Raw genomic sequence first — 115,343 nt, forward strand, 5'->3', positions numbered from 1 at the left:
CCGCCGGCGGTGCGCAGCAAGTCGCATTCCGCGCACTTCTTAAGTGATATTAGTATTTTATCGTCAGTAATTGGGGTATTTTCTCATGAGCATCCATCCTTTGCGGGGGGCATTGTTGGGGGGCAGCGCACTCGCGGCAACGACCCTGGCAGCGCCTGCCTTCGCCCAGTCGCAGACCGCGTCTGGCACCACCGTCAACAACCAGGCCAGCGTCAGCTATGACGTCGGCGGATCGACCCAGTCGGTCTCGTCGAACGTCGCCAGCTTCGTGGTCGACAAGAAAGTGAATCTGGCGGTCGCCGAAGTCGGCGGCGCAGTGACGCAAACGGCGATCGGCGCCACCGCCCAGGTCACGACCTTCACCGTCACCAACCTGACCAACGCGACCCAGGACTTCCGCCTGGATCCGGACCAGCAGAGCGTATCGATCCCGCTGCTCGGCAGCGACAATTTCAATGTCACCAACATGCACGCCTATGTCGATAGCAACGGCAACGGCACCTACGACGCCGGTATCGACACCGCGACCTATATCGACGAGCTCGCGCCGGATGCCTCGGTCACTGTGTTCATCGTCGCCGACATACCGAACACCCCGGGGATCGATACCGCAATCGTCTCGCTCAACGTCGTGGCAGCGACCGGCGGCACGGGCGGCGCGCTCGGCGCTGACCTGATCGCCAGCTCGACGCTCTTGCCGGATTCCGCCGGCACCGTCGAAATCGTCTTCGCCGACGGCTCGGGCGCGCTCGACCTCGCCCGCAACGGCCAGGCCCGCGCGTTCGACGCCTATCACATCTCCACCGCGGTGGTGACGCTGGGCAAGACCTCGCGCGTGATCAGCGATCCGATCAACTTCCTGGTCAACCCGCATGCCATCCCCGGCGCGACGATCGAATATTGCATGACGATCAACAATGCGGGCCCGGGCACGGCGACCAATCTCACTGTGACCGACAATGTGCCGGCGAACACCACCTTCGTGCCGGGCTCGATCCAGGTCGGCACCTCGGCCGGCGGTGGCGGCTGCATCCTGATCGGCACCACCGAGGACGACAACAATACCGGCGCCGACGAGACCGACCTCTATGGCGGTTCGTTCGACGGCACCACGGTGCGGGGCACGATCCCGTCGGTAGCGCCGCTCGGCGCTTACGCCGTCGCGTTCCGAGTCACGATCAACTGATCCGCATAAGTGATTGAAAACCCATGCCGGTGTGCAGCTTTGCGCTGCGCACCGGATCGGGAAGATCAATGAACCCACCGTCTCGTCTCTCGCGCCTGTTCACCGGCGCCCTCGCGCTCGCAGCGCTTGGCTCCGCATTCCTGGGGAATGCGGAGGCGCAGACGATTCGCAATACCGCCACGCTTCAATTTGCCGACGGCTCCGGCACGCGCGCGATCGCATCGAATGAAGTGACGCTGGATCGCCTCAAGAAGCCGACCGTGCTGGGCTTCCGCCAGCTCCCTGCCGGCTATCAGTTCGTCGGCATGAAGTGCGAGACGAGCCCCAGCCTTCAGTTCACGCCCGCCGAAGTGACCGTCGCGCAGCTTGCCGCCGCGCCGCAGCTCCAATCGCATGACGTGCAAAACGCGATGATCGTGACGCTCGAGGCCGAGGCCGAGAATCGCGACCCCGAGACGCGCGAAATCGCCTGGATCACGGCCACGATCGGCACCGCCTCGGTGCGCCTGCCGCTGATGGAAACCGGCGTGGATACCGGCATCTTCGCCGGCGCGGTGCCTGCATCCGGCACTCGTCCCGACCTGGCCGCCTGCAACATCCGCCTGACCGGCATCGGTAAGCTATATGTCAATTTCGACGGCGACGACCTCAGCTTTCCCTCCGACGCCTCGCTGCTGATCGATCCCGAAGGCTATGTGTTCGATTCGCAGACCGGCGCGGTGATCGACGGCGCGACGGTCACGCTGATCGACAACGCCACCGGCAAGCCGGCCGCGATGGTCTATGGCGATGACGGCATCAGTGCCTATCCGAACACCGTGGTCACCGGCACGACCGTCACCGACGCGGGTGGCGGCGTCTACGCCTTCACGCCGGGCAATTTCCGCTTCCCACTGGCGCCCGCGGGCAGCTACCGGCTGCAGGTCACCCCGCCCGCCGGCTACACCGCGCCTTCGGCCCGCACGCCGGCCGAGCTGGCCGATTTCACCGGCCCGCCGGGCAAGTACCGGATCACCGACGCCTCCTATGGCGGCGATTTCCTGCTGGCGGACCCGGAACCCGTGCACATCGACGTGCCGCTCGATCCGCCCGCCCGGGCCGCCGCGACCGCAAAGCTGGTACTGACCAAGACCGCTTCGGTGAACGACGCCAGCGCAGGGGACTTCGTCGCCTATGCGCTCGAGCTCAAGAATGTCGGCGGCGCCACTGCGCAGGCGCCGGTGGTGACGGACGTGCTCCCGCGTGGCCTGCGCTATCGCCCGGGCACGGTCAAGGGCGCCCCTGAACCACAAATATCCAGTGATGGCAGCACGTTGCGATTTACTCTCGCAAGCATTTCTTCAAATAGTGCCCGAACTATATCCTATCTCACCTCAGTTGGGCCCGATACGCCGCAGGGCGTGGCGGTGAACCGCGCCTCGGCAACCGACGGTGCGGCCGCCAGTCCGGAGGCCAGTGCCGCCGTCCGCATCCACGCAGCCCTGTTCACCGACGCCATGACGCTGATCGGACATATCACCGAGGGAGATTGCCGGAACCCCGACCGGAACCGCAAGGGCGTGGCCGGCGTGCGCGTGCTGCTGGAGGATGGAACCTTCACACTCAGTGATAAGAATGGCCTTTATCACTTTGAAAGTGTCCGCCCGGGCACGCATGTCGTCCAGCTCGACACCGGTGCGCTGCCGTCTGGCTATGCTCCGGTCACCTGCGACCGCGACACGCGCAGTGCCGGCAGCCACGGCACCTCGCGCTTCGTCGAGGGCATGGGCGGCAGCCTGCAGCGCGCCGACTTCCAACTGCGCCGGATCGCCCTGCCCGCCGATGCCGGCCAGGCCGCACAGCCCGCCGTGCTGGATGACGCCACCGCTGCCGGCAGCGGCATCGACTGGCTTGCCGCCGCGCAACCGGGCGCACCTGCCTGGCTGTTCCCCGACGCGAGCCACAATCCGCGCTCGCCGGCACTGCGTATCGTGATCCAGCATGCGCCGGGCCAGGCAGTTGCGCTGACGCTCAATGGCCAGCGGACCGATCCGCTGGCCTATGACGGCAGTGATGAAGATGTCGCGCGCGGCGTCGCCGTCTCGCGCTGGACCGGCCTGCCCCTGATCGAAGGCGACAATCATCTTCAGGCGCGCGTGCTCGATGCCCAGGGCAATCTGGTCGCAACGCTCGAGCGCACCGTCCACTATGCCAACACGCCGGCGCAGCTGACCTATGTCGCCGAACGTTCGCAACTCGCCGCGGATGGCCTTCGCCAGCCCCAGATCGCCGTTCGGGTCACCGATCGCGACGGCAAGCCCGTGCGCGCCGGGGCGATCGTCGCTTTCCGCATCGATCAGCCCTATGCCGCCGCCCAGGCCGATGCCGCCGAACAGACCCGCCAGCTGGCCGGGCTCGACCGGGCCGAGGCGACCGCCCGCGTCACCGGCGACGAAGGCATCGCCCTGCTCGCACTTGCTCCCACTACCCAGGCCGGCACCGCACGCATCGCGGTCACGCTGCAGGGCGCGGACGGCGAGAAGCACGTCACCGAGATCCGCCCCTGGCTCTCCGCGCCGGCACGCGACTGGATGATCGTCGGCTTCGGCAAGGGCACGATCGGCTATCAGACGCTGAGCAAACACAGCAATCCGACGGTCCGCACCCATGACGTCGTCACCGATGGCCAGCTCGCGCTCTATGCCAAGGGCCGGATCAAGGGCAGCTGGCTGCTCACCCTCGCCTATGACAGCGATCGCCGTTTCGATCGCGATCGCGGGCTGCTCGGCAAGATCGATCCGGATCGCTACTACACGGTCTATGGCGACGGCACCGCCCAGGGCTATGACGCCGCCACGCGCGGCAAGCTCTATCTCCGCCTCGAGCACAAGGCGTTCTACGCGCTGTTCGGCGATTTCGAGACCGGCTTCACCGACACCCGCCTCGCCCGCTACAGCCGCACGCTGAACGGCGCCAAGGCCGAGTACGCCAGGGACGGCGCGCACGTCGCCGTGTTCGCCGCCAATATCGACGAGCGCTACGCCCGGGACGAGATCCAGGGCAATGGCCTGTCGGGCCCGTATCGCCTGTCGCAGCAGGATATCGTGCCCAACAGCGACAAGCTGCGGCTCGAGACGCGCAACCGCTATCGCCCCGACCAGGTGCTGGAGAGCATCACGCTGACCCGCCATATCGATTATGACATCGACCCCATCGCCGGCACGATCCGCTTCCGCGAGCCGGTGCTGAGCCGAGACGGCGCGCTCAACCCCGTGTTCATCGTGGTCGATTACGAAACCTATGGCCCGGGCAAGAAGCGCGTCGGCGGAGCGCGCGCATCGGTCACCGCCGCCAACGGCAAGGCCGAGTTCGGCGCCACCATCCTGCATGACGAGACGATCGGCAGCGCCACGGTTGCCGCAATCGATCTCAAGGTCCGCCCGCTCCAGGGCACCGAGATCCGCGCCGAGGCGGCGACCGGCGGCAAGGGCGGGCTCAAGGCCGGCCAGGCCTTCTCGGCGGAGATCGAGCATCACGGCAAGAGCGTCGATCTCCTCGCCTATATGCATCAGCAGGATGCCGGCTTCGGCCTCGGCCAGCAGAATTTCGGCGAAGCCGGCACCCGCAAGATCGGCACCGACGGCCGGCTGCGCATCGGCGAGCGGCTCAGCGCATCGCTCTCCGCCTGGGTGCAGGACGACCTGGTGACTGGTGCCGGCCGTGTCGCCGCCGATGGCCGTATCGAATATCGCCGCGACAATGGCACCGTCTTCGTCGGCGGCCAGTTCGCTTCGGATGTCGGCACGGACGGCAAGCGGCGCGTCTCGCAGCTGTTCACCGTGGGCGCGACCCAGAAACTGTTCGGCGGTGATGTCGAGCTTCAGGGCCAGGGCCAGGTCGCGCTGGGCGGCAAGGATGAGAGCACCGACTTCCCGGCCCGCCAGCAGATCGGCGCCACCTGGAAGATCACCAGGGATATCCGCCTTCTCGGTCTCTACGAGATCGCCAGGGGCGACACCTATACCGCGCACGCCGCACGGCTGGGCTTCGACGTGGCGCCCTGGGCTGGCGCCCGGCTGATGTCGAGCATCAACCAGCAGGCGATGGGCGAGAACGGCACGCGCACCTATGCCCAATATGGCCTCAGCCAGTCACTGCCGGTGAGCAAGCGCTGGACGATCGATGCCACGTTGGATGCCAGCGGCACGCTTTCGGGGCATGTCGATCCTGCTGCGACGATCAGCCCGTTCCAGCCACGCGCCACCGGCGGGGTGCTTGGCCAGGACAGTCGGGATGGCGATTTCGTCGCGGTGACGCTTGGTGCCACCTATCGCGGCAACCGCTGGTCGTGGACCGGCCGCGCCGAATATCGCAATTCGGACCTGAGCCGCCGCGTGGGGATCACCAGCAGCCTGCTGCGCACGCTCGGCGAAGGCAGCACGCTCGCTTCGAGCATCAACGCCTATCGCGTCACCGACAAGAACGGCGCCACCGTCTCCTACGCCACCGCCGACCTTGCCCTCGCCATCCGTCCGGCCGACAGCCGCTGGGCCGTGCTCGAGCGCTTCCAGCTGCGCCACGAACAGGCCGATGCCGGCGTCTCCTCGCGCAACGTGCTGGCGGTGCCGACCTTCGCGATCGGCGACCAATCGACGCTCCGCGCGGTCAACAACGTCGCGCTCAGCTACCGCACCGGACCTGAGGGTGCATCGCATGGTTTCGAGGCAAGTCTCTATTACAGCGCGAAATTCGTTCGCGGCCGCTATGCCGACGAGACGATCGACGGGTTCATCGACGTGGTCGGCATCGAGGTCCGCAAGGATCTGCGCCGCAATCTCGACATCGGCGTTTCCGCCAGCGTCCAGCACAGCTGGTCGAGCGGCAACGCCACCTTCTCCTATGGCCCATCGCTCGGCTTCTCGCCGGGCGGCAACACCTGGATCAGCGCGGGCTACAATGTCTCGGGCTATCGCGACCGCGATTTCGAGGATTCGCGCTACACCCGCCAGGGCCCCTATCTCACCATGCGCGTCCGGCTCGACAAGTCCCTGTTCGAGCAGGCCGGCCAGTTATTCGGAGGCAAGTGATGCGGCGCCTTCTCTCCCTGCCCCTCATGCTCCTGCTGCTCGTCGCCGCGGTGCCGCTGACGATCACCAAGACGTCGAGCGTGGTCTCGGACCCGACGGGGCAGCTCTTTCCCAAGTCGATCCCCGGCGCGCTGGTCGACTACACGATCACGATCACCAATCCGGCGGCCAATTCGCTGACGACGGTGAAGACGATCGACTTCAAGGACGCGGTGCCCGCCAAGACCAAGCTCTATGTGGCGGACCTGAACGGCAACAACAGTGGCCCGATGGTGTTCACGGGCAGCCTGGTCCCCGGCACCGGGCTCACCTATTCGTTTCTCGGCCGTGGGAACATGTCCGACAGCCTGTCCTTCTCGTCGGACAATGGCGCGACCTGGACCTATATCCCCTCGCTCGACGCCGATGGCTGCGACGCGGCGGTCACCAATATCCGCGTCCAGCCGACCGGCAACCAGACGGCGGGCAGCAATTTCACCCTGCGTTTCCGCGTGATGATCAAGTGACCCGCCGCCCCGGTCAGAATGCCAGGCGAAGCCCGCCAACGCCCTTGAGGCTGTAGCTCTTGGCGAAGTCGTGGATCGCGGTGTTGGCGGAGAGCTCGCTGAACAAGGTGACGCGGCCCACCGCCACGCTGCCGCCCAGGCCGAGTTCGCTCCACAGCCGCTCGTTGCTGCGCGCGATCGGCGTGCCCGAGACCTCGGTCACGGTGCCGTCGAGCCACTCGTAGCTGAGGTTGACCACGCCATAGATGTGGCTGCGGTCGTCCTGGCGATCGAGCGAGATTCCCCAGCGCGTCTTCAGGCTGTCGCCGAGGCGCGACGAGATCGTTGCGCCGTTCGGATCGGTGAAGCGATCGAACCCGACGGTCGAATAGGCCATCTGGATCTGCGGCGTCACCGACAGGCTGCCCGACAGCGGCGAGCGCTTGCCGACTTCGACGCTGTAAGCCTGGCCGGTGCCGTTGTTGCTGTCGGCCAGCTTGCCGAGAATGGTCGATTTAAGCTTGCTATCGAACCAGGTGAACTGCGCCCGGCCATCAACATAGAATCCCTGCGGCCCGAACCAGCTAAGCGTCGCACCGACGCTGTAGCCCTGCGTCTTGATGCTGCCGTTGCCGAAAGGCGAAGCGATGTTCGCCCGCGCTTCGCCATAGCCACCGAGCAGGCCGACCACGAGGGTTGCGCCGTCGCTGCGGGTGCTGACGACCTGGTCCGCGCCAAGCTCGACCGTCCAGCTGTCGACATTCACGTCGGAAAGGCTGGTCGACTGCACGGCATTGGGGCGCGAGCGGGCGCTTTCCATCCGGCCCCAGATACCCGAAATGCCATCGCTGCCTGCGCTCCAGCGGCGATTACCGACGCGCTCCTGCATCGTACCGATAGTGTTGAGCGTCGCCAGCGTCTGGCCATAGGCTTCGTAGACGGGAACGCCCGGCTGGTAGAGCGGCGTTGCCGGCGGGGCCACCGGGCTCAGCAGGCTCGAGCGAAGATACCAGTCACCATCGGTCGGCGTGGATACACCGTTCTTGTAGAGCCGGTAGCCATAGGCACCGGCGATCAGCGCCGGGGCACCCTCGAAGACATAGTCGCCGTCGAGCGTGAACACGCCGTTCGAGGCTCCCGCGACATCGACGATCTTGATGCCCTCAATAGTAGGTGCGCCCGTACCGCCCACATTGGTAACCTTGACCAATGTGGTGCCCGCAGTAGCGCCACCGACGACGAGCCGGTCAGCCCGCGCGCCGTCGCCGCCAAGCTCGGCTTCGATCTCAAGCGTACCATTGGAGCCGGTGTAGTTGCCGGTAAGGGTAAGCGTACCGACCCCGGAAAGGCCCGGCGCGATCGTACCCGCATTGGTGACCACGCCCACGGTGCCGGTGCCCTCAAGACGCCCGGCCGCATCGATATTGACGGTGCCGCCAAGGACGCCCGTCACCGCCAGCGTGCCCCCCGCTACCCGGGTGGTGCCTGCATAACCGGTGCTGGTGCCGCCCAGAACCAGCGTGCCGGCGCCGGCCTTGGTGAGATTGGCCGTGCCCGAGAGCAGGCCGCTCAGGGTGAAGCTCGTTCCGGTGGCTGTCGAAACGATGCCAGCGCCCTGGAGGCCGAGGTTGCGGGCGCTGGCGAGCGACGCGGTGGTGGCAAGGGTGCCGCCATCGAGAGTGACGCCACCCGCAGCCGCGCCCAGATTGGCATCGCTTGCGATCTGCACGGTTCCGCCGGTGACCAGCGTGCCACCGGTGTAGCTGTTGGTGCCGCCCAGGACGAGCGTGCCCGCATCGGTCTTGACCAACTGGCTCGCGCCGGTGAGCGCGGCATTGATCGTCGCGGTATAGCCCGCACCCGCGGTGCTGCCGTCGCCGACGCGGATCACCGCCTGGGCACCGGTGAGCAGGATCGCACCGCCGGTAACGGTGTAGCCGCCCACCGTGAACTGCATGCCCGAAGCAGCGACCTGACCAAGACCGTTGTCGACCGTGACGGTGCCGGCGGTACCGCCGAACACTGCGAAGGCGCCGTTGCTATAGGGTGCGTTGACCGCGCCCGAGGCATCGGCCCAGTTGTCGTTGCCGGTGCTGCCCTGCCAGGCGCCGGTGCCGCCATTGATCGCGCCATTGTTCTTGGGGCCGGCGGCGCCGTCCCAGAAGTTCAGCGTGAGGCCGGCGAAGTTGACCAGATTGACCTGGCCGGCGATCGAAGTCTGCACCGCAACGTTGCTGCCGGCCGGCAGCGCGCCGAGAGTCAGACCATTATCGGTGAGCGCGCCGCCATAGTTGAAGACGCGGTAGACCCCGGCGCTGAACAGGCCGCCGGTAGTCTGGCTTACGTTGATCGTGCCGTCGAGCACCAGGTTGCCGCCGACATTGACCAGATCGTTGAGGGCGCCGCCTGCGACGTTCGCCGAGCCGAACTCATAGCCAAGTGTCGCGCCCTGGGCGATCGACAGGTTGCCGCCGATCGTCAGAGTGCCCGCACCGCCGGCACCGGGCGCCAGCGTGCCGTTCAAGGTCACGTTACCGCCGAGCGTGCCGGTACCGCCGAGCGTTGCACCCGCGGCGATGCTGGTAGTGCCGTTCGCCGCGGCATAGTTGCCGTTCACCAGCAACGTACCCTGCACGACCTGAGCGCCACCGGTGAAGCTGCCGGTGCCGCCAAGCACCAGCGTACCCGCACCGGTCTTGCCGAGGCTGCCCGTGCCGCTGATCGCGCCGGTCAAGGCCAGCGTCGTACCCGTATCGGTGGAGAACACGCCCTGCCCGGCAAGGGCAACGGCGCGTGCGGAGCTGATATTGGCGGTGGTGTTGAGCGTGCCGCCATTGAAGCTGAGGCCGCCCGAAGCCGCGCCCAGATTGGCGTCGCTCGCGATCTGCAGCACGCCACCGTTGATCGCGGTGCCGCCGGTATAGGTATTGGTGCCGCCCAGGATGAGCCGGCCGATATCGGCCTTCACCAGCTGGGTGTTGCCGACGATCACCGACTGGATGTCGGCAATGAAACCATTGCCCGCTGCGCTGCCATCGCCGACACGGATCACCGATTGCGGGCCGGTGAGGGTCAGCGCGCCACCCTGGATGACATAGGTTCCGGTGGCCGCGAACTGCAGGCCCGCGGCAGTCACCGCGCCCTGGCTGTTGTCGACAGTCACCGTGCCGGCCGTGCCGGCGAAGATCGCGACCGCACCGTTGTCGAACGCCGAGTTCACCGCGCCACTGACATCGGTCCAGTTGTCGGTGCCAGTCGCTTGCCACACGCCGCTGCCGCCGGCGATCGCGCCATCGAACTTCGGGCCGGCAGCACCGTCCCAGAAGTTGAGCACCGCCGAGCCGGTGTTGACCAGGTTGACCTGGCCCGCGATCGCGGTCTGCACGCTGAGCTCGGCGCCCGCCGGCGTCGTCCCGATGGCGAGGCCGTTATCGGTCAGCGTGCCACCATAGTTGGCGATCCGATAGAGACCGATATCGAACGCGCCGCCCGCGCTCACCGCGACGTTGATCGTGCCATCAAGCACCAGGTTGCCGCCGACATTGACCAGGTCGTTGAGCGGGCTGCCAACCGCATTGGCCGCACCGAACTCATAGGCCAGGGCCGAACCCACCGACAGGGTCAGCCCGCCATTGATGGTGAGCGTGCCCGGGCTGTTGCCCGGTGCGAGGGTGCCGCCGTCCCCGATCAGAACGTCGCCGCCGAGGATGCCCGAACCGCCCAGCGTCGCGCCGCTGCCGATGCTGGTCAGGCCGGTTGCCGCCGACTGGTTGCCATTGACCAGCAGCGTACCGCCGGTGACGCTGGTGGTACCAGTATAGCTGTTCGCGCCCGACAAGGTGACGGTGCCTGTGCCGGATTTCACCAGGCCGCCGCTACCCGAGATTGTGCCGGCGAAGCTGGTGCTATTGGCGGTGCCGAAGCTCAGCACGTTGCCACCGAGCGCAATCGCGCCCGCACCCGACAGGTCGCCGACTACAGTGCCCGGGCCAGTGACGCCGCTGATGTCGAACGCCGCGCCGGTGCTCACCGCCACCGCGCCGCCCGCATAGAGCGCACCATTGCCGATCAGTGCAAGCGTGCCGCCATTGACTGTGGTGCCGCCGGAGTAGCTCTGCGCCGTATAGAAGCGCACCGCGCCGCTCGGCGCCTGGATCACAACGCTGCCGCCCGTGCCGCCGGCGATGCCGCCATCGGCGATGCTGCCGGACCAGTCGCTGAACGAGAGGGTGGCACCGAGCGTCAGTACCTTGGAGCCGAGCGCGATTGTCCCCGCCGCCCCGCTGTTCAGCTGGATAACCCGCGCGCCCGTATTCACCTGGGAGATGTCGAACACGGTGCCCGCGCCGACGATCAGGTTGCCCGCGCCGATCGTACTCGCGCCCGCCAAGGCCAGCGTGCCGGCCGCGATCAGGGTCCGGTTCGAATAGCTGTTCACGCCGGCGAGAGTCAGCGTGCCGGTGCCCAGCTTGTCGAGGAAGTTCCCCGTCATGTTGCCGGCGCCGTTGCCGATCACGCCGCCCAGCGTGACATCGAAGCCTTGGACGTCGATCTGGTTGGAAGTGCCGCTGCCGAGCGTAATCGCACGGTTCGAGGTGAAGGAGGCGCCGGCACGGAGCGTGCCGCCCTGTAGCGCCAGCAGGCCGGTCGTTGCGCCGAGATTCGCGTCGCTCGAGATCTGCAGGATGCTCGAACCCGTGATCGTGGTGCCCCCCGAATAGCTGTTCACACCGTTCAGGATCAGCGTACCGCCGCCCGACTGAGTGAGCGTGCCGCTGCCCGAGATCGCGCCGTCCAGCGCCAGCGTGCCGGTGCGGTTCACCGCCAGCGCGGCGTTGTTCACGACGTCGCCGGTGATGCTGCCGCCATTGCCGATCTGGAGCGTGCCGCCCTCAATCCGGGTACCGCCCGCATAGCTGTTGGCACCCGTCAGCACGAGCGTACCCAGATCGGTCTTCACGAGCTGGCTCGCGCCGGTCAGAGCACTCGCGATCGTCGCGGTATAGCCCGCGCCCGCGGCAGTGCCGTCCCCAACGCGGATCACCGCCTGCGTCCCGGTGAGCGTCACTGCGTCGCCGGTGATCGCATAGCCGTTGGTGGCGAACTGCATGCCCGAGGCGGTCACCGCACCCTGGCTGTTGTCGACCGTTACCGTTCCCGCATTTGCGGTGAAGATGGTGATCGCGCCGTCCGAGAAACCGGCGTTGAGCGCGCCGCTCAGTTCGGTCCAGTTGTCGTTGCCAGCATGCGCCTGCCAGACGCCGTTACCACCGGCGATCGCGCCGTCGAACTTCGGACCGGCGGCGCCGTCCCAGAAGTTCAGCGTCAGCCCGCCGATATTGACCAGGTTCACCTGGCCCGCGACCGAAGTCTGGACGAAGGTGTCCGCTCCCGCCGGCTGGGCGCCGATGACGAGCCCGTTGTTGGTGAGTGAGCCCGCATAGTTGAGGATGCGGTAGATACCGACGTCGAAGCTTCCGCCCGTCGAGGTCGTCACGTCGACCGTGCCATCGAGCACCAAACTGCCACTGACATTGACCAGATCGTTGAGCGGTCCGCCCACGGCATAGGCCTGGCCCAGCTCGAAGGCGAGGTGCGCGCTCGAAGCCAGGTTGAGGTCGCCGCCGATCGTCAGCGTGCCGACGCCGTTCGAACCAGCCGCCAGCGTGCCGGCCAGGTCGACGCCGCCGCCAATGATGCCCGTGCCGCCCAGCGTGCCCGCCGCCGCCACAGTGGTGAGCCCGGTCGCCGCCGACTGGTCGCCGTTGATCAGCAACGTGCCGCCAGTGACGTTAGTGACGCCGCCATAGCTGTTGGCGCCGCTCAGGATCGTCGTACCGGCGGTCTGGTTGAGACTTCCGGTGCCGCTCAGCAGTGCGGCGAAGGTATAAGCCGGATCGGTGTGGTTGAAATTGATCCGCGAAGTCGTGCTGCCCAGGTTGAGCGACCCCGGACCAAACAGGCCCGCCGCGGCCGCCGCCGCACCCTCGGCGCCGCCGATGTTGAGCACGCCGGTGGCCCCGGCATTGTCGGCCAGGGTGAAGGCGCCGCCCACCGCGATGCTGCCGCCTGCGGCAAGGGTGAGCACGCCAGTGCCTGCACCGGTCCCGACCGTAAGGTCACCGCTCGTCGTGAAGACGGAGGCCGGGCCCGAGACCAGCAGCGCGGCCGGTCGCGTGGTGGCCGATCCGATTACGGCGGAGGTGAAGCTCGCCGCGCCGCCGTCGAGCAACGAGAAGTCGCCATTGGTCATCGCCAGCGTGCCGGTGCTGGTCCAGTTTGAACCGGTGCCGGTGATCGTGAGCGTGGGAACGGTGACGTTGCCCACCGCCGCGCCTACCAGGTTGGCACCGGCGGAACGCAGCGCGCCGCCGCCACTGATCGTGACGTTCCCGATCGACGTCCCTGCGCTGCTGGCGACGGTCAGCGGGCCGAGCAGGTCGGCCAGCGAGCCGGCGCCGGTGATGTTGAGGTTCGCTGCGGCAGCGGGCGCCGGCGGCCCCGACCGGAGGGCAAGGCCGCCCAGCGTGGTCCGCAGTACGCCGCCATTTTCCACATTGATGGTCGATACGCCGTTGCCGCTGCCCGATACGTTGATGAACCCGGTCGTGAAAGTCGATCCGGTACCGGAGACGGTGAGCGTACCGCCATTGGTGACCCCCGTCTGGTTTGCGGCGGTCACGCTGTTGCCGTTGGCGATGCGAAGCTCACCCTGCTGGATCAGCGCGGAGCCGGTCCAGGTGCTGTTGCTGGAGAGATTCAGTTGTCCGGCGCCGAGCTTGCTGAAATTGCCCGAACCGGTGATCGAACCGGCAAAAGTGGAGGCATCCGCGCGATTGAACTGGATATTGGCGTTGTTGACGATGCTACCCGCGATCGTGCCGCTGGTGCCGCCATTGCCGATGAGCAGTGAGCCGGTACCGGTGATCGTGGTGCCGCCGGTGTGCGCGACGTCCCCGGTCAGCGTCACGGTATTGTCGGTGCTGATCGTGAGCGCGCCGGCGCCGCCGACATTGCCGGTCAGCACCCAGTCCGATCCCGCGGTGGTGGTGACCGCCGCCGCCCCCGCCAGCACCACGCCGCGGTTCGACGTCATGTCGCCGGCGACCCGCAGCGTGCCATTGCTGAAGCTCACCCCGCCCGCCGCGTCGCCCAGACTGGCGTCGCTCGCCACCTGCAGCACGCCGCCATTGATCGCGGTGCCGCCCGTGTAGCTATTGACGCCGGTCAGCACGAGCGTGCCGAGATCCGTCTTCACCAGCTGGCCCGATCCGCCCAGCGCGCTGGCGATCGTCGCGGTGTAGCCCGCCCCCGCCGCGGTGCCGTCGCCCACCCGGACGATCGATTGCGGCGCGACCAGCCCGATCCCGTCGCCGGTGACCAGATAGCCGCTGCTGGCGAACTGCATGCCCGACGCGTTCACCGCGCCCAGGCCGGCATCGACCGTCACCGTGCCCGGCGCAGCCATGAAGATCGCGAAATTGCCGTCGGTATAGGCGCTGTTGGCCGCGCCGGTATCGAGCGTCCAGTTGTCGTTGCCGCCACCGGCCTGCCACACGCCGGTGCCGCCGGTGATCACGCCGTCGCCGCGCGCGCCGTTGCCGTCCCAGAAATTGAGCGCGGCACCGGCATAATTGACCAGGTTCACCTGCCCGGCGACCGAGGTCTGGGCGACGACGATGCCGCCTGCCGGCACCGTGCCGATATTCAGGCCATTGTCGGTGAGCGATCCGCCATAGCTGAGCACGCGGTAGACACCGACACCGAACTCGCCGCCCGGCGTGACGGTGACGTCGATCGTGCCGTCGAGCGTCAGGTTCCCGCCGACTTGCGTGAGATCGTTGAGCGGGCCGCCGACCACGTCGGAATGGCCGAACTCGTAATCGAGCAGCGAATTGTTCCCGAGGCTGAGATCCCCCGCAATGGTGAGCGTACCCGGGCTGTTGCCGGGGGCCAGGATGCCGTCGGTGACGACGACGTTGCCGCCGATCGTGCCGGCGCCGCCCAGCCGGCCGCCGTTCGACACATTGACCAGGCTGGCCGCATTGCCCAGCGTGCCATTGACGCGAAGCGTGCTGCCGTTGCCAGTGCTGTTCGAGACGTTCACGGTGCCGGCAAAACCGTTGCTGTTGCCGGTCAGGTTGGTGACGCCCTGAACCTGGTTGATCACCCCCGCGCCCGAGATCGCGGCGCTGAACAGATAATCGCTGTCGGTGTGATTGAAGCTGAGGCGCGAGGTGGCGCTTCCCAGGGTGACCGCCGGCGCGGTGAACGCACCCGCCGCGACACCGTTCTCGCCCTCGGCAGCGCCGATGCTGAGGATGCCGGTCGCGGTGCCGGCATCGGCCAGAACCAGCGATCCGGCGAGAGCCACCGAGGCGCCATTGCTGAGGACGAGCTCGCCGGTGCCCGCGCCGCTGCCGATCACCAGATCGCCGCTGGTGGTGGTGAAGCTGGAATTGGCGTCCGAGATGGTGAGCTTCGCCGGCAGCGTCGCCGTTCCGAAGGTGGCAGCGGAGAAGCTCGCCGCGCCGCCCTGGCTCAGCGTGAAGTCGCCATTGCTCATCACCAGCGAACTGGTGCTGATCCAGTTCGATCCGGCGCCCGTGATCGTGGCCGTCGGCACCCCGCGGGTGTTGCCCGTCGCGAAACCGATGGTGCTGGCGCCCGCGGTGCGGAGCGAGCCGCCCGCGCCAATCGTGAGCTTGCCGTTGGTGACGCTCGAGCCGGCGAGCACCAGCCCGCCCGCCACATCGGCCCGCGAGCCCGCCCCGTCGACGAGCAGCTCGGCCGTGTTGGTCGAGGCGGCCGAGACCGTGGAGGCCCGCAGCGAGATGTCGCCGGTCGTGGTCGTGAGATGGCCACCATTGGTGACGCTGACCGTCATCGTCCGGTTTAGGTTCGCCGCGCCGGTGATCGCGGTGGTGCTGAAGGCCGAGCCCGCCCCGTCGACGCCGAGAATGGCCGGGACGACCGTGTTGACATTGATCGAGGTGGCGCCGCCGGAGGTGGTCGTTCCGCCCCCAGCGATGAGGAGCTGGCCTCCGGAAATGGTCGTCCCGCTGCCGTAATTGTTCTGGCCGGTGAGCGTGAGCGCCCCGGTGTTCGGCTTGGACAGGCCACCGGTGCCGGTGATCGAACCGGCATAGGTGAAGGCATCCGTCCGGTTGAACGCCAAGGTGCCATTGTCGATGATATCGCCCAGGACCGAACCGGTAGTGCCGCCATTGCCGATGTTCAGCGTGCCGGAAGCGATCGTCGTGACCCCGGTGTAGCTGTTGTCGCCCACCAGGGTGAGTACGCCCACACCCGATTTGACCAGCGCGCCGCCGCCCACCAACTGGCCTATGGTCAGATTGCTGCCGGCAGTAGTGATCTCGAAGCCGCCGCCGCTCGCGCCCCAGTTGAGCGTGCGCGCTATGCTGCCGCTTGCCCCGGTCCACTGGAGCGTACCGCCATCGATCGTTAGCGCGCCGGATACATCCCCGAGCGCGCCGTTCGAGCTTATCGACAGCTTGCCGCCGGTGATCGTCGTGCCGCCGCTATAGGTGTTGGTGTTTGCTACCAGCGTCGTCGTGCCCGATCCGCTCTGGACGATCGATCCGATACCGCTGATGAAGCTGCTCACCGTGTTGGCGGCGCTGCTGTTGAAGACGAGGATGCCGTTGTCGACCAGCTGGCGGAATGCCACGCTCGCGGCGCCTCCGTCGCCGACCTGCAGCGTGCCCTGGTTGATGGTCCAGTCCATCAGCATCGCGTTGGTGCCGGTCAGCGTCCAGGTGCTGGCGCCGTTCTTCTCGAATTTGTCGGAAGTGTCGAAGTTGCGATACTTGCCGGTGGGCGAGACCTGGGAGATGTCGAAGCTCGCATCGGTGGCGCCGCCGAAGCCCAGGACTTCGGTGCCGCTCACGCTGGCGGTCACGTTGCCCTCGATGTTCGAGGTTGCCCATAGCTCGAGGTAGAGGCGGGTGCCGCCATTGGTATCCATGCGGATGGCATCGGTACTGCCGGCGCCCGCCCGGATCGTGCCCGTGTTGATGATCTTGACCGACCAGGCCTGGTTGAAGCTCTGGATCGCAGCGGCGCCGTTGCCGCCTTCGATCGTGCCGGCATTGGTGAGCGTCAGCAGCGAGGAGCCGATGCCGCGGATCGCCGCGCCGCCGGTGAAGGCGGGATCGCTGTTCGATCCGCCGCGGATCGTCCCGTTGTTGATGATGAAGGAGGTCTGGCCGATGTTGCGCGAATAGATGGCGAACCCATCGCTGCCGCTCTGCCCGTTCGAACCCTGGATCAGGCTGTTGTTGATCAGCGTGCCGCCAGTGTTGATCGATACGGCCACGCCCGAATTGTCGCCCGTCAGGCTGTGCGCATAGGAGATCGAGTCGCCGGCCGCGATCGTGCCGTTGTTCACGAAGGTCCCGGTGCCGTTCAGGCTGAGGGCGATGCCCGGATCCTGGCCCGCATTGCTGACCGAGTTGCCGCGGATCGTGGCGCTGCTGGTGACGATGCCCGTGCCGGTCAGCGACAAGGCGCCCGAGGTCGCGCCGGCATTGCCGGAGAAATTGCCTGCCAGGACCAGGGTATTGGAGCCCGAGGGCCCAGCGATGAGCATGCCCGGACCGGTATTGGGGCCGGTCAGCACGAAGCCCTGGGTGTCGATCGTGACCGGCTTGTTCGGCAGGGTGAAGGTGGCGGTCGATACGCTGAAGCTGGCACCCAGCACGATCCGGGGATTGGGGTCCGCATTGCCGGCGATGACGGTCAGCGCCGCCTGCAGCTCGGCTTCGCTGGTCACGACATAGTCGTCTGCCCAGGCCGCCGAGGGCAGGAACAGCGCCAGGGCAAGCGCCGCGCCGCCCGCACCCGCCAGCAATTTCCGGCGGCGAAACGGAGAAACATTCGTGGCCTTGCGGATCGATCCAGCGGTCGTGAACATCGTTACTCTCCTGACGCTACGCAGACGTGCAAACGCGCCCTCCACGGCAAGCCGGGAAGACTGGGACGCTCGTGGGATCGCCCATCACGCAATTCGTTCGAGTGGCACTCGTGACATAGGTGAAACGTTCGATGTCCCGGTGCGGCACAAGGTGTTAACGCAATCTAAATCGACCGCGTTGAGATGCATTTACCCTACGTTTTTCAGGAAAAATCGCTCGATCGGGTGCCTGAGGACCGGCACGATCCGTGCGGTTCGCAGGCCCGGGCACCGGAGTGCCCTCTCCTCCAAGGGCCGTCCCGAAAACGCGGATCGCGTCAATCCGCGACGATTCTGGGCCCGGCAATGCTCCGAATCGAGACGATGCGCGGCAAGCGAAAGTTCGGGCGAAAATAAAGCGAATGATATCAGATCATTGATCTGTGTATTATCGATATAATACGCAATTACCGACATGTGGAAGACCACAAGTTCTACCTAACGGTTTGTTCACCATCCTTCTGAGCAAGGCGCGATGCCGAGAGTGTCGCGAACCAGAAGGGTGAGGACATGCGCACAAGGACGCATCTGGCATTCGCGGTCTGCATGGGGTGGGTCTCCGCCGCCTCTGCCCAGACAACCGCATATTCCCCCGATTCGGGCCGCACGCCCAATCAGATCGTCCTGTCGATCCCGGTAACGGCCTCAGTCGGCGGCCGATGCGGCTTCGGCACGGGCGGCACGCCGAGCGGCTCCTACAACCAGAATGATTTCGACGTGAACGGGCTGCAGCACGACTTCGCCTTCGTGCTCGATTGCACCGGCCCTTCGCGCGTCGCGGTAGTGTCGCAAAATGGCGGCCTGCTCACCACGGGGACCGCGCCGACCGGCTATACCGTTCGCGCGCCCTATGATGTGAGCCTGCATCTCGTCGCCAATGGCGGCGGGACGACGGCGGACGCCACCTGCGCCGCATCGACGCTGCCCACCGGCTCCACCTGCAGCTTCCTCGGCCCGGCAAGCACCGCGCAGGGGCTGCGCCTTTCCGCCGCATCGACGCTGCAGGCAGGCTCGTACCTGCGCGTATCCGCCCCACCCTATGCCGGCGCATCGGCGCTGGTGAACGGTACCTATTCCGACGTCCTGACGGTGACGCTCAGCGCATCGCCCTGACGGCGACCTGCCGGTTCGGCCCGGCGGCCGGCGCCAGATACCCCGGGCTTCTACCCCAAGTGAAAAATGGCAGCCGCGCCGCTCCGGCCTGACCTGCCCGACTTCAAATAGGAGAGCATTATGAAGAAGCTTCTGTTCACCGCCCTTCTCGCCGGTTCGGCGCTGGCGGCGGTCCCGGCAGCCGCGCAGAGCGTGTCGGGCAATGTCACGGTGACCGGCACGGTCGCCGCCAAGTGCACTTCCGCGGGCGGCCTGAACGGCAGCATCAACCTGGGCGAACTCGCCGTTGCCGACGGCAAGGTCAATCCGACCTTCTCGGCGAATGTGGGTGGCCTGAGCCGGTCGTTCACGGTCACCTGCACGAGTGCCAATCCGCAGATCTCGGTGGATGCCTCGGCACTGGTCAACTCCGCGATCGTGACCCCGACCGCCGGCTATACCAACACGGTGCACTACACCGCGACGATGGTCGCCTCGAAAGCGGCCGGCGGCACGACCTCGGCGATCGACACCTCGAACGTCGCCGGCGCGACCACGGCGCTTGTCGGCGATCACCTGGCCAATGCGCCGAACAACATCGTCCTCACGGTCTCGAACGGCAACACCACCACCGCGACCGACATGCTGGAGGCCGGAAATTACTCGGGTGTGATCGCGCTCACCGTGAGCCCGTCCGCCTGACCCGTGCTGGGCGAGGGAGGCCGCCCCCTCTCCTCCCTCGTCCAGACATTTCTGCTGGAGAACGACCATGCGCATTTCTTTCCTGCTCGCCGTTCCGGCCGCGCTGGTCGCGACTCCGGCGCTGGCGCAGTCGACTGGCACGGTGAACGTGAACGGATCCGTCGCCGATCGCTGCCTCTTCACCGTCCCCTCCGCGGTCATCGCGCTCGGGGAGATCTCGCAGAGCGGCACCGGCGCGGCTGCCGGCAGGCTCGACACCGCCCGCGTCGACAACCAGTTCCGCGATCTGGTCGGCTGGTGCAACGGCACCGCGGCGACCATGACGGTCGAGGCGCAGCCGCTGCTCAACCTCGACTATGGAGGCCCCGCCATCTCCGGGTTCGACACCCGGGTCGACTATCTCGCCACGGCGGCGGCCAACAGCACCTCGACGACCGACAGTTCGCTGGCAGCGAGCCCGGGTCCGGGCGGCGCCGTCAATGTCGGGCTCTTCTCGGGCAACATCCGGGTGACGCTGTCCCAGTCCTCGACGCCGGGGAGCGGCCTGCTCGTCGCCGGCAATTATGGCGGCCAGGTGATCGTCACCCTCACGCCCAACTTCAGTGGCGGCGGAGACTGATCCCGCCAGGCACCTCACCCGACCGAATTGGGAGGCTAGCATGAACAAGCATATGGTTTTCCGCGCTGCCCTGACCGCCTCGATGGTCATCTGCGCGCCGGCATGGGCCCAGACCACGGGCACCACCTCCAGCGGTACGGTTACGGTGACCGGCACGGTACCCTCGCTCTGCTTCGGCGGGACGCTGACGGGCGGCAGCAACATCGATCTCGGCGTGCTCATCGACACGTCGACCGGATTGCTGCGCACCGACCTGCCGGCGCCGACCCGGACCCTGACCGGGGCGTTCTGCAGCACCCGCAGCGTGATCTCTGTCGAGGCGACGCCGCTATTGTCGCAGAACGCGACGGGCACGCCGCCGGCCGGCTTCTCGCGGACGGTGAACTACCGCGCCGCCGCCAGCGGCTGGACCCCGACATCCGCGGTCTTCACCACGGGCGCCGCCAGCAACCCGGCCGCCTCGCAGAACCGCGCCACCGCGTTCCAGAGCGACATCACCATCACGCTCGACAACTTCCTGACCGGCGGAGGCACCGGGCTGCGGCTCGTCTCCGATCCGCTGTATCGCGGCGCGGTCACGGTGACGCTGTCGGTGGCCGATTGAGGGAGTGCACGACATGCGCAGCCACCCCTTGTTCGCGATCGCGGTCCTGCTCCCGCTCCCCGCCGTCGCGCAGACGATCAGCGAGGTCCGGGCAATGGACGTGACCGGCCAGGTGCCAGGCACCTGCACGCTCGGCGCTCCGCGGCTGGGTGGCGCCCAGGCCAATTTCCGCGGGATCAACGGCAACAGCCTGCCGATCGATCAGCTGGTCGACGGGACGACATTGTCGACCCGCCCGGCATCGGCCGAGATCAGCTTCGACGCGGTCTGCGCGTTCCCGCACCTGCTGCGGGTGGAGAGCCAGAACAACGGGCTCTGGCGCACCAGCGAGCGGGTGGGCAACGCCCCGGAAGGGTTCGGCGACGCGGTTCCCTACCGCGCCACGCTCTACTGGGCATCGCAGACCCTCGCGTTGTTCGCCGATGCCCGGCTGCGCCGCATGGCCGAGACCAGCCTCTTCGTCAGCGAAACCGCGACCGGAACGCTGCAGCTCCGCCTTGAGATCGATGCCGGTGCCACCAATCACCGCGCAAACGCGCCGCTTGTCGCCGGCACCTATGGCGACACGCTGCGCATTACCCTGGAGCCGCAGCAATGAAGAGGATCCTGATCCCCGTCGCGCTGGCAATGCTTCCGGCAGCCGCCCTGGCCCAGAACCAGCCGCAGCCGGTCACCGGCCACCTCGACATCATCGGTGAAGCGCCGGCCGCCTGCCTGATGAAATCCCCCGCAGGCACCAGCGGCACCAATGCCAGCTTCGATCCCGTGTCGTCCGGCACCGGCCGCATCCGGATCGACCAGCTGGCGAGCCTGAACGATGCGACGCCCCTGGCGGCGACGATCCGGGTCGAGCTGCCGGTCATCTGCAACGCGCCCCACCGCATCGTGCTGCGCAGCGGCAATGGCGGGCTGCGGCGGGACGGCGCGGCGGTGGCGAGCGTCGCCCCCTTCCGCCAGCTGCTGCCCTATCGGCTGGGTGTCCGCTGGGGCGCCGACCAGGCCGAGCGCGGCACCGATGACGGCACGCCGATCACCATCGACGCAAGTGGCGCCCGCTCGGGCGACCTTGCGGTCCTTTTCACCCTCGCCAGCGGCGGCGCCCCCCTCGTGGCGGGCAACTACACCGACGAGATCGTCCTGGAGATCCAGGTCGCCGACTGACGCACCCCACGCATTCCGGGAGGAAAACAGATGAAGAAATGGGTCCGTGGTCTCGCTCTTGGTCCGGCACTGGCCGCCGCCATGCTCGCGAGCACTCCGCTGGTACAGGCGGAGACGGTGCAGCCGGTCGTCGTCGATCTGACGCCCACTGGCAGCGGAATGAGCCAGACGATCACGGTGGAGAACACCTTCACCCAGCCGCTTCCGGTGGAGCTGCGCGTCGAGGAACTCACCTTCGACCAGGCCGGACTGCACGGCACGGGCAAGGACTCCGGCGACTTGCTGATCTTCCCGCCCCAGGCGATCATCCAGCCCGGCCAGACCCAGTCCTTCCGCGTGCAATATATCGGCGACCCCGCCCTTGCCCGCAGCAAGCACTATTACGTCACCGTCGCCCAGCTGCCGGTGCAGCTGCCGCAGGGCCAGTCCGCCATCCAGATCCTGTACAACTTCCAGGTGCTGGTCAGCGTGCGGCCCGCCGGCGCGAGGCCCGAGCTCAAGATCGCGAAGAGCGAAGTGGCGCTCGACGAGAAGGGTCAGGCGATCGCCGCGATCACCCTGACCAACGACAGCCCCGCCCATGGCTATCTGTCCAAGGGCCGGCTGCGGATCGTCGAGCGCGATCGCAGCGGCAAGGAAGTGTTCCGTCGCACGCTCGCCGGGCCCGAAATCCAGCAGACCGTAGGCTTCGGCCTGGTCGGCGCAGGACAGACCCGCCGGCTGCTCATCCCCATCCAGCTCCCCACCAGTGAAGGCACGATCGATGCCCAATTCACGCCCGAGGGCTAGGCGCCCCCTGCGCTGGTTCGCCATCGTCCTGATGGCGGGCTGCGCGCCCTTCGCCATCTCGCCGGCCGCTCGCGCCAGCGAGGATGGTCCCAAACAGACGACCCAGGAGCAGGAGCGCCACATCGTCCTGCCCAAGCCCAGCGCCGGCGGTGACGCGCAGGCCAGGATCAACACCACCGGCAAGCCGGTGACGCTGACGGTGGCCGCGAAGGATGGCCCGGTCTATCTCGGTGACATCGTCGTCACCATCCAGCCCGACGACTCGATCGAGTTCTCGTCGCGGCGGCTGATGGACCTGCTCTCCAACGTCCTCGACCCGGACGTGCTGCGCAACCTGCAGGCGAGCTTCGCCGGCAAGGCGGCACTGGGCCCGGAAGCGTTCCAGGCATCCGGCATCCAGCTCCACTATGATCCGCAGCAGCTGGCGATCGTGCTCGACATCGCGAGCGAGCGCCGCGCGACCCGCACGGTGATGGTCAGCCCGCTCGAGCGGGACAAGATCGGTACCTATGTCAAACCCGCCGATTTCAGCGCCTATCTGAACATCCGCGGCAATGTCGATTACCTCTGGAGCGGCGCGGACAAGGGTGTGCAATCGCCGGTGCTGTTCCTCGACGGCGCCATCCGCACCATGGGCGTCGTGCTGGAGAGCCAGGCGGTCTGGCAGCCCGGCAGCAACGCCACCGACTTCCAGAGACTGGGCTCGCGCTTCGTCTATGACGATCCGAAGCGGCTGGTCCGCTGGACCCTTGGCGACCTCCAGCCGGTCACGCGCGGCTTCCAGTCGGTGCCCGATATCGCGGGCGTTTCCGTCTTCCGGTCGTACAGCGTGCTGCAGCCGCAGGAAATCGTGCGGCCGCGCGGCGACCGCAGCTTCCAGCTCACCCGTTCATCGACCGTCGAGGTCTATGTCAATGGCGAGCTCGTGCGACGCCTCCAGCTGGCGCCGGGCACCTACAACCTGCGCGACTTCCCGTTCACCCAGGGCGCGAACGACGTTCGCCTGAACATCCTCGACGATACCGGCCGCAGCGAGGTCCTGCGCTTCAACGTCTTCCTCGACCAGTCGCAGCTTTCGGCCGGGCTGAGTGAATTCGGCCTCTATGCGGGCGTGATGGCGCCGCTCGAGGCGCACGGCCCGCATTATACCAACAAGCCGGCGGTCTCCGCCTTCTTCCGGCACGGCATGAGCGACGCGCTCACCCTGGGTGCCAATATCCAGGCCGATAACCGGGTGGTGATGGGCGGCGTGGAAGCCGTATGGGGCACGTCGCTCGGCACCTTCGCGGGCAGCTTCTCGCTCTCGCATATCGACGGTATCGGCATGGGCCGCGCCGCGCTGGCAACCTTCCAGCGGCTGATCCAGCGCCCCAATGGCCGCTCGGACTCGATCACAATGTTCTTCGAGAGCCGCAGCCGCGACTTCGGGCCGATCGGCACGGTGATTCCGCGCAACCCCTTCGCCTGGGAGGCCGGTGGCGGCTATTCGCACACCTTCACCGACTATATCTATGGCGGCATCGACGGGCGCTACTCGCGCGGACGCGACGGCCAGCGCGACCTCTACACGGCGCGCGCCACCATGGGCTGGCGGATCAACGACCGCCTGACCATGACCGGCGACCTGCGCTACGAGCGCGACAATGTCCGCAAGGGGCTGGGTGGACTGCTCAGCCTGACCCTGCGCCTCGGCCGCTACTCCAACTTCCGCGCCGACTATGACACGCGGACCGAGCGGGCACGCCTGTCGTACAACATGATGCACGGCCAGGGCGTCGGCTCGTACAACATCGCCGCCGATATCGAGCGCGACAAGAATGGCGCGGGCGTCAGCGTAGCCGGCAATTATGTGGGCAACCGCGCCGACCTCGGCTTCAGCCATTTCGGCACGTTCGACGACGATTTCGGCCGCTCCACCGGGCAGCGGACTTCGTTCCGCTTCGGCACCGCGATCGCGCTCGCCGACGGCGCGCTTACGATCGGCCGGCCGATCTATGACAGCTTCGCGGTGGTCAAAGGGCATGAGAGCCTGAAGGGCGCCAATATCCGCGTCGATCCGACCGAGTTCGGCTACACGGCCTCGACCGGTGCGCTGGGCACAGCGCTGCAGCCGAGCCTCAGCTCCTATGCGGAGCGCACGGTCAAGATCGACGCGCCGAACGCGCCCGCTGGATACGACCTTGGCCAGGGTGCCTATCGCCTCTTCCCGCCCTATCGCAGCGGATATCGGCTGGAGGTCGGCTCGGGCTACAATCTGACGGCGATGGGCCGGATGACCGACCGCAACGGCGATCCTGTTTCGCTGGTCACCGGCAAGGCGACCGAGCTGGCGCATCCGGAGCGTGAACCGGTTGTGGTGTTCACCAACCGTGAGGGCCGCTTCGCCGCCACCGGCCTCGCCGCCGGTCGCTGGCGGATCGACATGCTCGATACCGAGAAGAGCAGCTACGTCATTGATATCGCGGAGAAGGCCGAAGGCGTGGTGCGCCTTGGCGAGCTCACGCCTGCAGCGAAGGACGGAACCAAGCCATGAGCAAGATGATACCGCTGCTCGCAGCTGTCTGCGGCGTCCTCGGCATCGCCGGGGCCGCGCCAGCCTGGGCGCAGGGCAAGGGGACCTGCGGTGTATCCGGCCAGGCACTGGCCTCGCCGACGATCACCTACGATCCCTTCTCGCCCACCGGTTTGACGCAAGTGACGATCCCGTTGATCCTGACCCGCTTCGGCACCGGTGCGGCCAAGACCCAGACGGTCAACTTCGTGCTGACCAAGCCGGTGGGTACGCCCAACTACCAGATCCTCTACAATGGCACGAGCATCCTCTACACAGAGGGCAACACCATGGGGCACCCGACGATCAACTCGCAGTCGGCGGGGGAGATCAACTACAATTTCGGTGGCGCCTCGCAGCCCGACCAGTCGACGCCGTTCAACCTGGTCGTCACGGTGCCGGCGAATGTCGATCTCTCGGCGGGCAACCCGATCGACTTCGACATCCTCTATGTCTGCAACGGCACCGGCGGCATGGCCGATGTCACCACGCCGACCAAGCTGTCGAGCGCGATCCACATCAACGTCAATGTGCTGAGCGCGCTGCAGGCCAGCTATGCCGGCCCGGCGCTGGATTTCGGAGAAGTCGGCGACAAGACCGATACCGACGTGACGAACACGCCGATCATCCGCACCGGCTATGTCCGCGTCGCCAGCTCGGGTCCCTATTCCATCAGCGTCACGTCGCAGAATGGCTACAAGCTGACCTTCCCGGGCGGCAACCCGGCGAATGCGACCCAGTCGATGAGCTATTCGGCGACCTTTGTCGGGCAGACGCGCAGCCCGTCCAACACGACGCCGATCAACCAGACCTGCACCCGCGCCGGCCTGGCCGGGTCACCACCGAACCAGGGCATATTACTGCCGGTGAACGTGCGCCTGCTGCAAGGGGGGCAGACGCGAACGCCCGCCCCCAACTATCAGGACATATTGACCGTCACCATCTCCCCGCTGGCCGCGGGTACGCCGGGAACGATCTGCTCGTGATCCAGCCCGGGCTGGATCAGAGCGCCGTAACGCGGATCGACAGCGTGCCGTTGGCCTGGCCGTTCTCGGTGACCAGCGACACCTTGTGCGCTGCGATGCCCGGCTGCGCGGCACCCGAGATGACCGTCGAACCGGCGTCGGAGAGGCGCACGGCAGTGCCGTCGATCATCAGGGTGGCGCCGGCCAGCTCGGGCGAGTGATCGACCGTCACCTGATAGCCATTCGCGCTGTTGCAGAATTCGTGCAGCGTGCCGAGATCGACCTGGTTGCCGCTCGACGCGGCAACCGAATTGTCAAGGTTCGCGCGGCAGACAACCGGCACATAGCCGCTGACCGTCAGCCGGTAGCCGTCCTGCGACGGATCGGCAAAGGCCGCCGGCGTCGCCGCGATCAGCGCGCCGAAAGCGGCCGCTGCGCCAACCCGGCGCACGAAGGAAGAAACGCTGTTGTTGTACTGCATGATGAAGAACTCCCGCCAGAACGGTTCTTTCTCCACCCAAAGCGGTTGATGTCCGGTTAAACCGGGCATCAGTAACCCGACGCATCGGGTGCGTAACGGCGTGGTTCTGCGGGTTTCGGGAGCGGTGTGGCCGGGTTGCTACGCTCTGGGAGCTGCGGCGAGCACCGGCCGCCCCTGGCCCATTCCGGCCGCGAAGGCGATCCGAAGCGCTTCCGACAGGCTGCGCGCATGCAGCTTGGCCATGATGTTGGCGCGATGCACCTCGACGGTGCGGCAGCTTATGCCGAGGTCGAACGCGATCGTCTTGTTGGGCAGCCCCTGCGCCAGCCGCTCGAGCACCTCGCGCTCGCGGCAGCTCAGGATACCGAGCACCACGCCGGCCTCGGCGACCCGGGCACTGATGTCCTTGCCTGCCGTGATCCGGTCGAAAGCCCGGCCGATCGCGTCGAGAAGCGCATCGGTGTCGAAGGGCTTTTCGAGGAAATCGACGGCGCCCGCCTTCATCGCCTTCACCGCCACCGACACGTCGCCATGGCCGGTCAGCACGATGACAGGCATCGTCACGCCGCGCGCGCCGAGCTGCTGCTGCACCTCGATGCCGTCCATTTCAGGCATGCGGATATCAAGCAGGATGCAGCCGGGCTCGACATGGCGAACCTCTTTCAGGAAGGCGATGCCGGACGCCCATACGCGAACCGCATAGCCGGAGGCGCTCAGGAAGAACTTGGCGCCCCGGCGCACGCTTTCTTCGTCATCGATGACATGGACCAACGGTTTGTCGCTCATTCCAGGGACTCCGCATCAGCACGAACAAGGGTGAAATGAAAACGGGCGCCGTCGCCGCTGTCCGGCTCCAGCCAGATGCGTCCGCCATTGGCTTCGACGATCGTCCGGCAGATCGACAGCCCCAGCCCCATTCCACTGCTCTTGGTGCTGTGGAAGGCGCGGAACAGATTCTCGGCGATCCCCGGCGGAACCCCGGGCCCGGTATCGGCGACGGTAACGCGGACGAAGCCGGGATCGTCGGGCGCGGTCGATATGGTGAGCGAGCGCCGGGGCGCCCCGATCATCGCCTCGATGGCATTGCGCATGAGATTGATCAGCACCTGCTGGATCTGGATGCGATCGACGAGGACGCTGTCCACCGACAGGTCCAGCCGGAAGCTCGCCTCCACGCCCCTTTCCCGCGCGCCGATCAGCGCGAGTTCGGAAGCGTCCTCGACCAGTGCGGAAAGCGCCTCGATCGACTTCTCGACCTCGCCGCGCGCAACGAACTCGCGCAGCCGACGTACGATGCTGCCAGCCCGAAGCGCTTCCTCGAACGCTTCGTCCAGCCCTTCCTCTATCGTCTCCCGGTCCTCGGCATTGCCGTCGCGCAGCATGTTCCGGGCGCCGCGCACGAAGGTGACCACGGCGGTTATCGGCTGGTTCAGTTCATGGGCCAGCGTGGATGCCATGGTGCCCATCGCGCTCACGCGTGCGGCATGGACCAGCTCGGAACGCAGCGCCTCGATCCGCTCCTCGTCCGCAACCTTCTCCGTAAGGTCGCGGATGAAACCGATGAAGACCCGGCCGCCCTCTGACGTGGCCTCGCCGACCGACAGGTCCATCGGGAAGGTCGTCCCGTCGTGGCGCTGCCCCAGCACGATCCCGCCGACCCCGATCATCCGGGCCTCGCCCGTCTCGAGATATCGCCGAAGATAGTCGTCGTGCCGATCGCGGTCCGGAGCCGGCATCAGCCGGCTGACGTTTGAACCGACGACGTCGGCCTCGCACACGCCGAAGAGTTTCTCCGCCGCGGCGCTGAACGACAGGATCTTGCCCGTCTCGTTGATCACCACCATCGCATCGGGCACCGCCGCCAGGATGGAGCGGAACTGCGCCGCGCTCGCCTGGAGATGCCGTTCCGCCGCGCGTTGCTCGGTCACGTCGCGAACGACCTTCGCAAAGCCCCGCAGCGCACCTTGCTCGTCATAGAGCGGCGTAAGCATGGTGTGGGCGAGGAATTCCGAGCCGTTCTTGCGAACGCACCAGTCCTCCTCCTCCAGGCAACCCTCGGCGCGGGCGCGATCGAGGTCATGCTGCGGCTTGTCGAGCGCCAGCGCCGTGTCTGGGTAGAAAATCGAGCAGTGCCTGCCGACGACTTCGCGCTCGCTCCAGCCCTTCAGCCGTTCGGCCGCCTTGTTCCAGATCGTTATCCGCCCATCCGGATCGAGCATGTAGATGCCATATCCCTCGGCACCGTCGATCAGCAGGTTCAGCGTCTCCGCCAGGTCATGCGCGCGGTTTGCCCGGCGTTCCGCGACTTGCTCGCTGGCGCGCAACCGCCATTGCAGGCGCATGATATAGGATACGACGAGGATGATGACCGAGCAGGCGAACAGGAAGACGACTCGCTCGAGAATGGCGGCCTCGCCGCTTGCCCAGCCCATCAGGGCAACCGCCGCCACCGATGCGAGGGCGGCTGCCAGCGCGGGCCCCGAGCCGGCAAAGGCACCGGTGACGAGCACCGCCACCGCATAGAGCAGATAATGTCCGTGACCGTTCAGCCAGGGCTCGAGGGCCCAGCGCAGAAGCGTGGCGACTACGACCGAGCCTACCGCCAGACCATAGGCGGCAGCGAGGTCGCGCGCCGATGTGCTTGGGGCACCGGCCACCGCAATCTCCGCCGCTGAAGCGCCCGAGCCACACCCGATAGTGGGTTCCCTCGTTCAGCGGGTCGGATGTCGATAGCACGAAAGAAATTGGTCGGAAATGGTTTGGAAACTATACGGACACATCAAATCCCGCGCCCGATGCCGCGAAATGGGACGCAGTTAGACTATCGGCTCGACGACTCGGGCTAGTTCCTCGAGCAGTACGTCATCGCGAAACGGCTTGGGCAGCACTTCGACGAAACCGGCGGAGATCGCTTCGCTTCGCAGGCTTTCGGAAAAATGCGCGGTGATCAGCACCGCAACGCCGTCCCAACCCCTCTCCTGGAGCGTGCGGAGGGATTCGATACCGTCACAGTAGGGCATTGAATAATCGACCACGAGATGTGTTGCCTCGACCGATACGGGATCGGCGAGCGCGGCGGCGGCGCTGGCGAAGGCGATGACCTGATATCCCGCGCCCTGGAGCATGAGCTGCAGCCCCCGGCGCACCGAGGCATCATCCTCGATCAGGAGCAGCGGCGGCATGTTCTTCTTCCGCGACGACGTCATTACAACCTGCGCCTAGCTAGCGGGTTCGACACTGCAACGGGCTTCGCGCGATTCCCGCGCCCGGTTACCATATCAGCCTTCGGGGAGGTGGCGAACAGGGCAATGCACCAAACCGGTCCCGATACGCCACACGAGCCTAAGGCGAGCACCGAACATATGGCGATTGGTAGTCTTACTTACACGTGCCCCTCCGCCTCGATCCGTCCCGCCCAACCCTCGCGCCGCCGCTTGACAGCGCCAGCCCGCTGGGCTCTTTTCGAGCCATGGGGAACGCGATCTCCCCACGAGGCGTCAGCCGAAGCATCGCGTCCTGTTCCGCAATGAAGGACGCCCCATGCCCACGCCCAACAGCATAGCCGCTGACAAGCTGTCACGCCTGATCGGCACCGCCGCCGCCCCAATGCTCCTCGACCTGCGCGAGGATCGCGGCACCACGCTGATACCCGCCTCCCTTCCCGTCCCCGCCGGCGCGATCGGAGAATGGACCGCCCGCCTGACCGGCCGCGCCGCAATCATCATCGACGAGGACGGCACGCGCACCGCGCCCGGCCTGGCCGCCTGGCTGCGCAGCGACGGGATCGATGCCGAGATTCTGGAAGGCGGTTTCGCCGCCTGGCAGGCCGCCACCCTGCCCCTGCTCGCGACCGAGCGGCTCCCGGGGCGCGACGCCCAGGGCCGGACGCTCTGGGTCACCCGCGCGCGGCCCAAGGTCGACCGCATCGCCTGCCCCTGGCTGATCCGGCGCTTCGTCGACCCCGCCGCACGCTTCCTGTTCGTCGCCCCCGGCGACGTGATCGAGACCGCCCGGCGCTTCGACGCCGCCGCCTTCGACGTGGCGCATGACGAGGTGTTCTGGAGCCATCGCGGCGAGCGCTGCACCTTCGACCTGATGGTCGAGACCTTCGGCCTCACGGCCTTCCCCGCACTCGAACATCTGGCGACGATCGTGCGCGGCGCCGACACCGCCCGGCCCGACATCGTGCCCGAGGCAGCCGGCCTGCTCGCCCTCTCGCTCGGCCTCTCCCGCGTCCATGCCGACGACCTGGAGCAGCTCGAGGCCGGCATGCCGATCTACGACGCGCTCTACCGCTGGTGCCGCGACGCGCGATCGGAAACGCACGACTGGACCTCGCACAAGCCGCGCGCGGTGCAGGCATGAGCGCGGCGGCTCTCGACGGGGCCGCAGCCCCGGCCCGACCTGCTCCCGTCACGCTTGGCCAGGCCTTCTGGGTGTGGCTGCGGATCGCAGCGCTCTCCTTTGGCGGACCGGCCGGGCAGATCGCGGTGATGCACCGCATCCTGGTCGAGGAGAAACGCTGGATCGGCGAGCAGCGATTCCTGCACGCGCTCAACTATTGCATGCTGCTGCCCGGCCCCGAGGCGCAGCAGCTCGCCACCTATATCGGCTGGCTGCTCCACAAGACGAAGGGCGGCGTGATCGCCGGCACGCTTTTCGTGCTGCCGGGCATGGTCTCGATCATGGCGCTGAGCTGGATCTATGTCCTGTACGGCAAGCTCGGCTTCGTCGCGGCGCTGTTCTTCGGATTGAAGGCCGCAGTGCTGGCGGTGGTGCTCCAGGCGGTCGTCCGGATCGGCGGACGGGCGCTGCGCAGCGGCGCGTCACGGGCGCTGGCGGGCGCCGCCTTCGTCCTGATCTTCTTCCTGGGCGTGCCCTTCCCACTCATCATCCTCGCCGCCGGCCTGATCGGCTGGTGGACCGGGCGCAGCGGTTCGAATGCGTTCAAGGGCGGCGGGCATGGCGGGCCGAAAGGAGGTGCCGTGGTCGCGGATGCCGATACCCTGCTGGGCGAGGAACTGCCGGCACACGCCCATGCCTCGTGGCGCGAGACGTTGCGGACGGTGGTGACCTGCCTGCTGCTATGGCTGGTGCCGGTCGCCGCGCTGGTGCTGCTGCTCGGGCCGACCAACACCTTCTCCAGCATCGCGATCTTCTTCTCGAAGATGGCGGTGGCAACGTTCGGCGGCGCCTATGCGGTGCTCGCCTATGTCGCGCAGCAGGCAGTGGAGGAATATCACTGGCTCACCCCGGGCGAGATGCTCGACGGGCTCGGCATGGCCGAGACCACGCCGGGGCCGCTGATCATGGTGCTGCAGTTCGTCGGCTTCCTCGGCGCCTATCGCACACCGGGCGTGCTCTCTCCGCTGCTCGCCGGCACGCTGGGCGGGCTGCTCGCGACCTGGGTGACCTTCCTGCCCTGCTTCCTGTGGATCTTCCTGGGGGCGCCCTATATCGAGCGGCTGCGCGGCAACGCGGCCGTATCGGGCGCGCTTTCGGCGATCACGGCGGCGGTGGTGGGCGTGGTGCTCAACCTTGCCATCTGGTTCGCGATCCACACGCTGTTCCGCCAGACGCTGCCGGTCGAGCTTGGGCCGATCCGCTTCGCCGCACCCGTGGCCGCGAGCATCGATCTGTGGGCGCTGGTGCTGGCCGGTGCGGCGATCGTGGGGGTGTTCGTGCTGCGGGCCGGCGTCATCGTGACGCTGGCGGCGACATCGGCGGCGGGCATCGCGCTGCACCTGCTCGGGCTGCTCTGACTTCTGCCCGGAAAATCAAGGACGTCGCGAAAACCCGCACCGCAAACGTGACGCCAAGCCGTCCAAGATGTGCGCGTGGTTCCAATAACTTGAGCGCCGTGCCGGCCATGGGTGCGGCACGGCGCCCTCGACTCACCCCCATATGGCGTATTGACTCCTGTTCGCCGTGGGTAATGGCTCCCTGAAAGGGGGAATTTTCATGGCCAGCAGCATCGAGTCGTCCGGGATCCTGAGCATCGCGGGGCGGAAATCGCGCAAGGGCGTCCGTCCGGGACGCTATCGCAGCGCGACGGCGCTGGCCGGCGGCCTGGCCGCGACCATCCTCCTCGCGGTGCCCGCGATGGCGCAGGATACGCGCGGCGGCGGCGGCGGCCAGGGCAACAGCGCGCCTGGACCAATCGGTGGCACCAGCAGCAGCACCGGCGCGGGCGGTGCCGGCGCGGGCACCAGCGAAAGCTATGAGGGCGCCGCCGGCGGCGGTGCCGGCGTGACCGGCGGAAATGGCGGCAACGCTTCGGATGGCGGCCTGGGTGGCGCAGGCGGCGCCACCGCCGGCGCAGCGGGCGGCGACGGCGTGGGTGGCGGCATCGGAAGCCGCGCGAGCGGCGGCGGCGGCGGCGCGCATGGCGCCTATCTTTCCGGCGCACCAGGCTCGGCAGTGAGCGGCGGCAAGGGCGGCGCGGGCGGCACCTCGAGCGATGGCGACGGCGGCGGCGGCGGTGCGGGCGGCTATGGCGCGGTGGCGACCGGTACCGGCACGATATTCTTCAACTATGCGATCACCGGCGGCAATGGCGGCGATGGCGGCGGCGGCTATTTCTATGGCGGCAGCGGCGGTGATGGCGGCTATGGCCTGGTGTTCACCGGCACCGGCGCCACCGCCTCGATCAGTGGCGCGATCACTGGCGGCAATGGCGGCGTGCGCGGTGGCTTCTCGGCCGCCGGCTGCTGCGCGGTCGGCCAGAACGGTGCGGGCGGAATCGGCCTGGTCGGCAGCGATGTGGCCATTGTCCTTCATGCCACGATCAGTGGCGGCCTCAATGGCAACGGCGTTACGCGCGCGCTTGCGATGCGACTGGGCGGGGTCAACCAGATCGCGCTCGCCAGCGGCTGGGGCCTGGTCGGCGGCATCGAGATCGCCGGGACCAGCCTGGAATTCGTGCAGGGCAACAACCAGACGCTGTCCAACGACATTTCCGGTGTCGGCAAGCTGATCAAGAGCAGCATCGGCAACCTGACGCTGAGCGGCAACAACAGCTATGCCGGCGGCACCGAAATCCGCGGCGGCACGCTGACGATGGGCAATGGCGGCACCACCGGCGTGCTCGGCAGCGGGCTGGTCAGCATTTCCAGCGGCGCCGAGCTGGCCTTCAACCGCTCCGACAACATCACCGTCGCCCACCAGATCACCGGCGACGGCCAGTTGCGCAAGCTCGGCACGAACACGCTGACGCTCGGCAACAGCGGGAACAATTATACGGGCGGGACGATCGTCGACGCCGGCACGCTGGCGCTCAACAACGCCACGGCGGCCGGCACGGGCACGATCTGGCTCCGCGACGGCACCACGCTTCGCAATCTGGTGACGAGCGGCACGCCCTATTACGCCAATGCGATCCGGATCGACGCCGGCGAGAGCGCGACCATCAACGGCAACACAAGCGCCGGCGCCGCTTTCAACGGCGCGGTCACCGGCGGCGGCGACCTGACGATCTCCGGCCTGGTCGCGCTGCTCAACACCAACAGCTACGGCGCGACCACGATCGACAGCAACTCGCAGCTGCGGGTGGGGGTCACGACTTCGGGAACGCTGGGCAGCGGCAACGTCACCAATAACGGCCTGCTGGTATTCGGACGGTCGGACACGGTGACCGTCTCGAACGAAATCAGCGGTTCCGGAGACGTGCGGAAGACGAATGGCGGCACGGCGATCCTGACCGGCGACAACAGCTATCTGGGCACCACCACCATCACCAGCGGCACCCTCCAGGTCGGCGATGGCGGCACCACCGGCTCGCTTGGATCCGGCAATGTCTCCAATTCCGGCAACCTGGTCTTCAACCGGGCCGATGACATCACCGTCGGCAACGCTATCGGCGGCACCGGCACCCTGACCAAGCTGGGCGCCGGCATGCTGACCCTGAGCGGCAACAGCAACTATCTCGGCAACACCACGATCAGCGCGGGCACGCTGCTGCTTGGCAGCGCCAATGCCTTTGGCAACGGCAGCATCCTGCTCGACGGCGGCACGCTCGATGTCGGCGATATCGCCTTCAACCTCGCCCGCCTGGGCAGCGGCAACGGCACGATCGCCGCTTCCGGCACCGGCAGCCTGAATGTCGGCGCCGGCCAGACGGTAACGTTCGGCAGCACGGGCAATTCGATCGACTCCGATGTCATGCTGACGATCGACCCGAGCGGCACGCTGACGCTGCTCGGCAACAACGCACTGACCGGCGGCATCACCCTGGCCGGCCGGCTGGTGATCGGCGAGAGCGGCGCGGCCGGCGGCACGAGCAATACGATCTTCACCGCCGGATCGGTGATCAGCTATGCCGACGGCGTCGACAATGGCACGGCGATCGGGCTCGGCTCCGACACCACCCAGTTCGAAGTACTCGGCGCCGATGTCGCCACCCAGAGCGGCGCGATCTACGAGGACCTGCAGAGTCGCGGCTTCGAGAAGATCGGCGCGGGCACGCTGATCCTGACCGCAGCCAACAGCTATACCGGCACGACCCTGGTCTCCGCCGGCACGCTGGGCCTGGGCGACGACTTCGCGGCGGGCACCGGCTCGATCGAGCTGGCCAGCGGGACCACCCTGCTCAACGCCGGCAGCTGTGGCTGCGGGCTGGCCCTGGCCAATGCCATAAACGTCATCACCACGGCGACGATCGACAGCGGCGGCGGCCAGACCTATCTCGACGGCCCGCTGACCGGCGGCGGTATCCGCTTCGCCGACAGCAGCGGCGGCGGCACCATCACCCTGACCGCGGACAACAGCTATGGCGACACCGTGGTGGGCACGCTGGCGACGCTGGTCGTCGGCGATGGCGGCACCACCGGCACGCTCGGCACCGGCAGCATCACGGTCGAGGACCTGGCGATGCTGGCGTTCGACCGATCGGACACGGTCACGCTGGCGGCGGAGGTTTCGGGCGACGGCCTGATCGGCCAGTTCGGCAGCGGCACGCTGATCCTGACCGGCAACAACAGCAATGCCGGCGGCACGGTGATCCTCAATCCCGACGGCATCCTGCAGGTGGGCGATGGCGGCACCAGCGGCGCGCTGGGCGCCGGCACGGTCTTCAACATGGGCCAGCTGGTGTTCAACCGCTCCGACGACATCACCGTCGCGCAGGAGATCGCCGGCGACGGGCGGATCACCAAGCTGGGCGCGAACACGCTGACGCTGAGCGGCGACAATCTCAACGGCAGCTACGGGCCGTTCGCGGGCACCGTCTCGGTCCAGGGCGGCACGCTGGCGATCACCCAGTTCGCGCTGGGCGCCAGCGAGCTGCTCGAGATCGACAATGGCGCGCAGGTGAAGCTGCTCGAGGACAGCTATGCCGGCAGCATGGCGATCCTCTCGGGCGGTGGCACGATCGATACCGGCGCCTATACGCTCGAGGCGTTCGGCGGGGTGGATTTCCAGGGCGAGCTGACCAAGACCGGCTCGGGCACGCTGCTGCTCGTCGACTTCCCGGAGGAAGGCACCGGCAGCGGCGGGATCAACGTCATCGCCGGTACGCTCGGGCTGGGCAGCGACTTCGCGGCGGGCACCGGCACGATCAAGCTGGCCGACGGCACGACGCTGCTGAGCTGCGGCTGCGGGCTGCTGACGGTGGGCAATGCGATCCAGGTCGCGCCTGGCGGCACCGCGACGATCAGCGGCGACGGCGGCGACATCGACCTGACCGGCGCGATCAGCGGCGGCGATGTCAGCTTCAGCGCGGGCAGCAGCCCGGGCGCCGCGAGCACCTTCACGCTGACCAACGCGAACAGCTATGGCGCCACCCGGATCGGCGCCAATGTCGAGCTGGTGCTGGCGGGCGGCACGCTGGGCACCGGCGACCTCGTCTTCGACGCGGCGCCTTCGGATCCGGGCTCGCCGGCTAGGGTCCGCTTCGAGAACAGCAGCGACTATGGCTTCGGCGGCAGGATCGTCGGCAGCGGGATCGTCGACATCGATCCGGACGCGGCGGCGAAGGTGACGCTGACCGGCTCGAACAGCGCGGCGGAGAACTTCACCGGGACGCTGAACCTGCTCCAAGGCACGCTGGTGCTGAACGGCGCTATCGGCGACATGGTCGGCAACGGCGCCACGCTCAGCATCGCCGGCGGCGCGCTGGGGGGCAGCGGCAGCTTCCATGGCAGCGTGGACATCGACAATGCCGCGCTCAACCCTGGCAACAGCCCGGGCACGCTGGCGATCGCCGGCAATCTGACGCTGGGCGCGGGCACGATCCTCAACTTCGAGCTCGGCGCGCCGGGCACGGTGGGCGGAGCGAGCAACGACCTCGTCACCGTCGGCGGCAACCTGCGGCTCGACGGCACGCTCAACGTCGCCGCCTGGGGCGCGGGCTATGGGCCGGGCTATTACCGGCTGTTCAACTATGGCGGCAACCTGGACGACCAGGGGCTGGACATCGGCACGATCGCCGGCGGGCTCGCCCCGCAGATCCTGACCAATATCGGCGGCCAGGTGAACATCCGCCTGGGCGGGTCGCAGGCCATCCAGTACTGGGACGGCGCCGACATGGGCTCGACCACCGGCGTGGCGGGCGGCACGGGCAACTGGAAGGGCGCGAACACCAACTGGACCGGCCCGACCGGCTTCGCGATCAACGACGCCTGGCAGGGCCAGGTCGGCGTGTTCGGCGGCGCCGCGGGCGGCACGGTCACCGTCTTCGGCAACGCGGATTTCGAGGAACTGCGCTTCGTCACCGACGGCTATGTGCTGCGCCCCTCCGACGCCAGCGCAAGGCTGGGCGTGACCGGCGGCTTCTCGATCATCGACGTCGCGAGCGGGATCACCGCCGATATCGGCGTGGTGATCCAGGGCAATGCGGGCCTCGACAAGACCGGCACCGGCACGCTGATCCTCTCGGCGGCCAACAGCTATGAAGGCGCGACCGATGTCGCGGCGGGCACGCTGCGGCTGGGCGCCAACAACGCGATCGCCCAGCAATCCGCGCTCAACGTCCAGTCGGGCGCGACGCTCGACCTGGCCGGCTTCGACACCAAGTCCGGATCGATCGCCGGCGCGGGCGCGATCCTGCTCGGCGGCGGCCAGCTCGAGACGGGCTACGACAACAGCTCGACCATCTTCAGCGGCACGATGACGGGCGCCGACGGCAGCGAATCCACCCTCATCAAGAATGGCATCGGCACGCTGACCGTGAGCGGCACCGTGGCGCTGGGCAACGGCGGAGGCGCTCTGAAGTCCTTCACCCAGATCAATGCCGGCACGCTCCAGATCACCGGCACCGGCAATTTCGGCGTTGACCAGGTCCAGAACCTCGCGACGGTCGAGAACAGCGGCATGATCAATGCCCATGCTACCCTGCAGAACTTCGGCACGGTGACCAATGGCGCCGTCGGAACGATCAACGGTACCACCCAGAATTTCGGCACTATCGACAATTACGGCACGATGGGTCCGCTGATCTCGCTGGGCGGCACGGCCACCAACTACGCCACCGGCACCATCAACGGCGCGGTCCAGAACTTCGCCAGCTTCACCAGCGCCGGCATCATCAACGGCGACCTCAGCAACTTCGGGACGATGCAGCTCGAAGGCCAGCTGAACGGAGCGCTGCTCAATCTGGGCACCGGCGCCAGCGCAACGCTGACCGCGGCGGTTACCGGCATCACCCGTTACGAGGGCGGGACCGGCGCCACCTTCGACCTCGCCGGCATCGATACCCAGGTCGGCGGCCTTGCCGGCACCGGCGAGATCGACCTCGGCAGCGGCCGCCTGACGGTGGACGGCGGCAACGGCAACTGGAGCTTCGAAGGCGCGATCAACGGCAGCGGCGGTCTGACCAAGACCGGCACCGGCACGCTGACGCTGGGCGGCGCAAGCAACTATGGCGGCACGACGTCGATCAGCGGCGGCACGCTCTCGCTGTCGGGCACGATCGGCAGCGGCGCGATTTCGAACAATGCCACGCTGGACCTCAGCGGTGCGACCGACCGCGTCTTCGCCAACAGCATTACCGGCACCGGCAAGCTGACCAAGAACGACAGTGGCGTGGTGACGCTGACGGGCGCCAGCGCCTATGGCGGCGGTACCCAGGTTCTCGGCGGCACGATCGGCTTCAACAACGGCCAGTCGCTCGGCGGCGGCGGCGTCGAATTGTCCGACGGCACCGCGCTGCGCAACGTCCAGGCGGGCGCCGTGACGCTGGCGAATAGCATCGCCATCGTCTCCGGGACCGCGACGCTTGAGGGTGTGGGCGGATCGAGCACGGTACTGGGCGGGCCAATCACCGGCGGCAGTGTCAGCTTCGGGGTATCGGGCGCGGGCAGCGCCAGCTTCACGCTGACCGGCGCCAACAGCCATGCCGGCACCCAGATCGGCGCCGGCGCCACGGTGAACCTGGCGAGCGGGACGCTCGGCACCGGCAACCTCGTCCTGGCCGACAGCAGCGCGACGATCAACTTCACCAACGGCGCGAACTACAGCTATGCCGGCGTGATCTCGGGCAACGGGCATATCGGCGTCAACACCGCCGGCGGCGCCTCGGTAACTCTCTCCGGCTCGAACGCGGCGGGCAGCGACTTCACCGGCACGGTCTCCGTGGATGCCGGCAAACTGGTGCTCAATGGCGATTTCGGCGACGTGACGGGCAACACTGCCAGCCTGACGCTGAACGGCGGCACGCTGGGCGGCGGCGGCACCTTCCATGGCGACGTGACCCTGGGGGCCGCCTCGCTGAATCCCGGCAACAGCCCGGGCACGCTCAGCATCGCCGGCAACCTGACCCTCGGCGCCGGCACCATCCTCAACTTCGAGCTGGGCGAAGCCGGCACCGTGGGCGGCGCCAATAACGACCTGGTCAATGTCGGCGGCAACCTGACGCTCGACGGCACGCTCAACGTCGCGGCGCTGACCGGGTTCGGCGAAGGCTATTACCGACTGTTCAACTATGGCGGCACGCTGACCGACAACGGCCTGCTCTTCGGCGCGCTGCCGGGCGGCTATAGCAGCACGCTGCTCACCAATATCGGCGGCCAGGTAAACATCCTGTTCGCCAGCAGCCCGCAGGCGATCCAATATTGGGATGGCAGCGACCTGACCGGCAGCTCCGCCGCGAGCGGAGGCAATGGCGGCGCGGGCGTGTGGAGCAGCACCAGCACCAACTGGACCGCGCCGACCGGCTATGGCGTCAACGACAGCTGGCACGGCCAGGTCGCGGTATTCGGCGGCACGGCCGGCGGCGCCGTCACTGTCCAGGGCAGCCAGGTCTTCCAGGAACTGCGCTTCACCACCGGCGGCTATACGATCAGCGGCGCGACGGCAGCCGCAGGGCTGGCGACGACCGGTGGCTTCTCGGTGATCGACGTCGCAACCGGGATCGGCGCCACGATCAACGCCACCATCTCCGGTACGGGCGGTCTGACCAAGACAGGCACCGGCACACTCAGCCTGGGCGGCGCAAACAGCTATGCCGGCGTCACCACCGTCTCCGCCGGCACCCTTATGCTGACCGCGGGCGGTTCGCTGGCCGGGGCGGTCCAGAACAATGCGACGTTCAACAACGCCGGCACCGTTGCGGGGGCCGTCACCAATACGGGCACACTGACCAACACCGGCACGTTATCGGGCGCGGTCCAGAACAACACGACGTTCAGCAATAGCGGCACGGTCGCCGGGCTCGTCACCAACGCCGGCACCCTGACCAGCACCGGCACACTCGCCGGTGGGCTGCTCAACAACGGCACCGCGACGCTGACGGGCACGATCGGCGCCGGCATCGTCAACAACGGCACGATCAGCCTGAGCGGCGCGACCTCGATCGCGGCGCTGCAGCAGGCCGCCGCGGGCAGCTTCAACCTGGCCGGCTTTGGCACATCGGTCGGCACGCTGACCGGTTCGGGCGCGATCACCCTGGGCAGCGGCACGCTCAGCATCGGCGCGGGCAACGGCAACTCGTCCTTCGCCGGCACGATCGCGGGCGCGGGCAGCCTGACCAAGACCGGCACCGGCACGCTCGTCCTCACCGGCGCCGCGACGCAGACGGGCGGCACGACGATCTCGGGCGGCACGCTGCAGATCGGCAATGGCGGCACCACCGGCTCGCTTGCCGGCGCGATCACCAACAACGGCGTGCTCGCGATCAGCCGCAGCGACGCGGTGACGCTGGCCAATGTGATGTCGGGCACCGGCGGCTTCGTCCAGGCGGGCAGCGGCACCACCACCCTTACCGGGGCCAACAGCTATAGCGGCGGCACGCTCGTCTCGGCCGGCCGGCTGCGCGGCGACGTCGCCTCGCTCCAGGGCGCGATCCGGATCGACGGCGCGCTCGAGTTCGCCCAGACCGGTGCCGGCACCTATGCCGGCAGCCTGTCCGGCGCGGGGCTGTTCGAGAAGACCGGCACGGGCACGCTGACGCTTACCGGCAACAGCGCGACCTTTAGCGGCGCGAGCAATGTGCTGGCCGGCACGCTGGCGGTGAACGGACTGCTCACCCGCTCGCTCGTCACCGTCTCAAGCGGCGCCACGCTGGTTGGCACCGGCACGGTCGGCGGCATCACGGTGCAGAGCGGCGGCACGCTGGCGCCGGGCAACGGGGTCGGCACGCTCAACGTCGCGGGCAATGTGCTGTTCCAGGCCGGCTCGCTCTTCGCGGCCGAAGTCCAGGCGAGCGGTGCCGACAAGGTGCAGGCGACGGGCACCGCCCAGCTCGGCGGCACGCTGCAGGTGCTCAACCTGGGCGGCAGCTATGCGATCAACAGCACCTATGTGCTGCTCCATGCCGATGCCGGCGTCAGCGGCACCTTCGCGGTGACCAACCTCGCCAGCTTCGGCCTCGCCTATCGGCCGAGGATTATCTACACCGCCAATGAGGTGCAGCTGTTCCTCGCCGCGAACCAGCTTTCCGCAGTGCTCGGCACCGGCGTTCCGCTGACCTATAACCATGCAAGCGCGATCAGCCGGCTCGATGCCGCGGTCGTCACCGGCGGCTATGATCCGACGGCGCTCAGCGCGCTGTACAGCCTCTCCCCCGCGGCGATCCCCGCCGTGCTCGACCAGCTTTCCGGCGAGATCTACGCCGATGCGACGCGCGCCGCGCTCGAGGACGAGCGGGTAGTGCGTGAGGCGGTGCTGGGACGGCTCGGCGAAGCCGCCGATACCGGGCTCACCGGCACCGGCAGCTGGGGCCAGGTGATCGGCAGCTGGGGTGGCGTCGACAGCGACGGCAATGCCGCCGGCTATGACGTCGATCGCACCGGCATGATGATGGGCATCGACAATGGCGCGGAGACCGACACCGGATCGTGGCGCGCCGGCGTGATGGGCCATTATACCCGCATCACCCTGCCCGCGAATGCGCGCGGCAGCCGGGCGACGATCGATCGCACCGGCGGCGGCGTCTATGCCGGTGTTGCGGTGAACAACTGGCGGATCCGCGCCGGCGCCTCGCTGTCGCTGCTCGACATGAAGGCGCGGCGCGCGATCGCGGTGCCCGGCCTGACCACCAGCGAGCGCGGCAAGGCCCGCGGCGTAATGCTGCAGAGCTTCGCCGAGATCAGCTACCGCATCGATGCTGGCGGGAATGCGTTCGTCGAGCCCTATCTGGCGGGCAGCGCGACGCGGGTGACCTTCGGCCAGTTCGCCGAGAGCAGCGGCCCGGTGGCGCTGCTGGTCCATGATCAGAAGAGCGTGCTTGGCATCGGTGAACTGGGCCTGCGCGGCGAGACGGCGCTGGCGGGCGGCGGCAAGGGCAGCGTCCGGCTGGGCGGCAATATCGGCCTGCGCACCGCCTTCGGCGACCGTGCGCCCGATCCGGCGATCGCGCTGGCGGCTACGCCCAACCTGGCGTTCAACATCCGCTCGGCGGAGATCGATCGCTTCTCGGCGGTGGCGAACCTGAACCTGATCGTCGATGTCAGCGACAAGCTCAGCCTGCGGCTCGGCTATAGCGGCGTGCAGGGAGCGGGCGTGCACGAGCATGGCGGCCGCGCCACGCTGAGCCTCAGCTTCTGAGGCTTGCCGGTTGGCGCCGGCGCGGGACGGTCCCGCGCCGGCGCCGAACGGGTCAGGCGAAGATCGCCTCGAGATCGGAAGGCGCGATGCCTTCCTTGAGCTGGCGCAGCTCGACATAGATGCTGGCCTGCACCGCCACCATCAGCATGCTGTAGAGCGCATTCACCGCACCCCCGACCAGGGCGACCAGGAAGAGGTTGCCCGTCGCGGTCATCGCGGCGTTGAGGAAGCTCACCGGGATGCTGAGCACCCAGATCAGGACGAGGACGATCAGCATCGTCAGGAAGATCCGCCAGCGCGAACCGCTGGTCAGCGCGGCGCTGCGGCTGAATGCCTCGAAGACGCCGATCTTCTCCTGGACATAGGCCGGGGTGACGACGCTCCAGACCAGCCAGAGGATGATGCCGGGCACGATCAGCAGCGCGAAGCCGACGATCAGGCCGATGCCCATGAGAATGCCGATGCCGATCATCGGCAGGATCAGGCTGATACCGACCGCCAGGCACGGGCCGAACTGCGGGGTTTCCCCCGACAGGCTCATCACCGTCGCGCGGGTGAGCGAGGCCTGGAGAATCGCATTGGCCACGACGCCGACCAGCATGGCGACCAGGATCGGCGTCCAATAGGCGGACGTGAAGAAATAGGAGCCGTCGACCAGATTGGCGTTCAGGCCGATATTGGTCGCCTGCCAGAAGCCCAGCAGGAATTGCGGAATGCCGGCCAGCACGAGCGCGAGCCCGCAGAACAGCACGATATTCGATCCGATCGTCTCGAACGCGCGCGATATGACCGCGCCGATCTCGAAACGCGCTTCACCAAATTCAGAGTCAGCCATGTTCCCCTCTTTCATCGAAGTGCTTCGACGCCGGAGAAAAGCTGACCAAAAACGGTTCTAAAGTCCAGTGTCGGCGGGCTTTCCTGCGACACAGGCTTCCGGTAGCACTACGAGCGTGGGGGATTCGGCGTGAGCGTACAGGGACCGGCTGCACAGTCCGTCGCCAGGGCGCATGAGGCGCTGCGGGCGCGATCCGATATCCAGTTCGAGATGGCGACGGCCAAGCCGCCCGAGATTCCGCCCTGGATGCGCTGGCTGGGGCGGCAGCTGGCCGAGGTTTCGCCCTATCTGGGCTGGATCCTGCTGGGCGTGCTGCTGCTCCTCCTCGCGATCTTCCTGTTCATGCTGTTCACCACCTTCGTGCGCGGCCGCGCCTCGCGCGATGCCCAGGCCGAGACAGCGCAGGACGCCGCGAGCTGGCGCCCGACCGAGACCGCGGCCCGCGCGCTGCTGGCCGAGGCCGAGGCGCTGGCCGGGCGCGGCAACTATGCGGAAGCGGTCCATCTGCTGCTTCAGCGCAGCCTGGAGGATATCCAGCGGCACCGCCCGCGGCTGCTGCGCCCCGCCCTCACCAGCCGCGAGATCGCCGGATCGGACTGGATGCCCGAGATCGTTCGCCGGGCCTTTGCCGCGATGGCGGCGCCGGTCGAGCGCAGCCTGTTCGGCGGCCTCAGCCTGATACGCAGCGACTGGGAAGAGGCGCGCGCCGCCTATGGCGAGTTCGCGCTGCCAAAGGCCTGGAAATGAGCGCCGACACCACCGCCTCGCCCTTCACGATGCGCACCGTGCTGGTGCTGGTCGCGCTGGGCGTGGTCGGCTTCCTGTCGTTCCTGCTGATGACCGCCTATGGCGAGGACCTGCAGCCGAGCCAGCGCCCGGGCAACCACGCGCTCGCCACTTCGGCGATCGGCTTCTTCGGCGCGGCGGAGCTGGTGCGGCAGGTGCACGGATCGGCGCGCATGGTGCGGCGCGACGGCGATCTCGATACCTCCGACACGCTGGTGATCACGCTGGAGCCGACCACCGATCCGGAAACGGTCGAGAAGCTGATCAAGCGCCGCGCGAGCCAGCCGACGATCCTGGTCCTGCCGAAATGGCTGACCATGCCGCGGCGCGACAAGCCCGCCTGGGTGACGTCCTTCGGCACGATCCCGACCGGGACGGTCTCGCAACAGATCGCGAAGGTCACGAGCGCCAGCATCTCGGAAACCCCGAACGGCCTGCGCACCCTGAGCGGCGCAGGGCTGGAACCGGTGCTCGAGGACAGCGGCGGCAAGGCACTGGTCGTCACCATGAAGGATCAGCCGACGCTGATCGTCGCGGATCCCGACCTGCTCGACAATCAGGGTCTGAAGACCCTGGCCGGGGCGGCACGCGCGATGGAAGTGCTCGACTGGTTCGATGACGGCCAGCGCGGCATCGCCTTCGACCTCACCCTGCACGGCTTCTCCAGCAATCCGAACCTGCTCAAGCTCGCCTTCGAGGCGCCGTTCCTGCCGCTGACCCTGTGCCTGCTGGTCGCCGCGCTGCTCGCCGGCTGGCACGCGCTGCTGCGCTTCGGCCCGGCCTTGCCAGAGCTGCGCGGCGTCGCCTTCGGCAAGCGGGCGATCGCCGAGAACGGCGCGGCGCTGCTCCGCCTCGCGGGCCGCCGCCACCGCACCGGCGACCGCTATGCCGCGCTGATCCGTGACAGCGCCGCCGGCGCCACCGGCGCGCCGCCCAACCTGCCGCCCGAAGCGCTCGACCGCTATCTCGATCGGCTCGACAAGGACGGCGAGCCCTTCACCGCCATGGCCGAACGGGCGAGCCATGCCCAGGACACGCGCGCGCTGCTCGATGCCGCCCACGCCCTCTATCAATGGAAAAGGACCGTCACGCGTGAACATTGAGGAAGTGAAGGCGCTGGGCGATGCGATCCGCGCCGAAGTGGGCAAGGCCGTGGTCGGGCTCGACGAGGCGGTGGAGCTGATGCTCGTCGCGCTGTTCGCCTCGGGCCATATCCTGCTCGAAGGCCCGCCGGGCACCGCCAAGACCTTCCTCGCCCAGTGCTTCGCCCGCGCGGCGGGGCTCGACTATGGCCGCATCCAGTTCACGCCGGACCTGCTGCCTGGCGACATCCTGGGCTCGAACCTGTTCAACTTCCAGACCAGCCAGTTCACGCTGACCCGCGGCCCGATCTTCACCGAGCTGCTGCTCGCCGACGAGATCAACCGCACCCCGCCCAAGACGCAGGCGGCGCTGCTCGAGGCGATGCAGGAGCGCACCGTCACGATCGACGGGATCGACCACAAGCTCTCCGACCGGTTCATGGTGGTCGCGACGCAAAACCCGATCGAGAGCCAGGGCGTCTATCCGCTGCCCGAGGCACAGCTCGATCGCTTCCTGTTCAAGTTCGAGGTCGGCTATCCCGACCTGGAGCAGGAGCGCAGGATCGTCGCCCAGCAAGGTGCACGTTTCGGCATGCCCAAGCCCGACGAATGGGGCGTGAGCCGGGTCGCCGATCACGCCACGATCAGCGCCGCAGCGGATGCGGTGGCCGGTGCCCGGCTTGCCGATGAAGTGGTCGACTATGTCGTCCGCCTCGTCCGCGCGACCCGCGCGACCGGCGACCTGCAGATCGGCGCCAGCCCACGCGCCGCCGCCACCCTGGCAGCCGCCGCCCGCGCCCATGCCGCGCTCGACGGGCGCGATTTCGTGCTGCCCGACGATGTGAAGAAGCTCGCCCCGGCGGCGCTGCGCCACCGCGTGATCCTCTCCCCCGCCGCCGAGATCGACGGGCGCACCGCCGATGCGATCATCGCCGGCCTGATCGAGCAGGTCGAGGCACCGCGTTGATCCGACCCAGCATCCGCTGCGTGCTGCTGATGGCCGCGGGGGCGCCGCTAGCGCTGCTCGTCGGCGTGTTCGCGCCGCAGTTCTGGTTTGCCGGGCTGGCCTGGGTGCCGATGATCCTCGCCTTCGCCGCGATCGACGCGGCGCTGGCACCGCGCGCACCGTTGCTGAGGACGAGCTGCCCGGGGTCGATCGAGATCGGCGCGCCGCTGATCGTCGAAATCACCGTGGCGGACCGGCCGATCGACGGGCTGGAGCTCGCCGTGGCGACCGGCCCGAAGCTCGCACCGCGCGCCGAAGGTCGCATCCGCCTGGGCAAGCGCGAGAACCACGCCGCGATCGCCTTCCTCCCCGTGCGCCGCGGCACCGACAAGGTCGAGGCGCTGTGGAGCCGCTGGACCGGCCCGTTCGGCATGATCTGGCGCCAGCGCGTCGAAAAGCTCGACCGGACGGTGGTGATAACGCCCGATATCCGCCCGGTGCGCAACTCGGCGCACCTGCTGCTCCGCGATGCCCAGATGGGCGAGATGGCCCGCGTCGATCGCGGCGAAGGCAGCGAGTTCGAGGCGCTGGCCGAGTGGAAATCCGGCATGGAGCGTCGGACGATCGACTGGAACCACAGCGCCCGCCACCTCAAGCTGCTGGCGCGCGAGAACCGGATCGAGCGCAACAACCAGGTCGTCTTCGCGATCGATACCGGCCGAGTGATGTGCGAGCCGATCGACGGCCTGCCCCGCGTCGACCGCGCGATCACCGCCGCGTTGCTCGGCGCCTATGCCGCGCTCAAGCTCGGCGACCGGGTGGCGCTGTTCGGCTTCGACTCCCAACCCCGCGTCGCCTCGGGCGCAGTCTCAGGCACCCGCGCCTTCCCGCTGATGCAGCGCCTCGCCGGGCAGCTCGACTACAGCAGTGTCGAGACCAACTACACGCTCGCCCTTGCCACCCTGGCGGGCGACCTTACCCGGCGTTCGCTGGTGGTGATCTTCACCGAATTCACCGATCCCACCGGCGCCGAGCTGATGATCCGCGCCGCCACCAACCTGCTGCGCGGCCATCTCGTGCTGTTCGTGATCCTCGCCGATGACGAGTTGGAAGACCTGGCCGGTACCGAGCCGGTGGCGATTGACGATGTCTCGCGCGCGGTGATCGCCGCCTCGATGCTGCGCGAACGCCGGATCGTCGCCGCGCGGCTGCGCCATGCCGGCATACATGTGCTGGAGGCGAAGCACGACCAGGTCGGCGCTGCGCTGGTCCGCCAGTATCTCGATTTCAAGCGGAGGAACCTGCTGTGAGCAGCGCCGCATCGAGGCAGTTCGCCAGCGCGCGCTTCCGCGAGGAGCGCACGGTCGACTGGCTGGAGCTGGAGCAGCGCATCCTGGAGATCGAGCGCGGCCGCGCCCGTACCTTGTCGGACGAGGACCTGCTCGAGCTGCCGGTGCTGTATCGCGCCGCCCTCTCCTCGCTTTCGGTCGCGCGCGAGACTTCGCTCGACGCCGATCTGGTCGCCTATCTGGAGGCGCTGTGCGCCCGCGCCTATTTCGTCCTCTACGGCGTCCAGCCACCACTCCGCCGGCGCATCGCCGCCTTCTTCCTCTCGGGCTGGCCGCTGGCGATGCGGTCGATCGCGCGCGAAACGCTGATCGCGGTGCTGATGATGGCCCTGGGCGCGGTCGCCGCCTATTGCCTCGTCGCCAGCGATCCGAGCTGGTACCATTCGATCGTGCCCGAGGGGCTTGCCGGCGGCCGCGGCCCGCAATCGAGCGCGGCCGAGCTGCGCCAGGGCCTGTATGACGGCGGCGGCTCCGGCCTGCTCGGCGCCTTCGCCACCTATCTCTTCACGCACAACGCCCAGATCTCGCTGATGTGCTTCGCGCTCGGCTTCGCGTTCGGCGTGCCGACATTGCTGCTGCTCGTCTATAACGGCTGCATTCTCGGGGCATTCATGGCGGTGTTCGCGTCAAAGGGCCTTGCCCTGCCCCTCTCCGCCTGGCTGGCGATCCATGGCACCACCGAACTGTTCGCCATCGCCATCGCCGGTGCCGCCGGCATCCGCATCGGCATGGCCCTCGCCTTTCCCGGCAAGCTTTCGCGCACCGCCGCCACTGCCAAGGCCGGCCGCACCGCCGCCTTCGCCATGATCGGCGTGGTGCTGATGCTCGCCGTCGCCGGCGTGCTCGAAGGCGTCGGGCGCCAGGTCATCACTTCGGACGTGATCCGCGTCGCGATCGGCGGCACGGCATTGCTCGGCTGGCTCGCCTATTTCTACCTGATCCCCGTACGCGGCGAGGCGCTGGATGGCTGAGGTTCGCACGGCGTCCGGCAAGGGGCACGACCAGGACAGGAATCGCCGCACCTTCGTCACGCCCGAAGGGGTGGACCTGAAGCTCGACATCGCCACGGTGGGCGAGCGCATCGGCGCGTTCATGATGGACCTGGTGCTGATCGTGCTGACGCTGGTGCTGTTCACCATCGCGCTGCTGTTCATCCTTGCCGGCACCGGCGCCGTGCTTGCCCAGGCGCTGATCATGGTCTGGCTGCTCGGCTTCTTCGCGCTCCGGAACGGCTATTTCGCCGCGTTCGAGCTCGGCCCGCGCGCCGCTACCCCGGGCAAGCGGCTGATGAAGATGCGGGTGGTGTCGCGCGACGGCGCGCGGCTGCGCGGGCACCAGATCGTCGCCCGCAACGCGATGCGCGAGCTGGAGCTGTTCCTGCCGCTCTCCTTCCTCGGCTATCAGAGCGCGCAGGGCATGGCGAGCTTCGCCACCGGCCTGTTCGGGCTGCTCTGGACCGGCATCTTCGCCTTCTTCCCCTTCTTCAACCGCGACCGGCTGCGCGTGGGCGACCTGATCGCCGGCACCTGGGTGGTCCGCATGCCACGCCGGACGCTGAGCAACAGCGTCGCCGCGCGCGTCGTGTCCGAGGAGGCGCGCTACAGCTTCAGCGACGCCCAGCTCAGCGTCTATGGCGAGTTCGAGCTGCAGAAGCTGGAGGAAGTGCTGCGGCGGAACGACGAATATTCGATGATCGTCGTCGCCCGCACGATCCGCGAGCGGCTGGGCATGGAAGATGATGGCGGCGGCGACCACGCCTTCCTCGAGGCCTATTACACCGCGCTGTGCCAGCGGCTGGAACGCGGCATGCTGTTCGGCAAGCGCAAGAAGGACAAGTATCAGCGGTAGGTGGAGAGCGCCCTTACCTCCGTCATGCTGAACTTGTTTCAGCATCCAAACCTCCCCAACCGAAGCCGTCGCCAGTGGAGGGTTGGACCCTGAAACAAGTTCAGGGTGACGAGCATTTGGGTGACTACATCAAACCGCGAACAGCTGCCCCAGATCCCGGAACGCCTTGAACTCCAGCGCATTGCCGGCGGGATCGAAGAAGAACATCGTCGCCTGCTCGCCCGGCTTGCCGACGAAGCGGACATGCGGCTCGATCACGAACTCGGTCCCCGCCGCGCGCAGCCGCTCTGCCAGCGCCTCCCATTCCGCCCAGCCGAGCACCAGCCCGAAATGCGGCACCGGCACGGCATCGCCGTCCACCGCGTTCCGCGCCCTCACCCCGGCTCCTTCAGCCTTGTGGACGACGAGCTGGTGGCCGCGGAAATCGAAGTCGATCCAGTGGCCCGGATCCTCGCGCCCCTGCGGGCAGCCGAGCGTGCCGCCATAGAAGGCGCGCGCCGCCTCGATATCGTCGACGGGAATGGCAAGGTGGAAGAGCGGTGCGGTCATGTGCGCCAGCCTAGGCCGATGCGCGCGCCCGCGCTATGCTCGTCTCCGGGCTATTGGGGGACGGAAAATGGCGGAAAGCCGGATCGAGCGCCACTTCGCGCTGGCCGAGCGCGGCACCACGGTGCGCACCGAAGTGCTGGCGGGCGGCACAACCTTCCTGACCATGGCCTATATCATCGTGGTCAACCCCGCGATCCTCGGCGCGGCGGGCATGCCGGTGGCCGCGGTCGCCGCCGCGACCTGCCTTGCCGCCGGGCTTGCCAGCATCCTCATGGGCCTCACCGCCAATGTGCCGCTCGCACTGGCGCCCGGCATGGGGCTCAACGCCTATTTCGCCTTCACCGTGGTGCAGGGCATGGGCGTGCCCTGGCCGGTCGCGCTGGGTTGCGTGTTCCTGTCCGGCATTGCCTTTCTGCTGCTCACCTTTGCCGGCATCCGCCAACTCATCATCGCCGCGATCCCGCCCCAGCTGTTCGCGGCGGTCGCGGGCGGCATCGGCCTGTTCATCGGCCTGATCGGCCTGAAGAACGCCGGGATCATCGTCACCAGCCCGGCGACTTCGGTGACGCTGGGCGACCTCCATGCCCCCGGCGCGGCGCTCGCATTGTTCGGGCTGGTCCTCACCGCCGGGCTGGCGGCGTGGAAGATACGCGGCGCGATCCTGATCGGCATCGCCGCCACCACGCTGGCCGGATGGGCAACCGGCCAGGTTTCCTTTAAGCCCGAACCCTATGACCTAACCGCGATCGGCCAGGTCGCCTTCCATCTCGACCTTGCCGGCGTGTTCGGCCTGTCGGGCAGCCATGGCCTGGGGCTGTTCGAGATCCTGTTCGTCTTCCTCTTCGTCGATCTTTTCGACAATGTCGGCACGCTGGTCGGCGTCACCCGCCGTGCCGGGCTGATCGACGCGCAGGGCCGCATTCCGCGGCTCAACCGCATATTGTTCACCGATGCCGTGGCGAGTATCGCCGGCAGCCTCGCCGGCACCAGCACCGTCACTTCCTATGTCGAGAGCGCTGCCGGCGTGCAGGCGGGCGGACGCACGGGCCTCACCGCCGTGGTCACGGGCATCCTCTTCCTGCTCGCGATGTTCGTCGCCCCCTGGGCGCAGCTGGTGCCGCTGGCGGCGACCGCGCCTGCGCTGGTGCTGGTCGGCGGGCTGATGATGGCCCCGCTCGCGGACGTGGACTGGGACGATGCCGAAATCGCAATACCGGCCTTCCTCACCGTCGCGATGATCCCCTTCACCTTCTCGATCGCCAACGGGCTGGCCTTCGGGATCACAGCTTATGCGCTCATCCGCCTGATTAGAGGCAAGATTACTGCCGGAGACTGGCTGCTGCTGGTGCTTGCCGGGCTGTTCGTGATCCGCTTCGCCTGGCTGGCGGCCGGCTGACGCTACGTAGTGGAAACCGGTTTCCATGCAGCCGGCGCGGACCTATATCGGCGCACATGACGCTCGCCCTGTTCCGTATCGCCCCCAATGACAGCACCGCCACCGCGCTGCGCGACCTCGAAGCCGGCGAGCAGGCGCTGGGGGTGACGCTCGCCGCCCCGGTGGCCAAGGGTCACAAGGTCGCGGTCAAGCCGATCGCGGCGGGCGAACCCGTGCTCAAGTTCGGCTTCCCGATCGGCGTCGCCACCCGCGACATCGCGCCGGGCGAGCATGTCCACACGCATAATGTCTCGACCGCGCTCAAGGGCAGCGGCGACTATGCCTTCGCGCCCTCCACGCACGACGATTCCGGCTTCGAAGGCCCGGGCTTCCTGGGCTATCGCCGCGCCAATGGCCGGGTCGGCACGCGCAACGAGATCTGGGTGATCCCCACGGTCGGCTGTGTCGGACGGACCGCGCAGAAGATCGCGGAGCGCGCGGCGGTGCTGCACGCCGGCAAGATCGACGGCGTCCACGCGTTCCCGCATCCGTTCGGCTGCTCGCAGCTGGGCGACGACCTGCAGGGCACCCGCGCGATCCTGTCGGCGCTTGCCAACCATCCCAATGCCGGCGGCGTGCTGATCGTCGGGCTCGGCTGCGAGAACAACCAGATCAAGGGGATGCTGGAAGGCATCGACCACCCGAACCTGCGCACCCTCGGCGCCCAGATGGCAAGCGACGAGATCGAGGAAGGCCTGGCGCTGGTCGAGGAACTCGTCGCCGGTGCCCAGGCCGAGCGCACCCCCGCCCCGCTTTCCGAGCTGGTGCTCGGCGTGAAGTGCGGCGGCTCGGACGGTTTCTCGGGCCTCACCGCCAATCCGCTGGTCGGGCGCATGGCCGATGCGGTCACCGGCGCCGGCGGCACCGCGATCCTCACCGAGATCCCCGAGATCTTCGGCGCCGAGCAGCTGCTGATGGCCCGCGCCAGCGACGAAGCGGTATTCGACGGCATCGTCCACCTGGTCAACGACTTCAAAGACTATTTCGTCCGCAACGGCGAGCCGGTCTCCGAGAATCCCTCGCCGGGCAACATCGCCGGCGGCATCACCACGCTCGAGGAGAAGTCGCTGGGCGCGGTGCAGAAGGCGGGGCACGCCATTGTCACCGACGTGATCCCCTATGGCGGGCAGGTCCGCCGCAAGGGGCTAACTCTGCTCGAGGCACCGGGCAACGATGCAGTTTCCTCGACCGCGCTGGCCGCCGCGGGCGCGACCGCGATCCTGTTCACCACCGGCCGCGGCACGCCGCTGGGCTTCCCGGTGCCGACGATCAAGATCGCGTCGAACCATGATCTCGCCACCCGCAAGCCGGGCTGGATCGACTTCGACGCCGGCCAGGTGCTCGAAGACGGCATGGACAGCGCCGCCGACGCGCTGCTCGACACGATCGCCGCGATCGCATCGGGCAAGGAAACCGCCGCCGAGCGCAATGGCGAGCGCGAAATCGCAATCTGGAAGCGCGGCGTAACCCTCTGACCCCACAAGAAATGCCAACGAATTAGCCTCGGACCTTTCGGAACGGGTGAGTCATGACTGTGCGGCCCGCGCATTTCTGTTAACCATATCCTCCGCGACTCAGGGGGGATGACGTGGCGACTATTCTGGCTTCGATCGGCAACCTGGCGACGAGCGCGACCAAGGCCGCCGCCGCCCAGCCGATCAGCGCCGATGCGATCTACTGGCCGGCCTGGATCCTGGTCGGCGGCGTGTTGCTCGCGCTGCTGGCGGTGATCGGCATCCTCACCTCGCTCAAGTCCGCCTTGCTCGCCAAGCCGAAGAAGCGCGACGAGGAATTCACCCGGATGCTGGCCCGGCAGGTGTGGAAGCACACCGCGACGGTCACCGACATCTTCGCCCAGCGCCTGCGCCACCCCCAGCGCGACGTGGTGACGCTGCGCGTGCTGCTCCGCCTGTTGCGCGAGGACATTGCCGGCCCGGTCAATTTCGTCGAGCAGATGCGCCCGCACGCCCCGGCGAGCTGGCCCGATTACGAGCTGTTCGCCGCCTTCAACAACTGGAGCGGCCAGATCGCGGCGATGGAATCGCAGCTCGCCGACATGCAGCAGATGCTGAGCTATCCGGCTGTCCGCGAGCCGGTCGACGCGCACCGCGACGCGATGCTCGTCCATTTCTACGCCACCGAGCAGGTCGCGATGGGCCAGACCGTCTCGACGCTCGGCAACCACGCCATCGCCGTGTGCGAGGCGGCAAAGAAAGTGCTGAAGAAAGAGCCCGGCGGTTTCAAGTTCGGCGGCGCCGGCCACGATCCTGACGAGGAGCACGACCATGGCTGCCCGGCCTGTGGCGGTGGCCCGCACAGCGCCTATGCCGGCGCCAATGCGCGCGATCTGCTGCCGCTGCCCGATCCGCCCGAGAAGCCGAAGAAGAAGGAAGAGCCCAAGCCGGCCGCCGCGCAGCTCTGCTACTGCGTGACGCCGCAGCCCTGCCATGTCTGCACGCCGGTGCCCTGCGCCTGCACGTGCAGCTGCAAATCGGCCCCCGCGACGGCGCATCACTAGGTCGTTTCGGCGGCGGCGAAACCTTGCTGCACTGCGATAAACCGGAGGTGCCCGGCATTGAAGCGTTAACCCTCGTCCCCTAGAGTCCCCCGGGGATTTTGGGGTGGGTTGATGACCGAGTTTCTCGTCTTCGCATATGCAATGCTGGCCATGTTCGTGATCCAGTCGATGGCGCGCAACCATCGCGAGCAGCGTGCCAATTCGCAGGTGGTGACGATGGTCGGCTGGGGCCTGTTCTCGCTCTCCTCGACGCTGGCGGTGCTGCTCGGCGCGGTTGCGCTGGCGCTGGCGATGGGCGCCAACATTCCGCTTCCCCAGGGCTTCGAAGCGCCGCTATTCTGAGCGGCATGCCGCTATACGAATTTGCCGGGCGCCGCCCGCTTGTCGCCGAGGATGCCTGGGTCGCGCCGAGCGCGGACCTGATCGGCGACGTCAATCTCGCCACGCTCGCCTCGGTCTGGTTCGGCGCCGTGATCCGCGCCGACAACACTCCGATCCTAGTCGGCGCCCGTTCGAACATCCAGGACGGCGCGATGCTCCATTCCGATCCCGGCGCGCCCTGCACCGTGGGGGAGGATGTCACCGTCGGCCATCACGCGATCCTGCACGGCTGCACGATCGGCAGCCGCACGCTGATCGGCATGGGCGCGACGATCCTCAACCGCGCGGTGATCGGCGAGGACTGCCTGGTCGGCGCCGGCGCGCTGGTCACCGAGGGCAAGGAGTTCCCCGCAGGCCACCTGATCGTCGGCAGCCCCGCCAAGGCGATCCGCCCGCTCGACGACATGCAGAAGGCGATGCTCAAGGCCAGCGCCGCGCTCTACGCCGCCAAGCAGCGCGAATATGCCGCCGGATTGAAGCGGATCGACTGAGCCGCTTACCGACAACCGTCACATTGCCGGTCTAGCCCAAGCCCTGGATTCGGTTTCGGGAGGTGCGCGATGGGCTTGTTCGACTGGTTGAAGCGCTTCGCCAAGGCACCCGCCGCCGCCGCGGCGGAACTCACCCCGCCCGCACCCGCGCCGGAGCCCGAGAGCGGCTGGCACACCGGCTGCGAGGGCGACACGCTCTGGGTGCTCGATCCCGACGGCAAGCGCCACACGCTGCCGCTCTCGCATCTCCACGCGGTTGCGATCGAGACCAGCGACACCGGCCCGCTGGGCGACGATTTCTGGTGGCTGTTCTACGGCCCGGACGAGGACGTCGCCTTCACCCTGCCCGGCGGCGCGAGCGGCGAAGGCGCGATGGCGGAGAAGATCGCCGCCCTGCCCGACTTCCATCACGACATGTATGCCGCCGCGATCCGCTCGACCGACGTCGATACCTTCGTCGTCTGGCAGCGGCCGTTCGACTAGTTGTCGAGCCGCTTGGTCACCTCATAGCCCGCCTTGCGCAGCGCCATCACCGCGGCCAGCGCCTGGTAATGGCTCTCCTGCCCCGGTTCGTAGAGCTGGCCGCTCTGCTGGCCGGCGGCTTTGATCGCGTCGCGGACGATGACGTAGATTTCGTTGGTGACCATGGCGCTCCCCGGAACATTGCGTGCCGTGGAAATGGGGAGGCTTCGGGCAGGCTTCAATGCGATTCGGTCCGAGTCGGCCCTATCGCTGCACTGCAGCATGCGCGCGCACCCCGCGCTTACGTAGCGTCGCCTGCACCGGGCTGGACGGCCATTCCGGTTTCGCTACAAAACTGATCCATGGCATTGCCTCCGCTCTTCGATCGCCTTCGGCTCCCGGTCATCGGCTCGCCGCTGTTCATCATATCGGTACCCGAGTTGGTCATCGCCCAGTGCAAGGCGGGGATCGTCGGATCCTTCCCGGCGCTGAACGCCCGGCCGGACACCCGGCTCGACGAGTGGCTGCACCAGATCACCGAGGAACTCGCCGCCTGGGACCGCGACAATCCGGACACGCCGGCCGCGCCCTTCGCGGTCAACCAGATCGTCCACCGCTCCAACCCGCGGCTCGAGCATGACGTCGCCGCCTGCGCCAAGTGGAAGGTGCCGATCGTCATCACCTCGCTCGGCGCCCGGCCCGAACTGAACGACGCGGTGCACAGCTGGGGCGGCATCACCCTGCACGACGTGATCGACGATCGCTTCGCCCACAAGGCCGTGGAAAAGGGCGCGGACGGCCTGATCCTCGTCGCCACCGGCGCCGGCGGCCATGCCGGGCGCCTCAGCCCCTTCGCGCTGGTCCAGGAAGTGCGCGAGTGGTTCGACGGGCCGGTGATCCTGTCCGGCGCGATCGCCAATGGCCGCTCGGTGCTGGCCGCCCAGGCGATGGGCGCCGACCTCGCCTATATCGGCTCGCCCTTCATCGCCACCGACGAGGCCAATGCCCAGCCCGACTACAAGCAGGGCATCGTCGACGGCACCGCCGACGACATCGTCTATTCGAACCTCTTCACCGGCGTGCACGGCAACTACCTCAAGGCGTCGATCGTCAATGCCGGGCTCGATCCCGACAATCTGCCCGAGAGCGATCCGAGCGCGATGAACTTCGGCGGCGCCAAGGCCTGGAAGGACATCTGGGGCTCGGGCCAGGGCATCGGCGCGGTCCATGCGGTCGAGCCGGCGGCGGTGAAGATCGAGCGGATGAAGGCGGAATACGCCGCAGCCAAGGCGGCGCTCTGCGGCTAACCACGTTTTAGTGGCAGTTCCCGGCCTGGACGGTGAAACCCAGCTGTTCCCCGGCGAAGGCCGGGGCCCAGTTGCAATGTCTTCCGAGAGGCTCCAGCGCCATCGATAGTGCGCCGAGACTGGGCCCCGGCCTTCGCCGGGGAACCGAGAAGAAACCAACGCCGCGGTTGCCCCTCCCGCAAGAGGGAGGCGGATTTAGAAAGCCGCCGCCAGCCGGTTCATCATGCTGCGCGCCGGGCTCTCGATCACGACATTCTCGTCGAGCGTCTCGTCGAGCCGGGCGACGCGGCGATACAGGTCGATGCTGGTGGTGATGATCCCCACTGCGTTGGGCGGCATCGCGTCGAGCAGCGCCGCCTCGGTCTCCGGCGCATCGCCCAGCCGGCGCGACGGCATCAGCGCGTCCCCGGGCTGGATCTCGCCGGCGTCGACCGCGCGTTGGGTGAGCAGCCAGGCGATGATGTGCATCAGCCGCGTGGTCACCTTGAGCGATTCGCAGGAGAAGGCGACGCGGTTGAGCGCTTCCAGCGACTCGCGCTCGTCCCGGCCCAGCTCATCGAAATAGCCGCGCGCCTCGTCGGCCAGCAGCATCGCCTCGACATAAAGCGAGTCGATCAGCTTTCGGTGGATCTGCGCGGTGCCCTGTTTCCCCATATGGCAACGCTGCCACAGCCTCGATGGTAACGAAATGCTTAATTTCGCAGTGATTTCGTCCCGATCCGGATCATGGCCGGATCGGGGCCGAATCAGGCGATGATATCGGGGATAAGCTGGTCCTCGAGCTGCACGATTTCATCGCGCAGCATCAGCTTGCGCTTCTTGAGCCGGGCAACCTGAAGCTGGTCGGACGTGCCGGTGGCGAGCAGTGCATCGATTGCCGCATCCAGATCGCGATGCTCGGTCCGCACCGCTTCGAGCCGCCGCACAATCTCTTTCTCGTCCATCGCGAACGCCCCCGTACTCGGATCTCCCTGCACCACGCCGGAAAGCTCCGCAACGGATCATCGCGCTAATTTTGCATATCGTCGATTAGGCAAGATTCACCCGCGACAAAGCTGTGGAAAAGTGATCTATTCACAGGTTCCGGCCACCGATGAAGGAGACTGCTTCCATGCAGAACGCGCATTTCTCGGCACTCTCGGCCAAGCACTCCGTGCTCGACCAGCGAATCGCCGCCGAATCGCAAAGGCCCCAGCCGGACCATCTGGTCCTGGCATCCCTGAAGAAGCAGAAGCTTCGCATCAAGGAAGAGATGGCGCGCCCCTAGGCTGCGCCGCGCAAACAGGGGTGTGGCCAGGCCGCACCCCGACGGCGCGAAAGTCACCAAACAGCAAGACCAGGGCGGAGGCCCGCGCTTTTCGCGCCTTCCGCTCCTCCGTCATTTACGTCCCCTCTCCCGTCATTCCCGCGAAGGCGGGAATCCAGGGTGGCTTGGGATGTCCGATGCATTGAGCGTCCGGTTCGCCGGATATGCCGAAGCGAGCAGCAAGCGTGTCGCTCGGGACTGTGGATCCCCGCCTTCGCGGGGATGACGACCTGAATGGGAAATCGCGAACAGCGAACGCAGCGGGCGCGACTCAGCGCCGAGTGAAGATCGGCTTCACAAAGGCCGGCGTATGCGTGCCGCCGCCTACCGGCTTGCGCGCCAGCATCGGGTCGATCGGCGTATCAAAGGCAACGCCCACCCGGCCGTCGGTCGCCCAGGCGATGCGGCCGCTCACCCAGCCAACGCCGCGCACCTCGACTTCGACGGTAGCGCCACGCTCGATCGGAAGGGCGTATTCGGCCATCAGCCCGCCCTGGGAAAGGTTGCGGACCCGCACCTGCTCGACCGGCCGCCCCGCCACGCGGAACTGGGCCGCCAGCATCAGGCTGTCACGCGAGCCGCTGCGCTGGCTGGAGAAATCGTCCGCCGACAGCGCCGTCAGGGGATCAAAGGAAAACTGGTCCATCGTGTCGCTCGAAACGCAAGGGGGTTACGCGCGGAGAATACACCCGCAAACCTTGTCGAAAGCGTAAACAAAAGACGAAAATGTGCCCCCACGGCTGTCCCGCGGAGGCACAAAAAAGGAGGCCATAAGCCCCCTGCTATTCTTCCCGCGATACCTTCTCGTTGCGCTCGTGCCGCTCCTGCGCCTCAAGCGTCATCGTCGCGATCGGCCGGGCTTCAAGGCGACCGAGGCTGATCGGCTCGCCGGTCACCTCGCAATAGCCATATTCGCCGTCCTCGATCCGCCGCAGCGCCGCGTCGATCTTGGAGATCAGCTTGCGCTGGCGATCGCGGGTGCGCAGCTCGATCGACCAGTCGGTCTCGCTCGAAGCGCGATCGGTGAGATCGGCCTCGCGCAGGGAATCCGTCTGGAGCTGATTGAGCGTGCCCGCGGCTTCGCGGAAGATATCGTCCTTCCACGCGTTCAGCTTGTCACGGAAATATTCCAGCTGACGCGGGTTCATGAAGGGTTCGTCGTTGCTCGGCCGATAGCCGTTATCGCCGTCATTTGCGGCGGGAGGAACGCGTTTACCCGGTTCGTCGAAGCGATCCAAAACAGTAGCCATCCCCACTCTCCACTCCGGTCCCATTCGGCCCGAGCCGTACGGAGACCGTTTGCCCTGCGCGGCCCTATACTTTCGCGCGAGGACGTTAACAAGCGTGTGGTTTTTTTAATCCACAGGTCTAATACCCCGTAAATGGAAGGAAATTACCGGGGGCTGAACCGGGCGGGAAACGGGCCCGGATTCACCACGAATGTTCACACTTCGCCGCACAGGAAACCTCTCGATCGTACCGAAGTAGAACATTAACCATCACAGAAGAAATCCACCGCCCCAAAATCGACCGCAAATATGGTTAAGCATCACTTACCGCGTTGCACTTAACAGTTTGTTTTGCACTTTTCCGGCATTGAGAGGCGTGAAGCTGCTGACGATCCTGTGGGGAGCGGCACGCCAGCAACAGGAAGAGTGGGGACAATGTCGGTTCGCATGGCCTTGGCTAAACTGTGCGCCTGCACTTGCGGGGGCGCGGTGATTGGCGGCGGTGGCGTCTATGTCACCGAACGCATCCACCAGCCGCGTGTCGTCAAGCAGGTCACCGTCGCGAAGAAGCGAGTCGTCAAGCGCACGGTGGCACGCCCCGTGAAGCGAGTCGTCAAGCGCACGGTCACCACCACCACCCAGGGCCAGCCCCAGGTCGTAGTCGTCACGGCACAGGGCGCTCCGATCCCGACGCCCCCGCCCTATTTCGGCGGCGAGATGCCGGTTGTGTCGTCGAGCAGCAGCGGTTCGTCCTCCGGCGCCGTGATCGGCGGTTCGGGCGGCGGCGGCTTCATGGGCGGCTTCTTCGCCGGTGGATTCTTCGGCGGTTCTTCCTCGTCGGGCAGCTCCGGCGGCTCGAGCGGCATCAATATCGAGATCTCGTCGTCCAACTCGTCCTCGTCGGGCGGCTCGACTTCCACCTCCACCGGTGGCTCGTCGACCTCGACGGGCGGTTCCTCGACCTCGACTTCGACCGGTGGCTCCTCGACCTCCACGTCGAGCGGCCAGGTGAGCTCCACCTCGTCCTCGGGCGAGATCAGCTCGACTTCGTCCAGCTCGACCTCGAGCGGCCAGGTCAGCTCGACCTCCTCGTCGAGCGGCGACGTGTCTTCGTCGACCTCGTCGTCGTCCAGCGGCGACGTCTCGTCCTCGACCAGCTCGTCCACCAGCTCTTCGTCGAGCGGTGACGTGTCGAGCTCGTCGTCCAATTCCTCGTCGACCAGCTCGTCCAACTCGTCGTCGACTTCGTCCTCGTCGAACGGTTCCAGCAGCCACTGGAGCAATTCGAGCGGCTGGGGCTCGAGCGGCCATCACGGCTCGAGCAGCTGGGGCGGCAGCAGCAGCTGCGGTCGCGGCTGCGGCGGCAGCAGCTCGGGCGGCCCGGCCCCTGTGCCGGCACCGCCGATGATCCTGCTGTTCGGCGGCGCCGCCGCGGCGCTGGTCGCCCGCAAGCGCTTCGCCAAGAAGAAGCCGGACGACTCGACCGACGCCTGACACGAGAAAACCGTCATCCCCTCGAAAGTCGGGATGACGGAACAGGTTATTCCGCCCGGAGCAGCGCCTGCTCGATCTCCGGGATCGGATGATCGGTCAGGTCCTTGGCAAGCTCGCCGGCCAGCCGGTCGCTCACTTCCTTGTGATAGTGTTTGCGCAGCTCGCCCAGCGTCTTGGGCGGCGCGATGATGATCAGCGACTCGAAGTCCTGGCGAAGCGCCCGCTCCTTGAGCAGCGCGGCGGTGTCGGCGGCGAAGCGGTCTTCTTCCAGCTGGTGGAAATCGACTTCGTCCATGTTGCCGCCGCCCCATTGCGCGCCCGAGGTCCGCGTGCCCATCGCGCCGCCGGCAAGGTCGGTCGCCTGATCGTGATGCGCGGGGTTGTGCTTGTCGACGACCTTCTTCTCGACCTGCAGGTTCGGATATTGCGCGTCGCCCTCGTTCCTCAGGAACAGCATCTTGCGCCCATCCGCCACCACCACGACTGCGTCATGCGGAACCTGCATCTCGATTCTCCTATGGTTTGATATCTCCGTAAACGCCCCCATGCGCGCCAGGGTTGCGCCGCGGCGGGCGCGAAGTCATACGCCCGACATGCACGATATCCGCGCCATCCGAGAGAACCCCGAATCCTTCGACGCCGGCCTCGCCCGCCGCGGGCTGGAACCGCAGTCCGCCGCGCTGCTGGCGCTGGACGAGAAGCGCCGAGCGCTGATCACCGAGGCGCAGGCCGCGCAGACCCGCCGCAACGAGGCATCCAAGGCGATCGGCGCCGCCAAGGCGCGCCGCGACGACCCCACCGACCTGATGGCCGAAGTCGCCGAGCTCAAGGAGCGGATGCCGCAGATCGACGCCGAGGAGAAGGCCGTCGGCGCGGAGCTGACCACCCTGCTCGCTGCGCTCCCCAACCTGCCCTATGCCGATGTGCCCCAGGGCGCCGACGAGGAAGCCAACCAGCTTGTCGCCACCGTCGGCGAACCAACCGCCCTAGCCTTCGAAGCCAAGGAGCATGACGCGTTCGGCCCGGCGCTCGGACTGGACTTCGAGACCGGCGCCAGGCTCTCCGGCACGCGCTTCACCCTGGTCCGTGGTGCGGCCGCCAAGCTTCACCGCGCGCTCGGCCAGTTCATGCTCGATACGCTCGAAGCGCATGGCTATGAGCAGGCGATCCCGCCGCTGCTGGTGCGCGAGGAGACCATGTTCGGTACCGGCCAGCTTCCCAAGTTCGCCGAGGACAGCTTCCAGACCACGGACGGCCGCTGGCTGATCCCCACGGCCGAAGTGAGCCTGACCAACATCGTCCGCGAGCAAATCCTGTCCGAGGAAGAGCTGCCGCTGCGCTTCGCCGCGCTCACCGCCTGCTTCCGCTCGGAAGCCGGCTCGGCGGGCCGCGACACGCGCGGTTTCATCCGCCAGCACCAGTTCGAGAAGTGCGAGATGGTCTCGATCACCACGCCCGAGCAGAGCGAGGCGGAGCATGAGCGCATGACCCAGTGCGCCGAGGGTATCCTTACCGCGCTCGGCCTGCCCTTCCGCCGGATGAAGCTGTGCAGCGGCGACATGGGCTTCACCGCGGCGCGCACCTATGACCTCGAAGTGTGGCTGCCGGGCCAGTCCCGCTACCGCGAGATTTCGTCCTGCTCGACCTGCGGCGATTTCCAGGCGCGCCGGATGAACGCACGCTTCCGTCCGGCCGGCGAGAAGGGCACCCGCTTCGTCCACACGCTCAACGGCTCGGGCCTCGCGGTCGGCCGCACCCTCGTTGCTGTGCTGGAGAACTATCAGCAGGAAGACGGCTCGGTGCGAGTTCCCGACGTGCTCAAGCCCTATCTGGGCGGCCTGGAAGTGCTCGCACCGGCAAACTGAGACACCTCCGCATTCAGACGTACCTGACGCGCGCGGAAATGCGCGCTATGGAGCGTCGGAGTATAGTTAATGCGGGGGTCGTTTCGATGGCGGTAAAGCGGATGGCGCCGGTGGCGCTGCTGTTGCTCGCTGCCTGTATTCCACAGCGCGGCACGGCCTATGAAGAGCCCGGCTACCGCCCCGCCCCGCAGTCGCGCCAGGATCGCTATCCTCAGCCGCAGCAGGAACGGTGGGAGCGTCCCGCGCTCGGCAACGAGCAGGACGTCCGCCGCCTCCCCGCACCGCCGCCCGCCTGGCAGGCGCGCAAGGTCCAGGCGGATTCGCGCGTCATTTCGGGCCGTACCTACACCGTCCAGCCCGGCGACTCGCTCCGCTCGATCTCGGGCAAGACCGGCGCCGGATCGGAAGCGATCGCGCGGGCCAACAACATCCCCTCGCCCTTCGTCATCCGCGTCGGGCAGAAGCTGGTCATCCCGGGCGGCCGCTACCATCTGGTCCGCGACGGCGAGACCGGCATCGCCATTGCAGTGGCGTACGGCGTCGCCTGGTCGCGGATCATCGCGGTCAACGACCTCGAGGAGCCGTACATCCTGCGGACCGGCCAGCGCCTGCTGATCCCGGACGACACGCTGCCGCCGCCGCCCTCGGGCCGCCCCGAGACGATCGAGCAGCGCGCCGCGCGCTTCCACCTCGATCTCGGCGTCGACGACATCGTCACCGGCGGCCAGCCCGCCATCGCCGAGAAGGCCCGCCCCGCCGCGCCGACCGCTTCCTCGGCGCGCGTCCTGTCGCCGACCACCCCGGTCGCCGCCCCGGCGCGCCTCGCCGGCGGCTTCCAATGGCCGCTCCGGGGCAATGTCGTGAAGCGCTTCGGCCCCGGCGCGAGCGGAGAACGCAACGACGGCATCAAGATCGCCACGCCGCTCGACACCCCCGTGCTCGCCTCGGCCGACGGCGTGGTCGCCTATGTCGGCTCGGACATCCCGGCGCTCGGCGGCCTCGTCATCCTGCGCCACGGCGACGGCTGGACGACCGTCTATGGTCATGCCGGCCAGCTGCTCGTCCAGCGCGGGCAGGCGGTGAAGAAGGGCCAGATGATCGCGCTGTCCGGCAATTCGGGCTTCGCCGACCGTCCGGAGCTCCATTTCGAGATCCGCCAGGGCCGCACCCCGGTCGATCCGCTACCGCGCCTCCCGGCCCGCTAAGGTCTCGCCAGCGCTGCGAATCACGCCGGCGGACACCCCGCCCGGCTCCATTCGTCGCGCCCCAGGCCCGAACCAACCGCTCCGGCACGGTGCTTGCGGCATGTGTTCATCTGCGGGACAGCTTCCCCCGAACAGGCATGAGGCAAGCCGGCGGGGGCAGTCAGTTTAGAGGAGGTTGCCTCAATGCGTGTTGTTTCCAAAAAAACCGGGGTTCGCTTCCTGGTCGCCATGCTGGCCATCTCGGCCGCGCCCAGTGCATTCGCGCAGCAGGAACAGAATACCGGCCGTGACGACATCGTCGTCAACGGCGCGGCCCAGGGTCCGATGACCGAGGGTCCCGAGATCAAGGGCGTCATTGCCGCCCGCAGCGGCGATCGCGTCAAGATCGCCACCGCCGATGGCGCCACCACCACCGTCGCGATCACCGAAGCCACCCGGATCAAGACCGGCGGCGGCCTGTTCGGCGGCGGCAACAAGCTCGCGGCCAACCAGCTGCTCAACGGTCTGCCGATCACGGTCAAGACGATGCAGTCGCCCGAGGGCGGCGATCTCGTCGCCAGCCAGATCAGCCTCAAGAAGAACGACCTGCGCACCGCCACGATGATCCAGACCGGCACCTCGCAGCGCTTCGACGAGCAGGCCGCGGCGACCGAGGCCCTGCGCGGCCGCATGGGCGATATCGACAAGTACAACATCAAGAGCACCACCAACGTGCACTTCGATGTGGGCCGTGCCGACATCTCGCCGCAGGACAAGGCGCAGCTCTGCAGCACCGCCAACCAGGCCAACCAGACCGAGAACGCGCTGATGCTGGTGGTCGGCTATACCGACTCGACCGGCGGCGAGGACCTCAACCAGACGCTCAGCGAGAAGCGGGCGGCCAAGGTCATCAACTATCTGCAGCAGGCCTGCGGCTGGAAGCCGTACCGCATGCTGACGCCGACCGGCATGGCCACGGCCGATCCGCTGGCCAGCAACGACACGCCGGAGGGCAAGGCCCAGAACCGTCGCGTCGCGGTGAACATCCTGGTCAGCAAGAGCGTCGACGGCCTCTGAGCCACATTTCGGGGGCGGGCCCGGCTCGCCCCCATTCGGCCGGGAAGTGGCACGCCATTCCCGGCCATATTCGCCATGGCCACGGTCCGATGACCGTGTATGGTCCCGCTGACGGGCCGCTCCCGGCCAGCCAGTGAGAAGGGCCGGATGATCGCGCTTTACGGCACTGCCGCCGATCCGCTGCCGGGTCCGTCCGCCCGCTGATGGCGCTCAAGGCCCCCGCCACGCTCAAGCGCAAGTCGAGCATGCCCGTCTGGGCTTCGATCGGCTGGCGCGTGCTCGCCGTGGTCGGGCTGCTCGCGCTTGCCGTTGGCGTCCATTGGATCGAGCGCGACGGGCTCAAGGACACGGCCGACGGTCATGTCAGCTTCCTCGACATCCTCTATTTCACTTCGATCTCGGTGACGACCACCGGCTATGGCGACATCGTGCCGGTCAGCAATTCGGCGCGGATGTTCGATGCGTTCGTCGTCACCCCGATCCGCGTCTTCGTGGTGCTGCTCTTCCTCGGCACCGCCTATAATTTCGTGCTCAAGCGCACCTGGGACAAATGGCATATGGCAGTGATCCAGCGGAACCTTGCGCGCCACATCATCGTGGCCGGCTATGGCACCACCGGCTCGGAGACGGTCGACGAGCTGATCGCCCGCGGCCGCGATCCCGGCAGCATCGTCGTGATCGACCAGAATGAGGGCAATATCGCCCGCGCGAAGGAATGTGGCTGCATCGTCCTCCAGGCCGACGCCACCCGCGACCAGGTGCTGAACGACGTCCGCATCGCCACTGCCGAGTCGATGATCGTCTGCGCCGGACGCGACGACACCTCGATCCTGATCACCCTCACCGCCCGCCATCTGGCGCCCGCGCTGCCGATCAGCGTGATCGTCCGCAACGAGGACAATGAGCTGCCGGCCCGCGCCGCCGGGGCCACCACCGTGGTCAACCCGGTGAGCTTCGCCGGCCTGTTGCTCGCCAGCTCCTGCCAGGGCCCGCACCTCTCCGACTATCTTATGGATCTCGCCTCGATCCACGGCCAGGTCGAGCTGTCCGAGCGAAAGGTGCGGCCGGAAGAGATCGGCCAGCCGCTCTCTGCGATCGCCACCGGCCTGGGCGTCCAGATCTACCGCGACGGCCTGCCGCACAGCCACAAGGCCGCGGAGGCGCAGGCGCTGCTCGCGGGCGACACGATCCTGGAGATCGTGACGCGGTAGCGTGCGACCCAATATGCGTCCTTCAGTTCCCCGGCGAAGGCCGGGGCCCAGTTTCGGCGAATATGGTGAGGCGCGCGTACCTCTCGAACGACATTGCAACTGGGCCCCGGCCTTCGCCGGGGAACAATTGAAGCAACCAGCCTCAAAGACTCTCCCGAGCCTCGTCGCACTCCTCGCAGGCCTCGTCGGCGCCGTGCAGGAATATCAGCGGATCGGCCCTCACCTTCGCCGCCGCGATCCGTACGAGGTCCTCCGCCTCCATCAGCCGCGCCTCGGCATGCCCTACCCGCCCGGCGCGCAACGCCCCCTCCGCGCGCAGCCAGCCGTCCGCCAGCTCGAACTTCTCGCAGCAGCTGTCATTCTCGCCATAATGGACCTCGCGGCCCGCATCATCGATGTAGTGGAAGTCGCTGCGATAGGGCGCCCCGCCGACCAGCTCCGCCAGATGCAGCATCGTGTTGGCATGATGCCCCACCCCAAGCAGCAGCACCTGCCCGCCCGCCTGCCGGATGCGGTCGATCGCGCTTTCCGGCGCCGCCGGCGGCAGTACGAACGGCCCGCCGGTGATCCATTCCGCCTTGGGCCCGCGCGCGGAGACCGCATCGAAATGCGGGCTGCGCACCACCCCCGGCATCCGCCAGAACAGGTCAGCGACGATCCCCAGATCGTCGCGATTGCCGGTGGTCGCCGGGTCGAAGACGGTTTCGTCGTCGCCTGTCGCCGAAGGCATGGCCAGCGTCCCTTCCGGCCCCAGTGCCTCGCCCAGCGCCGCGATCAGTCCTTCGGGCCCGCCCTCGACCGGCCGGACCTCGCGGAAGCTCATATGGACAAGCAGCACCCCGCCCTCGCGCACGCCGAGGTCCCGCAGCTGGTCGACCAGCGCCTCTTTCGAAATCGTCTCCATCTTGACCTTGATGCCATCCCGGACAAGGTCGCGCCATGTCGGAAATGCTCTTCGCCCGCCTTCTGCCGATCCTGCTGCTGATCGGCTCCAACGTCTTCATGACGATCGCCTGGTACGGGCATCTCAAGTTCAAGAGCGCGCCGCTGCTGCTCGTGATCCTGGCGAGCTGGAGCATCGCGCTGGTCGAATATTGCCTGGCGGTGCCGGCCAATCGCTGGGGCAGCGCGGTCTATTCGGCGGCGCAGCTCAAGGCGATGCAGGAAGTCATTACCCTCACCGTATTCGTCGGCTTCTCGATCCTCTATCTCGGCCAGAAGATCACGGTGAACCACCTGATCGGCTTCGCGCTGATCGCGGCCGGCGCCTGGTTCATCTTCAAGGCGCCGGCCTGAATCTTCAGCGCGCCGCGTAGAGCAGCGCGAAGGCGGCGGTTGCCGCCACCGCCAGTATCGTCAGCAGAGCAATCCTGCGATGGCCACCGTACCGTTCCGACACCGGCATGCCGAACAGCGCGCCAATGCCCTCGATGATCGCTCGCATGTAACTCCCCGTTCGTTCCGTGCTCAGGTCAGCAGCCCGAAAATCGCGCCCATTACCAGGTACATCACGATCCAGTAGCCCGCGTCGATAAGGAACAGCGAGCGCGGCAGGCGCGAGAACAGATAGTTCACCCCCACCGAGGTGGCGATGAAGCCCACCCCGATGATCCCGGCGATCACCAGCGAATGGTGCAACCCGACGTGTGTGTCATAGGTGTTGTAGAGGTGATCGAGCGCGAAGGCGGCGATCAGGTTCAGCACGAAGGTCGTGCCGAAGATCTTGCCCATGTTGGCGCCGGACTTGAGCTCCTCTTCGCTCAGCCCGCGCGCCTTCATCCAGGCCTTGCCGAACAGCGGGCCATACCAGAGCCCGCCGACCACAAAGCCCGCCACCGCCGCGGCGAGGATCGCCAGCCAGTGAATCTGCATCTTGCCTCTCCCCTGTTCAGTTGCAGGGGTGTGAAGCTACGCCTTGATGGGCCCGCTGGCTAGAACCGCCGCTCCAGCAGGACGAGGGTGGAATCGCCCTCCACCGGCCGCGCCTCGAAGCCCATCTCGCGCTCCAGCGAGATCGCCTGGTGGTTCTCGCGGCTCTCGATCGACATCACCGATTTCACGCCGCGGCGCTCGGCCTCGTCGGTCAGATAGTCGAGCAGCGACCAGCCGATCCCCTGCGCCTTGCGGTCCGATCGGATCGAGATCGCCACTTCGGCGCTGGTCATCGGCTTGTTGCAGGCCAGCACCGCGCTCGCCACCAGCTCGCCATCGGCAAAGGCCAGGAAGCTGTCGGTCTGCCAGTGATCGACCTGGGTCATCGCCGCGATCTGGGCGTTGGAAAGCTGGTCGCAGGCGGTGAGGAAACGGAAGCGTCGGTCGTCGCTGGAAACCGTCTCGAACAGGTCGCGCAGCGCGCCTTCATCCGCCGGGGTGGCGGGGCGAACGTCGAGCGTCACGCCCGAACGCGTGGTGAGTGTCGTCTCTTCCGCAAGCTCGGCAGCCATGGAAACCTCCTCGCAAATACCGGTGCCGCGGATATGGGATGCGGCACGCGATCTTCCATGCCCGCAAGCGGCCGCGCACACCTTGTCGGCGGTCAAACCTGCCCCCGGAAAAGCCCCGGCCTAGCTTTTTTGCCGGAAATCCCTATGTGCCGCGCCAATCATGGCAACTAAACTTCCCGAGGCGCCCCGCGTGGGCATGGTGTCGCTCGGCTGTCCCAAGAACCTGGTCGACAGCGAACGGATCCTCACCAAGCTGCGCAGCGACGGTTATGCGATGTCCCCCGACTATGCCGGGGCCGACGTCGTGCTGGTCAACACCTGCGGCTTTCTCGACTCGGCGAAGGAAGAATCGCTCGAGGCGATCGGCGAGGCGATCGCGGAGAATGGCCGCGTCATCGTCACCGGCTGCATGGGCAAGGAAGCCGAGGTCATCCGCGCACGCTTCCCCAACGTGCTGGCCGTCACCGGCGCGCATCAATATGAGGAAGTCGTCGGCGCGGTGCACGACGCGGCGCCGATGCCGCCCTCGCCCTTCGTCAATTTGGTGCCGGATGCGGGGCTCAAGCTCACGCCGCGCCACTACAGCTATCTGAAGATCTCGGAGGGCTGCAACCACCGCTGCTCCTTCTGCATCATCCCGGCGCTGCGCGGCGACCTGGTCAGCCGCCGCCCCGACGCGATCCTGCGCGAGGCGGAGAAGCTGGTCGAGGCGGGCACGAAGGAGCTGCTGGTCATCAGCCAGGACACCTCGGCCTATGGTGTCGACATCCGCAAGGAGCCGCGCGCCTGGAAGGGCGGCGAGGTCGTGCCGCACATGACCGATCTGGCGCGCGAGCTCGGCAAGATCGCGCCCTGGGTGAGGCTCCACTATGTCTATCCCTATCCGCATGTCGATCAGGTCATCCCGCTGATGGCCGAGGGGCTGGTGCTCCCCTATCTCGACATCCCGTTCCAGCATGCCTCGCCTTCGGTGCTGCGCGCGATGAAGCGCCCGGCCAACGAAGCCAAGGTGCTCGAGCGGCTGCGCAAGTGGCGCGAGATTGCCCCCGATCTGACCATCCGATCGACCTTCGTGGTCGGTTTTCCCGGCGAGACCGAGGCGGACTTCCAGTATCTGCTGGATTGGCTCGACGAAGCCCAGCTCGATCGTGTCGGCGCATTCCGCTTCGAGCCCGTGGAAGGTGCAGCCGCCAATGATCTGCCCGGCGCGGTGCCGGAAGAGGTCAAGGAAGAGCGCTATGCCCGGATCATGGAGAAGACCGCGGCGATCAGCGCGGCCAAGCTCCAGGCCAAGATCGGCCGCACGCTCGAAGTGATCATCGACGAAGTCGGCGAGGAAGGCGGCGCGACGGGCCGCAGCCAGGCCGACGCGCCGGAGATCGACGGCGAGGTGTTCCTGCGCGACGCCGGCCATCTCAGCCAGGGCGACATCGTCATGGTCGAGATCGAGGATGCCGACGAGCACGATCTCTACGGGGTGCCGCTGGCCTGATCGGCGTCGGGTCGCCCCGCGGGCGGCCCGGCTTCCAACATCGCAGACCAACCGACTCGCGAAAGTACACAAAGTACAGGCCAAGAGCGGTTTTGCCGTGCCCGTTTTCCCGAAAACGCGATGCATCTCGCAAGATTCTTGCCTCCGCGTGATCCTATTTCTCCAACAGCATCAAAGAGCGGCCGGTTTGGACGCCGGCTGCGCAAGCCGAACAGACGAAATCCTACATTGCAAGCAGGGCATGGCGCATGCGCCAAAGCGAAACGTCCGGCGGGGATGACGCCCGCGAAACCCTGGCCTAAGCTCGCGCCATTCCATTCCGGAGGCCCGATGTTCCGTTCCGCCCTCGCCGCCGCCCTTCTGATCGCTACGCCTGCCGCCGCGCAGCAGCTCTCCGCCGATGAAACGGCGAAGGTCGACACCATCGTCGCCGACGCACTGAAATCCTCCGGTGCGCCCTCCGCTTCGGTCGCGATCGTGCGGGACGGCAAGATCGTGTTCGCCAGGGCCTATGGCGACCAGGGGCCGGGCATGAAGGCGACCAGCCCGGCGGCGAAATACCAGATCGCATCGATCTCCAAGCAATTCACCGCCGCCGCGATCCTGCTGCTCGAGGATGCTGGCAAGCTCAGCCTCGACGACAAGGTGTCGAAATGGGTGCCGGACATCACCGACGCCGACCAGATCACCATCCGCCAGCTGCTCAGCCATACCGCCGGCATCCAGGACTATTGGCCGCAGGACTATGACTTCGCCGCCATGTCGAAGCCGGTGACGCCGCAGCAGATCCTCGATCGCTGGGCGAAGAAGCCGCTCGACTTCCGCCCCGGCACGGCCTGGCAATATTCGAACACCGGCTATGTCGTCGCCGGCATGATCATCGAGAAGGCTTCGGGCATGAAGCTGCTCGATTACCTGAAGGCGAAGATATTCAAGCCGCTCGGCATCGATGCGATCGACCAGGACATCGCGGTGGGCAAGGGCTTCCCGCAGGGCAATCACCGTTTCGCGCTCGGCCCGGTCCGCGCCGCCAGGCCTGCTGCGCCGGGCTGGCTCTGGGCGGCTGGCGAGCTTGCCATGTCGGCCAGCGACCTCGCCAAGTGGGACATCGCGCGGATCGACCGCAAGATCCTGAGCCCCGAAGACTGGCAGACCCAGGAGACGCCGGTGCTGCTCGCGGACGGCAGCAATACCCGCTACGGTCTGGGCGTCTCGCTCGGCGGCCGTGACGGCGTTCGCACCGTCGAGCATGGCGGCGAGGCGGTGGGCTTTCTTTCCGATAATTTCGTGATCCCCAAGAAGCGCTTCGCCGTTGTCGCGCTGGTCAATGCCGATTTCGGCGGTGCGCAGGACGCGATCACCGGCGGCATCACCGACCTGCTCCTGCCGGCGGCCCCGCCCCCAAGCCGGCCGATGACGCTCGACGAATATCGCGATTCACTGGCGAGCCTGGTCTTTGGCCAGCTTCGCGCCGGCACGCTCGATCGCGAGAAGCTGACCGAGGATGCCAACTATTATTTCACCCCCCAGGCGACCGAGGACTATCACACGAGCCTGGCCCCGCTCGGTGATCCGGTAAGCTTCACGGCACTCGGCAAGCCGCGGCTGCGTGGCGGCTTCGTCAATCGCAACTACAGCATCGCCTTTGCCAATGGGCAGAAGCTGATCGCGATCACCTATGCGGAGCCCGGGATGAACGGGAAGTTCGAACAGTTCCTGATCCAGCCGAGGGACTGATGCGTCTGATCGCCCTCGCCGCCGCCGCGCTGTTCACCGCCACGCCCGCCCCCGACGCGGTGACGGTCCGCCCGGTCGATCCGCTCACCGTGCAGGACGATGACTTCGCCCGGCACCGCGATCCGGCGGAGTGGAAGGGCCTCCACGTCTCCGAACTGACCTTCCGCGAAGAGCGCGCGCCCTGGCGGTTGTGGCGGATCGCCAATGTGAAGCATCCCAGGGGACCGCTGTTCTTCGTCCCCCATGACAATGAGAATGCCGGGTTCGAGGCGGGTCTGGTGGCGCTGCGCAAATATGGCGGCGTGCTGATCGCGGTCGATTCGGGCGTTTCCCCCGGCAATGACGGAGTCCGCTACAACCGGGCAGTGGACTATGGCCGGCCGATCGATCCCAACCGCAACTTCGATACCGCCCTTCCCGGCTATGCCCATAATATCCTGGCCGACCTGGCAAAGGGCGCATGGCCGATCATCGCGCTGCATACCAATGCCAAGGGCTTCGAGTCCGGCTCGTCGCGCTGCAACAAGGGCGACCCCGAGGGCAGCGGCGTGATCTCGATCCGCTTCTGCGACGACACGCTCAACCCCAGCCCCTCGGTGTCGAAGACCTATCCGTTCGATGACGACGACACCGTCGCCTTCGCCACCTATCTCGCCCGCAACCAGCCGAGCGACGCATTCTGCCGCGATGCGATGGTAGGCGCGGATTTCAACGTGGTGCAGGAACGCGTGGTGACCAGCGACGGATCGCTGTCCAACTACGCGGTCCTGCACGGCCTATCCTATCTCAACTTCGAGACGCTCGACCGGGGGTTGGACCCGGCCGAGCTCGCGCTTGCCCGCGATCGGCTGAGCTTCATGATCGACCATGCGATCGCGATGTGCGCGCCGAAGGTGAAGGCGGTCGGACGCTAGCCGGCGATCCCGTCGAGCACCTGCACGGCCTCCGCCGGCAGCACCAGATCCCGCACCGCCAGATTCTCGCGCAAATGGCCGAGCGAGGAGGTGCCCGGGATCAGCAGCAGGTTCGGCGAACGCTGGAGCAGCCAGGCGAGCGCGACCTGCATCGGCGTGGCGCCCAGCCGCTTCGCCACCTCGTCGAGCGTGCCCGACTGGATCGGCGAGAAGCCGCCGAGCGGGAAGAAGGGCACATAGGCGATGCCCGCCTCGGCCAGCGTCGCCAGCAGCGCCTCGTCCTCGCGGTGGGCGAGGTTGTACTGGTTCTGCACGCAGACCACCGGCGCGATGCCGCGTGCTTCCTCGACCTGCTTAGCCGTCGCGTTGCTCAGGCCCAGGTGGCGGATCAAGCCCTGCTCGCGCAGCCGTGCAAGCCGCTCGAACTGCGGGGCGATCGGGCCTTCGCTGGGCGCGTGGATGTCGCCCATGATGCGCAGGTTGACCACATCGATCGCCTCGAGCCCGAGATTGGCGAGGTTGTCGTGGATCGCCGCCTCGATCTCGTCGGGCGTCCAGGCCGGCAGCCAGGACGCATCGTCGCCGCGCCGCGCGCCGACCTTGGTGACGATCACCAGATCGTCCGGATAGGGGTGCAGCGCCTCGCGGATCAGCCGATTGGTGACGTGCGGGCCGTAGAAATCGCTGGTGTCGATATGGTTGACCCCCGAGGCCACTGCTTCGCGCAGCACCGCGATCGCCTGGTCATGGTCCCTGGGCGGGCCGAACACGCCGGGGCCGGCAAGCTGCATCGCGCCATAGCCGACACGGTTCACCACGCGGTCGCCAAGCTGATAGGTCATCGGGAAGTCGGTCATCGCTGTTCTCCGTCTGGATGCACAACGTCCATCTAGGCCTTGCGGCATCGCGCGATAATCGGGCACAATCCGCACGGGCTGTGCGGAATTTCGAACAATGGATCTCGACCTCGGCGAATTGAACGCCTTTCTATCCGTCGCCCGGGCCGGCGGCTTCCGCGATGCCGCCCGCGCAACCGGCGCCAGCGCCTCTGGACTCAGCGAGGCGGTGCGGCGGCTCGAGGCGCGGCTGGGCGTACGCCTGCTCAACCGCACCACCCGCAGCGTCGCGCCAACCGAGGCAGGCGCTCGGCTGATCGAGCGACTGGCCCCGGCGCTTGGCGAAGTCGAAGCGGCGCTCGACGTGGTCAACATCTTCCGCGATCGGCCCGCCGGCACGCTCAAGCTCAACGTGCCTATCGGTGCGGCGCGGATCGTGCTGCCGGCGATCCTGCCCGGCTTCATCGCCGCCTATCCCGAGATCCAGGTCGAGATCGTCGCGCAGGACAATTTCGTCGACCTGCTCGCGGCGGGCTGCGACGCCGGCATCCGCTATGACGAGCGGCTGGAGCAGGACATGATCGCGGTGCCGATCGGCCCGCGCGTCCAGCGCTTCGCGGCGGCCGCCTCCCCCTCCTATCTCGCCGCGCACGGCACGCCCGTGCATCCGCGTGACCTGCTCGAGCACCGCTGCCTGCGTGGCCGCTTCGAGAGCGGGCGACTGATTCCCTGGGAGTTCGAGCGCGACGGCGAGATCCTGGTGGTCGAGCCGCCACCCGCGCTGATCGTCACCGTCGGCAGCGCGATCGACCTGCTGCTCGACGTGGCTGCGTCAGATGGCGGGATCGTCTGCCTGTTCGAGGACTGGCTGAAACCGAGCTTCGCCAGCGGCGCGCTGGTCCCGGTGCTCGAAGATTGGTGGGAGAGCTTCCCCGGGCCGTTCCTATACTATCCGGGACGGCGGCTAGTGCCGGCGCCGCTCAGGGCGTTCATCGATTATGTGAAGGGGCAGGCCGCCTGACCGTGGCCTAAGTTGCGACGCTCCCAACCCCGCCCACTTCCGCCGTCACCCTGAACTTGTTTCAGGGTCCAACCCTCCACGGGCCGTCTCGCTGGTGGAGGGTTGGATGCTGAAACAAGTTCAGCATGACGAAGCTATTCACGGCAATGCATACGCCACCACCTCGTCCCCCACCGGCGTCTCCATGAAGTGATGCCCGCCGGCGTAGATCACCAGATACTGTTTCCCGTTCGCCTCGTAGGTGATCGGCGTCGCCTGGCCGCCGGCGGGGAGCACTGCCTTCCACAAAGTCTTGCCGGTCTTGAGGTCGATCGCGCGGATCAGATTGTCGGTCGCCGCCGCAACGAAGATCAGGCCGCCCGCGGTGACCACCGAGCCGCCATTGTTGGGCGTGCCGATGGTGATCGGCAAATGCGAGGGGATGCCGAACGGCCCGTTGGTCCGCGCTTCGCCGAGCGGGCGGTCCCAGATCGTCTTGCCCGTCGCCATGTCGATCGCGCGGATCCCGCCATAGGGCGGCTGCTTGCAGAGCATGCCGGTGCCCTCCGACTTGGGCCCGTCGAACGGCCAGAACTTGTTGCGCCAGCCGGCATTGACGTCGATCGCATAGGGGGTGTGCGCTTGCGGATCGCCCGCGCCTTCGTTGCCGCCGATCTGGCCGCGCGCCTGGTCACGCGGCGCCCAGCCCTTCCTGTCCGCCTCGGCGCGCGGCACGAGCCGCACATAGTTCGGCATGTCGTTATAGTTGGCGACGATCACCCCACGCTGCGGATCGACCGCGACGCCACCCCAATCGGTACCGCCATTGTAGCCGGGATACTCAATCGAACGGCGATCGGCCTCGGGCGGGGTGAAGAAGCCCTTGTAGCTCGCCCGGCGGAACTGGATGCGGCAGAGCAGCTGGTCGATCGGCGACATGCCCCACATGTCGCGCTCGGTCAGGTCGGGCTTGCGCAGCGTATGCCAGAGCGAAACGCGCTGGGTGGCGGCGCGCTGCTGCGGCTCGACGCCGCCGCCCGGCACCTTCATCTCGCCTACAGGCGTGAGCGGCTGGCCGGTGCGGCGATCGAGGATGTAGATGTCGCCCTGCTTGGACGGCAGCACCAGCGCCGGCGCGCCCTTGTAATCGACGAGGGTCGCCTGCGCGCCGAAATCATAGTCCCACACATCGTTGCGGACCGCCTGGAAGCGCCATTTCGGCTTGCCGGTGGTCACGTCGAGGGCGACCAGCGAGGTTGCGTAGAAATTCTCCTCGGGCCGGCGCAGCGACGAGTAATAATCGGCCGCGGCATTGCCCATCGGCAGATAGACCAGCCCGAGCTGCTCGTCGCCGCTCGCCAGCGTCCACATGTTCGGCGTGCCGCGCGCCCATTCCTGGCCGGCCGGCGGGGCGCCGTTCCAGCTCGGGTGCATCATGTCCCAGGCCCAGCGCAGCTTGCCGGTGACCGCGTCGAAGCCCTGGATCACGCCCGAGGGCGCCCACCGGTCCTGCCCGTCGAGCACCTGATGCCCGGTGACCAGCACGCCGCGCACCAGGGTGGGCGGCGAGTTGATCGAGACGAAGCCGTCGGGAACCTTGCCCATGCCCTGCTTGGCATCGATCTGGCCATTGGTGCCGAAATCGGCGCAGGGCCGGCCATTTCTGGCATCGACCGCGACCAGCCGGGCATCGAGCGTCCCCTCGATGATCCGGGTGGCGCAGGCCTGGTTCGTCGGTGCGTTCGGCACCGCATAATAGACCACGCCACGGCAGGCCGCGGTGTAGGGGATCGCCGAATCCGGCACCTTGGGATCGTAGCGCCATTTCTCCATGCCCGTGGCCGCATCGAGCGCCAGCAGGATGTTCTTCGGCGTGCAGATATAGAGGCTGTCGCCCACCTTGAGCGGGGTGTTCTCCGCGCCATAGGTCTTCAGGATCATCTCGGACTTGGGCAGGTCACCCGTATGCGTCAGCCACACCTGCCTGAGCTTCGAGACATTGGCCGGGGTGATCTGGACGAGCGGCGAGTAGCGGCGCGCGCTGGCGGTGCCGCCATAGACGGGCCAGTCGGCGCCGGTCTGCTGGCCCGAGGGATCGAGCATTTCCGCGGTGCCCGGCGCGGGCAGCGCGGCGAGCACCGGGTTGGGCTGGCCGGCGATCGCCACCCAGAAGTTGATGCCGGTCAGCACCAGCGCGACGACCACCCCGCCCAGCGCCAGCCGCCAGCGGCCGGCCGAGCGGGTCAGCGTCGGCAGGATCAGGATCACGGGAATGGCGAGCACAACCGGCGCGATGACGCGCGGCACCTGCGCCCAGGGATTGGCGCCGACTTCCCACCACGCCCACAGGATCGTCGCGACAACGAGCGCGAGATAGATCCAGCCGCCACTCATCCGCCCGCGGATCAGCAACACGCCCGACCAGGTCATCAGCGCGCCGGCGATCAGGTAGTAGAGGGAGCCGCCCAGCGTCATCAGGTACGCGCCGCCTGCAGCGATCGGCAGGCCGATCAGGACGAGCAGCGCACCGACGATGATGGCGGCGATGCTCCAGCGCGGTCGGGGCGCCTCCTCCACCGGCTCGAGATAGGGGATGCGTTCCCCTTCATAGCGGGTGTCGGTCATCGGTCTCTCCCGGGAGGTGCTTGCGGACCTTCGGGAAACCGGTTGCGAAACGAGACGGTTCCTTCATGAACGAAAATTCATGTGCCGCGAAGGGGCTAGCCCTCGCCGCCCCCATTACCTAGATCAATGCACATGCCTGATCCCAACACGCTCGTTCAGCCCGACAAGGGCCAGTCCGCCCGCACCATCCATGTGATCGACGCCAAGGGTTTCGATGCCTGGCTCAACGCCCAGCCGCCGCGCCACCGCACTGCGGCCGCCGCGCAGAAGCTGGCACCCAGCGCCTATTCGAGCGCGATCCTGCCGGGCGACGGGCCCGAGGACTGGTCGGTGGTGACGGTCGTCGCAAATGCCGAGAAGCTGTCGCCCTGGTGCCTCGCCAAGCTCGCCGAGACGCTGCCCGAGGGCGCGTACCGCGTCGAGGGCGTCGAGCCCGGCAAGGCGATCCATGGCTGGCTCGTCGCCCAGTACAAGTTCGACACCTACAAGAAGGACGAGAAGGCGCCGACCGGCGCGCGCGTGCTGCTGACCACCGATGTCGCGCGGATCGAGGAAGCGGTTCGCATCGCCAATGCCACCTACAAGCTGCGCGACCGGATCAACACCGGCGCCAACGACATGGGCCCGGCCGATCTCGAGGCCGCGGCCGCTGATCTGGTCAAGGCCTATGGCGGCCAGCTCAGCGTCGTGAAGGGCGACGAAGTCGAGAAGGGCTATGGCCTGCTCTGGGCAGTCGGCAAGGCCGCCGGCAAGGGCCGCGAGCCGCGCCTGATCGAGATCGAATGGGGCAATCCCGAGCATCCCAAGGTCGCGATCATCGGCAAGGGCGTCTGCTTCGATTCGGGCGGCCTCGACATCAAGCCGGCCTCGGGCATGCGCCTGATGAAGAAGGACATGGGTGGCGCCGCGCACGCGCTGGCCACCGCCGAGCTCATCATGTCGTCGCGTCTGCCGGTGCGGCTGCACATGCTCGTCCCCGCGGTCGAGAACTCGATCAACGGCGAAGCCACCCGCCCGGGCGACATCATGCGCTCGCGCAAGGGCATCACGGTCGAGAACAGCAACACCGACGCCGAGGGTCGCCTGATCCTGGCGGACGCGCTGACCAAGGCCGAGGAGAAGACCCCCGAGCTGGTGATCGACTATGCCACGCTCACCGGCGCCGCCCGTGTCGCGCTGGGTGCCGACCTCCAGGCGCTGTTCGCCAATGACGACACGCTGGCGAGCGAGTTGATGGCCGCGGCCGAGACCGAAGCGGATCCGATGTGGCGCCTGCCGCTCTACGATCCGTACAAGGAGATGCTGAAGTCCGACGTGGCCGACATGGTCAACGCGGCCGAGGCCCCGTTCGGCGGCGCGCTGACCGCGGCGCTGTTCCTCAAGGAATTCGTGCCCGAGAAGGCGCAGTGGGCGCATCTCGACATCTTCTGCTGGAACGGCAGCCACAAGCCCGGCCGCCCCAAGGGCGCCGAGGCGGTGAGCCTGCGCGCCGTGTGGAAGGTGCTGAAGGACCGCTACGCGAAGTAAGTCTTGGCTTCCCCTCCCTGGAAGGGAGGGGCGCTGCAGGTCGGCCATGCCCCCGGCATGGCCTGAACCGCGTGGGACGCGGTTCACCTGCTGCGGGGTGGGTAGAGGCCTGGCGATACGAATGCCGTGTCGCCGGGCCTCTTCGTATCGCGCGCATCCACCCACCCCCGGCCCGTCCCTTCCAGGGAGGGGAGTAACGTTAGAACACCAGCGTCCGCGCAAAGAACGGCAGCATCTCCGAATAGATGCGCCCGTCTTCGCCCCAGTGGCGCTCGCCCCAGCCGCCGCGATATTCCTCCGCCTCATAGGGCACGCCGAAACTGTCCAGCGTCCGGGTGAAGGCCAGGAGCGAAACGATATGGTCGGGGTTGGAGTCGCCCCGCGCCCAGTCGAACATGAAGCCGCGCAGGCGCTTGAGATTGCCCGCATGCGCCGCGACCTGGCGATCGAGGAAGAAGCTGGCGTTGAGCTTCTCGGTAAGCGCCGGATCGACCGCCAGCCGCCCCTCGGCCAGCCGCGCCGGCGGATCGAAAAACAGCGGCGCGCGCGTGGCGTTGGGCAGATGCGCCTGGAAGATCGAAGTGAAGATCAGCGAGAAGCCGTCGCTGCGCAGGTCCTCGATCCGCCTGGCATCCTGCAACAGTTGCCAGTTGGGCCGCGAGAACATCGTCTGCACGCCCGGTCCCATGCCGATCGGGTGCAGCGCATAGACCGCGCCGAAAACTTCCGGATGCCGCATCGCCAGCCGGATCGCGCCGTGCCCGCCCATCCGGTCGCCCGCAATGCCGCGTGAATCCCGCGAGGCCAGCGTCCGGTACCGCCCATCGACCCAGGCGACGAGTTCGCGGCTGACAAGGTCCTCCCAATTCCCGGTCACCGGCGAGTTGACGTACCAGGATCCTCCGACGGGGGTGGTGCAGTCGATCGTCACCACGATCGCCGGCCCGACCACCTTCCTGTCGATCGCCCGGTCGAGCAGCGCCTGCGCACCATTGTTCGCCCAGGGCGCACGGTCGTCCTCGAAGAAACTCGTCAGGTAATAGAGCACCGGGAAACGCCGTGTCGGGTCGGCGGCGTAGCTGTCGGGCAGATAGACGGTGACGCCCCGCGCGCTCGGTAAACCGGCGGCATTGCCGCGAAGGCTGGCGGCGTCGATCGTGCCGCGCTCCAGCGTACTGGCGGCAACCGGCGTGGCGATCAGAGCGAGCAGGCAGGCAAACCAGGCGAGAAGCGGCATCGAACCCTCCCGTGAGCCCGGCGATGCTACGCCAACCCCTTCAAAAAAGGGAAGGTGATACGTGCACAACTCTCGGGGAAAAGCCCGAGATGCCTTCCAGTATTCCCGTCACCCTGAACTTGTTTCAGGGTCCAACTCTCCACGAGCGATATCCCGCGCGGCTGCCTGGATGCTGAAACAAGCTCAGCACGAAGAATTGCGCTTTCACGCAAAGCCTCAGGCCGCGACTCCGCCGCCGACCGCCGCGATCCCTTCCACCGGCATCGGATGGCCGAAATGGAAGCCCTGCCCCATCGCGCAGCCGAGCCGGGCCAGCGCCTCGGCGGTTGCCGCATTCTCGATGCCCTCCGCCACCACCGGCAGTTCCAGCGTGTTGGCCAGAGTGACGATCGCCAGCACCAGCCGCATCGCCTGGGGATCGCGGCCCATCGCGGCGACGAAGGAACGGTCGATCTTGAGCCGGTCGAAGGGCAGCATCTGGAGGTGCTGGAGCGAGGAATAGCCGGTGCCGAAATCGTCGAGCGCCAGCTGGATGCCCTGGTTGCGCAGCGAGGCGATCGCGTCCTGCGCACTCCCGGCATCGACGATCAGCGCATTCTCGGTGATCTCCACCGTCAGGCGCCGCGCCGGGAAACGTTCGCGGATCAGCACGCCGAGCAGCTTCTGGCTGAACCACGGATCCTTGAGCTGGGTCGGCGAGACGTTGATCGAGATCGGCACCTGCCAGTCACGCGTCTCGCGGCAGGCACGGCGGAGCAGGCGCAGCATCAGCGTGTCGATCAGCCCGCATTCCTCGGCGATGGGGATGAACTGCTCGGGGCCGATCTCCTCGCCCTCCGCACGCCGCCAGCGCGCGAGCAGCTCATAGCCGACAACTTCGTGGCTCTTGAGGCAGACGATCGCCTGGTAATAGGGCACGAACGCATCGGTCTTCATCGCCTCGCGCATCTCGCGCTCGATCTCGGCACGGCGGCGGATCTCGGCGTCGAGCATCGGCTCGAACGCGCAATGCTGGCTCCGCCCGCTATGCTTGGCCTTGTAGAGCGCGATGTCCGCCTTGCGCATCAGCGTGTCGAGGTCGAGCGCGTCCTGCGGATAGAGCGAGATGCCCACGCTGGCGCCGATATGATGGACCAGCTCCGATCCGGCGAAGGGCTTCATCACCGCGTTGACGATGGCATGGGCAATGCGCCGCGCGCCTTCGCCGTCACCGTCGAGGATCACGGCGAACTCGTCGCCCCCCAGGCGATAGCTCACGCCCTCCTCGCCCACCACGGCGCTGACGCGGGCGGCGACGTCGCGCAGCAGCTGGTCGCCGGCGGGATGGCCGTGCACGTCGTTGATCGACTTGAACCGGTCGAGATCGATGATCAGCAGCCCCAGCGATGCGCCGCTGCCGTCGGGCGCCATCCGCCGCTCGAGCGCCTCGGCGAGCGCACGGCGATTGGGCAGGCCGGTCAGCGGGTCGTGATAGGCGAGCTGGTGCGCCCGTTGCTCGGCACCCTGGGCGCGTGCCTGTTCGGCGGCCATGTGCGAGCGCGAGGCGAGCATCTCGACGAAACCCGCATGGCTGGTGCGCATCATCCGCACCGCCACGAAGCTGGCCACCAGGATGTTGAAGCCCAGCCCGCGCAGCGACCAGTCGGGCGACAGGATCAGGCAGAACGTCACCGGCGCGGCACCGCACAGCAGCACCGCCTGGCCGGCGCGCGGCACCGACTGCAGGCAGTAACAACAACTTATCGCACCGATGAAGATGTAGAGCGCGATGCACGCACGGCGCATCAGGTCGCCCTCCGCGTAGAGCAGCAGCCCCCACCCGCCAAAGGCAAAGCTCAGCGTCGCCGCGACAAGGATCGTGCCGCGCAGATAATTGGGGATCAGCTCCGGCCGCGGAATATCGCCGCGGCGCTTGAGCCAGAACGCCGCGCGCACTGCCGAGAGCACGGCCAGCAGCGCCGGCATGCCCAGGCTCCACCAGGGGCTCACCGTGTCATAGGCCGTGAAGGCGAGGAACGCGGAGTCCGCGAACATCATCAGGTACATCAGCGGCACCTGCCGCCGCAGCGCACGGAACTGCTCGACCAGAATCATCTGATTCCGATCGGCATCGACAGGCCAGGCGGGAAGCGAGAGCCTCGGCATATCCATATATAGCAAGCCAATCCCTGCGGGCGGCGGAAGATTTGCGTAATTTCAGTATATTACCTTAGCCCCAGGGCGGATGCACCCTATCCGTTCGCCCACCCTCCCGGACCGCGGCCGGCTCTGCTAGAGCGGTGTCATGCAGGCCCGGCACCCGAACCTTACCCTCACCGCCTGCATCCTGGCGTCGAGCCTCGCGTTCATCGACGGATCGGTGACCAATGTCGCGCTGCCGGCGATCGGCGCCGACCTGCACGCCACCCCGGCCGAGCTGCAATGGACGATCAACGCGTACATGCTGCCGCTCTCGGCGCTGCTGCTGATCGGCGGCGCGGCGGGCGATCATTTCGGACGACGCAAGCTGCTGGTGCTCGGCATCGCGCTGTTCACCATCGCCTCGCTCGCCTGCGCCGTCGCCGCCGACCTGACGCTGCTGCTCGCCGCCCGCGCGTTGCAGGGCATCGGCGCGGCGATCCTGCTGCCCAACAGCCTCGCCACGCTGGGCCATGCCTTTACCGGCGAGGCGCGCGGCAAGGCGATCGGCACCTGGGCGGGCGTCGGCGCGATCGCGGGCGCGGTGGGGCCACCGCTCGGCGGCTGGCTGGTCGACATGATCGGCTGGCGCGCGATCTTCTACGTCAACGTGCCGGTGGCACTCGCGGCGATCGGCATCGCGCTCTTCTATGTCGAGGAAAGCGCGGAAGGCGACTTGCCGCTCGACCTGCCCGGCGCCTTCACCGCAACGCTCGCGCTCGGCGCGCTGACCTGGGCGCTGACCCTCTGGTCGAGCCACCACGCGATCGACACCACCGTCGCGATCGGGCTGGCCGCCGGGCTGGCAGCGATCGGCCTGTTCCTCTGGGTCGAGCATCATCGCGGCGACCGTGCGATGATGCCTGTGGCAATGTTCGGCTCGCGCGCCTTTGCCGGGCTCACCCTGCTCACCTTCCTGCTCTATGGCGCGCTGGGCGGGGTGCTGCTGCTCCTGCCCTATGTGCTGATCGAGGCGGGCGGCTATTCGGCGCTGCACGCCGGTTTCGCGTTGCTGCCGATGCCGCTCGGCATGGGAATCGCCAGCCGCATCATGGGACGGATCACCGCCCGGGTAGGCCCGCGCTGGCCGCTCACCATCGGGCCGATGATCGTCGCGATCGGCTTCGCGCTGCTCCTGCTGGTCGACGAGGATGCGCCCTATTGGACCTCGGTCTTCCCCGGCGCGCTCGCCATCGCGATCGGCATGGCCAGCGTCGCCGCGCCGCTGACCACCGCGGTGCTCGCCTCGGTCGACGACACGCACACCGGCACCGCCTCAGGCTTCAACAGCGCGATCGCCCGCACCGGCGGCCTGATCGCCACCGCCATCGCCGGCGCGGTGATCGCATCGGCCGGCACGGGACTGGTCAGCGCCTTCCACATGGGCGCGCTGGTCGGGGCAGCGGCTGCCGCGCTGTCGGGCGTCACGGCGTTCCTTACGTTGGGTCGCCCCGCAGACTGAAATTCACCCAGGCAGCTCCCCGGCTTTCACCGGGGAAGCAGGGAGCAAACAGTCACGAAACCGAAGCCGCCGCCTCGATGATCGGCACGAACTTCTCCGCCGTCAGGCTGGCCCCGCCGACCAGCGCGCCATCGACATTGTCGAGCGCCAGGATCTGCGCGGCATTCGCGCCGGTCACCGACCCGCCATAGAGAATCTGGATGCCGTCGGCCTTGGCGTCGCCGATCATCATGCGCAGCTTGGCACGGATGATCGCATGCATCGATGCGATCTCGTCGGCTGTCGGCGTCTTGCCGGTGCCGATCGCCCAGCGCGGCTCATAGGCGACGGTCAGCCAGCTCGGATCGGCATCGTCGGGCAGCGACTTCTCGATCTGCGACTGGACGATTCGCTCGGCGCGGCCGGCGGCACGCTCGGCCTCGAGCTCGCCGCAGCACAGGATCACCTTGAGCCCGTGCCGGTGCGCGGCGGCAGCCTTCATATAGGCGTCGTGGCTGGTCTCGTGCTGGTCGCCGCGACGCTCGCTATGGCCGACGATGGTCAGGGTCGCCCCCTCCTCCACCAGCATCGGTGCCGAGATGCAGCCGGTATGTGCCCCCTTGTCGGCCTCGTGCAGGTCCTGCGCGCCGATCGGCAGGCTGCCCGCCACCTGGGCGGCGGGATGGATCAGCGTAAAGGGCAGGCAGAGCGCGGCATCGACCGACGGATTCGCCGCAGCAGCAGAAGCAATCGCCTCGACCTCCGGCAGCTGCGCCCGCAGCCCGTGCATTTTCCAGTTACCCGCCACCAGCTTGCGCCGCATCACCCCAACCTCCAATTTTGTTTATTTCGTTCGCGGATAGCAGGCGGCGGCGTTCGCACAAGCTTGTCGGCTGCGCCGGGCCGCCCTAAAGCACCCGCAAACCATTCCAACGATCGGCACTTCATGCTCAGCTTCTTCCGCAATTTCACCAAGTCGCGCTACGGCCTGATTGCGGTGTTCCTGTTCCTCGGCCTGATCGCCATCGCCTTCGCGGCCGGCGACATCACCGGCATCCGCAACGGTGGTGGCGCGACGAGCAGCACGCTGGCCACGGTGGGCGGCGAGAAGATCTCCGACACCGAAGTGAAGGACCGGATCGAGCGCTTCATCCGCAACCTGCAGCAGCAGGGCCAGACGGTGACGATGGAGCAGTTCCTCGCCCAGGGCGGTCTCGACATCGCGATCGACGAGATGATCAACCAGGCCGCGCTGGTCGAATTCGGCCGCAAGTCGGGCATGTCGGTGTCGAAGAAGCTGATCGACACCGAGATCGCCAGCAACCCGGCCTTCGCCGGCATCGACGGCAAGTTCAGCCAGCAGACCTTCGAGAAGCTGCTCGCCGACAATCGCCTCGCCCCGGCGCTGTTCCGCGACAGCATGATCCGCGAGCGCTACGGCAACTGGCTGGTCAACCGCGCCACCATCGGCACCGACGTGCCGAACGGCGTCGTCGCGCCCTATGCCTCGCTGCTGCTGGAGCGCCGCGCCGGCGTGGTCGGCATGATCAACACCGCCCAGATGGATCCGGGCGCCGATCCGGACGACAAGGCGCTGAACGCCTATTATGTCAGCCACCGCGCCCGCTACCTCGTGCCGCAGCGCCGCATCGTGCGCTACGCCGTGGTGATGCCGGACCAGATCCGCGCCCAGCAGACCGCGACCGAAGCCGAGATCGCCGACGCCTACAAGAAGGCCGGCGCCCGCTATGCCGCCGCCGAGAAGCGCGGCGTGCGCCAGCTCGTCGTGCTCGACAAGGCGACCGCCGACAAGGTCGCCGCCGAAGTGAAGGGCGGCAAGCCGCTGGCCGACGCCGCGAAGGCCGCCGGCCTCGACGCGACCAATTTCGAAGGCATCGAGAAGCCCGAGCTCGCGCGCCAGACCACTGCCGAGATCGCCAACACCGCCTTTGCCGCTGCGCAGGGCGCGCTGGTCGGCCCGGTCAAGTCGCAGCTCGGCTGGCACATCCTGGTCGTCGAGAAGATCGAGAAGATCGCCGCCAAGTCGCTCGCCCAGGCGCATGACGAGCTCGCCTCGGAAGTCACCCAGCGCAAGACCGCGCAGGCGCTGGCCGATCTCCGCCAGAAGATCGAGGACGGCGTCGGCGACGGCAAGAACTTCGCCGAGCTGCTCGGCGATGCCAAGCTGACCGCGCAGGTCACGCCGGCGCTCGCCGCCGGCGGCACCGATCCGGAGAATGAAGCCTATAAGCCCGATCCCGCGATGGTGGCGATCATGCGCAGCGGTTTCACCTTCGAGAACCCGGACGACGACATCCAGATCGCCCAGGTCTCGCCGGAAGGCGGCTTCGCGATCGTCAAGCTCGACCGGATCGTGCCGGCCGCGCCGCGCCCGCTCGCCAGCATTCGCGATAAGGTGAAGACCGACTATCTGGTCGACAAGGCTCTGGAGAAGGCCAAGGTCGCCGCCAATGCCGTGGTCGCCGCGCTCAACAAGGGCGTGCCGATGGACAAGGCGCTTGCGGACGCCGGCGCCAAGGGTCCGCCGCCCAAGCCGTTCGACTTCCAGCGCAAGGACATCGCGGACAAGGAACAGTTCATCAAGATGGCCTTCAGCATGCAGCCGAAAAAGGCCCGCCTGCTCGAAGCGCCCGATCGCAAGGGCTTCTACGTCGTGCTCCTCGACAAGGTGGAGCCGCATGATGCCTCGGGCGATCCGATGGCGATGGCGAACATGCGCAGCGGTCTGCAGCAGCAGATCCCGGCGGAATATGCCCGCGAGTTCATCCGCGCGATCCGCAATGACCTGAAGATCACCCGCAACGAAGCGGCGATCGCCCGCCTCCGCGCGGACCTGACCCGCCAGGGCGTCCGTTAAGGGCGTGCCGCAGGGCATCGAGGGGATCGAAGCCGCCCGCGCGGCGCTGGCCGCAGGACGGCCGGCGCTGCTCTGGCGGCGCCAGATCGCGGATACCGAGACTCCGGTTGCCGCCGCGCTCAAGCTGATCGAGCCGGGCCGCGGCGATTTCCTGCTGGAATCGGTCGAGGGCGGCTCGGTCCGCGGGCGCCACAGCCTGATCGGGCTCGCACCCGACCTGGTCTTCCGCGCCACCGGCAACGAAGCGGCGATCAATCCGGAATGGCTGACCAACCGGGACGCCTTCAAGCCCTGCGCCGAGCCCGCGCTCGACGCGCTGCGCGCGCTCGCCGCGCGCTGCCGCACCGAAGTGCCGCCCGAGCTGCCCAAAGCGCTCGCCTGCCTGGTCGGCTATTTCAGCTATGAGACGGTCGGGCTGGTCGAGAAGCTGCCCCGCCCGCCCGAGAACCCGATCGGCGTGCCGGACATGATGTTCGTTCGCCCGACGGTGGTGCTGGTGTTCGATCGCCTCGCCGATGCGCTCTTCCTCGTCGCGCCGGTCTGGCCGGACGGCGATGTCGACCTGTCGGCCGAGCGGATCGAGACCGTTGCCGCGCAGCTCGCCAGCGCGCCCCTGCCCGCCCCGGTCCGCGCCGAGCCGGAGGAAGTCCAGCTCACCCCGGTGCTGCGCCCGGGCCGCTATGGCGAGATGGTCGCCGCGGCGAAGGAATACATCTCCGCCGGCGACATCTTCCAGGTGGTGCTCGCCCAGCGCTTCACCACGCCGTTCGCGCTGCCGCCGTTCGAGCTTTACCGCGCGCTGCGGCGAATCAACCCCTCGCCCTTCCTCTACCATCTCGACCTGCCGGGCTTCGCGCTGACCGGCTCGAGCCCCGAGATCCTGGTGCGGGTGCGCGACAATGAAGTGACCATCCGACCGATCGCCGGCACTCGTCCGCGCGGCAAGACCGCCGCCGAGGACGAGGAGAACCGCGCCAGCCTGCTCGCCGATCCCAAGGAATGCGCCGAGCACCTCATGCTGCTGGATCTCGGCCGCAACGATGTCGGCCGGGTCGCGGACGCGGGCACGGTCAAGGTGACCGACAGCTACACGGTCGAGTTCTACAGCCACGTCATGCACATCGTATCGAACGTGGTCGGCAGGCTGGCACCGGGCAAGGACGCGCTCGACGCGCTGTTCGCCGGCTTCCCGGCGGGCACGGTCAGCGGTGCGCCCAAGGTCCGCGCCTGCGAGATCATCGCCGAGCTCGAGCCCGAAACGCGTGGGCCATACGCCGGCGGCGTCGGCTATTTCTCGCCCGACGGCTCGATGGACAGCTGCATCGTATTGCGCACGGCGCTGGTGAAGGACGGCATGATGCACGTCCAGGCCGGCGCCGGCATCGTCGCCGATTCGGACCCGACTTATGAACAGCGCGAATGCGAGGCCAAGGCCGGCGCGCTGTTCGCGGCGGCACGCGAAGCGGTAAAGCAGGCCGGCGAAGCGGGCTTCGGGCAGTAACTTCTAAAATCCTCCCCCAGCTCGCTGGGGGAGGAATAAGGGCCTCAAGGAATCGCGGCGTTCTTGGCCTTCTGCTCCAGCCGTTCCTGGTACCACTGACGGATCGCGGCGCGGGTGCAGCCGGTCTGGCCACCGGTGCCCACCGGCGAGCAGCTGTTCGGCAGCCCGGCGCGGTTCACGTCCTCGACCATCTCGACCCGGTTGGTCCAGGCCTGCGACGCCGCGTCGTTCTTCGGTTGGTTCCGGAATTCCTTGGGGATGCGATAGGGCGATTCGCCGCCATTCGCGCAGACCACGATCTCTTCCTCGCTCTGCGGCTTGGGGCACTGCTCCTGCCCATAGAGCAGCACGCTGCGGACCCGCTTGGGCGGCCCCTGATTGTCCTGCGACGACTGCTTGGCATCCTGCGCGATGGCAGGCGTCGCGAGCAGCGCGGCGGCGGCGAGCAAACGAACGATCATGAACACTCCTTCTGGCGTAACAACGCCCCTCGCCGCTGGACGTGCCGCCGCACTGTGGCAAGCCCAAGGCACGCGCATGGCTTGCCTGAACGCGATTTCATCCTAAGTGGCACGCATGATCCGGCCGATCGCCGTTGCCGGCGCCTTCCTGACGCTGACTGCCTGCGCTTCCAGCGGACGCGTTGATGATGCCTGCCGCAAGATCAGCTTCGAGGGCACCAGCTTCACCGTCTGCCGCGCCGATCCGCAGAAGCATGACGTGCTGCTGGTCGACAAGGGTGCCGACGGCCGCCCGATGCGCGACTTCACCGGCCTCCAGCCGCGCCTCGGCGATCGCTATCCGCGCATCGCCTTCGCGATGAACGCCGGCATGTTCGACGCCGCCGGCCTGCCGATCGGCTATTATGTCGAGGACGGTGCCGAGCAGAAGCCGCTCAACCGCCGCCCCGGCCCCGGCAATTTCCACATGCAGCCCAACGGCGTGTTCTGGGGCGATGCCAAGGGCTGGCATGTTGCCACCACCGATGATTTCGCCGCGAACAAGCCCGATCACGTCCGCTTCGCCACCCAGTCGGGGCCGATGCTGCTGATCAACGGCCAGCTCCATCCGAAGCTGGCGGAGAACGGCACGTCGCTGACCATCCGCAACGCCGTCGGTGTGGGGCTGAACGGCAGCGCCTGGTTCGCGATCAGCAACGAGCCGGTGTCGTTCGGCCGCTTCGCCCGGCTGTTCCGCGACAAGCTCGCCGCGCCCGACGCCCTCTATCTCGACGGCGCCGTCTCGCGGCTCTGGGATCCCGTATCGGATCGCCTCGACGGCGGCGTGCCCATCGGGCCGATTGTCGTGGCGCTCCAGAAGCAGTAGCGCAGGCATCATGATCCTCGTCATCGACAATTACGACAGCTTCACCTGGAACCTCGTCCACTATCTGATGGAGCTGGGCACCGACGTGCAGGTGGTGCGCAACGACGCGCTCACCGCGCGCGACGCCGTTGCCAGCAATGCGCAGGCGTTCCTGATCTCGCCGGGGCCCTGCACGCCCAATGAAGCGGGGATCAGCCTCGACCTGGTCGCCGCCTGCGCCGATCTCGGCAAACCGCTTCTGGGCGTTTGCCTCGGCCACCAGGCGATCGGCCAGCATTTCGGTGGCTCGGTGGTCCGCGGAGGCCTGATGCACGGCAAGACCAGCCCGGTTACGCATGACGGCACCGGCCTGTTCGAATCCCTCCCCTCCCCCTTCACCGCCACCCGCTACCACTCGCTGATCGTCACCGACATTCCGGAGGAGCTGGTGGTCAACGCCACCTCGGACGACGGGCATGTCATGGGCTTCCGGCACAGGGAGCTGCCGATCCACAGCGTGCAGTTCCATCCCGAGAGCATCGCCACCGAGCATGGCCATGCGATGCTGGCCAGCTTCCTCAGGCTCGCCGGGATCGAGGCGCACGCGCTCGCCTGAACCTGCAAATATTTGCGACAATTTCGGGCGCGCGGTGACATAGCCGCGCGACGTGGCGCCGCCACTGTCTCCACCATGGCCCGATCCCGGGCCCGATGGAGAGTGCAAATGAACCACAAGCTGCAGCTGGTCGCCGCGACGCTGGCCGGCGTGCTCGTCACGGTAGCCGCGGGCGGCATCGCGATGGCGAGCATGGGCCGCGGCCCGATGGGCCCCTTCGCCCGCGCCGATGCGAATGGCGACGGCGTCGTCACCCGCGCCGAATGGGTCGCGGCGGCGAATGCCCGCTTCGACACCTTCGATACCAACCATGACGGCAAGCTGGTCATCGGCGAGATTCCGCCCGCCCCGCGCGGCCATGGCCGCCATCACGGACCGCACGGGTTCGACGGCCCGGAGGATGGGCCGGACGATGCCGCCCCCGCCGCCACACCGGCGCAGGCGCAGCCGGGCAACGCGAACTGAGCCACCGGCTTCCGTCACCCCGAACCTGGTCCGGGGTGGCGGAAGGCCGCTCATCCATCAGTAGGATTTGACGCGGGAGCGCAACGAGCTAGCCTCTCTCCCGTGACCTTCTTCGAGAGCCTCGTCGCGCTGCTCGCGCTGGCGGTCCTGCTGCTGCAGGTCTCGCGACGGACTCCGATTCCCTATCCGACGATGCTCGCCGCCGCCGGCGTGATCGTCGCGACCATTCCGGGCTCGCCCAATATCGCGCTCGACGGGCACACCGCGATGGCATTGTTCATCGCGCCCGTCCTGCTCGACGCCGCCTTCGACTTTCCCCTGGCGGCGATCCGCCGGCTGTGGCGCCCGCTCGTCTCGCTCGCCGTGGTCGCGGTGCTGCTTTCCACCGCCGTGGTCGCCTGGATCGGCTGGGCCTTCGCCGGACTGCCGATCGCCGCCGCGATCGCACTCGGCGCTATCGTCGCCCCGCCCGACGCAGCCGCCGCCACCACCGTCCTCCAGTCCGCCGCGCTGCCCCGGCGCACCGTCCAGGTGCTCACCGGCGAGAGCCTGCTCAACGACGCGACCGCCCTGCTGCTCTTCGGCGCCGCGCTCGCGGTGCAGAGCCATGGCGGGATCGACGCCATGGTCGCCACCCGGCTGAGCCTCGCGGTGCCCGGCGGCATCGCGCTCGGCCTGTTCTGCGGCTGGGCGATGGGCAGGCTGATGCCCTTCGTCCGCGGCTCGTTCGGCGGCAATCTGTTCGAGTTCGTCAACACCTGGATCGCCTGGATCCTCGCCGAGCGGCTCGGCCTCTCCGCCGTGCTCTGCGTCGTCACCTGCGCGATGTACGTCGCCAATTCGCCCAACGTGACGATCAGCGCGCGCAACCGCGTCCAGTCCTTCGCGGTATGGGGCGTCGGCGTCTTCGTGCTCAACGTCGTCGCCTTCCTGCTGATGGGCATGCAGGCGCGCCAGATCGTCGCCGAGATGGAGCCCGATCGCCTGCGCGAGGCGGCGATCTTCGCGGGGCTGGTGGTACTCGGCGTGATCGTCACCCGCATGGCCTGGTCGCTGGCCTATAACGGCATCGTCCGCGCCTTCCCGATGATCCGCGGCAACCTGCCCCCGCCCAGCTTCGCGCAGAGCGTCGTGGTCGGCTGGTGCGGGATGCGCGGGCTGGTGACGCTCGCCACCGCCTTCGCGCTGCCGCACGACTTCCCCCAGCGCGACCTGATCGTGCTCTCCGCCTTCGCCGTGGTGCTGGCGACGCTGGTGCTGCAGGGCCTCACCCTCGCCCCGCTGATCAAGCTGCTCGGCCTGGCCGGCAAGGGCGACGGCGAGGAACTGCTCAACAAGGCGCGCCGCAAGCTCGCCGAAGCCGCGATCGCCGCGCTGGAAGTCGAGCAGGGGAAGGTCGCCGACGAGACCCGCCGCCAGTTCGAGATCGACCGCAACGGCGCCGACAATGTCTGCCCCGAGTTCGACGCGCGCCAGCGCCTCCAGCTCTGCGCCGTCGCCGCCCAGCGCGACAAGCTCGACGAACTGCGCGATACCGATGTGATCGGCCAGGACCTGTACGAGCAGCTCCAGGAAGAGCTCGACTGGCGCGATCTGGCGATCAGCCCCGAGGGGCGGCATTTGATCGAGCAGGGGTGACCCCCTCAACATCAGCCAATCCAGTTCCCAGTCGAAGGCCGGGGACCAGTCTCGGCGAAGTGGGTTGGGGTGGTCAAACCTATCGAACGGCATTGCAACTGGGCCCCGGCCTTCGCCGGGGAACATTCAGGAAGGCAAGGTAAAGCAGAATTTGCTCGATTTCCCCGTCTGGGAAAATCATAGAGCCCAAGTGACCAATTTCACCCTCCTCCCCGATCCCGCGTCCCCGCTCGCGCGCGAGTCCGCCGCCCAGGCCTTTGCCGACATCCTCGACGGCAAGGTGGCCGAGCCCGAGATCGAGCGTTTCCTGATCGACCTGTCGGTGCGCGGCGAGACCAGCATCGAGATCGCCGAGGCCGCCCGGGCGATGCGCGCCCGCCTCATCCCGATCTCGGCACCCGAAGGTGCGATCGACGTCTGCGGCACCGGTGGCGATGGGCATCACACGCTCAACGTATCGACCGCGGTCAGCCTGGTCGTAGCCGCAGCCGGCGTGCCGGTCGCCAAGCATGGCAACCGCGCCGCCTCGTCCAAGTCGGGCGCGGCGGATACGCTCGAGGCGCTGGGGCTCGACCTTGACCGCGCCGGCGCCCGTGCCGAGGAATCGCTCAACGAGCTCGGCATCGCTTTCCTGTTCGCCCAGGCGCACCACCCTTCGCTCGCCCGGATCGGCCCGCTGCGCCGTCGCATCGGCCGCCGGACGATCTTCAACCTGATGGGCCCGCTGGCGAACCCCGCCCATGTCCGCCGCCAGCTGATCGGCATCGCCCGCCCCGATTACGCGCCGATCTATGCCGAGGCGCTAGAGCAGCTCGGCGTCGACAGCGCCGCGATCGTCTCGGGCGAGGAAGGGCTCGACGAGCTCTCCACCGAGCATGCCAGCGTCGTCGTCAGCATCGGCAGCTCGGGCCTGCCCAAGCGCATCACCCCGGAGGATGCCGGCCTCCCCCGCCACCCGCTGGTCGCGATCCGTGGCGGCGGTCCGGAGTATAATGCCCTCGCCCTGCACCGCCTGCTCGAAGGCGAGCATGGCCCCTATCGCGACGCCGTGCTGCTCAACGCCGCTGCCGCGCTCGTCATCGCCGGCGAGGCCAGCGACCTGCGCGCCGGCGCCGAGGAAGCCGCCGAGACGATCGACAAGGGCCTTGCCAAGGCGCTGCTCGCCTGCTGGATCGCCTTCTGATGTCCACGATCCTCGATACCATCATCGCCACCAAGCACGGCGAAGTCGCCACGCGGCGCAAGGCGACCTCGCTGGCCGATCTCCAGGCCCTGGCGCTCACCCGCACGCCCCCGCGCGGCTTCAAGGCCGCGCTGGACGCAAAGGCAGCCGCCGGCGGCTATGGCCTGATCGCCGAGATCAAGAAGGCCAGCCCGTCCAAGGGGCTGATCCGCGCCGATTTCGATCCTCCGGCTCATGCCCGCGCCTATCAGGCAGGCGGCGCCGCCTGTCTCTCGGTGCTGACCGACCTGGAGTATTTCCAGGGGCATGAGGATTATCTGATCGCCGCCCGCGCGGCCTGCGATCTGCCGGTGATCCGCAAGGACTTCATGGTCGATCCCTGGCAGGCGCTCGAATCGCGCGCGATCGGCGCCGATGCGATCCTGATCATCGTCGCGGCGCTCGAGGACGGCCAGATGGCCGAGATCGAGGACGCGGCCCTCGGCCTCGGCATGGACGTGCTGGTCGAGGTGCACGACGCCGACGAGCTCGAGCGCGCGCTGAAGCTGCGCTCGCGCCTGATTGGAGTGAACAACCGCAACCTCAAGACCTTCGAGGTCGACGTCCAGAAGACCTATGACCTGGTTGGCCAGGCACCCAGGGACTGCACCTTCGTCGCCGAAAGCGGGCTGAACAGCCGCGCAGACCTCGACGCGATGGCCGCGCACGACATCCGTTGCTTCCTCGTCGGCGAGTCCCTGATGCGCCAGGACGATGTCGAGGCGGCGACCCGGGCGCTGGTCGGGTGAGCGACCTCACCCATCTCGACGAGACCGGCGCCGCGCGCATGGTCGATGTCGCGGGCAAGGCCGTCACCGCGCGTGAGGCGGTTGCCAGCGGCCGGATCGAGATGTCGCGCGAAGCCGCCGCCGCGATCCGCGCCGGTGCGGTGAAGAAGGGCGACGTCCTCGCCACCGCGCGCATCGCCGGGATCATGGCCGCCAAGCGCACCGCCGAGCTGATCCCGCTCTGCCATCCGCTGCCGCTGACCAGGGTCGCGGTAGACCTCGCCCCCGACGAAACCGGCGTCACCGTGACGGCTACCGCCGCTACCGAGGCCCAGACCGGCGTCGAGATGGAAGCACTCACCGCCGTCTCCACTGCGCTGCTCACTCTCTACGACATGGCCAAGGCGCTCGATAAGGGCATGACCATCGGCGAGATCCGCCTGCTCTCCAAGAAGGGCGGCAAGTCGGGCGACTGGGTGGCCTGAGGGGCTTCAAATTCCCCTCCCTGCAAGGGAGGGGTTAGGGGTGGGTTAGAAAAGGCCGGGCTCGATGCCCGGCCTTTTCTTTGTCACCACCGGCTCGCTGGGCTCGCTACGCTCGCAACCCACCCCCGGCCCCTCCCTTGCAGGGAGGGGAGAAAGAAGGGCCGCAGCGAAAAATTCGCGTGACAGCACCCCCACGCCAAGATACTTAGCTTAATACCTAACTATAAGAGGATGCCATGCCGCTCCAGCTCTTCGGCCACCCCTTCTCATCCTACACCTGGAAGGCGCTGATCGCCTTCTTCGAGAACGACATCCCCCTCACCTTCCGCAACCTCGAGGAACCGGGCGCCGCGCAGGAGCTCGAGGCCCGCTGGCCGCTCAAGCTCTTCCCCGTCCTCGCCGAGGGCGATCGTACCGTGGTCGAGGCGACCGCGGTGATCGAATATCTCCACGTCCACCATCCGGGCCCGGTCGCGCTGATCCCCGCCGACCCTGATCTCGCCGTGCAGGCGAGGATGCTCGACCGGATCTTCGACAACTACGTCATGGGCATGATGCAGAAGCCCGTGATCGACGCGATGCTGCCCGCGGAACGCCGCGACCCCATCGCGCTCGACGAGGCGATGGCCCGGCTCGACACGATCTATGCCTGGCTCGACGCTCATCTCGCCGGCCGGGAATGGGCCGTCGGCGACAGCTTCACCCTTGCCGACTGCGCCGCCGCGCCCTCGCTCTTCTATGCCGACTGGGTCCGCCCGATCCCCGCGGCGCTGGCCAGCCTCCGCGCCTATCGCGCCCGGCTGCTCGCCCGTCCCTCGGTCGTCCGCTGCGTCGAGGATGCCCGCCCCTATCGCCATTATTTCCCGCTCGGCGCGCCCGATCGCGACTGATCGTTTCGGGGGTATATTAGGGATTTCGCAACCCTGCGGCTTAACCCCGCCTTCAGACCCGGCCCCGCACTATCACCGTCGAGCGGGGTCGGGAAAAAACATTTATGCGACAGGGACTTGCGTCCTCCACCATCTTCAGCCTCTCGGGCGAAGCCCCAGGGGCGCAGATGCTTGCGGAGCCGGGCGACCACGCCGCCTTCGATTCCGCCGTGCTGGTCGGCGAGACCACCCGCCTGCCCTGCTCGCTGCGCAAGCTGAGCGCTGCCGGTGCGATGCTCCATCTCGACGATGAGATCGTCGAGTCCGAGGGCCTCCACCTCGCGCTCGCCAACGGCCAGTCGCTGCCGGGCCGCATCGCCTGGACCGAGCAGGGCGCCGCCGGCTTCCTGTTCGAGACGCCGATCGACGTGGTCAGCACGCTCGCCCGCAACCTCGCCTGCCTCCCTGCCGAGCGCCGCAGCGTGCCGCGCGTCGAGCTGCACCAGACGATCTGCGTGCGCCGCGGTAACCAGGTCGAGTTCACCCGCAGCCGCAACCTCTCCCAGGGCGGCTGCGGCTTCGAGACCGACATCGCGCTGCAGGAAGGCGATCCGGTCCAGATCAATTTCGACGGCCTGCGCCCGCTCGACGGCGTGGTGAAATGGTCGCAGGGCAGCTTTGCCGGCGTCGCCTTCGGCGAGGACCTGCCCTGGCAGGTGCTGATGCCCTGGCTGCGCCAGGCCCAGCAGACCCCGTCCCACCACACTCGCATGGCCGTGATCCAGGAGCCGACCGGCCTGATCCCGGACAAGCAGGCGATCCGCCTCGACGTTCCGGCCCGTGTCCGCGAGGGCGTGCGCTGGTGGAACGTCAAGCTGCGCGGGATCACCCCCCAGCTCGTCGAGTTCGAAAGCCGCGCGCCCTTCGCCAATGGCGCCCAGCTGTGGATCTCGCTGCCCAATATCGGCGGCGGCCCGGCCTCGGTGATCGAAACCGACGACCGCCACCGCTTCCTCTGCGAATTCCGCCTGCCGCTCAAGGCCGGGGACCTGCAACGCATCGGGGCCTAGAGGCCCTTTCCCGAAAGCCGGCATTGTAATCCTGCGCGCTGCTTGCGCCAGTGGGATGCCGCGCGCGCCATCCGCGCTGTCCCTGGCGCGCGAGACGCACGCACTCCTCGTGCTAAATAACCAGCTAGGGATTTTATCGAAAGCTTCTGCCGCAAGCAGTTAGGCGGATTTCGCCCGCACTTTGCACCAAAAGGCACAGTGTAACTGCATATCGGTTCCAAAAACTGTTTTGTCTTCTTCCCAATAATGCATGCTTGGCCAACGAGTCGCAGCAAATGATCTGGGCAGGACCGCCAGTATCTGGCGCCTGGCGCAACAAGAACCGGCGGTGATCCTTGGTCGCCAGCCGCCCGGGATTTTGAAATTCACTGACGGATCCTGTCCGACGGATCCCGGGGGGAGAGCGACATGTCGACCAAGATCAGCCGCGCGGATTTTCTGCGATCGCATCCCGATGCCAGCGCATGGGCCGAACTGGACGACGCGACCAACGAGCAGCTGCGGATCACCCCGGGGCCGGTCCGGCTGGACGAAGGCAGCTTCAAGGGCAAGCGCGCGCTGATCCTCGGCGCCGGCGTGGGCGGGCTGACCACCGCCTATGAGCTGCTGGTCCACAAGACCGGCATGGAGGTCACCGTTCTCGAAGCGCAGAACCGCACGGGCGGGCGATGCATGTCGCTGCGCACCGGCGACACGCTGACCGAGGACAAGGACGATGCGCTGTTCGGGTCCGAGCCGGGCGAGACGCAGGTCGTCCGCTTCGAATGGCCGGTCGGCGACGCCGAGCCCTATCTCAACGCCGGCCCCGGCCGCATCCCCTCGGCGCACAAACGGCTGCTCAGCTATCTTCGCGAATTCGGCGTCGCGGTCGAAGTCTATGTGATGAACTCGATGTCGAACCTCGTCCAGATGGACAAGGGCGCGCTGCGGGGAAAGCCCCGCGTCTATCGGCAGATCGATCACAATCTGCGTGGCTGGATCGCGCAGCTGGTGCATGAGAACGCGGCCCAGCTTCTCGAGGCGACCAGCCTCGATATCCCCACGAACGAGCGCCGGGGGCTGGCGGCGAAGCTCAAGTCGCTGATGATCAGCTTCGGCGAGCTCGACGAGAACGGTAATTATGCGCCCACCTCGGGCAATCCGGGCTTCGAGAACGCGATCTCGCGCGCCGGCTTCGACGTGCTTCCCGGCGTCGCGGCGGGCGAGATCTCCAAGGCGATCAAGCTCGAGGACCTGCTCAAGTCCGAATATTGGGCGCAGACCCGCTTCTACCAGCCGGTCGATTTCCTGTGGCAGCAGACGATCTTCCAGCCGGTCGGCGGCATGGATCAGGTCCAGCGCGCCTTCGCCCGCCAGGTGGCCACCCTGGGCGGGACGATCCACCTGAACAGCCCGGTGACCTCGATCGCCTGGGACGCGAAGACCAGGGAATTCGTCGTCCAGGTCGCCAGGATCGGCAGCAAGGAGACGATCGAATACCGCGCCGACTATTGCTTCTCGAACATCGCGATCCCGTTCCTCGAGAAGCTGCTGTCGAAGGAATTGCAGGGCGGCGGCGACAAGAGCGGCTTCGACCTGCCGTTCAAGCAGGGGCTCAAGGCGGTCTATGCCGCCCAGGCCCGCCCCCGCATCAACGACAAGGGCGAGTATCAGGACAAGTTCCTCGCCGCGACCACCAAGGTCGGCTGGCAGGGCGATCGCACGCTGTGGCAGGGCAAGCTGATCACCGCCCGGCACACCGGCGACCTCAAGCTCACCACGCTGGTCGCGCCCGATGCCGAGGAAGGCGTCGTGCCGATCTTCGGCGGGATCAGCTGGACCTCGCATGAGATCGTCCAGATCTGGTATCCCTCCACCGCCTATCACGACCGCAAGGGCGTGCTGACCGGCGCCTATAATTTCGGCCAGGTCGCCCATGAATGGGGCCAGATGACGGTCAAGGACCGGCTCGACCTGGCGCGGGAGGGCGCGCGGAAATTCGGCGTGAAGTTCGGCAACGGCCTGCACGACGGCCTCGCGATCGCGTGGCAGAACATGCCCTATATCAAGGGCGGCTGGGCCTATTGGCAGTCGGTCGGCCCCGCGAAGGAAGCCGCCGATCATTTCAACAATCTGAGCCAGGGCACCGGCATCCACGATGCCAGGGGCAAGCTCTCCGATCCGGTGTTCTTCGTCGTCGGCGACCAGCTCTCCTCGCTGCCCGGCTGGCAGGAAGGCGCGATCGCCGCGGCGCTCAACGCGCTCACCCGCATGGCGCGGCCCGACCTCGAGATCCCGCGCCTCGAGAAGCTGCCCGACACCAGGCTGCTGGTCGAAGGCATCTAGCCGCAACCAATCCGATCATCCGGGAAAAGGGGAACAGCGATGGCATTCAGCAAGAAGACGCTCATGGCCCTCAAGGGCGGCGGCCGCGTCATCCGGGCCGCACAGGAGGGCGAAGCCCTTCTCGGCCCGCTCGGCCTGCTGCCGGGCGTCTGGAAGAACGAAGGCGGGCTGGAGGGCCATGGCTGGAACATGATCGCCCTGCCGTTCGAATCCGAACCCGGCTCGATCCTCGATTATCGCCTGCTGATGAACCAGTATAACGAGACGCTCGTCTTCGACCTTGTCGACAAGGGCGTCCCCAATCGCGGGCTCAACGCGCTGGGGAAGCAGGCAGACCAGTCGCTGATGGCGCTCGACTATGAGCAGGTCACCGACCAGATCGCGACGGCGGACTTTCCGCACAGCAATGTCCTCGGGCCGACCAGCCCGCCCGGCAACACCATCCACCACGAGCCCGGCCTGTGGCTCAACATGCTCGACCAGTTCACCGACGGCTTCGACATCGCCCGGCTGTCGACCGTGCCGCACGGCGACGCGGTCCTGGCGCTCGGGCGGAGCGTTCCGCCGATCGACGGCCCGCCGGTCATTCCCGATGTCAGCGGACTGCCGCTCAAGGTGAAGCAGGACCTCGATAGCCGCTATCTCGCACCCTACAGGCACTTCCACGACAACCCGTTCATGGGCCTGTTCGATCCGGTCCACCCCGCCGCGCTGCTCCAGGCCGCCAATCAGGGCGTCGACATCGTCCGCACGACCGTCCTCGACGTCGATACCGAGGCGGAGACCGGCGGGATCCACAACATCCCCTTCGTGGTCAAGCATGCCAACGCATCGTCGATGCGATCGACCTTCTGGATCCAGGAACTCGCCGAGCAGGATGCCCGAGGCAAGCCGAAGCTGCGCCTGCAATATCTCCAGATCGTGATGATCGATTTCGATCCGCGGACGGCGGGCCTGCCCGGCCGCATCGTGTGGCCGCATATCTCGATCAACACGATGCAGAAGGTCGAGGACACGCCCGAGGAGAAGGTGGAACTGCTGACGGCGTGAGAGGCGCGCGGGCCGGCCAAGCGATGCTGCCCGGCCCGCGAGGCGATCCGGTGTCGGGGGTCGAGCCCGGGGGTCGGACTGCTGCCTCTGCGAACTCCGCCTGCCCATCAGGGCGGCGAATCTAGGCTGATCGCGGGGTAGGTTAAACCCTCGTGCGCTAGGGGTTGTTCGCTACTCGTCGGCCAGCAGACGGCTTCACATTTGTCCGCCGAACATATTGCAATCCATAGCCATCCTGCTTGACCTCGACCGGAAAGAGACGACTAAGATCGATGTGTTCGGCAGGTCCCGGTCCGGGCGGCGACTTCACACCGAACACGCCCCGCGCCGTATATTGATGCACGATGCAGCGGTTGCCGCCATCGGCCGAAAGACACAATCGGTGCGCTCCCTTGCAGCCCGCGCTGGTCCGCTGATTGCACGTCGTCCAATCGACCTCACCGCCGTCATCACGATAATTCGCGAGCCACACCGGCAACCCATGATAGGTAGCGAAATCGTCGATCCGGCCATTTATCAAATAATCTGTGAACACGCTTGGACTGGTGTAGAGTACAATAATCGCGTCGGGAAAGGCCGCGCGAAATTCCTGGATCCAACCCGCAACTTTGGACGCGTAGAGGCGAGAATAGCGCAGGCGGGTCGTGGTCTCGCGATTGATCTCATCACCACGCACTGGGAGCGGCGCATAGGAACCAAGCCCATGCGCCGCACGCCACCTCATCGCCGACTTGCCAGAGGTATCGAGCTTGTCCTCGACATCAAGGAAGACCACGCGTCCGGAGATTCCCCCAAAAGAGCCCTGAAGCGCGCCATTCGTGGCCGAGCGATAAAGGACTATCATGTCGCGCGCTTCCGCCCGCCCCGTCTCCGCCATTGCGGCATAATCGGCGTTGCTCGGATCGGCCGCTTCAAAACGTTCCCGGTTAAATCGATAGGCGCTGTCCATTCCTAAGTAGAAATAGGGCCACACCGGGATACCTACACGTGCAAGGCCAGCGGCATGGCTGGCAAAAACGTGCGCTTGGTTCGGGGCATATTTGAGGATCGCGAATTGCGTTCCGCAGCGCTTCAACTCATCATAGTCCGCGTGGGCCTGATAGCGATAGAGATCCACGCCGTGGCTGACTTCTTGTGGCCCGGAAGAACTTGCGAGATCGAGAAATCCGTCGACGACGACTCCCCCGTCATTGCCCCACGGATCAGGAAGATCAAACTTGCCTGGTGCCATAGCGCGCGGATGCGAACAGGGCGCCGCCACCGCAATGCCGTAGCTGAACAAGAATGTCAGGCCAAGGATCAGGGCCTGCTGAATGCTGCGCATGCGCGAACCTCCCTAGCGATAGAGTTGGAGATGGGATCGCAGATCTGCCTCGCTGCCGAAGAAGCGATTGACGTCGAGCACGGCATCGTTGCGATAAAGCGCGAAGCCACCGTACGAAGAATATTGCTGGAAGATGCAGCGATCGGGCCGCGAATCCGGGCGACAAAGCCGATCCAGGTCTTTGCGCTCCATCGGATCATCAGGTGATGGCGCTCCCGCGCTGGCCAGATGGTAGCTGATCCAGACTGGCAGATCAGCGAGGCCACATATGTTCTGGGCGAGGTCGTAGTCTCGCCAGAAATCAGCCGATACGAACAGGATAACGGCACTGGTTTTTGTTTTGGGCCGTGCGTGCACCCTGGCAATGAATTCGCATGCCATGCGTCCGATCACAGCGCCATATGCGCGTCGATCTTCCGCAGTCGCGCCAGGCAGAGGATCATAGCTGAGATCCAGCGCGATCGGCAGGAATGCCGGCACATCCGTTTCAGTCAACCGATCCGGCAGGGTTTGGAGGCGCAGCACCTGATCAAGATGATCAAGGAAGATATCTGCCTGCATCTGCGCAATTGCAGCCGCGTCGTTCATAATCGCCCGCATGAGACCATCCTTCGCATCCGCGGTGGCGGATGCCCAAGATTTCGCCCTTGCCGGAAGGAAACTCATGTTGTGATAGGGGCCGGTCAACAGCCCAGCATCGCGGGCTGCCGCCCAATGCAGGCGAAACAGCTGGCTTTCATTTGCTTCCTGCGTGCCAGCCGACAAGCGCACATAGGCGAAGCGCGCACCACAAACGCGCGCAGCGTTGAAGTTGGTCTCGTCCTGATACTTGGAAACATCAATGCCAGGCACCGATGGTCGTCCCCCGGGCAGATCGACGAAACCTTGGAGCCTCGGCCCGCTATTGCCCGGCATGCCAGATCGCGTGATACGTGCCGGAACCGCTTGCACGTTGATCGGCGCTACAGATCGCCGACAATCAAGCTCGGTGTCTTCATGCGTCGGAACCTGCTGTGACGCTACGGCCAACAGAGCGCTAGAAAGTAGTGCGAACATGGCCAAGCCCCCAGAGAGCCAAATGCACGCATACCAGAGAAAAATATCGGTATTGATACCGATGAAACTCCAATCAACTCTGCCTGCTCCAATTCCATCCCTCAAGTAAAACCCTTGGCAAAATTGAACCATTTCGGTTTCTTGTCATGCGGCCACGGCATATCTCCTATCACCTGAACCACTTCAACAACCCACCATCGCTAGAATATCGCCTCTCCATATCTTTACGACCTAAGAAGCGCTCCCCACTTGGCTGACAATGTCAGGAGCACAACGAAATCAACTTCTCGGGATGATGACCGCGTAACTCCCGCACCACCTACTGGCGCACCCCCGCCCGCTTGCCCTAGGCAGGCGCCATGCCCGCCGCTCTCCTCCCCGTCGCCGAAGCCCAGCAGCGCCTGTTCGCGCGCGCCGCCCCGCTCGCCGAGGAGGCGGTGCCGATCGCCCTGGCCGCCGGACGCTGGGCCGCCCGCGATGTCCTTGCCCGCCGCACCCAGCCCGCCTCTGCCCTCTCGGCGATGGACGGCTATGCGATCCGCTTCGCCGATCTGCCCGGCCCCTGGCAGGTGATCGGCGAGAGCGCTGCCGGGCGCGGCTTTGCCGGCGCGGTCGCCCCGGGCCAGGCCGTGCGCATCTTCACCGGCGCCCCGCTGCCGCCCGGCGCCGATACCATCCTCGTCCAGGAGGAAGCCGCGCGGGAGGGCGATCATCTCGCACTGGCCGGCGAAGGCCCGCTGCGCCTTGGCGGCAATGTCCGTGCGCGCGGGCTCGATTTCAGCGAGGGCGATGTATTGCTCCGCGCCGGATCCCGGATCACCTCCGCCGCCCTCGCGCTTGCCGCCCTGGCCGGCCACGCGACCCTGCCCGTCCGCCGCAAGGTCCGGGTTGCGCTGCTCTCCACCGGCGACGAGCTGGTTCCGCCAGGCGCGCCGCTCGGGCCCGACCAGATCCCCGAGACCAACCGGCTGCTGCTCACCGCGATGCTGGCCGATCTTCCGGTCGAGCTGATCGACCTCGGCATCCTGCCCGATCGCCTGGGCGTGCTCGAGGCCGCGTTCCGCGCGCTCGACTGCGATCTGCTCGTCACCACCGGCGGGGCCTCGGTCGGCGATCATGACCTGGTTCGCCCGGCGCTGCTCGCGGCGGGAGCGGAGATCGATTTCTGGAAGATCGCGCTGCGCCCGGGCAAGCCGATGATGGCCGGGCGGCTCGGCGAGGCGATGCTGCTCGGCCTGCCCGGCAATCCCGTGTCGGTGTTCGCCACCGCGACTTTGTTCGTGCGGCCGCTGGTCGCGCATCTGGCGGGGGCCGCCGATCCCTTGCCGCGCAGCCGGTCGGTGCCGCTCGGCGAACCGCTGCCCGCCACGGGCGCGCGCGCTGACTATCTCCGTGCCGAGCTGGTGGGGGGCCGCGCCTTTGCCGCGACGATCCAGGACAGCTCGATGCTGCGCACGCTGGCACGGGCGACGTGCCTGATCGTGCGTCCGGCCGGGGCGCCGGAGGCGAAAACGGGCGACTCGGCGGAAATCCTCGACATCGCTTGACAAGCGCGCGGAACATTGCATAAACGTTCGCAGTCTGTTCCACGCCAGGAGAAACCGGATGCTCACGCGCAAGCAGCACGAGCTCATCTGCTTCATTGCCGATCGGCTTGCCGAGACCGGCGTCTCGCCTTCGTTCGAGGAAATGAAGGAAGCGCTCGATCTCAAGTCGAAGTCGGGGGTGCATCGGTTGATCTCTGCGCTGGAGGAGCGCGAGTTCATTCGCCGCCTGCCGAACCGCGCCCGCGCGCTCGAAGTACTCCGCATGCCCGAGCGCGGCGATGCGAAGCCGGCCGCTGCGGCCAGGTCCGCCGCCCCCGCGGTGGCCGTTTCGAATCTCTCCCCCTCCGCGCCCCTGCCATCTCCCGCGAACGATGTGATCGAGATTCCGCTCCACGGCCGCATCGCCGCGGGTACGCCGATCGAGGCGCTGGAAGGCTCGTCGATGCTCCCGGTTCCCGCGGCCTTGCTGGGCGCGGGCGAGCATTATGCGCTTGAGGTGGCCGGCGATTCGATGGTCGAGGCCGGTATTCTCGACGGCGACTATGCGCTGATCCGCCGTACCGAGACGGCACGCGACGGCGAGATCGTCGTGGCGCTGATCGACGATGCCGAGGCGACCTTGAAGTATTTCCGCAAGGAAGGCGCGATGATCCGGCTCGATCCAGCCAATCGCGACTATAACGCCCAGCGCTACCGTCCCGATCAGGTCCGCGTGCAGGGCCGGCTGGCCGGCCTGCTGCGCAAGTACTGAGGCTCAGGCCAGGAACTCGTTCCAGGCGACCTTGCCGTCGCCATTGCGGTCGAGTTCCTGGAACGGCGCCACATCGGGCTGCCGGCCGAGGAATCGGAACAGGTTCCACGCGGCGGCATATTCGGCGGGCGAAAGCGTGCCGTCATGATCGGCATCGAGCAGGTCGAAGCCGGCGCGGAACATCCTGAGCCGGTGCGCCGCGAATTCGGCGAAGCTGACCCTGCCGTCCCGATTGGCATCGGCCTTGGCCAGGGTGAAGTCGGACGCGGAAATGGCAAAGGGCCGCAACCCCCGAATATCGGGCATCGAGGCCCGGCGCAGCGGCAGCGCCATCACCCGATGCTCCCCGCACCAGATTCGCGGCTCGGCGCGCTTCGGACCGAATTCGTCGGGGGTGAGCACTCCGTCATGATTGCGATCGAACGCGGCATAGCTCGGCCGGAAATCCGGTGCGGCAGTCACCGCGACAGGCATGGCCAGCCCGATCGCCCCGATCATCCCTACGGCGGCCAAAGGGCGACACCAGCGGCGCAACCGGCTTGGCGCAGGCGCGTCGCCGGCGAGATGCGCATCGACATAGCCGCGCACCACATCGCTCGCCGTCCGCCCTTCGGCCCGGCATTGCTCCATGAAGGCGCGCTTCACCGCATGGGGCAGCCGCACTTCGATCGTGTCGCTTTTCTTCGGGTTCCGGATCATGCTGCGAGGAGAGCCCGAAGCCCCTGTCAGCGCCAGCGATTTCGTGTCCGGACAGGTGCAAGTCCCTGCTCCGGCACATAGACCGGCTGCACTTTCGGCGGGTCGCGCCAGGGATGCCGCCCTCCGCCACGCACCATCGCCACCCGACCGCTGGCAAAGGCGATCGCCAGCCCGCCGGTCCTGTCCAGCTGCGGCCGATCGAGCTTTAGCCAGCGCGGCGCGCAGCCCGCCGGCAGGCGCCGGTCGCTGATCACCACATCGACCTTGCGACATAGCGTAGTGAATTCGGCCCAGGGCAAGGCATAGCCGCTCCGCGTCGCCGCAACCCGCCACACCCGCCCCCCGGCACGATGCTCGATCAGGCACAAATCGAGGCTGCAAGCAGCCCCCGGCTGGTCGGACAAGGCAACCGGTTCGACATCGCTGCCGCCGGTTTCCGCGAGCATGTCGCGGGTATAGTCACCCGCCCGATCGCGCAGCAGCGCCATGCTGCCATCGGCCATGCGGATCGCGAGGTGCCGTCCGTCGCCGGTCACGATCAGATCCGGCGCCGGCGTGGCGAGCATCCAGCCCAACCCCATGACAAGCGGCACCGCCCCCGCCCAGCGCACGTCCGTCCGCCAAAGCGCCAGCCACAGCCCGCCCGCGACCATCAGCGCAAAGGCGCCGCCCGGCATGGTGGGGAACGCCGCGACCGCGCCCGGCGCGGCAGCCGTGGTCCGTGCTATCCAGAGCAGCAGCTGCAGCGCCTGATCGGTAAGCCACCAGGCCGGCCAGCCCAGCCCCACCACATCGAGCAGCAGCGCCAGCGCTTCCAGGGGCATGATCACAAAGGTGGTGAGCGGGATCGCGACGATATTGGCGAGCGCGCCGTAAATCCCGGCCTGGTGGAAATGAAACAGCCCGATCGGCATCAGCGCGAGCTCCACCGCCACGCCGGTCAGCAGCAGCGAACCGATACCGCGCAGCAACGCCGCCCCCCGCCCCTCCTCGCGCTTGCCGAACCAGCGGTGCATGAATGGACTCTCGTGCAATGCGACGATCGCCGTCACCGCCGCAAAGCTCAGCTGAAAGCTCGCGCCCGCGAGCGCCTCGGGCCAGAGCAGCAGCACGATCACCGCACCCGCCGCAACCAGCCGCAGCGTGATCGCCTCACGCCCCAGGCTCAGCGCCAGCAGCACCAGCAGGGCGGCGACGCAGGAGCGGATCGTCGGCACTTCCGCGCCGGTGAGCAGCGTATAGCCGATCGCCGCCAGCGCGCCCGCCCCCGCCGCAACCAGGGGCAGCCGCCAACGCAGCGCCAGGGTCGGGCTCAGGGCGAGCAGCTTGAGCACCAGCAGCATTGCCGCCGCGGTCACCGCGGTCACGTGCAGCCCACTCACCGAAAGCAGGTGCGCGAGGCCGGAGCGCTGCATTGCCTCCACATCCTCTTCCGCGATCGCGCCCTGATCACCGGTCGCGAGCGCGCTGGCGATACCGCCCGCGCTGCCCTCGACTCGCGACTGGATATGCGCCGAAAGCGACGCCCGCAGATCGGCGCCCGCCGCCCGCGCCGGCGTCACAACCTCGACGGGATCGAAGCCCTTTCCGGTAGCGCCAAGTCCAGCGAACCACGCCGTACGCGCAAAATCATAGCCCCCCGGTACCGAGGCCTCGGCTGGAGGCATCAGCCGGGCACGCAGCTTCACCACCGCATCCGGCGCCAGGCCGGCAGGCACGTCCCGCGTCTCGAGGTTCACCCGCACCCGCGGCGGCAGGTCTGTGCGGCCCGGCAGCAACGTCACCCGCACCACCTCGCGTGCGGGCATCCGCTCCACCCGCACCACGCGTCCGGTAATCTCCACCACCGCGGGACGCGCCAGCACCGGCGCCGCCACCCGCTCGGCCCGCCACCAGATCAGCGTGCAGCCGACTGCCATCGCAAGTCCGCCGAGCAGCAATGCGCGCCCCAAACGACCGGGCAGTGCCAATCCCAGCACCGCCACGGCGCAGGAAGCCAGCAGGAAACCGATCCAGCGCGACGTGTCCGGCAGCAGGAACCAGGCGGTGATCCCGCCGCCCAGCGCCACCGGCAGCCAGAGCGGCAATTGCGCGCGCTCGGCTTCCAGCCAATGCTCGATTGCAGCTCCAATCTGGCGAAACACTGCCCCTCCCCCCATTTGAAGGGAGGTGAACCCCGTGCTAGGGGCGCCCTCGGTGGCTGAATGGGCCATCGGAAACACAGTTTGGGAGCAAGCTCGGTTGGGCGCAACATCTGATACGGGTGCGAAACAGGTTGTCACGCGGTTCGCGCCGTCGCCTACGGGTTTCCTTCACATCGGCGGTGCGCGCACTGCGCTGTTCAACCTGCTGTTCGCCCGCCACCATGGCGGCAAGTTCCTGCTGCGCATCGAGGATACCGATCGCGCGCGCTCGACCGATCAGGCGATCTCGGCGATCCTGGACGGGATGCGCTGGCTGAACCTCGATTGGGACGGCGAGGAAGTCTATCAGTTCTCTCGCGCCGCGCGGCACGCCGAAGTGGCGCGCGAAATGCTCGCCAATGGCCACGCCTATAAGTGCTTCGCCACCGCCGAGGAACTCGAGGCGATGCGGGCCGAGCAGAAGGCGAACAAGCAGCCGCTGCGCTACGACGGCCGCTGGCGCGACCGTAACGAGAGCGAAGCCCCCGCAGGCGCACCCTATGTCATCCGCCTCAAGGCGCCACGCGAAGGCGCGGTGACGATCGAGGATCATGTCCAGGGCCCGGTGACCGTCAACAATGCCGAGCTCGACGATCTCGTCCTGCTCCGTTCGGACGGCACGCCGACCTATATGCTCGCGGTGGTGGTCGACGATCACGACATGGGCGTGACCCATGTGATCCGCGGCGACGATCACCTGAACAATGCCTTCCGCCAGCTGCCGATCTATCGCGCGATGGGCTGGGAGGAGCCCGAATATGCGCACATCCCGCTGATCTTCAATCCGGACGGCACCAAGATGTCGAAGCGGAAGAACGCGGTGGCGGTCGACGAGTATCGCGACGCGCTCGGCATCCTGCCCGAGGCGCTGTCCAACTATCTGCTCCGCCTCGGCTGGGGACATGGCGATGACGAGATCATCAGCCGCGAACAGGCGATCGAGTGGTTCGAGCTGTCCGGCGTTGGTCGCAGCCCCTCGCGCTTCGACCTCAAGAAGCTCGAGAGCCTGAACGGCCATTATATCCGCGCGTCTGACGATGCGCGACTGGCCAGCCTGGTTGCCGCGCGACTCGGTTTCGAACTTTCGGAATCGCAGGCCGACCTTCTGCGCCGCAGCATGGCGGCCCTGAAGCCGCGCGCCGCGAATCTCCTCGAACTCTCCGAGGGAGCCGGTTTCCTTTTTCGCACTCGCCCACTGGAATTGGACGAGGGCGCAAAGGCTCTGCTAGAGGGCGACGCGCGGGCTCTTCTGGCTCAGTTGCACACCGCGCTTGACGGCGTGGAAAGCTGGGATACGGAGGCGCTCGAAGCAGCGGTACGCACCGTTGCGGAAGATGCGGGTGTCAAGCTTGGTGCGGCTGCGCAGCCTCTGCGCGCGGCGCTCACCGGGCGACGGACATCTCCGGGCATCTTTGACGTCCTAGCGCTGCTTGGACGCGAAGAGAGCCTGGCTCGCATCGCAGACCAGATGACCGTGCCGGCCTGATCCCAGGCCCGGCCCAAACATAGGACGACGTTTATGAGCGACACCGCGAAGCTGCAGGTTCCGGGGAAGGATGTTGAATATCCGATCCTTTCGGGCAGCGTCGGACCGGACGTCATCGACATCCGCAAGCTCTATGGGCAGACCGGCAAGTTCACCTATGACCCCGGCTTCACCTCGACCGCGTCGTGCGAATCGGGCCTGACCTATATCGATGGCGACGAGGGCATCCTGCTCCATCGCGGCTATCCGATCGGCCAGCTTGCCGAGCATTCGAGCTTCATGGAAGTCAGCTACCTGCTGCTGAACGGCGAACTGCCGAACCAGGAAGAGCTGACCGCGTTCGAGAACACGATCACCCGCCACACCATGCTGCACGAGCAGCTCGCGACCTTCTATCGCGGCTTCCGCCGTGACGCGCACCCGATGGCGGTGATGTGCGGCGTCGCCGGCGCGCTCTCGGCCTTCTACCATGACTCGACCGACATCACCGATCCGAAGCAGCGCATGATCGCGTCGCATCGCCTGATCGCGAAGATGCCGACGATCGCGGCGATGGCCTACAAGTACAGCGTCGGCCAGCCGTTCCTCTATCCGGACAACAAGCTCAGCTACACCGGCAACTTCCTGCGCATGACCTTCGGCGTGCCGGCGGAAGAATATGAGGTGAACCCGGTCATCGAAAAGGCGATGGACCGCATCTTCATCCTCCATGCCGATCACGAGCAGAACGCCTCGACCTCGACCGTGCGCCTCGCCGGTTCCTCGGGTGCCAATCCGTTCGCCTGCATCGCGGCCGGCATCGCCTGCCTGTGGGGCCCGGCGCATGGCGGCGCCAACGAAGCGGCGCTCAACATGCTGCGTGAGATCGGCCGTCCGGAGCGCATCCCCGAGTACATCGCCCGCGCCAAGGACAAGAACGATCCGTTCCGCCTGATGGGCTTCGGTCACCGCGTCTACAAGAACTACGATCCGCGCGCGACCGTGATGCAGAAGACCGTGCGCGAAGTGTTCGACGCGCTCAAGGTCAACGATCCCGTCTTCGAGGTTGCACTGCAGCTCGAGGAAATGGCGCTCAACGATCCGTACTTCATCGAGAAGAAGCTGTTCCCGAACGTCGACTTCTATTCGGGCGTCATCCTCTCGGCGATCGGCTTCCCGACCACGATGTTCACCGCGCTCTTCGCCCTTGCCCGCACCGTGGGCTGGGTCGCGCAGTGGAACGAGATGATCTCGGATCCCGAGCAGAAGATCGGCCGCCCGCGTCAGCTCTACACGGGCCCGACGCAGCGCGACTACGTGCCGGTCGGCCAGCGCTAAGGCAAACCCTTCCCGTCATTCCCGCCAGACAGGCGGGGATGACGGGATACAGGCCCAAAGCCTGTCATGCTGAACTTGTTTCAGCATCCAACTTTCCTCCAGCGATATCGCCCGAGGCACCTTGGACCCTGAAACGAGTTCAGGGTGACGATGTGATTTGGCCGCGCGTTTCCCGCCTTCGCCAGCCCCGGAAATTGGGTTAACCATTCCACGCCTCGTTGGAGTCGCCCGAATGCGCCAGAACATCCTGCTCCTGATCGGCATCCTCGGCTTCATTGCCGGCGTGGTGTTCATGCTCCAGGGCCTGGGCGTGCTGCGTGCGCCGATCTCCAGTCCGATGATCGGCAGCCAGACCTGGGTCGTACGCGGCGGGATCATCGCATTGCTCAGCGCGATCCTGGTGGGCGGCGTCCGCCTCGTCCCCACCCGCGCCGAGCGCAGGGCCGCGCGCCGGGCGGAGCGCGATCTACCTTAACCTCCGCCTACCAACGGGTTCAGCAACGCGACTCGATCGCGACTCTAACGTTCTCTCTTGCGGGAATAGAGAGGAATGGAGAGTTGCAATGAACCTTGCCAAGCTGATCGCCGCGGCCGCGCTTGCCACTGTCGGCATCGCCAGCGCCGCCACGCCGGCCGCCGCCGCGCCGGCACCGACCGCCAGCGTGATCGCGCTCGCCGCAGCGGCGCCCGCCGCGCAGGACTGGCGCTACCGCGAGCGCTATCGGGATCGTCACTATGATCGCCGCCATTGGGATCGCGGCCGTCACCGCGGTTGGGATCGTGGTCGCGGCTATGGCTATGACCGCCGCTATTATCACAGCCGCCGCGTCTGCTGGAACGAGTGGCGCCGTGGCCATCGCGTGACGGTCTGCCGTCGCTAACCCGGAATAGTGATGGGGCGTCCGCCAGACCGGCGGGCGCCCTATTGCCGGATCGGCAGGCTGAACACGAAGCGGGCACCCTGCCCCGGCGCGCTGTCGACCATCAGGTCGCCGCCCATCGCCCGGGCAAGCCTGCGGGCAATGTATAGGCCAAGGCCCGAACCGCCCGGCTCGGTCGGATCGACCCGGCCGAACTTCTCGAAGATCTTCTCCTGGTCCGCCTCGGCGATGCCCTTGCCCTGATCGGCGACGATCACATGGCCGTGGCTGTCGTCGCGCTCGAGCCGGATCCACACCATCGCTCCCGTCGGCGAATAGCGCACCGCATTGCCGATCAGGTTGACCAGCACCTGCAGGGCCCGGCGAAACTCGCCGTGCACGGGCACATGCTCGTCCATCGCCGGCCGGTCGATCCGCACCTCGGCCTGGGCCGCGCGCACCGCGAGCAACCCGGCGGCGCGACGCGCGACATCGGCCAGGTCGATCTCCTCGTCCGCCGTGTCGAAATCGTCGCGCTCGATCGCCTGCAGGTCGACCAGGTCATCGACCAGCCCGAGCAGGTGCCGCCCGGCATTGGCGATGTCGCTGGCATATTCCGCATAGTCGGGCTTGAGCGGCCCCTCGGTCTGCGCGCTGATCGAATCGGCGTTGGCGATGATCTTGCCGAGCGGCCCGCGCAGCGCACGATCGAGCCGCTGGCTGAAGGAATCGGGGAAGCCCCCGAACGGCACCGCGGCGGCCGGTACCGGCGCATCCATCTTGGGCGCGGCGGGACCCACCTGGTCGAGCATATGCGCCGCACCGACGAACCCGGCAAAGCGCCCGCCGGGATCGGTGCGCGGCGTCGCGGCGAGGCGAACCATCCGCCCCGTCCCGCGCAGTTCGGCCTTCTGCCCGTCGAACCGGCCCTGCGCCGCCACCGCGGTCAGAATCGGCAGTTCGCCGGCCTCGTCCTGCTCCAGCCGGAACAACCGGGTGAGCGGCTGGCCCAGCATGGTCGAGCTGTCGAACCCATAGCGGGCGCCGGCCTCGATCGAGAGGAAGGTGATGCGCAGCGACGCATCGGTCTCCCACAGCCAGTCGGCCGCCGAACGGAAGAAGTCCCCGTCGCGCTCGGGCTCGCTCGCCGGCGCGCGCCAGCCCGGCCGCAGCCGCCAGCCGCTCACTTCGAGCCGCACGCCGCCCTGTTCGGGCTCGGCCCGCACCCAAAGCTCCAGATCGTCCTCGCCATCGGCGGCAATCACATTGCGCGAGATCGCGATGCCCAGCCGCTGCGCGAGACGCGCCAGCGTCGCGATCTGCGGCACCGCCAGCGGGGTACCGATATTGCCGCCGGCGCGCATGTTCAGCTCGAACAGCCGCGCTTCGGCATCGATCAGCCGCCCTTCGGCATCGAGCCGGGCGATCGACAGCGGCAGCGAGGGATCGATGATGTTCACTTCGCCCCTCCCCGCTGGAGAGCGATCAACGCAGCGCGATAATCCGGATCGAGCTTGAGCGGCGCCAGCGCGGCGCGCGCCTCGGCCGGAGCGATCGCGGCGATCGTATCGAGCGTGTCGGCGAATTTCTCGAGGTCGCGGCGCGGATCGGCTTCGCTCAGCGCATAGCCGACCTGGGCCACGCCCTCGCGACCGATATCCAGCGCCCGCAGCGCAAGCCATAGCCGGTCCGCCGCCGGATCCAGCACCAGGTCACGCGCCAGCTCATAGGGCACGCCCATGCCGTGCCCGAGCAGCGCGATGAACAGCACGATCCGCCGGTCACCAAGCGACTCGACGAGCATGGCCGGGAGCTCGCCCGGCTGGGCATCGATCGCGGCGGCGAAGCGCATCGCGGCGGCTTCGAGCCGATCGCCCTCATCATAGGCGGCAAGGCTGCGCTGCGCCGCGTCGCACAAGACGCGATCGAGCGATTCACTGGCATCGACCACGCGCTCCCGAAGCGCCGCCGCCGTCCACCACACCAGCCGGTGGTGCAGCTCGGCGGGCAGCTCGGTCTGGAATTGTCCCACTTCGGGACTGCCCCGGCGCCGGCTTTCGGCGATCAGCACCGCCATCGCGCTGGCGGCGACGACCCTGTCCGGATGCTGGACGAATCGGTTGATCAGGCTCGGCCGCTCGGGATCGTCCGGCGCGCTCATCGGCAGCGCCGCGCCCAGCATCTCCTGGCGCACCCGCGCGATCAGCTCGCCCATCAGCTCGCCATCACGGAGCAGCCCGGAATTCCACAGTCGTGCGAGCACCGAATTGCCCGGCTCGATCAGCTTGGCGACCAGCAGGGTCTCGCTGCGCCCGGTCAACAACCGTACGGCATGCTCGCGAATCTCGCCTTCCACCGTCTCCACGAGCCCGCGCAACAGCGCGGCCAGGCCTGCGCGGCTATGCTCGTCGAGCCGGGCCTCTTCGGGCAGGAAGAAATCATCAACGGCGACCATCAGACCCTTATAGGCGCGCAACTCCGCAGCCGCCGCACGTGCGAGCAGCTCCCGGGCGCTGACAGCCAGGCCATCGCGCATGTCGATGGGATTCTCCGACATCGACCCCAAGCTAACGGAAATGTCCTTAAGACGAGACTAAGCTTTTTCGCGCGTACCCTCAACTGCCGCAGCGAGCGTGGCGAAGGAATATATCGCAACTGCAGCAAGCCCGATTGTCGCGAATCCGGACAATGCGAAGGGCGAAAAAACCAGCAGGTGCGCCGAGGGGCTCGACCACCAGCGCTTCGGCCGGCTTGGCACGCGTTCGACCAGCCATTGCGCAGCTGCGGCAACCAGCGCGAGCACCGGCGGCGTCGTGCTCCCGCTGGCCGCGAATTCCACCCAGCCACTGAGCAGCACGATCAGGGCGAACAGCGCGAAGATCGCCCATTCGAGCAACCCGGCGCGCTTGTCCTCACCGCGCAGCACCGCCATCGCCGCGCCCGTGGCGAGCGTCGCGGTACCAAGCAGCGCGACGACGCTGCCCGCACCGACCCAGCCCATCGCGGTGCAGACCAGCGAAATCGCCGAAACCACGCCGCCACCGACGCTCACCGCCCAGCCCCGCACGTTCCGCCCGACCAGTTCCGGCAGGACGATACGCGCGGCGCGGGTGAACACCCAGCGATCCGCCCAGTCGGTGCGGCGCTCGGTAAGTGCTGCGAGCACACCGGTGTTGCGCGCAGCCAGCCCCTCGATGCTGCGCTCGACGGCATGGCCGCCCTTCAGCCAGCCCGCGGTCAACCCTACATGCTCGGCGCCCGATTGCGCGGCGACCCGCAGTAGCGCCGACTGGAAATCATAATCCTCGGGCATCTGGGCGATCTGGGTGAGTTGCTCCAGCGAGATGCGCGCGATCCCCGCCCAGCTGTCCCGCATGTCGAGTCGCTCGATCGCGGCGGGCGATGTCGGATCATCCGTGACAAGCAGCGCCTCGCCGCCCGCCTTGGCCATCCGGTCCATCACCGGATCGGTGGTGACCAGCCCGTCAGCCATCACCAGCACCTGCGCGCCGGGCGCGATCTTCTCGGCGGCTTCCTCGGCCGATCGGACGATCTCGATGCGGGGATGGCGCTTGGCGGCGCGATTCACCGCCGCGAGCAACGCCGGGGTCATCTTGCCGACCGCGACCAGCACCTGCTCGGTGCCGGCGCCGAACAGCAGCCGCGCCTGATATTCGAGCAACGTCATGCCGCCGAACGGCAGCGTCGCCATCAAAGTCCCCGGGCGGCCCTCAGCCTCCTCGACCGCAAATATCAGCCCCGCCAACATGATGCGGTGGTTAGGCGCATTGCCGTTGCGAGGCAAATGCCGAGACGGATGCGGTAACACGCCGCGTTTCGGCGGAGCATATGGCACCCCAAGATTACGTCAAATTCATTTTATAATATAACAAAATCATTATCGCATCGTAATTTACAATATTAAGTCACGTATATATTTCATCGCCATTTGCGACGCAAATTCACTTGAACATTCTTAAATCAAGTCGCAGCCTATTCACGGATTTGCTTTATCAGAACTTTCGAGTCGCGGCGCACAATCGCCACGCTGGGGCATTTTGCGTCCGAAATGAAGCAAGTCGCCGCATATCAGCGCAAAGTACGGCTTTGTTTTTCGAAAATGGAGATTTGCGATGACCATATCGATCCTTCTCGCCGTCTACGCGTCCAATTCCATGGGGGAAGACGTCACCTCGCAAGTGGCGGCCATGGTTGCCGGCGGCAATGACGACGTTGCCGTGAACAATGGCAGTTTCGGCGATCCCGATTCCGGGGCGACCAAATATTTCCTGGCCTGGTACACCGCCACCGGCCTCAACAGCGGCAACCCCATCGGTCTCGCCGCGGTCGAGAACACAACGGTCGATCTGATCCCCTCGCCCGGCTATCCGGCCTATTATTTCAACACCGCGCCGCAGCCGAGCGTGGCGCAGTCCGCGAACACGCCGTTCCAGGTGAAGCGCGCTATCTATGGCTCGTCCAATAACGGCTTCGACGTGACGGCGATCTGCCAGGCGATCCTGAACCA

The 115,343-nt window shown here is 67.3% G+C and carries 92 protein-coding genes (2 of these 92 running past the window's edge); 62 read left to right on the top strand and 30 right to left on the bottom strand.

The window, feature by feature from the left end; translation table 11 throughout:
• The 4 genes from AC1RJ5_RS03735 to AC1RJ5_RS03750 all read left to right on the top strand — a co-directional run.
• Nucleotides 1-47 carry the final stretch of a hypothetical protein gene (locus AC1RJ5_RS03735; protein WP_269575044.1) on the top strand. Its footprint begins 424 nt before the window's first position, so the window shows 47 of its 471 coding nt (coding positions 425-471); its start codon lies beyond the left edge, outside the window; it ends in the stop codon at nt 45-47.
• Between the two features lie 68 nt (nt 48-115).
• Complete coding sequence (locus AC1RJ5_RS03740; RefSeq protein ID WP_269575043.1) at nt 116-1,186, top strand: DUF11 domain-containing protein; 1,071 nt, start codon at nt 116-118, stop codon at nt 1,184-1,186.
• Nucleotides 1,187-1,254: 68 nt separating this feature from the next.
• On the top strand, nt 1,255-6,252 hold the full coding sequence (locus AC1RJ5_RS03745) for a hypothetical protein (RefSeq protein ID WP_493111796.1): 4,998 nt from the start codon (nt 1,255-1,257) through the stop codon (nt 6,250-6,252).
• Complete coding sequence (locus AC1RJ5_RS03750) at nt 6,252-6,758, top strand: hypothetical protein (protein WP_493111798.1); 507 nt, start codon at nt 6,252-6,254, stop codon at nt 6,756-6,758. Before AC1RJ5_RS03745 ends, AC1RJ5_RS03750 begins: the two co-directional genes overlap by 1 nt.
• Nucleotides 6,759-6,771: 13 nt before the next feature.
• On the opposite strand, the gene AC1RJ5_RS03755 is transcribed toward AC1RJ5_RS03750, so the two are convergent.
• Entirely contained in the window at nt 6,772-17,673 is a 10,902-nt protein-coding gene (locus tag AC1RJ5_RS03755) for an autotransporter outer membrane beta-barrel domain-containing protein (protein WP_493111800.1), read from the bottom strand.
• A 549-nt stretch (nt 17,674-18,222) separates the two neighbouring features.
• Between AC1RJ5_RS03755 and AC1RJ5_RS03760 the strand changes: the two genes are divergently transcribed.
• The 9 genes from AC1RJ5_RS03760 to AC1RJ5_RS03800 all read left to right on the top strand — a co-directional run bounded on the left by AC1RJ5_RS03760 (nt 18,223) and on the right by AC1RJ5_RS03800 (nt 26,216).
• Nucleotides 18,223-18,825 carry a hypothetical protein gene (locus AC1RJ5_RS03760; RefSeq protein ID WP_184166963.1) on the top strand — a complete coding sequence of 201 codons (603 nt, stop codon included), beginning with the start codon at nt 18,223-18,225 and terminating at the stop codon, nt 18,823-18,825.
• A 120-nt stretch (nt 18,826-18,945) separates the two neighbouring features.
• On the top strand, nt 18,946-19,506 hold the full coding sequence (locus tag AC1RJ5_RS03765) for a hypothetical protein (RefSeq protein WP_184166966.1): 561 nt from the start codon (nt 18,946-18,948) through the stop codon (nt 19,504-19,506).
• A 67-nt stretch (nt 19,507-19,573) separates the two neighbouring features.
• Entirely contained in the window at nt 19,574-20,125 is a 552-nt protein-coding gene (locus AC1RJ5_RS03770; protein WP_184166969.1) for a hypothetical protein, read from the top strand.
• A 40-nt stretch (nt 20,126-20,165) separates the two neighbouring features.
• Nucleotides 20,166-20,729 carry a hypothetical protein gene (locus AC1RJ5_RS03775; protein WP_184166972.1) on the top strand — a complete coding sequence of 188 codons (564 nt, stop codon included), beginning with the start codon at nt 20,166-20,168 and terminating at the stop codon, nt 20,727-20,729.
• Nucleotides 20,730-20,742: 13 nt separating this feature from the next.
• Nucleotides 20,743-21,327, top strand: coding sequence for a hypothetical protein (locus AC1RJ5_RS03780; protein WP_269575039.1), 585 nt, complete (start codon nt 20,743-20,745; stop codon nt 21,325-21,327).
• Nucleotides 21,324-21,890 carry a hypothetical protein gene (locus tag AC1RJ5_RS03785; protein ID WP_269575038.1) on the top strand — a complete coding sequence of 189 codons (567 nt, stop codon included), beginning with the start codon at nt 21,324-21,326 and terminating at the stop codon, nt 21,888-21,890. Before AC1RJ5_RS03780 ends, AC1RJ5_RS03785 begins: the two co-directional genes overlap by 4 nt.
• 30 nt (nt 21,891-21,920) lie before the next feature.
• Entirely contained in the window at nt 21,921-22,679 is a 759-nt protein-coding gene (locus AC1RJ5_RS03790; RefSeq protein ID WP_269575037.1) for a fimbrial biogenesis chaperone, read from the top strand.
• A complete protein-coding gene (locus AC1RJ5_RS03795; protein ID WP_342250185.1) occupies nt 22,654-25,212 on the top strand; it encodes a fimbria/pilus outer membrane usher protein in 2,559 nt (852 codons plus the stop codon). The genes AC1RJ5_RS03790 and AC1RJ5_RS03795 overlap by 26 nt, the downstream gene beginning before the upstream one ends.
• Nucleotides 25,209-26,216: a hypothetical protein gene (locus AC1RJ5_RS03800; RefSeq protein ID WP_269575035.1), complete on the top strand. Its 1,008-nt coding sequence runs from the start codon at nt 25,209-25,211 to the stop codon at nt 26,214-26,216. The genes AC1RJ5_RS03795 and AC1RJ5_RS03800 overlap by 4 nt, the downstream gene beginning before the upstream one ends.
• A 16-nt stretch (nt 26,217-26,232) precedes the next feature.
• Here the strand turns inward: AC1RJ5_RS03800 and AC1RJ5_RS03805 are convergent, their stop codons facing one another.
• The 4 genes from AC1RJ5_RS03805 to AC1RJ5_RS03820 all read right to left on the bottom strand — a co-directional run bounded on the left by AC1RJ5_RS03805 (nt 26,233) and on the right by AC1RJ5_RS03820 (nt 29,882).
• A complete protein-coding gene (locus AC1RJ5_RS03805; RefSeq protein ID WP_342250187.1) occupies nt 26,233-26,712 on the bottom strand; it encodes a hypothetical protein in 480 nt (159 codons plus the stop codon).
• Nucleotides 26,713-26,814: 102 nt separating this feature from the next.
• Entirely contained in the window at nt 26,815-27,462 is a 648-nt protein-coding gene (locus AC1RJ5_RS03810) for a response regulator transcription factor (protein ID WP_269575033.1), read from the bottom strand.
• A complete protein-coding gene (locus tag AC1RJ5_RS03815) occupies nt 27,459-29,333 on the bottom strand; it encodes a PAS domain S-box protein (protein WP_269575032.1) in 1,875 nt (624 codons plus the stop codon). Before AC1RJ5_RS03815 ends, AC1RJ5_RS03810 begins: the two co-directional genes overlap by 4 nt.
• 159 nt (nt 29,334-29,492) lie before the next feature.
• Complete coding sequence (locus tag AC1RJ5_RS03820; protein ID WP_269575031.1) at nt 29,493-29,882, bottom strand: response regulator; 390 nt, start codon at nt 29,880-29,882, stop codon at nt 29,493-29,495.
• Nucleotides 29,883-30,216: 334 nt separating this feature from the next.
• On the opposite strand from AC1RJ5_RS03820, the gene AC1RJ5_RS03825 reads away from it, so the two are divergent.
• The 3 genes from AC1RJ5_RS03825 (at nt 30,217) to AC1RJ5_RS03835 (ending at nt 42,654) form a co-directional block, all read left to right on the top strand.
• The gene (locus AC1RJ5_RS03825; protein ID WP_342250189.1) at nt 30,217-31,041 is read left to right on the top strand and encodes a chromate resistance protein ChrB domain-containing protein; all 825 of its coding nucleotides are present in this window, start codon (nt 30,217-30,219) and stop codon (nt 31,039-31,041) included.
• Entirely contained in the window at nt 31,038-32,438 is a 1,401-nt protein-coding gene (gene chrA / locus AC1RJ5_RS03830) for a chromate efflux transporter (protein ID WP_493111807.1), read from the top strand. Before AC1RJ5_RS03825 ends, chrA begins: the two co-directional genes overlap by 4 nt.
• A 199-nt stretch (nt 32,439-32,637) precedes the next feature.
• Entirely contained in the window at nt 32,638-42,654 is a 10,017-nt protein-coding gene (locus tag AC1RJ5_RS03835) for an autotransporter-associated beta strand repeat-containing protein (RefSeq protein ID WP_493111809.1), read from the top strand.
• A gap of 52 nt (nt 42,655-42,706) precedes the next feature.
• Here AC1RJ5_RS03835 and AC1RJ5_RS03840 read toward each other — a convergent pair whose 3' ends face one another.
• The gene (locus AC1RJ5_RS03840) at nt 42,707-43,489 is read right to left on the bottom strand and encodes a DUF7847 domain-containing protein (protein WP_269575027.1); all 783 of its coding nucleotides are present in this window, start codon (nt 43,487-43,489) and stop codon (nt 42,707-42,709) included.
• A 129-nt stretch (nt 43,490-43,618) separates the two neighbouring features.
• On the opposite strand from AC1RJ5_RS03840, the gene AC1RJ5_RS03845 reads away from it, so the two are divergent.
• Genes AC1RJ5_RS03845 through AC1RJ5_RS03870 form a run of 6 tightly spaced genes read left to right on the top strand, consistent with a single transcriptional unit; the run spans nt 43,619 to nt 49,500 of the window.
• Nucleotides 43,619-44,236: a DUF4129 domain-containing protein gene (locus AC1RJ5_RS03845; protein ID WP_493111811.1), complete on the top strand. Its 618-nt coding sequence runs from the start codon at nt 43,619-43,621 to the stop codon at nt 44,234-44,236.
• Complete coding sequence (locus AC1RJ5_RS03850; RefSeq protein ID WP_493111813.1) at nt 44,233-45,378, top strand: hypothetical protein; 1,146 nt, start codon at nt 44,233-44,235, stop codon at nt 45,376-45,378. The genes AC1RJ5_RS03845 and AC1RJ5_RS03850 overlap by 4 nt, the downstream gene beginning before the upstream one ends.
• The gene (locus AC1RJ5_RS03855; protein ID WP_269575024.1) at nt 45,368-46,324 is read left to right on the top strand and encodes an AAA family ATPase; all 957 of its coding nucleotides are present in this window, start codon (nt 45,368-45,370) and stop codon (nt 46,322-46,324) included. The genes AC1RJ5_RS03850 and AC1RJ5_RS03855 overlap by 11 nt, the downstream gene beginning before the upstream one ends.
• Complete coding sequence (locus AC1RJ5_RS03860) at nt 46,321-47,613, top strand: DUF58 domain-containing protein (RefSeq protein WP_493111815.1); 1,293 nt, start codon at nt 46,321-46,323, stop codon at nt 47,611-47,613. Before AC1RJ5_RS03855 ends, AC1RJ5_RS03860 begins: the two co-directional genes overlap by 4 nt.
• Complete coding sequence (locus AC1RJ5_RS03865) at nt 47,610-48,623, top strand: stage II sporulation protein M (RefSeq protein ID WP_184167022.1); 1,014 nt, start codon at nt 47,610-47,612, stop codon at nt 48,621-48,623. The genes AC1RJ5_RS03860 and AC1RJ5_RS03865 overlap by 4 nt, the downstream gene beginning before the upstream one ends.
• Entirely contained in the window at nt 48,616-49,500 is an 885-nt protein-coding gene (locus tag AC1RJ5_RS03870; RefSeq protein ID WP_184167025.1) for an RDD family protein, read from the top strand. Before AC1RJ5_RS03865 ends, AC1RJ5_RS03870 begins: the two co-directional genes overlap by 8 nt.
• 129 nt (nt 49,501-49,629) lie before the next feature.
• Here the strand turns inward: AC1RJ5_RS03870 and AC1RJ5_RS03875 are convergent, their stop codons facing one another.
• Nucleotides 49,630-50,049: a VOC family protein gene (locus AC1RJ5_RS03875; RefSeq protein WP_269575022.1), complete on the bottom strand. Its 420-nt coding sequence runs from the start codon at nt 50,047-50,049 to the stop codon at nt 49,630-49,632.
• A 67-nt stretch (nt 50,050-50,116) separates the two neighbouring features.
• On the opposite strand from AC1RJ5_RS03875, the gene AC1RJ5_RS03880 reads away from it, so the two are divergent.
• From AC1RJ5_RS03880 to AC1RJ5_RS03905, 6 genes are all read left to right on the top strand, one after another.
• On the top strand, nt 50,117-51,445 hold the full coding sequence (locus AC1RJ5_RS03880) for an NCS2 family permease (protein ID WP_269575021.1): 1,329 nt from the start codon (nt 50,117-50,119) through the stop codon (nt 51,443-51,445).
• A gap of 56 nt (nt 51,446-51,501) precedes the next feature.
• Nucleotides 51,502-52,959, top strand: coding sequence for a UxaA family hydrolase (locus AC1RJ5_RS03885; RefSeq protein WP_269575020.1), 1,458 nt, complete (start codon nt 51,502-51,504; stop codon nt 52,957-52,959).
• Nucleotides 52,960-53,072: 113 nt separating this feature from the next.
• Entirely contained in the window at nt 53,073-54,002 is a 930-nt protein-coding gene (locus AC1RJ5_RS03890; protein WP_493111819.1) for a hypothetical protein, read from the top strand.
• A 111-nt stretch (nt 54,003-54,113) separates the two neighbouring features.
• Nucleotides 54,114-54,344, top strand: coding sequence for a hypothetical protein (locus AC1RJ5_RS03895; protein WP_184167040.1), 231 nt, complete (start codon nt 54,114-54,116; stop codon nt 54,342-54,344).
• 5 nt (nt 54,345-54,349) lie between these two features.
• Nucleotides 54,350-54,874 carry a gamma carbonic anhydrase family protein gene (locus AC1RJ5_RS03900; RefSeq protein ID WP_493111822.1) on the top strand — a complete coding sequence of 175 codons (525 nt, stop codon included), beginning with the start codon at nt 54,350-54,352 and terminating at the stop codon, nt 54,872-54,874.
• Nucleotides 54,875-54,943: 69 nt separating this feature from the next.
• Nucleotides 54,944-55,357 carry a hypothetical protein gene (locus AC1RJ5_RS03905; RefSeq protein ID WP_493111824.1) on the top strand — a complete coding sequence of 138 codons (414 nt, stop codon included), beginning with the start codon at nt 54,944-54,946 and terminating at the stop codon, nt 55,355-55,357.
• On the opposite strand, the gene AC1RJ5_RS03910 is transcribed toward AC1RJ5_RS03905, so the two are convergent.
• On the bottom strand, nt 55,354-55,521 hold the full coding sequence (locus AC1RJ5_RS03910; protein WP_493111826.1) for a hypothetical protein: 168 nt from the start codon (nt 55,519-55,521) through the stop codon (nt 55,354-55,356). The genes AC1RJ5_RS03905 and AC1RJ5_RS03910 overlap by 4 nt on opposite strands.
• A gap of 177 nt (nt 55,522-55,698) precedes the next feature.
• Between AC1RJ5_RS03910 and AC1RJ5_RS03915 the strand changes: the two genes are divergently transcribed.
• The gene (locus AC1RJ5_RS03915) at nt 55,699-56,643 is read left to right on the top strand and encodes an NAD(P)H-dependent flavin oxidoreductase (RefSeq protein WP_269575015.1); all 945 of its coding nucleotides are present in this window, start codon (nt 55,699-55,701) and stop codon (nt 56,641-56,643) included.
• A gap of 195 nt (nt 56,644-56,838) precedes the next feature.
• Here the strand turns inward: AC1RJ5_RS03915 and AC1RJ5_RS03920 are convergent, their stop codons facing one another.
• Both AC1RJ5_RS03920 and AC1RJ5_RS03925 read right to left on the bottom strand, forming a co-directional pair.
• Nucleotides 56,839-57,297 (bottom strand): DUF1465 family protein, encoded by a 459-nt coding sequence (locus AC1RJ5_RS03920; RefSeq protein ID WP_269575014.1) that lies wholly within the window; start codon nt 57,295-57,297, stop codon nt 56,839-56,841.
• A 92-nt stretch (nt 57,298-57,389) separates the two neighbouring features.
• Nucleotides 57,390-57,587 (bottom strand): YdcH family protein, encoded by a 198-nt coding sequence (locus AC1RJ5_RS03925; protein WP_184167058.1) that lies wholly within the window; start codon nt 57,585-57,587, stop codon nt 57,390-57,392.
• Nucleotides 57,588-57,754: 167 nt separating this feature from the next.
• On the opposite strand from AC1RJ5_RS03925, the gene AC1RJ5_RS03930 reads away from it, so the two are divergent.
• Nucleotides 57,755-57,910 (top strand): YdcH family protein, encoded by a 156-nt coding sequence (locus AC1RJ5_RS03930; protein ID WP_269575013.1) that lies wholly within the window; start codon nt 57,755-57,757, stop codon nt 57,908-57,910.
• Between the two features lie 310 nt (nt 57,911-58,220).
• Here the strand turns inward: AC1RJ5_RS03930 and AC1RJ5_RS03935 are convergent, their stop codons facing one another.
• Nucleotides 58,221-58,595 carry a PilZ domain-containing protein gene (locus tag AC1RJ5_RS03935; RefSeq protein WP_184167064.1) on the bottom strand — a complete coding sequence of 125 codons (375 nt, stop codon included), beginning with the start codon at nt 58,593-58,595 and terminating at the stop codon, nt 58,221-58,223.
• 136 nt (nt 58,596-58,731) lie between these two features.
• Nucleotides 58,732-59,199, bottom strand: coding sequence for an RNA polymerase-binding protein DksA (gene dksA / locus AC1RJ5_RS03940; protein WP_184167067.1), 468 nt, complete (start codon nt 59,197-59,199; stop codon nt 58,732-58,734).
• Nucleotides 59,200-59,613: 414 nt separating this feature from the next.
• On the opposite strand from dksA, the gene AC1RJ5_RS03945 reads away from it, so the two are divergent.
• Nucleotides 59,614-60,672 (top strand): PEP-CTERM sorting domain-containing protein, encoded by a 1,059-nt coding sequence (locus AC1RJ5_RS03945; RefSeq protein ID WP_493111830.1) that lies wholly within the window; start codon nt 59,614-59,616, stop codon nt 60,670-60,672.
• A 46-nt stretch (nt 60,673-60,718) separates the two neighbouring features.
• Here the strand turns inward: AC1RJ5_RS03945 and AC1RJ5_RS03950 are convergent, their stop codons facing one another.
• The gene (locus AC1RJ5_RS03950; protein ID WP_269575011.1) at nt 60,719-61,177 is read right to left on the bottom strand and encodes a host attachment family protein; all 459 of its coding nucleotides are present in this window, start codon (nt 61,175-61,177) and stop codon (nt 60,719-60,721) included.
• Between the two features lie 88 nt (nt 61,178-61,265).
• On the opposite strand from AC1RJ5_RS03950, the gene serS reads away from it, so the two are divergent.
• From serS to AC1RJ5_RS03970, 4 genes are all read left to right on the top strand, one after another.
• Complete coding sequence (gene serS, locus AC1RJ5_RS03955) at nt 61,266-62,537, top strand: serine--tRNA ligase (protein WP_493111832.1); 1,272 nt, start codon at nt 61,266-61,268, stop codon at nt 62,535-62,537.
• Nucleotides 62,538-62,623: 86 nt separating this feature from the next.
• A complete protein-coding gene (locus AC1RJ5_RS03960; RefSeq protein ID WP_269575009.1) occupies nt 62,624-63,742 on the top strand; it encodes a M23 family metallopeptidase in 1,119 nt (372 codons plus the stop codon).
• Between the two features lie 183 nt (nt 63,743-63,925).
• Nucleotides 63,926-64,798 (top strand): OmpA family protein, encoded by an 873-nt coding sequence (locus tag AC1RJ5_RS03965; RefSeq protein WP_269575008.1) that lies wholly within the window; start codon nt 63,926-63,928, stop codon nt 64,796-64,798.
• 203 nt (nt 64,799-65,001) lie between these two features.
• Nucleotides 65,002-66,009 (top strand): potassium channel family protein, encoded by a 1,008-nt coding sequence (locus AC1RJ5_RS03970; protein WP_493111835.1) that lies wholly within the window; start codon nt 65,002-65,004, stop codon nt 66,007-66,009.
• 142 nt (nt 66,010-66,151) lie between these two features.
• Here the strand turns inward: AC1RJ5_RS03970 and AC1RJ5_RS03975 are convergent, their stop codons facing one another.
• Nucleotides 66,152-66,913, bottom strand: a complete 762-nt coding sequence (locus AC1RJ5_RS03975; RefSeq protein WP_342250067.1) for an AAC(3) family N-acetyltransferase — start codon at nt 66,911-66,913, stop codon at nt 66,152-66,154.
• Nucleotides 66,914-66,957: 44 nt separating this feature from the next.
• Between AC1RJ5_RS03975 and AC1RJ5_RS03980 the strand changes: the two genes are divergently transcribed.
• Entirely contained in the window at nt 66,958-67,305 is a 348-nt protein-coding gene (locus tag AC1RJ5_RS03980; protein ID WP_493114632.1) for a DMT family protein, read from the top strand.
• A 4-nt stretch (nt 67,306-67,309) separates the two neighbouring features.
• Here AC1RJ5_RS03980 and AC1RJ5_RS03985 read toward each other — a convergent pair whose 3' ends face one another.
• Genes AC1RJ5_RS03985 through AC1RJ5_RS03995 form a run of 3 tightly spaced genes read right to left on the bottom strand, consistent with a single transcriptional unit; the run spans nt 67,310 to nt 68,453 of the window.
• Nucleotides 67,310-67,453, bottom strand: a complete 144-nt coding sequence (locus AC1RJ5_RS03985; RefSeq protein WP_342250066.1) for a hypothetical protein — start codon at nt 67,451-67,453, stop codon at nt 67,310-67,312.
• A 23-nt stretch (nt 67,454-67,476) separates the two neighbouring features.
• Nucleotides 67,477-67,881 carry a DUF1761 domain-containing protein gene (locus AC1RJ5_RS03990; RefSeq protein WP_269575004.1) on the bottom strand — a complete coding sequence of 135 codons (405 nt, stop codon included), beginning with the start codon at nt 67,879-67,881 and terminating at the stop codon, nt 67,477-67,479.
• 59 nt (nt 67,882-67,940) lie between these two features.
• Entirely contained in the window at nt 67,941-68,453 is a 513-nt protein-coding gene (locus tag AC1RJ5_RS03995; protein WP_269575003.1) for a GNAT family N-acetyltransferase, read from the bottom strand.
• Between the two features lie 160 nt (nt 68,454-68,613).
• On the opposite strand from AC1RJ5_RS03995, the gene rimO reads away from it, so the two are divergent.
• The 3 genes from rimO (at nt 68,614) to AC1RJ5_RS04010 (ending at nt 72,596) form a co-directional block, all read left to right on the top strand.
• Nucleotides 68,614-69,945 carry a 30S ribosomal protein S12 methylthiotransferase RimO gene (rimO, locus tag AC1RJ5_RS04000; RefSeq protein WP_493111838.1) on the top strand — a complete coding sequence of 444 codons (1,332 nt, stop codon included), beginning with the start codon at nt 68,614-68,616 and terminating at the stop codon, nt 69,943-69,945.
• 330 nt (nt 69,946-70,275) lie between these two features.
• Entirely contained in the window at nt 70,276-71,682 is a 1,407-nt protein-coding gene (locus AC1RJ5_RS04005; protein WP_269575001.1) for a serine hydrolase domain-containing protein, read from the top strand.
• The gene (locus AC1RJ5_RS04010; protein ID WP_493111841.1) at nt 71,682-72,596 is read left to right on the top strand and encodes a hypothetical protein; all 915 of its coding nucleotides are present in this window, start codon (nt 71,682-71,684) and stop codon (nt 72,594-72,596) included. The genes AC1RJ5_RS04005 and AC1RJ5_RS04010 overlap by 1 nt, the downstream gene beginning before the upstream one ends.
• Here the strand turns inward: AC1RJ5_RS04010 and AC1RJ5_RS04015 are convergent.
• Complete coding sequence (locus AC1RJ5_RS04015; protein WP_342250062.1) at nt 72,593-73,453, bottom strand: aldo/keto reductase family oxidoreductase; 861 nt, start codon at nt 73,451-73,453, stop codon at nt 72,593-72,595. The two genes, AC1RJ5_RS04010 and AC1RJ5_RS04015, sit on opposite strands and share 4 nt — an antisense overlap.
• A gap of 97 nt (nt 73,454-73,550) precedes the next feature.
• Between AC1RJ5_RS04015 and AC1RJ5_RS04020 the strand changes: the two genes are divergently transcribed.
• The gene (locus AC1RJ5_RS04020) at nt 73,551-74,453 is read left to right on the top strand and encodes a LysR family transcriptional regulator (protein WP_493111843.1); all 903 of its coding nucleotides are present in this window, start codon (nt 73,551-73,553) and stop codon (nt 74,451-74,453) included.
• Nucleotides 74,454-74,591: 138 nt separating this feature from the next.
• On the opposite strand, the gene AC1RJ5_RS04025 is transcribed toward AC1RJ5_RS04020, so the two are convergent.
• Nucleotides 74,592-77,009 (bottom strand): membrane-bound PQQ-dependent dehydrogenase, glucose/quinate/shikimate family, encoded by a 2,418-nt coding sequence (locus AC1RJ5_RS04025; protein WP_493114634.1) that lies wholly within the window; start codon nt 77,007-77,009, stop codon nt 74,592-74,594.
• 180 nt (nt 77,010-77,189) lie between these two features.
• On the opposite strand from AC1RJ5_RS04025, the gene AC1RJ5_RS04030 reads away from it, so the two are divergent.
• The gene (locus AC1RJ5_RS04030; RefSeq protein WP_342250060.1) at nt 77,190-78,584 is read left to right on the top strand and encodes a leucyl aminopeptidase family protein; all 1,395 of its coding nucleotides are present in this window, start codon (nt 77,190-77,192) and stop codon (nt 78,582-78,584) included.
• A 199-nt stretch (nt 78,585-78,783) separates the two neighbouring features.
• On the opposite strand, the gene AC1RJ5_RS04035 is transcribed toward AC1RJ5_RS04030, so the two are convergent.
• Both AC1RJ5_RS04035 and AC1RJ5_RS04040 read right to left on the bottom strand, forming a co-directional pair.
• Nucleotides 78,784-79,821 (bottom strand): alpha/beta hydrolase, encoded by a 1,038-nt coding sequence (locus AC1RJ5_RS04035; RefSeq protein WP_269574996.1) that lies wholly within the window; start codon nt 79,819-79,821, stop codon nt 78,784-78,786.
• Between the two features lie 216 nt (nt 79,822-80,037).
• The gene (locus AC1RJ5_RS04040) at nt 80,038-81,915 is read right to left on the bottom strand and encodes a putative bifunctional diguanylate cyclase/phosphodiesterase (RefSeq protein WP_342250058.1); all 1,878 of its coding nucleotides are present in this window, start codon (nt 81,913-81,915) and stop codon (nt 80,038-80,040) included.
• Between the two features lie 190 nt (nt 81,916-82,105).
• On the opposite strand from AC1RJ5_RS04040, the gene AC1RJ5_RS04045 reads away from it, so the two are divergent.
• Nucleotides 82,106-83,461, top strand: a complete 1,356-nt coding sequence (locus tag AC1RJ5_RS04045) for an MFS transporter (protein WP_493111846.1) — start codon at nt 82,106-82,108, stop codon at nt 83,459-83,461.
• Between the two features lie 52 nt (nt 83,462-83,513).
• On the opposite strand, the gene tpiA is transcribed toward AC1RJ5_RS04045, so the two are convergent.
• Nucleotides 83,514-84,266, bottom strand: coding sequence for a triose-phosphate isomerase (gene tpiA, locus AC1RJ5_RS04050; protein ID WP_269574993.1), 753 nt, complete (start codon nt 84,264-84,266; stop codon nt 83,514-83,516).
• Nucleotides 84,267-84,386: 120 nt separating this feature from the next.
• Between tpiA and AC1RJ5_RS04055 the strand changes: the two genes are divergently transcribed.
• Together AC1RJ5_RS04055 and trpE are read left to right on the top strand one after the other, a co-directional pair.
• Complete coding sequence (locus AC1RJ5_RS04055; RefSeq protein WP_493111849.1) at nt 84,387-86,318, top strand: peptidylprolyl isomerase; 1,932 nt, start codon at nt 84,387-84,389, stop codon at nt 86,316-86,318.
• Between the two features lie 16 nt (nt 86,319-86,334).
• Complete coding sequence (gene trpE / locus AC1RJ5_RS04060) at nt 86,335-87,819, top strand: anthranilate synthase component I (protein ID WP_342250073.1); 1,485 nt, start codon at nt 86,335-86,337, stop codon at nt 87,817-87,819.
• A gap of 44 nt (nt 87,820-87,863) precedes the next feature.
• Here trpE and AC1RJ5_RS04065 read toward each other — a convergent pair whose 3' ends face one another.
• A complete protein-coding gene (locus AC1RJ5_RS04065; RefSeq protein WP_269574991.1) occupies nt 87,864-88,280 on the bottom strand; it encodes a hypothetical protein in 417 nt (138 codons plus the stop codon).
• Nucleotides 88,281-88,395: 115 nt separating this feature from the next.
• Between AC1RJ5_RS04065 and AC1RJ5_RS04070 the strand changes: the two genes are divergently transcribed.
• The 11 genes from AC1RJ5_RS04070 (at nt 88,396) to AC1RJ5_RS04120 (ending at nt 99,592) form a co-directional block, all read left to right on the top strand.
• Nucleotides 88,396-89,145, top strand: a complete 750-nt coding sequence (locus AC1RJ5_RS04070) for a phosphodiester glycosidase family protein (RefSeq protein ID WP_342250055.1) — start codon at nt 88,396-88,398, stop codon at nt 89,143-89,145.
• A gap of 10 nt (nt 89,146-89,155) precedes the next feature.
• Nucleotides 89,156-89,740, top strand: coding sequence for an anthranilate synthase component II (locus tag AC1RJ5_RS04075; protein WP_493111851.1), 585 nt, complete (start codon nt 89,156-89,158; stop codon nt 89,738-89,740).
• 108 nt (nt 89,741-89,848) lie between these two features.
• Nucleotides 89,849-90,205, top strand: a complete 357-nt coding sequence (locus tag AC1RJ5_RS04080; RefSeq protein WP_269574988.1) for a hypothetical protein — start codon at nt 89,849-89,851, stop codon at nt 90,203-90,205.
• Between the two features lie 102 nt (nt 90,206-90,307).
• Nucleotides 90,308-91,843 carry a cation:proton antiporter gene (locus tag AC1RJ5_RS04085; protein WP_269574987.1) on the top strand — a complete coding sequence of 512 codons (1,536 nt, stop codon included), beginning with the start codon at nt 90,308-90,310 and terminating at the stop codon, nt 91,841-91,843.
• A 190-nt stretch (nt 91,844-92,033) separates the two neighbouring features.
• Entirely contained in the window at nt 92,034-93,026 is a 993-nt protein-coding gene (trpD, locus tag AC1RJ5_RS04090) for an anthranilate phosphoribosyltransferase (protein ID WP_269574986.1), read from the top strand.
• Nucleotides 93,026-93,814, top strand: coding sequence for an indole-3-glycerol phosphate synthase TrpC (gene trpC / locus AC1RJ5_RS04095; protein ID WP_342250050.1), 789 nt, complete (start codon nt 93,026-93,028; stop codon nt 93,812-93,814). The genes trpD and trpC overlap by 1 nt, the downstream gene beginning before the upstream one ends.
• Nucleotides 93,811-94,278 carry a cyclic pyranopterin monophosphate synthase MoaC gene (gene moaC, locus AC1RJ5_RS04100; RefSeq protein WP_184167144.1) on the top strand — a complete coding sequence of 156 codons (468 nt, stop codon included), beginning with the start codon at nt 93,811-93,813 and terminating at the stop codon, nt 94,276-94,278. The genes trpC and moaC overlap by 4 nt, the downstream gene beginning before the upstream one ends.
• Before the next feature lie 236 nt (nt 94,279-94,514).
• Nucleotides 94,515-95,168 (top strand): glutathione S-transferase family protein, encoded by a 654-nt coding sequence (locus tag AC1RJ5_RS04105; protein ID WP_493111856.1) that lies wholly within the window; start codon nt 94,515-94,517, stop codon nt 95,166-95,168.
• 104 nt (nt 95,169-95,272) lie between these two features.
• Nucleotides 95,273-96,217 (top strand): PilZ domain-containing protein, encoded by a 945-nt coding sequence (locus AC1RJ5_RS04110; protein ID WP_184167148.1) that lies wholly within the window; start codon nt 95,273-95,275, stop codon nt 96,215-96,217.
• Nucleotides 96,218-96,625: 408 nt separating this feature from the next.
• Entirely contained in the window at nt 96,626-98,542 is a 1,917-nt protein-coding gene (locus tag AC1RJ5_RS04115; protein ID WP_493111858.1) for a flavin monoamine oxidase family protein, read from the top strand.
• 39 nt (nt 98,543-98,581) lie between these two features.
• Complete coding sequence (locus AC1RJ5_RS04120; RefSeq protein ID WP_493111860.1) at nt 98,582-99,592, top strand: heme-binding protein; 1,011 nt, start codon at nt 98,582-98,584, stop codon at nt 99,590-99,592.
• Between the two features lie 157 nt (nt 99,593-99,749).
• Here the strand turns inward: AC1RJ5_RS04120 and AC1RJ5_RS04125 are convergent, their stop codons facing one another.
• Nucleotides 99,750-100,916, bottom strand: coding sequence for a hypothetical protein (locus tag AC1RJ5_RS04125; RefSeq protein ID WP_342250048.1), 1,167 nt, complete (start codon nt 100,914-100,916; stop codon nt 99,750-99,752).
• Nucleotides 100,917-100,928: 12 nt separating this feature from the next.
• Entirely contained in the window at nt 100,929-101,972 is a 1,044-nt protein-coding gene (locus tag AC1RJ5_RS04130; protein WP_493111862.1) for a glycoside hydrolase family 25 protein, read from the bottom strand.
• 359 nt (nt 101,973-102,331) lie between these two features.
• Between AC1RJ5_RS04130 and AC1RJ5_RS04135 the strand changes: the two genes are divergently transcribed.
• Both AC1RJ5_RS04135 and lexA read left to right on the top strand, forming a co-directional pair.
• Nucleotides 102,332-103,519, top strand: coding sequence for a molybdopterin molybdotransferase MoeA (locus AC1RJ5_RS04135; RefSeq protein WP_493111864.1), 1,188 nt, complete (start codon nt 102,332-102,334; stop codon nt 103,517-103,519).
• A gap of 58 nt (nt 103,520-103,577) precedes the next feature.
• A complete protein-coding gene (gene lexA / locus AC1RJ5_RS04140; RefSeq protein WP_493111866.1) occupies nt 103,578-104,270 on the top strand; it encodes a transcriptional repressor LexA in 693 nt (230 codons plus the stop codon).
• 3 nt (nt 104,271-104,273) lie between these two features.
• Here the strand turns inward: lexA and AC1RJ5_RS04145 are convergent, their stop codons facing one another.
• Both AC1RJ5_RS04145 and AC1RJ5_RS04150 read right to left on the bottom strand, forming a co-directional pair.
• Nucleotides 104,274-104,969 (bottom strand): EF-hand domain-containing protein, encoded by a 696-nt coding sequence (locus AC1RJ5_RS04145; protein WP_493111868.1) that lies wholly within the window; start codon nt 104,967-104,969, stop codon nt 104,274-104,276.
• 26 nt (nt 104,970-104,995) lie between these two features.
• Nucleotides 104,996-107,128 carry a ComEC/Rec2 family competence protein gene (locus tag AC1RJ5_RS04150; protein ID WP_493111870.1) on the bottom strand — a complete coding sequence of 711 codons (2,133 nt, stop codon included), beginning with the start codon at nt 107,126-107,128 and terminating at the stop codon, nt 104,996-104,998.
• 82 nt (nt 107,129-107,210) lie between these two features.
• Here AC1RJ5_RS04150 and gltX point away from each other — a divergent pair, with 82 nt between their 5' ends.
• The 4 genes from gltX to AC1RJ5_RS04170 all read left to right on the top strand — a co-directional run bounded on the left by gltX (nt 107,211) and on the right by AC1RJ5_RS04170 (nt 110,836).
• A complete protein-coding gene (gltX, locus tag AC1RJ5_RS04155) occupies nt 107,211-108,638 on the top strand; it encodes a glutamate--tRNA ligase (protein ID WP_269574974.1) in 1,428 nt (475 codons plus the stop codon).
• Nucleotides 108,639-108,671: 33 nt separating this feature from the next.
• On the top strand, nt 108,672-109,955 hold the full coding sequence (locus tag AC1RJ5_RS04160) for a citrate synthase (protein ID WP_269574973.1): 1,284 nt from the start codon (nt 108,672-108,674) through the stop codon (nt 109,953-109,955).
• Between the two features lie 232 nt (nt 109,956-110,187).
• A complete protein-coding gene (locus AC1RJ5_RS04165; protein WP_342250042.1) occupies nt 110,188-110,430 on the top strand; it encodes a hypothetical protein in 243 nt (80 codons plus the stop codon).
• Nucleotides 110,431-110,518: 88 nt separating this feature from the next.
• Entirely contained in the window at nt 110,519-110,836 is a 318-nt protein-coding gene (locus AC1RJ5_RS04170; protein WP_493111874.1) for a hypothetical protein, read from the top strand.
• A 41-nt stretch (nt 110,837-110,877) separates the two neighbouring features.
• Here AC1RJ5_RS04170 and AC1RJ5_RS04175 read toward each other — a convergent pair whose 3' ends face one another.
• Genes AC1RJ5_RS04175 through AC1RJ5_RS04185 form a run of 3 tightly spaced genes read right to left on the bottom strand, consistent with a single transcriptional unit; the run spans nt 110,878 to nt 114,527 of the window.
• Nucleotides 110,878-112,275 (bottom strand): sensor histidine kinase, encoded by a 1,398-nt coding sequence (locus AC1RJ5_RS04175; protein ID WP_269574971.1) that lies wholly within the window; start codon nt 112,273-112,275, stop codon nt 110,878-110,880.
• Nucleotides 112,272-113,372 (bottom strand): DUF2336 domain-containing protein, encoded by a 1,101-nt coding sequence (locus AC1RJ5_RS04180; protein ID WP_493111876.1) that lies wholly within the window; start codon nt 113,370-113,372, stop codon nt 112,272-112,274. The genes AC1RJ5_RS04175 and AC1RJ5_RS04180 overlap by 4 nt, the downstream gene beginning before the upstream one ends.
• 36 nt (nt 113,373-113,408) lie before the next feature.
• Nucleotides 113,409-114,527, bottom strand: coding sequence for a hypothetical protein (locus AC1RJ5_RS04185; RefSeq protein ID WP_342250038.1), 1,119 nt, complete (start codon nt 114,525-114,527; stop codon nt 113,409-113,411).
• 421 nt (nt 114,528-114,948) lie between these two features.
• On the opposite strand from AC1RJ5_RS04185, the gene AC1RJ5_RS04190 reads away from it, so the two are divergent.
• A protein-coding gene (locus AC1RJ5_RS04190; RefSeq protein ID WP_269574968.1) for a hypothetical protein crosses the window boundary here: on the top strand, nt 114,949-115,343 show its 5' portion. 214 nt of this gene lie beyond the right edge of the window; the window shows 395 of its 609 coding nt (coding positions 1-395); the start codon lies at nt 114,949-114,951; its stop codon lies off the right edge, out of view.

The sequence above is a fragment of the Sphingomonas sp. GW822-FHT03G08 genome, assembly GCF_058801135.1.

Coding starts and splice junctions, on each gene's coding strand:
- AC1RJ5_RS04075 (WP_493111851.1), top strand. CDS start 89,156: ATGATCCTCGTCATCGACAATTACGACAGCTTCACCTGGAACCTCGTC.
- AC1RJ5_RS04035 (WP_269574996.1), bottom strand. CDS start 79,821: ATGCCGCTTCTCGCCTGGTTTGCCTGCCTGCTCGCTCTGATCGCCACG.
- AC1RJ5_RS03800 (WP_269575035.1), top strand. CDS start 25,209: ATGAGCAAGATGATACCGCTGCTCGCAGCTGTCTGCGGCGTCCTCGGC.
- AC1RJ5_RS03935 (WP_184167064.1), bottom strand. CDS start 58,595: ATGGACCAGTTTTCCTTTGATCCCCTGACGGCGCTGTCGGCGGACGAT.
- AC1RJ5_RS03775 (WP_184166972.1), top strand. CDS start 20,166: ATGAACAAGCATATGGTTTTCCGCGCTGCCCTGACCGCCTCGATGGTC.
- AC1RJ5_RS03745 (WP_493111796.1), top strand. CDS start 1,255: ATGAACCCACCGTCTCGTCTCTCGCGCCTGTTCACCGGCGCCCTCGCG.
- AC1RJ5_RS03915 (WP_269575015.1), top strand. CDS start 55,699: ATGGCATTGCCTCCGCTCTTCGATCGCCTTCGGCTCCCGGTCATCGGC.
- chrA (WP_493111807.1), top strand. CDS start 31,038: ATGAGCGCGGCGGCTCTCGACGGGGCCGCAGCCCCGGCCCGACCTGCT.
- AC1RJ5_RS04125 (WP_342250048.1), bottom strand. CDS start 100,916: ATGCGCAGCATTCAGCAGGCCCTGATCCTTGGCCTGACATTCTTGTTC.
- serS (WP_493111832.1), top strand. CDS start 61,266: ATGCACGATATCCGCGCCATCCGAGAGAACCCCGAATCCTTCGACGCC.
- AC1RJ5_RS04150 (WP_493111870.1), bottom strand. CDS start 107,128: ATGGGGGGAGGGGCAGTGTTTCGCCAGATTGGAGCTGCAATCGAGCAT.
- AC1RJ5_RS04065 (WP_269574991.1), bottom strand. CDS start 88,280: ATGATCGTTCGTTTGCTCGCCGCCGCCGCGCTGCTCGCGACGCCTGCC.
- AC1RJ5_RS03990 (WP_269575004.1), bottom strand. CDS start 67,881: ATGCAGATTCACTGGCTGGCGATCCTCGCCGCGGCGGTGGCGGGCTTT.
- AC1RJ5_RS03835 (WP_493111809.1), top strand. CDS start 32,638: ATGGCCAGCAGCATCGAGTCGTCCGGGATCCTGAGCATCGCGGGGCGG.
- AC1RJ5_RS03885 (WP_269575020.1), top strand. CDS start 51,502: ATGACGCTCGCCCTGTTCCGTATCGCCCCCAATGACAGCACCGCCACC.
- AC1RJ5_RS04030 (WP_342250060.1), top strand. CDS start 77,190: ATGCCTGATCCCAACACGCTCGTTCAGCCCGACAAGGGCCAGTCCGCC.
- AC1RJ5_RS04170 (WP_493111874.1), top strand. CDS start 110,519: ATGAACCTTGCCAAGCTGATCGCCGCGGCCGCGCTTGCCACTGTCGGC.
- AC1RJ5_RS03925 (WP_184167058.1), bottom strand. CDS start 57,587: ATGGACGAGAAAGAGATTGTGCGGCGGCTCGAAGCGGTGCGGACCGAG.
- AC1RJ5_RS03765 (WP_184166966.1), top strand. CDS start 18,946: ATGAAGAAGCTTCTGTTCACCGCCCTTCTCGCCGGTTCGGCGCTGGCG.
- AC1RJ5_RS03880 (WP_269575021.1), top strand. CDS start 50,117: ATGGCGGAAAGCCGGATCGAGCGCCACTTCGCGCTGGCCGAGCGCGGC.
- AC1RJ5_RS04110 (WP_184167148.1), top strand. CDS start 95,273: ATGCGACAGGGACTTGCGTCCTCCACCATCTTCAGCCTCTCGGGCGAA.
- AC1RJ5_RS03810 (WP_269575033.1), bottom strand. CDS start 27,462: ATGAGCGACAAACCGTTGGTCCATGTCATCGATGACGAAGAAAGCGTG.
- lexA (WP_493111866.1), top strand. CDS start 103,578: ATGCTCACGCGCAAGCAGCACGAGCTCATCTGCTTCATTGCCGATCGG.
- AC1RJ5_RS03750 (WP_493111798.1), top strand. CDS start 6,252: ATGCGGCGCCTTCTCTCCCTGCCCCTCATGCTCCTGCTGCTCGTCGCC.
- AC1RJ5_RS04010 (WP_493111841.1), top strand. CDS start 71,682: ATGCGTCTGATCGCCCTCGCCGCCGCCGCGCTGTTCACCGCCACGCCC.
- AC1RJ5_RS04055 (WP_493111849.1), top strand. CDS start 84,387: ATGCTCAGCTTCTTCCGCAATTTCACCAAGTCGCGCTACGGCCTGATT.
- AC1RJ5_RS03780 (WP_269575039.1), top strand. CDS start 20,743: ATGCGCAGCCACCCCTTGTTCGCGATCGCGGTCCTGCTCCCGCTCCCC.
- AC1RJ5_RS03760 (WP_184166963.1), top strand. CDS start 18,223: ATGCGCACAAGGACGCATCTGGCATTCGCGGTCTGCATGGGGTGGGTC.
- AC1RJ5_RS03785 (WP_269575038.1), top strand. CDS start 21,324: ATGAAGAGGATCCTGATCCCCGTCGCGCTGGCAATGCTTCCGGCAGCC.
- AC1RJ5_RS04015 (WP_342250062.1), bottom strand. CDS start 73,453: ATGACCGACTTCCCGATGACCTATCAGCTTGGCGACCGCGTGGTGAAC.
- AC1RJ5_RS03900 (WP_493111822.1), top strand. CDS start 54,350: ATGCCGCTATACGAATTTGCCGGGCGCCGCCCGCTTGTCGCCGAGGAT.
- AC1RJ5_RS04005 (WP_269575001.1), top strand. CDS start 70,276: ATGTTCCGTTCCGCCCTCGCCGCCGCCCTTCTGATCGCTACGCCTGCC.
- trpC (WP_342250050.1), top strand. CDS start 93,026: ATGTCCACGATCCTCGATACCATCATCGCCACCAAGCACGGCGAAGTC.
- AC1RJ5_RS03755 (WP_493111800.1), bottom strand. CDS start 17,673: ATGTTCACGACCGCTGGATCGATCCGCAAGGCCACGAATGTTTCTCCG.
- AC1RJ5_RS03995 (WP_269575003.1), bottom strand. CDS start 68,453: ATGGCTGCCGAGCTTGCGGAAGAGACGACACTCACCACGCGTTCGGGC.
- AC1RJ5_RS03985 (WP_342250066.1), bottom strand. CDS start 67,453: ATGCGAGCGATCATCGAGGGCATTGGCGCGCTGTTCGGCATGCCGGTG.
- AC1RJ5_RS04070 (WP_342250055.1), top strand. CDS start 88,396: ATGATCCGGCCGATCGCCGTTGCCGGCGCCTTCCTGACGCTGACTGCC.
- AC1RJ5_RS04105 (WP_493111856.1), top strand. CDS start 94,515: ATGCCGCTCCAGCTCTTCGGCCACCCCTTCTCATCCTACACCTGGAAG.
- AC1RJ5_RS04080 (WP_269574988.1), top strand. CDS start 89,849: ATGAACCACAAGCTGCAGCTGGTCGCCGCGACGCTGGCCGGCGTGCTC.
- AC1RJ5_RS04145 (WP_493111868.1), bottom strand. CDS start 104,969: ATGATCCGGAACCCGAAGAAAAGCGACACGATCGAAGTGCGGCTGCCC.
- AC1RJ5_RS03870 (WP_184167025.1), top strand. CDS start 48,616: ATGGCTGAGGTTCGCACGGCGTCCGGCAAGGGGCACGACCAGGACAGG.
- AC1RJ5_RS03795 (WP_342250185.1), top strand. CDS start 22,654: ATGCCCAATTCACGCCCGAGGGCTAGGCGCCCCCTGCGCTGGTTCGCC.
- AC1RJ5_RS04115 (WP_493111858.1), top strand. CDS start 96,626: ATGTCGACCAAGATCAGCCGCGCGGATTTTCTGCGATCGCATCCCGAT.
- AC1RJ5_RS03905 (WP_493111824.1), top strand. CDS start 54,944: ATGGGCTTGTTCGACTGGTTGAAGCGCTTCGCCAAGGCACCCGCCGCC.
- AC1RJ5_RS03770 (WP_184166969.1), top strand. CDS start 19,574: ATGCGCATTTCTTTCCTGCTCGCCGTTCCGGCCGCGCTGGTCGCGACT.
- AC1RJ5_RS03980 (WP_493114632.1), top strand. CDS start 66,958: ATGCTCTTCGCCCGCCTTCTGCCGATCCTGCTGCTGATCGGCTCCAAC.
- AC1RJ5_RS03960 (WP_269575009.1), top strand. CDS start 62,624: ATGGCGGTAAAGCGGATGGCGCCGGTGGCGCTGCTGTTGCTCGCTGCC.
- AC1RJ5_RS04180 (WP_493111876.1), bottom strand. CDS start 113,372: ATGTCGGAGAATCCCATCGACATGCGCGATGGCCTGGCTGTCAGCGCC.
- AC1RJ5_RS03970 (WP_493111835.1), top strand. CDS start 65,002: ATGGCGCTCAAGGCCCCCGCCACGCTCAAGCGCAAGTCGAGCATGCCC.
- AC1RJ5_RS03965 (WP_269575008.1), top strand. CDS start 63,926: ATGCGTGTTGTTTCCAAAAAAACCGGGGTTCGCTTCCTGGTCGCCATG.
- AC1RJ5_RS03975 (WP_342250067.1), bottom strand. CDS start 66,913: ATGGAGACGATTTCGAAAGAGGCGCTGGTCGACCAGCTGCGGGACCTC.
- AC1RJ5_RS03950 (WP_269575011.1), bottom strand. CDS start 61,177: ATGCAGGTTCCGCATGACGCAGTCGTGGTGGTGGCGGATGGGCGCAAG.
- AC1RJ5_RS03850 (WP_493111813.1), top strand. CDS start 44,233: ATGAGCGCCGACACCACCGCCTCGCCCTTCACGATGCGCACCGTGCTG.
- AC1RJ5_RS03945 (WP_493111830.1), top strand. CDS start 59,614: ATGTCGGTTCGCATGGCCTTGGCTAAACTGTGCGCCTGCACTTGCGGG.
- AC1RJ5_RS04135 (WP_493111864.1), top strand. CDS start 102,332: ATGCCCGCCGCTCTCCTCCCCGTCGCCGAAGCCCAGCAGCGCCTGTTC.
- AC1RJ5_RS04165 (WP_342250042.1), top strand. CDS start 110,188: ATGCGCCAGAACATCCTGCTCCTGATCGGCATCCTCGGCTTCATTGCC.
- AC1RJ5_RS03875 (WP_269575022.1), bottom strand. CDS start 50,049: ATGACCGCACCGCTCTTCCACCTTGCCATTCCCGTCGACGATATCGAG.
- AC1RJ5_RS04020 (WP_493111843.1), top strand. CDS start 73,551: ATGGATCTCGACCTCGGCGAATTGAACGCCTTTCTATCCGTCGCCCGG.
- AC1RJ5_RS03920 (WP_269575014.1), bottom strand. CDS start 57,297: ATGGGGAAACAGGGCACCGCGCAGATCCACCGAAAGCTGATCGACTCG.
- AC1RJ5_RS04160 (WP_269574973.1), top strand. CDS start 108,672: ATGAGCGACACCGCGAAGCTGCAGGTTCCGGGGAAGGATGTTGAATAT.
- AC1RJ5_RS04040 (WP_342250058.1), bottom strand. CDS start 81,915: ATGATTCTGGTCGAGCAGTTCCGTGCGCTGCGGCGGCAGGTGCCGCTG.
- AC1RJ5_RS03790 (WP_269575037.1), top strand. CDS start 21,921: ATGAAGAAATGGGTCCGTGGTCTCGCTCTTGGTCCGGCACTGGCCGCC.
- AC1RJ5_RS04130 (WP_493111862.1), bottom strand. CDS start 101,972: ATGTTCGCACTACTTTCTAGCGCTCTGTTGGCCGTAGCGTCACAGCAG.
- AC1RJ5_RS04185 (WP_342250038.1), bottom strand. CDS start 114,527: ATGGCGACGCTGCCGTTCGGCGGCATGACGTTGCTCGAATATCAGGCG.
- AC1RJ5_RS03840 (WP_269575027.1), bottom strand. CDS start 43,489: ATGGCTGACTCTGAATTTGGTGAAGCGCGTTTCGAGATCGGCGCGGTC.
- AC1RJ5_RS04120 (WP_493111860.1), top strand. CDS start 98,582: ATGGCATTCAGCAAGAAGACGCTCATGGCCCTCAAGGGCGGCGGCCGC.
- AC1RJ5_RS04045 (WP_493111846.1), top strand. CDS start 82,106: ATGCAGGCCCGGCACCCGAACCTTACCCTCACCGCCTGCATCCTGGCG.
- AC1RJ5_RS03895 (WP_184167040.1), top strand. CDS start 54,114: ATGACCGAGTTTCTCGTCTTCGCATATGCAATGCTGGCCATGTTCGTG.
- AC1RJ5_RS03825 (WP_342250189.1), top strand. CDS start 30,217: ATGCCCACGCCCAACAGCATAGCCGCTGACAAGCTGTCACGCCTGATC.
- AC1RJ5_RS03820 (WP_269575031.1), bottom strand. CDS start 29,882: ATGACGTCGTCGCGGAAGAAGAACATGCCGCCGCTGCTCCTGATCGAG.
- rimO (WP_493111838.1), top strand. CDS start 68,614: ATGGCAACTAAACTTCCCGAGGCGCCCCGCGTGGGCATGGTGTCGCTC.
- AC1RJ5_RS03930 (WP_269575013.1), top strand. CDS start 57,755: ATGCAGAACGCGCATTTCTCGGCACTCTCGGCCAAGCACTCCGTGCTC.
- AC1RJ5_RS03910 (WP_493111826.1), bottom strand. CDS start 55,521: ATGGTCACCAACGAAATCTACGTCATCGTCCGCGACGCGATCAAAGCC.
- dksA (WP_184167067.1), bottom strand. CDS start 59,199: ATGGCTACTGTTTTGGATCGCTTCGACGAACCGGGTAAACGCGTTCCT.